Annotated in this window: 107 protein-coding genes and 3 pseudogenes (1 of these 110 running past the window's edge); 48 read left to right on the top strand and 62 right to left on the bottom strand. The window is 63.0% G+C overall.

The window, feature by feature from the left end:
* The 6 genes from LB557_RS17810 to LB557_RS17835 form a co-directional block, all read right to left on the bottom strand.
* A partial coding sequence (locus LB557_RS17810) for a VCBS domain-containing protein (protein ID WP_210243720.1) occupies window positions 1-761 on the bottom strand: 761 nt, incomplete at its 3' end.
* Between the two features lie 759 nt (window positions 762-1,520).
* Window positions 1,521-3,083, bottom strand: a complete 1,563-nt coding sequence (guaA, locus tag LB557_RS17815) for a glutamine-hydrolyzing GMP synthase (protein ID WP_140876644.1) — start codon at window positions 3,081-3,083, stop codon at window positions 1,521-1,523.
* A gap of 55 nt (window positions 3,084-3,138) precedes the next feature.
* Window positions 3,139-3,807 carry a 5'-methylthioadenosine/S-adenosylhomocysteine nucleosidase gene (locus tag LB557_RS17820; RefSeq protein WP_015316526.1) on the bottom strand — a complete coding sequence of 223 codons (669 nt, stop codon included), beginning with the start codon at window positions 3,805-3,807 and terminating at the stop codon, window positions 3,139-3,141.
* Between the two features lie 105 nt (window positions 3,808-3,912).
* Entirely contained in the window at window positions 3,913-4,371 is a 459-nt protein-coding gene (locus tag LB557_RS17825) for a PaaI family thioesterase (RefSeq protein WP_015316525.1), read from the bottom strand.
* Between the two features lie 98 nt (window positions 4,372-4,469).
* Window positions 4,470-4,922, bottom strand: a complete 453-nt coding sequence (locus tag LB557_RS17830; RefSeq protein ID WP_224623095.1) for a TspO/MBR family protein — start codon at window positions 4,920-4,922, stop codon at window positions 4,470-4,472.
* A 72-nt stretch (window positions 4,923-4,994) separates the two neighbouring features.
* Window positions 4,995-6,284, bottom strand: coding sequence for an RsmB/NOP family class I SAM-dependent RNA methyltransferase (locus LB557_RS17835; RefSeq protein WP_015316523.1), 1,290 nt, complete (start codon window positions 6,282-6,284; stop codon window positions 4,995-4,997).
* A gap of 315 nt (window positions 6,285-6,599) precedes the next feature.
* Between LB557_RS17835 and LB557_RS17840 the strand changes: the two genes are divergently transcribed.
* On the top strand, window positions 6,600-7,277 hold the full coding sequence (locus tag LB557_RS17840; RefSeq protein WP_015316522.1) for an MIP family channel protein: 678 nt from the start codon (window positions 6,600-6,602) through the stop codon (window positions 7,275-7,277).
* Between the two features lie 68 nt (window positions 7,278-7,345).
* Here the strand turns inward: LB557_RS17840 and katG are convergent, their stop codons facing one another.
* Window positions 7,346-9,556, bottom strand: a complete 2,211-nt coding sequence (katG, locus tag LB557_RS17845) for a catalase/peroxidase HPI (protein ID WP_224641960.1) — start codon at window positions 9,554-9,556, stop codon at window positions 7,346-7,348.
* A 177-nt stretch (window positions 9,557-9,733) separates the two neighbouring features.
* On the opposite strand from katG, the gene LB557_RS17850 reads away from it, so the two are divergent.
* Complete coding sequence (locus tag LB557_RS17850) at window positions 9,734-10,642, top strand: hydrogen peroxide-inducible genes activator (RefSeq protein ID WP_015316520.1); 909 nt, start codon at window positions 9,734-9,736, stop codon at window positions 10,640-10,642.
* A gap of 19 nt (window positions 10,643-10,661) precedes the next feature.
* Here LB557_RS17850 and LB557_RS17855 read toward each other — a convergent pair whose 3' ends face one another.
* From LB557_RS17855 to LB557_RS17870, 4 genes and pseudogenes are all read right to left on the bottom strand, one after another.
* Window positions 10,662-11,468 carry an amino acid ABC transporter ATP-binding protein gene (locus tag LB557_RS17855; RefSeq protein ID WP_318013355.1) on the bottom strand — a complete coding sequence of 269 codons (807 nt, stop codon included), beginning with the start codon at window positions 11,466-11,468 and terminating at the stop codon, window positions 10,662-10,664.
* Window positions 11,465-12,405 (bottom strand): annotated as a pseudogene (locus LB557_RS17860) (amino acid ABC transporter permease). The gene LB557_RS17855 and the pseudogene LB557_RS17860 overlap by 4 nt, the downstream one beginning before the upstream one ends.
* A gap of 56 nt (window positions 12,406-12,461) precedes the next feature.
* Complete coding sequence (locus LB557_RS17865) at window positions 12,462-13,319, bottom strand: ABC transporter substrate-binding protein (protein ID WP_224641964.1); 858 nt, start codon at window positions 13,317-13,319, stop codon at window positions 12,462-12,464.
* A gap of 80 nt (window positions 13,320-13,399) precedes the next feature.
* A complete protein-coding gene (locus tag LB557_RS17870) occupies window positions 13,400-14,413 on the bottom strand; it encodes an isopenicillin N synthase family dioxygenase (protein WP_015316516.1) in 1,014 nt (337 codons plus the stop codon).
* 102 nt (window positions 14,414-14,515) lie between these two features.
* On the opposite strand from LB557_RS17870, the gene LB557_RS17875 reads away from it, so the two are divergent.
* Window positions 14,516-15,460 carry a nucleoside hydrolase gene (locus tag LB557_RS17875; RefSeq protein WP_224641966.1) on the top strand — a complete coding sequence of 315 codons (945 nt, stop codon included), beginning with the start codon at window positions 14,516-14,518 and terminating at the stop codon, window positions 15,458-15,460.
* A 103-nt stretch (window positions 15,461-15,563) separates the two neighbouring features.
* On the top strand, window positions 15,564-16,238 hold the full coding sequence (locus tag LB557_RS17880) for a TetR/AcrR family transcriptional regulator (protein ID WP_015316514.1): 675 nt from the start codon (window positions 15,564-15,566) through the stop codon (window positions 16,236-16,238).
* 16 nt (window positions 16,239-16,254) lie between these two features.
* Here LB557_RS17880 and LB557_RS17885 read toward each other — a convergent pair whose 3' ends face one another.
* Complete coding sequence (locus tag LB557_RS17885; RefSeq protein ID WP_015316513.1) at window positions 16,255-16,896, bottom strand: class I SAM-dependent methyltransferase; 642 nt, start codon at window positions 16,894-16,896, stop codon at window positions 16,255-16,257.
* A 174-nt stretch (window positions 16,897-17,070) separates the two neighbouring features.
* On the opposite strand from LB557_RS17885, the gene LB557_RS17890 reads away from it, so the two are divergent.
* Window positions 17,071-18,615: an alpha/beta hydrolase gene (locus LB557_RS17890; protein WP_041163730.1), complete on the top strand. Its 1,545-nt coding sequence runs from the start codon at window positions 17,071-17,073 to the stop codon at window positions 18,613-18,615.
* A gap of 7 nt (window positions 18,616-18,622) precedes the next feature.
* On the opposite strand, the gene LB557_RS17895 is transcribed toward LB557_RS17890, so the two are convergent.
* The 4 genes from LB557_RS17895 to hisS form a co-directional block, all read right to left on the bottom strand.
* Window positions 18,623-20,395 (bottom strand): AMP-binding protein, encoded by a 1,773-nt coding sequence (locus LB557_RS17895; protein WP_140876658.1) that lies wholly within the window; start codon window positions 20,393-20,395, stop codon window positions 18,623-18,625.
* 92 nt (window positions 20,396-20,487) lie between these two features.
* Window positions 20,488-21,186, bottom strand: a complete 699-nt coding sequence (hisG, locus tag LB557_RS17900; protein ID WP_140660876.1) for an ATP phosphoribosyltransferase — start codon at window positions 21,184-21,186, stop codon at window positions 20,488-20,490.
* A complete protein-coding gene (locus LB557_RS17905) occupies window positions 21,183-22,301 on the bottom strand; it encodes an ATP phosphoribosyltransferase regulatory subunit (protein ID WP_140660875.1) in 1,119 nt (372 codons plus the stop codon). Before LB557_RS17905 ends, hisG begins: the two co-directional genes overlap by 4 nt.
* Window positions 22,302-22,479: 178 nt before the next feature.
* Window positions 22,480-24,024 carry a histidine--tRNA ligase gene (gene hisS / locus LB557_RS17910; protein WP_224641968.1) on the bottom strand — a complete coding sequence of 515 codons (1,545 nt, stop codon included), beginning with the start codon at window positions 24,022-24,024 and terminating at the stop codon, window positions 22,480-22,482.
* A 249-nt stretch (window positions 24,025-24,273) separates the two neighbouring features.
* Between hisS and LB557_RS17915 the strand changes: the two genes are divergently transcribed.
* Entirely contained in the window at window positions 24,274-24,525 is a 252-nt protein-coding gene (locus LB557_RS17915) for a hypothetical protein (RefSeq protein WP_140792912.1), read from the top strand.
* Window positions 24,526-24,536: 11 nt separating this feature from the next.
* Here the strand turns inward: LB557_RS17915 and LB557_RS17920 are convergent, their stop codons facing one another.
* Window positions 24,537-25,175: a DNA-3-methyladenine glycosylase I gene (locus LB557_RS17920; RefSeq protein WP_224641969.1), complete on the bottom strand. Its 639-nt coding sequence runs from the start codon at window positions 25,173-25,175 to the stop codon at window positions 24,537-24,539.
* Between the two features lie 212 nt (window positions 25,176-25,387).
* On the opposite strand from LB557_RS17920, the gene LB557_RS17925 reads away from it, so the two are divergent.
* Entirely contained in the window at window positions 25,388-26,134 is a 747-nt protein-coding gene (locus LB557_RS17925; RefSeq protein WP_140660870.1) for a L,D-transpeptidase, read from the top strand.
* Window positions 26,135-26,423: 289 nt separating this feature from the next.
* On the top strand, window positions 26,424-27,344 hold the full coding sequence (locus tag LB557_RS17930; RefSeq protein WP_224641972.1) for a bifunctional 5,10-methylenetetrahydrofolate dehydrogenase/5,10-methenyltetrahydrofolate cyclohydrolase: 921 nt from the start codon (window positions 26,424-26,426) through the stop codon (window positions 27,342-27,344).
* Between the two features lie 8 nt (window positions 27,345-27,352).
* Here LB557_RS17930 and glcF read toward each other — a convergent pair whose 3' ends face one another.
* The 4 genes from glcF to LB557_RS17950 form a co-directional block, all read right to left on the bottom strand.
* Window positions 27,353-28,678 (bottom strand): glycolate oxidase subunit GlcF, encoded by a 1,326-nt coding sequence (gene glcF / locus LB557_RS17935; protein ID WP_224641973.1) that lies wholly within the window; start codon window positions 28,676-28,678, stop codon window positions 27,353-27,355.
* 10 nt (window positions 28,679-28,688) lie between these two features.
* Window positions 28,689-29,894: an FAD-binding protein gene (locus LB557_RS17940; RefSeq protein ID WP_224641975.1), complete on the bottom strand. Its 1,206-nt coding sequence runs from the start codon at window positions 29,892-29,894 to the stop codon at window positions 28,689-28,691.
* A gap of 238 nt (window positions 29,895-30,132) precedes the next feature.
* Window positions 30,133-31,629 carry an FAD-linked oxidase C-terminal domain-containing protein gene (locus LB557_RS17945; protein WP_224641977.1) on the bottom strand — a complete coding sequence of 499 codons (1,497 nt, stop codon included), beginning with the start codon at window positions 31,627-31,629 and terminating at the stop codon, window positions 30,133-30,135.
* A 156-nt stretch (window positions 31,630-31,785) separates the two neighbouring features.
* A complete protein-coding gene (locus LB557_RS17950; protein ID WP_140792920.1) occupies window positions 31,786-33,108 on the bottom strand; it encodes a DUF3422 family protein in 1,323 nt (440 codons plus the stop codon).
* Window positions 33,109-33,315: 207 nt separating this feature from the next.
* On the opposite strand from LB557_RS17950, the gene LB557_RS17955 reads away from it, so the two are divergent.
* Genes LB557_RS17955 through LB557_RS17965 form a run of 3 tightly spaced genes read left to right on the top strand, consistent with a single transcriptional unit; the run spans window position 33,316 to window position 36,089 of the window.
* Complete coding sequence (locus LB557_RS17955) at window positions 33,316-34,119, top strand: FCD domain-containing protein (RefSeq protein ID WP_015316499.1); 804 nt, start codon at window positions 33,316-33,318, stop codon at window positions 34,117-34,119.
* A 25-nt stretch (window positions 34,120-34,144) separates the two neighbouring features.
* Window positions 34,145-35,281: an alpha-hydroxy acid oxidase gene (locus tag LB557_RS17960; protein WP_015316498.1), complete on the top strand. Its 1,137-nt coding sequence runs from the start codon at window positions 34,145-34,147 to the stop codon at window positions 35,279-35,281.
* A gap of 34 nt (window positions 35,282-35,315) precedes the next feature.
* A complete protein-coding gene (locus LB557_RS17965) occupies window positions 35,316-36,089 on the top strand; it encodes a metallophosphoesterase (RefSeq protein WP_224641979.1) in 774 nt (257 codons plus the stop codon).
* Between the two features lie 66 nt (window positions 36,090-36,155).
* Here LB557_RS17965 and LB557_RS31620 read toward each other — a convergent pair whose 3' ends face one another.
* Together LB557_RS31620 and LB557_RS17970 are read right to left on the bottom strand one after the other, a co-directional pair.
* Window positions 36,156-36,287 carry a hypothetical protein gene (locus LB557_RS31620; RefSeq protein WP_013893872.1) on the bottom strand — a complete coding sequence of 44 codons (132 nt, stop codon included), beginning with the start codon at window positions 36,285-36,287 and terminating at the stop codon, window positions 36,156-36,158.
* A gap of 289 nt (window positions 36,288-36,576) precedes the next feature.
* Entirely contained in the window at window positions 36,577-37,275 is a 699-nt protein-coding gene (locus LB557_RS17970) for a type 1 glutamine amidotransferase (RefSeq protein ID WP_140792941.1), read from the bottom strand.
* 87 nt (window positions 37,276-37,362) lie between these two features.
* On the opposite strand from LB557_RS17970, the gene LB557_RS17975 reads away from it, so the two are divergent.
* The 4 genes from LB557_RS17975 to LB557_RS17990 all read left to right on the top strand — a co-directional run bounded on the left by LB557_RS17975 (window position 37,363) and on the right by LB557_RS17990 (window position 41,416).
* Window positions 37,363-38,010 (top strand): hypothetical protein, encoded by a 648-nt coding sequence (locus LB557_RS17975; RefSeq protein ID WP_224598716.1) that lies wholly within the window; start codon window positions 37,363-37,365, stop codon window positions 38,008-38,010.
* Between the two features lie 31 nt (window positions 38,011-38,041).
* Entirely contained in the window at window positions 38,042-38,776 is a 735-nt protein-coding gene (locus LB557_RS17980; RefSeq protein WP_224642007.1) for a 16S rRNA (uracil(1498)-N(3))-methyltransferase, read from the top strand.
* A gap of 144 nt (window positions 38,777-38,920) precedes the next feature.
* Complete coding sequence (locus LB557_RS17985; RefSeq protein ID WP_140660864.1) at window positions 38,921-40,294, top strand: glutamate--cysteine ligase; 1,374 nt, start codon at window positions 38,921-38,923, stop codon at window positions 40,292-40,294.
* Window positions 40,295-40,384: 90 nt separating this feature from the next.
* Window positions 40,385-41,416, top strand: coding sequence for a DUF937 domain-containing protein (locus LB557_RS17990; RefSeq protein WP_224641982.1), 1,032 nt, complete (start codon window positions 40,385-40,387; stop codon window positions 41,414-41,416).
* 160 nt (window positions 41,417-41,576) lie between these two features.
* Here LB557_RS17990 and LB557_RS17995 read toward each other — a convergent pair whose 3' ends face one another.
* A complete protein-coding gene (locus LB557_RS17995) occupies window positions 41,577-41,867 on the bottom strand; it encodes a DUF1127 domain-containing protein (RefSeq protein WP_224641983.1) in 291 nt (96 codons plus the stop codon).
* Window positions 41,868-42,101: 234 nt separating this feature from the next.
* On the opposite strand from LB557_RS17995, the gene LB557_RS18000 reads away from it, so the two are divergent.
* The 3 genes from LB557_RS18000 to LB557_RS18010 all read left to right on the top strand — a co-directional run bounded on the left by LB557_RS18000 (window position 42,102) and on the right by LB557_RS18010 (window position 45,885).
* A complete protein-coding gene (locus LB557_RS18000) occupies window positions 42,102-43,058 on the top strand; it encodes a LysR substrate-binding domain-containing protein (RefSeq protein ID WP_140614583.1) in 957 nt (318 codons plus the stop codon).
* Between the two features lie 72 nt (window positions 43,059-43,130).
* Window positions 43,131-44,762 (top strand): exodeoxyribonuclease VII large subunit, encoded by a 1,632-nt coding sequence (gene xseA, locus LB557_RS18005; protein ID WP_224641985.1) that lies wholly within the window; start codon window positions 43,131-43,133, stop codon window positions 44,760-44,762.
* A gap of 4 nt (window positions 44,763-44,766) precedes the next feature.
* Complete coding sequence (locus tag LB557_RS18010) at window positions 44,767-45,885, top strand: P1 family peptidase (protein ID WP_224641987.1); 1,119 nt, start codon at window positions 44,767-44,769, stop codon at window positions 45,883-45,885.
* Between the two features lie 64 nt (window positions 45,886-45,949).
* On the opposite strand, the gene LB557_RS18015 is transcribed toward LB557_RS18010, so the two are convergent.
* From LB557_RS18015 to LB557_RS18030, 4 genes are all read right to left on the bottom strand, one after another.
* Window positions 45,950-46,201, bottom strand: coding sequence for a DUF768 domain-containing protein (locus LB557_RS18015; RefSeq protein WP_015316487.1), 252 nt, complete (start codon window positions 46,199-46,201; stop codon window positions 45,950-45,952).
* A 400-nt stretch (window positions 46,202-46,601) separates the two neighbouring features.
* On the bottom strand, window positions 46,602-47,291 hold the full coding sequence (locus LB557_RS18020) for an SDR family NAD(P)-dependent oxidoreductase (protein WP_224641989.1): 690 nt from the start codon (window positions 47,289-47,291) through the stop codon (window positions 46,602-46,604).
* 285 nt (window positions 47,292-47,576) lie between these two features.
* Window positions 47,577-48,596 (bottom strand): isopenicillin N synthase family dioxygenase, encoded by a 1,020-nt coding sequence (locus LB557_RS18025; protein ID WP_224641991.1) that lies wholly within the window; start codon window positions 48,594-48,596, stop codon window positions 47,577-47,579.
* A 253-nt stretch (window positions 48,597-48,849) separates the two neighbouring features.
* On the bottom strand, window positions 48,850-49,890 hold the full coding sequence (locus LB557_RS18030; protein WP_224641993.1) for an ornithine cyclodeaminase: 1,041 nt from the start codon (window positions 49,888-49,890) through the stop codon (window positions 48,850-48,852).
* A gap of 157 nt (window positions 49,891-50,047) precedes the next feature.
* Here LB557_RS18030 and LB557_RS18035 point away from each other — a divergent pair, with 157 nt between their 5' ends.
* The 4 genes from LB557_RS18035 to LB557_RS18050 are packed head-to-tail and all read left to right on the top strand — an operon-like array spanning window position 50,048 to window position 53,746.
* Window positions 50,048-50,986: a MurR/RpiR family transcriptional regulator gene (locus tag LB557_RS18035; protein ID WP_140715566.1), complete on the top strand. Its 939-nt coding sequence runs from the start codon at window positions 50,048-50,050 to the stop codon at window positions 50,984-50,986.
* Window positions 50,983-51,630 carry a cysteine hydrolase family protein gene (locus LB557_RS18040; protein ID WP_015316481.1) on the top strand — a complete coding sequence of 216 codons (648 nt, stop codon included), beginning with the start codon at window positions 50,983-50,985 and terminating at the stop codon, window positions 51,628-51,630. Before LB557_RS18035 ends, LB557_RS18040 begins: the two co-directional genes overlap by 4 nt.
* Window positions 51,627-52,949: a glutamine synthetase gene (locus tag LB557_RS18045; RefSeq protein ID WP_140821125.1), complete on the top strand. Its 1,323-nt coding sequence runs from the start codon at window positions 51,627-51,629 to the stop codon at window positions 52,947-52,949. Before LB557_RS18040 ends, LB557_RS18045 begins: the two co-directional genes overlap by 4 nt.
* Window positions 52,949-53,746 (top strand): N-formylglutamate amidohydrolase, encoded by a 798-nt coding sequence (locus LB557_RS18050; RefSeq protein ID WP_015316479.1) that lies wholly within the window; start codon window positions 52,949-52,951, stop codon window positions 53,744-53,746. Before LB557_RS18045 ends, LB557_RS18050 begins: the two co-directional genes overlap by 1 nt.
* Before the next feature lie 162 nt (window positions 53,747-53,908).
* Here LB557_RS18050 and LB557_RS18055 read toward each other — a convergent pair whose 3' ends face one another.
* Together LB557_RS18055 and uxuA are read right to left on the bottom strand one after the other, a co-directional pair.
* On the bottom strand, window positions 53,909-55,255 hold the full coding sequence (locus LB557_RS18055) for an NAD(P)/FAD-dependent oxidoreductase (protein ID WP_224641995.1): 1,347 nt from the start codon (window positions 55,253-55,255) through the stop codon (window positions 53,909-53,911).
* Between the two features lie 319 nt (window positions 55,256-55,574).
* A complete protein-coding gene (gene uxuA / locus LB557_RS18060; RefSeq protein WP_015316477.1) occupies window positions 55,575-56,759 on the bottom strand; it encodes a mannonate dehydratase in 1,185 nt (394 codons plus the stop codon).
* A 98-nt stretch (window positions 56,760-56,857) separates the two neighbouring features.
* Here uxuA and LB557_RS18065 point away from each other — a divergent pair, with 98 nt between their 5' ends.
* Window positions 56,858-57,643 carry an SDR family NAD(P)-dependent oxidoreductase gene (locus LB557_RS18065; RefSeq protein ID WP_140614593.1) on the top strand — a complete coding sequence of 262 codons (786 nt, stop codon included), beginning with the start codon at window positions 56,858-56,860 and terminating at the stop codon, window positions 57,641-57,643.
* Between the two features lie 123 nt (window positions 57,644-57,766).
* Window positions 57,767-58,642, top strand: coding sequence for a DUF1236 domain-containing protein (locus tag LB557_RS18070; RefSeq protein ID WP_224641997.1), 876 nt, complete (start codon window positions 57,767-57,769; stop codon window positions 58,640-58,642).
* Between the two features lie 160 nt (window positions 58,643-58,802).
* Here LB557_RS18070 and LB557_RS18075 read toward each other — a convergent pair whose 3' ends face one another.
* A complete protein-coding gene (locus LB557_RS18075; protein ID WP_140715578.1) occupies window positions 58,803-59,414 on the bottom strand; it encodes an alpha-ketoglutarate-dependent dioxygenase AlkB in 612 nt (203 codons plus the stop codon).
* A 167-nt stretch (window positions 59,415-59,581) separates the two neighbouring features.
* On the opposite strand from LB557_RS18075, the gene LB557_RS18080 reads away from it, so the two are divergent.
* Window positions 59,582-60,019, top strand: coding sequence for a GFA family protein (locus LB557_RS18080; RefSeq protein WP_015316473.1), 438 nt, complete (start codon window positions 59,582-59,584; stop codon window positions 60,017-60,019).
* A gap of 70 nt (window positions 60,020-60,089) precedes the next feature.
* On the top strand, window positions 60,090-60,290 hold the full coding sequence (locus LB557_RS18085) for a KTSC domain-containing protein (RefSeq protein WP_015316472.1): 201 nt from the start codon (window positions 60,090-60,092) through the stop codon (window positions 60,288-60,290).
* Window positions 60,291-60,297: 7 nt separating this feature from the next.
* On the opposite strand, the gene LB557_RS18090 is transcribed toward LB557_RS18085, so the two are convergent.
* The 9 genes from LB557_RS18090 to cyoA (LB557_RS18130) all read right to left on the bottom strand — a co-directional run bounded on the left by LB557_RS18090 (window position 60,298) and on the right by cyoA (LB557_RS18130) (window position 69,347).
* Window positions 60,298-61,560, bottom strand: a complete 1,263-nt coding sequence (locus tag LB557_RS18090; RefSeq protein WP_015316471.1) for a DUF763 domain-containing protein — start codon at window positions 61,558-61,560, stop codon at window positions 60,298-60,300.
* 78 nt (window positions 61,561-61,638) lie between these two features.
* Window positions 61,639-62,247, bottom strand: a complete 609-nt coding sequence (locus tag LB557_RS18095; protein ID WP_015316470.1) for a cysteine hydrolase family protein — start codon at window positions 62,245-62,247, stop codon at window positions 61,639-61,641.
* 229 nt (window positions 62,248-62,476) lie between these two features.
* Window positions 62,477-63,013, bottom strand: coding sequence for a response regulator transcription factor (locus tag LB557_RS18100; protein WP_015316469.1), 537 nt, complete (start codon window positions 63,011-63,013; stop codon window positions 62,477-62,479).
* Window positions 63,003-64,355 (bottom strand): ATP-binding protein, encoded by a 1,353-nt coding sequence (locus LB557_RS18105; protein WP_140715580.1) that lies wholly within the window; start codon window positions 64,353-64,355, stop codon window positions 63,003-63,005. The genes LB557_RS18100 and LB557_RS18105 overlap by 11 nt, the downstream gene beginning before the upstream one ends.
* Window positions 64,352-65,158, bottom strand: coding sequence for an SURF1 family protein (locus LB557_RS18110; protein WP_140715582.1), 807 nt, complete (start codon window positions 65,156-65,158; stop codon window positions 64,352-64,354). Before LB557_RS18110 ends, LB557_RS18105 begins: the two co-directional genes overlap by 4 nt.
* Window positions 65,155-65,532, bottom strand: a complete 378-nt coding sequence (gene cyoD, locus LB557_RS18115; protein WP_140715584.1) for a cytochrome o ubiquinol oxidase subunit IV — start codon at window positions 65,530-65,532, stop codon at window positions 65,155-65,157. The genes LB557_RS18110 and cyoD (LB557_RS18115) overlap by 4 nt, the downstream gene beginning before the upstream one ends.
* Window positions 65,529-66,155, bottom strand: a complete 627-nt coding sequence (gene cyoC / locus LB557_RS18120; protein WP_140614601.1) for a cytochrome o ubiquinol oxidase subunit III — start codon at window positions 66,153-66,155, stop codon at window positions 65,529-65,531. The genes cyoD (LB557_RS18115) and cyoC overlap by 4 nt, the downstream gene beginning before the upstream one ends.
* Before the next feature lie 2 nt (window positions 66,156-66,157).
* Window positions 66,158-68,155, bottom strand: a complete 1,998-nt coding sequence (gene cyoB, locus LB557_RS18125; protein WP_140876696.1) for a cytochrome o ubiquinol oxidase subunit I — start codon at window positions 68,153-68,155, stop codon at window positions 66,158-66,160.
* Between the two features lie 10 nt (window positions 68,156-68,165).
* A complete protein-coding gene (gene cyoA, locus LB557_RS18130; protein WP_140715587.1) occupies window positions 68,166-69,347 on the bottom strand; it encodes a ubiquinol oxidase subunit II in 1,182 nt (393 codons plus the stop codon).
* Window positions 69,348-69,553: 206 nt separating this feature from the next.
* On the opposite strand from cyoA (LB557_RS18130), the gene LB557_RS18135 reads away from it, so the two are divergent.
* Entirely contained in the window at window positions 69,554-70,876 is a 1,323-nt protein-coding gene (locus LB557_RS18135; protein WP_041163728.1) for an MFS transporter, read from the top strand.
* A gap of 56 nt (window positions 70,877-70,932) precedes the next feature.
* Here the strand turns inward: LB557_RS18135 and LB557_RS31770 are convergent.
* Window positions 70,933-71,019 (bottom strand): annotated as a pseudogene (locus tag LB557_RS31770) (SDR family NAD(P)-dependent oxidoreductase); the annotation flags it as partial.
* On the opposite strand from LB557_RS31770, the pseudogene LB557_RS31855 reads away from it, so the two are divergent.
* A pseudogene (locus LB557_RS31855) lies at window positions 71,016-71,066 on the top strand (hypothetical protein); the annotation flags it as partial. The pseudogenes LB557_RS31770 and LB557_RS31855 overlap by 4 nt on opposite strands.
* A 174-nt stretch (window positions 71,067-71,240) precedes the next feature.
* On the opposite strand, the gene LB557_RS18145 reads toward LB557_RS31855, so the two are convergent.
* Window positions 71,241-73,310: an FAD-dependent oxidoreductase gene (locus LB557_RS18145; RefSeq protein WP_224641998.1), complete on the bottom strand. Its 2,070-nt coding sequence runs from the start codon at window positions 73,308-73,310 to the stop codon at window positions 71,241-71,243.
* Between the two features lie 224 nt (window positions 73,311-73,534).
* On the opposite strand from LB557_RS18145, the gene argE reads away from it, so the two are divergent.
* Window positions 73,535-74,692 carry an acetylornithine deacetylase gene (gene argE, locus LB557_RS18150; RefSeq protein WP_224586275.1) on the top strand — a complete coding sequence of 386 codons (1,158 nt, stop codon included), beginning with the start codon at window positions 73,535-73,537 and terminating at the stop codon, window positions 74,690-74,692.
* A gap of 15 nt (window positions 74,693-74,707) precedes the next feature.
* Here argE and LB557_RS18155 read toward each other — a convergent pair whose 3' ends face one another.
* Genes LB557_RS18155 through LB557_RS18175 form a run of 5 tightly spaced genes read right to left on the bottom strand, consistent with a single transcriptional unit; the run spans window position 74,708 to window position 79,619 of the window.
* On the bottom strand, window positions 74,708-75,643 hold the full coding sequence (locus tag LB557_RS18155) for a LysR family transcriptional regulator (protein ID WP_015316459.1): 936 nt from the start codon (window positions 75,641-75,643) through the stop codon (window positions 74,708-74,710).
* A 49-nt stretch (window positions 75,644-75,692) separates the two neighbouring features.
* Window positions 75,693-77,183, bottom strand: a complete 1,491-nt coding sequence (locus LB557_RS18160; RefSeq protein ID WP_224641999.1) for an aldehyde dehydrogenase — start codon at window positions 77,181-77,183, stop codon at window positions 75,693-75,695.
* A gap of 20 nt (window positions 77,184-77,203) precedes the next feature.
* A complete protein-coding gene (locus LB557_RS18165; protein WP_224642000.1) occupies window positions 77,204-77,878 on the bottom strand; it encodes a DUF1028 domain-containing protein in 675 nt (224 codons plus the stop codon).
* 5 nt (window positions 77,879-77,883) lie between these two features.
* Window positions 77,884-78,300 carry a RidA family protein gene (locus LB557_RS18170; protein WP_015316456.1) on the bottom strand — a complete coding sequence of 139 codons (417 nt, stop codon included), beginning with the start codon at window positions 78,298-78,300 and terminating at the stop codon, window positions 77,884-77,886.
* Between the two features lie 44 nt (window positions 78,301-78,344).
* Window positions 78,345-79,619 (bottom strand): flavin-containing monooxygenase, encoded by a 1,275-nt coding sequence (locus LB557_RS18175; protein ID WP_224642009.1) that lies wholly within the window; start codon window positions 79,617-79,619, stop codon window positions 78,345-78,347.
* Window positions 79,620-80,002: 383 nt separating this feature from the next.
* On the opposite strand from LB557_RS18175, the gene LB557_RS18180 reads away from it, so the two are divergent.
* Window positions 80,003-81,622: a GMC family oxidoreductase gene (locus LB557_RS18180; protein WP_224586212.1), complete on the top strand. Its 1,620-nt coding sequence runs from the start codon at window positions 80,003-80,005 to the stop codon at window positions 81,620-81,622.
* 89 nt (window positions 81,623-81,711) lie between these two features.
* On the opposite strand, the gene LB557_RS18185 is transcribed toward LB557_RS18180, so the two are convergent.
* From LB557_RS18185 to LB557_RS18195, 3 genes are all read right to left on the bottom strand, one after another.
* Window positions 81,712-82,470 (bottom strand): ABC transporter ATP-binding protein, encoded by a 759-nt coding sequence (locus tag LB557_RS18185; protein ID WP_224642010.1) that lies wholly within the window; start codon window positions 82,468-82,470, stop codon window positions 81,712-81,714.
* Between the two features lie 122 nt (window positions 82,471-82,592).
* Window positions 82,593-83,396: an ABC transporter permease gene (locus LB557_RS18190; protein ID WP_224642001.1), complete on the bottom strand. Its 804-nt coding sequence runs from the start codon at window positions 83,394-83,396 to the stop codon at window positions 82,593-82,595.
* A 95-nt stretch (window positions 83,397-83,491) separates the two neighbouring features.
* A complete protein-coding gene (locus LB557_RS18195; protein ID WP_015316450.1) occupies window positions 83,492-84,475 on the bottom strand; it encodes an ABC transporter substrate-binding protein in 984 nt (327 codons plus the stop codon).
* On the opposite strand from LB557_RS18195, the gene LB557_RS31625 reads away from it, so the two are divergent.
* The 3 genes from LB557_RS31625 (at window position 84,466) to LB557_RS18210 (ending at window position 86,277) form a co-directional block, all read left to right on the top strand.
* Window positions 84,466-85,305 (top strand): GFA family protein, encoded by an 840-nt coding sequence (locus LB557_RS31625; protein ID WP_263496785.1) that lies wholly within the window; start codon window positions 84,466-84,468, stop codon window positions 85,303-85,305. The two genes, LB557_RS18195 and LB557_RS31625, sit on opposite strands and share 10 nt — an antisense overlap.
* A 49-nt stretch (window positions 85,306-85,354) precedes the next feature.
* Window positions 85,355-85,771: an HD domain-containing protein gene (locus LB557_RS18205; RefSeq protein ID WP_015316448.1), complete on the top strand. Its 417-nt coding sequence runs from the start codon at window positions 85,355-85,357 to the stop codon at window positions 85,769-85,771.
* A gap of 158 nt (window positions 85,772-85,929) precedes the next feature.
* The gene (locus LB557_RS18210; RefSeq protein WP_224642002.1) at window positions 85,930-86,277 is read left to right on the top strand and encodes a hypothetical protein; all 348 of its coding nucleotides are present in this window, start codon (window positions 85,930-85,932) and stop codon (window positions 86,275-86,277) included.
* Between the two features lie 31 nt (window positions 86,278-86,308).
* Here LB557_RS18210 and LB557_RS31860 read toward each other — a convergent pair whose 3' ends face one another.
* Entirely contained in the window at window positions 86,309-86,521 is a 213-nt protein-coding gene (locus LB557_RS31860; protein ID WP_411970558.1) for a DUF6894 family protein, read from the bottom strand.
* 200 nt (window positions 86,522-86,721) lie between these two features.
* On the opposite strand from LB557_RS31860, the gene LB557_RS18215 reads away from it, so the two are divergent.
* Complete coding sequence (locus LB557_RS18215; RefSeq protein WP_140790257.1) at window positions 86,722-87,441, top strand: Crp/Fnr family transcriptional regulator; 720 nt, start codon at window positions 86,722-86,724, stop codon at window positions 87,439-87,441.
* Between the two features lie 237 nt (window positions 87,442-87,678).
* Here LB557_RS18215 and LB557_RS31865 read toward each other — a convergent pair whose 3' ends face one another.
* The 4 genes from LB557_RS31865 to LB557_RS18230 all read right to left on the bottom strand — a co-directional run bounded on the left by LB557_RS31865 (window position 87,679) and on the right by LB557_RS18230 (window position 91,086).
* Window positions 87,679-87,945: a DUF6894 family protein gene (locus tag LB557_RS31865; RefSeq protein ID WP_411970559.1), complete on the bottom strand. Its 267-nt coding sequence runs from the start codon at window positions 87,943-87,945 to the stop codon at window positions 87,679-87,681.
* Between the two features lie 149 nt (window positions 87,946-88,094).
* Window positions 88,095-89,441: a PQQ-dependent sugar dehydrogenase gene (locus LB557_RS18220; protein ID WP_224642003.1), complete on the bottom strand. Its 1,347-nt coding sequence runs from the start codon at window positions 89,439-89,441 to the stop codon at window positions 88,095-88,097.
* The gene (locus LB557_RS18225; RefSeq protein WP_140715599.1) at window positions 89,438-89,869 is read right to left on the bottom strand and encodes a DUF2231 domain-containing protein; all 432 of its coding nucleotides are present in this window, start codon (window positions 89,867-89,869) and stop codon (window positions 89,438-89,440) included. The genes LB557_RS18220 and LB557_RS18225 overlap by 4 nt, the downstream gene beginning before the upstream one ends.
* A 467-nt stretch (window positions 89,870-90,336) precedes the next feature.
* Window positions 90,337-91,086, bottom strand: coding sequence for a Crp/Fnr family transcriptional regulator (locus LB557_RS18230; protein WP_140660831.1), 750 nt, complete (start codon window positions 91,084-91,086; stop codon window positions 90,337-90,339).
* Window positions 91,087-91,688: 602 nt separating this feature from the next.
* Here LB557_RS18230 and LB557_RS18235 point away from each other — a divergent pair.
* The 4 genes from LB557_RS18235 to LB557_RS18250 all read left to right on the top strand — a co-directional run bounded on the left by LB557_RS18235 (window position 91,689) and on the right by LB557_RS18250 (window position 95,055).
* Entirely contained in the window at window positions 91,689-92,780 is a 1,092-nt protein-coding gene (locus LB557_RS18235) for a flavodoxin family protein (RefSeq protein ID WP_140821157.1), read from the top strand.
* The gene (locus LB557_RS18240; protein ID WP_224642012.1) at window positions 92,780-93,634 is read left to right on the top strand and encodes an alpha/beta fold hydrolase; all 855 of its coding nucleotides are present in this window, start codon (window positions 92,780-92,782) and stop codon (window positions 93,632-93,634) included. The genes LB557_RS18235 and LB557_RS18240 overlap by 1 nt, the downstream gene beginning before the upstream one ends.
* A 241-nt stretch (window positions 93,635-93,875) precedes the next feature.
* Window positions 93,876-94,550, top strand: coding sequence for a LysE family translocator (locus tag LB557_RS18245; protein ID WP_140715602.1), 675 nt, complete (start codon window positions 93,876-93,878; stop codon window positions 94,548-94,550).
* A 28-nt stretch (window positions 94,551-94,578) separates the two neighbouring features.
* The gene (locus LB557_RS18250; RefSeq protein WP_224586220.1) at window positions 94,579-95,055 is read left to right on the top strand and encodes a GNAT family N-acetyltransferase; all 477 of its coding nucleotides are present in this window, start codon (window positions 94,579-94,581) and stop codon (window positions 95,053-95,055) included.
* A 171-nt stretch (window positions 95,056-95,226) separates the two neighbouring features.
* On the opposite strand, the gene LB557_RS18255 is transcribed toward LB557_RS18250, so the two are convergent.
* Genes LB557_RS18255 through LB557_RS18265 form a run of 3 tightly spaced genes read right to left on the bottom strand, consistent with a single transcriptional unit; the run spans window position 95,227 to window position 97,063 of the window.
* Window positions 95,227-96,066: a DUF3618 domain-containing protein gene (locus LB557_RS18255; RefSeq protein ID WP_140790241.1), complete on the bottom strand. Its 840-nt coding sequence runs from the start codon at window positions 96,064-96,066 to the stop codon at window positions 95,227-95,229.
* Window positions 96,063-96,455 (bottom strand): phage holin family protein, encoded by a 393-nt coding sequence (locus LB557_RS18260; RefSeq protein ID WP_015316434.1) that lies wholly within the window; start codon window positions 96,453-96,455, stop codon window positions 96,063-96,065. Before LB557_RS18260 ends, LB557_RS18255 begins: the two co-directional genes overlap by 4 nt.
* Entirely contained in the window at window positions 96,452-97,063 is a 612-nt protein-coding gene (locus LB557_RS18265; protein WP_224642004.1) for a hypothetical protein, read from the bottom strand. Before LB557_RS18265 ends, LB557_RS18260 begins: the two co-directional genes overlap by 4 nt.
* A 400-nt stretch (window positions 97,064-97,463) precedes the next feature.
* Here LB557_RS18265 and LB557_RS18270 point away from each other — a divergent pair, with 400 nt between their 5' ends.
* Window positions 97,464-99,047, top strand: a complete 1,584-nt coding sequence (locus tag LB557_RS18270; RefSeq protein ID WP_224642005.1) for a M20/M25/M40 family metallo-hydrolase — start codon at window positions 97,464-97,466, stop codon at window positions 99,045-99,047.
* Window positions 99,048-99,113: 66 nt separating this feature from the next.
* On the opposite strand, the gene LB557_RS18275 is transcribed toward LB557_RS18270, so the two are convergent.
* Window positions 99,114-99,959, bottom strand: coding sequence for a manganese catalase family protein (locus LB557_RS18275; protein WP_015316430.1), 846 nt, complete (start codon window positions 99,957-99,959; stop codon window positions 99,114-99,116).
* Between the two features lie 179 nt (window positions 99,960-100,138).
* Window positions 100,139-101,056, bottom strand: coding sequence for a hypothetical protein (locus LB557_RS18280; protein ID WP_181166253.1), 918 nt, complete (start codon window positions 101,054-101,056; stop codon window positions 100,139-100,141).
* 360 nt (window positions 101,057-101,416) lie between these two features.
* Between LB557_RS18280 and LB557_RS18285 the strand changes: the two genes are divergently transcribed.
* Genes LB557_RS18285 through LB557_RS18295 form a run of 3 tightly spaced genes read left to right on the top strand, consistent with a single transcriptional unit; the run spans window position 101,417 to window position 104,311 of the window.
* Window positions 101,417-102,589 carry a glycosyltransferase gene (locus LB557_RS18285; protein ID WP_224531246.1) on the top strand — a complete coding sequence of 391 codons (1,173 nt, stop codon included), beginning with the start codon at window positions 101,417-101,419 and terminating at the stop codon, window positions 102,587-102,589.
* A 2-nt stretch (window positions 102,590-102,591) separates the two neighbouring features.
* On the top strand, window positions 102,592-103,755 hold the full coding sequence (gene glf, locus LB557_RS18290) for a UDP-galactopyranose mutase (protein ID WP_015316427.1): 1,164 nt from the start codon (window positions 102,592-102,594) through the stop codon (window positions 103,753-103,755).
* A 34-nt stretch (window positions 103,756-103,789) separates the two neighbouring features.
* Window positions 103,790-104,311, top strand: coding sequence for a ferritin-like domain-containing protein (locus LB557_RS18295; RefSeq protein WP_015316426.1), 522 nt, complete (start codon window positions 103,790-103,792; stop codon window positions 104,309-104,311).
* 58 nt (window positions 104,312-104,369) lie between these two features.
* Here the strand turns inward: LB557_RS18295 and LB557_RS18300 are convergent, their stop codons facing one another.
* Window positions 104,370-105,539, bottom strand: a complete 1,170-nt coding sequence (locus LB557_RS18300) for a beta-glucosidase (RefSeq protein ID WP_224598625.1) — start codon at window positions 105,537-105,539, stop codon at window positions 104,370-104,372.
* 313 nt (window positions 105,540-105,852) lie between these two features.
* Here LB557_RS18300 and LB557_RS18305 point away from each other — a divergent pair, with 313 nt between their 5' ends.
* From LB557_RS18305 to LB557_RS18330, 6 genes are all read left to right on the top strand, one after another.
* Window positions 105,853-106,722, top strand: coding sequence for an MBL fold metallo-hydrolase (locus tag LB557_RS18305; protein ID WP_015316424.1), 870 nt, complete (start codon window positions 105,853-105,855; stop codon window positions 106,720-106,722).
* A gap of 250 nt (window positions 106,723-106,972) precedes the next feature.
* Window positions 106,973-107,920, top strand: coding sequence for a ubiquinol oxidase subunit II (gene cyoA / locus LB557_RS18310; RefSeq protein WP_224643893.1), 948 nt, complete (start codon window positions 106,973-106,975; stop codon window positions 107,918-107,920).
* 2 nt (window positions 107,921-107,922) lie between these two features.
* Window positions 107,923-109,926, top strand: coding sequence for a cytochrome o ubiquinol oxidase subunit I (gene cyoB, locus LB557_RS18315; RefSeq protein ID WP_224643895.1), 2,004 nt, complete (start codon window positions 107,923-107,925; stop codon window positions 109,924-109,926).
* Window positions 109,923-110,609 carry a cytochrome (ubi)quinol oxidase subunit III gene (locus tag LB557_RS18320; RefSeq protein WP_015316421.1) on the top strand — a complete coding sequence of 229 codons (687 nt, stop codon included), beginning with the start codon at window positions 109,923-109,925 and terminating at the stop codon, window positions 110,607-110,609. Before cyoB (LB557_RS18315) ends, LB557_RS18320 begins: the two co-directional genes overlap by 4 nt.
* Complete coding sequence (cyoD, locus tag LB557_RS18325; RefSeq protein WP_015316420.1) at window positions 110,606-111,022, top strand: cytochrome o ubiquinol oxidase subunit IV; 417 nt, start codon at window positions 110,606-110,608, stop codon at window positions 111,020-111,022. The genes LB557_RS18320 and cyoD (LB557_RS18325) overlap by 4 nt, the downstream gene beginning before the upstream one ends.
* Before the next feature lie 121 nt (window positions 111,023-111,143).
* Window positions 111,144-111,374: a hypothetical protein gene (locus LB557_RS18330; RefSeq protein ID WP_015316419.1), complete on the top strand. Its 231-nt coding sequence runs from the start codon at window positions 111,144-111,146 to the stop codon at window positions 111,372-111,374.
* On the opposite strand, the gene LB557_RS18335 is transcribed toward LB557_RS18330, so the two are convergent.
* Window positions 111,303-112,544, bottom strand: the end of a protein-coding gene (locus tag LB557_RS18335; RefSeq protein WP_015316418.1) for a DEAD/DEAH box helicase. 2,100 nt of this gene lie beyond the right edge of the window; 1,242 of the gene's 3,342 nt are visible here — the last part of the coding sequence; its start codon lies beyond the right edge, outside the window; it ends in the stop codon at window positions 111,303-111,305. The two genes, LB557_RS18330 and LB557_RS18335, sit on opposite strands and share 72 nt — an antisense overlap.

The raw sequence follows: 112,544 nt of genomic DNA on the forward strand, positions 1-112,544 counted from the left end.
GTGAAGGTGTCGGTGGTCGTGTCGCCGACATTGAGCGCCTGGACCGTGGCGTTGCCGTTGTCGAGCGTATAGGTCCAGACGCCACCCGTGGTCATCTGATACGTGCCGTAGCCATGGTCACTTGCATGTCCGGCCGCGACGGCCTGGAATGTATTGGGTGTGTTGTCGACGTCGGTGTCGGTGAGCGTGCCGCTCGCCGTCGGCGTCCCAGGAACTCCATTGCCGACGCCACCCGCTTCGATCACTGCGCCCGTAGAGACTCCGGAAATCACGGCCGCGTCGTTGGTTCCGGCGAACTGTACTGTGGCGGTTGCCCAACTGAGCGTTCCATTGCCGAGCCGAATTGAATAGATAAACGTGTCAGTCAGGTATTGCCCTGCATTCAAGTTTTGTAATTGCGTCTTGAAAGCCGCTGTTAAGGTAGCCGCGTCGTATCCAACGAGTCCGTCGGATGTGATCCAGATTTTCGCGCCGTTAGAACTTGTGTCGGAGCTGCCGATTTCGCTCCGCGCCGAGTCTTGTGTCAACAAATCAGCAGCGGAGTATCCACTCATCGCGCCTGTATTGTTGATCCCGTTGTCGACCGACCAAAGCGTCTTGGCGTTCCCGCCGAGATCGTTGGCCATCACATTCAGGAAGATGGGTTGAGAACTATCCTCATTAAGCCCGGTGGTGCTGCTGGTGAACAGGTCGTCCTTTGCCTGCGGTGTATTGGAGAATGACGCCGTGGTGCCGCCGGCACCGGTGACCTGAGTAGCCATTTTCAACCCCTGTTTCTGTAGCAGACGCCCCAACGCCTGTTTGTTAATAGTCCTGTACGACCACGCTCTGTCCGAGCATCGATCCCAAAGTCGCCACGCAGCTGGGTTGAAAGCGAGTGCGGCGCATCATCAGCGAGCCTGCCGGACAAGCAGTGCCGGCTGGAGCTAGCGGATGATGATCGCATGATGGCGGCTGCGACGGCGTTGTCGCAGCGCTGCGTCTCCCAACCCAATTGCATCGCCTAAATCGCCGGTTTCCGATCAAGAGATTTTAGACAATGCTTATATTAGGAGATTATTAACTCTACTGGCAAGCAAGCGTCAACGTCCAACTTGGGCGAACAGTTAATATTCGAGCATGAAGGAGCTACAGCCACCCGGATCGGCTTGTGAGATCAAACGAGTGCACGCCGGAAATGGCCCAGCGCGGCAGAAGATGCGGGGCAGCGTAACGAGAGCCCGCCAGTGCACTAACGCTGGACCTTGATCGCTGCCACGGTCGAGCCGGACATCCGGAAGTTTCGCGCTCCAACGCAGATCACTCCGAGGATGACAAGGCGCGAAGCAGACCTTGCCTTTGTGCACGCCGTTTTACGCCGTATCCCCCTTCTTAAAGGTCTTTACCTCGTAAGGGACTTGGGCAGATCGGACTTGCCAGATTGGAGATGAAGAATACCAGTTCAGCGAAAGTGAGACACGGACACGAGAACAATTCTCGATGGCGAAAATCGCCGCCGAAACTACGCGATTGCCGCTCCTTCACTCCCACTCGATTGTGCCAGGCGGCTTCGACGTGACGTCATACACCACGCGGTTGATGCCGCGGACTTCATTGATGATGCGGGTGGCGGCGGCGCCCAGGAAGGCCATGTCGTAGTGATAGAAATCAGCCGTCATGCCGTCGACGGAGGTCACGGCGCGTAGCGCACAGACGAATTCGTAGGTGCGGCCGTCGCCCATGACGCCGACAGTCTGCACCGGCAGCAGCACGGCGAAGGCCTGCCAGATCGCGTCATAGAGGCCGGCCTTGCGGATTTCGTCGAGATAGATGGCGTCGGCCTCGCGCAGGATCTCCAGCTTTTCCCGCGTGATGCCGCCCGGGCAGCGGATGGCGAGGCCGGGGCCTGGGAACGGATGGCGTCCGATGAAGCTTTCGGGCAGGCCGAGTTCCTTGCCCAGCGCCCTCACCTCGTCCTTGAACAATTCGCGCAACGGCTCGACCAGTTGCATGTTCATGCGCTCGGGCAGGCCGCCGACATTGTGGTGGGACTTGATGGTGACCGAGGGGCCGCCGGTGAAGGAGACGCTCTCGATGACGTCGGGATAGAGCGTGCCTTGCGCCAGGAAATCGGCGCCGCCGAGCTTCTTGGCCTCGTCCTCGAACACTTCGATGAACAACCGGCCAATGGTCTTGCGCTTCTTTTCCGGGTCGGACTCGCCTTCCAACTGCGAGATGAACTTGTCCGAGGCGTCGACCAGGATCAAAGGCAGATTGTAGTGCTGGCGGAACATCGCCACCACACCAGCGGCCTCGTCCTTGCGCATCAGGCCATGGTCGACAAGAATGCAGGTGAGCTGGTCGCCGACCGCCTCGTGGATCAGAAGGGCAGCCACCGAGGAATCCACGCCGCCCGACAGCGCGCAGATGACCTTGCCCTTGCCGACCTGCTTGCGGATCGCCTCGACCGCGTGCTCGCGATAGGCGCGCATCGTCCAGTCGCCTTCGATGCCGGCGATGTTGTGGACGAAGTTCCTGAGCAGCCTCGCACCATCCGGCGTATGCACCACCTCGGGGTGGAACATGATGCCGTACATCCTGCGTTCGACATTGCCGAAGATGGCGAAGGGCGAGCTTTCCGATTTGCCGAACACCTCGAAGCCAGGCGGCAGGGCGATGACGCGATCGCCATGACTCATCCACACCTGATGGCGCTGGCCTGTGGCCCACAGGCCCTCGAATAGCGGGCTGTCCTTCTCGATCTCGACAAAGGCGCGGCCGAATTCGCGATGGTTGGAGCTTTCGGCGACGCCACCCATCTGCACGCACATGGCCATCTGGCCATAGCAGATGCCAAGCACAGGCACGCCGGCATCGAAGACGATCTGCGGCGCGCGCGGGCTGCCGATATCGGACGTCGAAGCCGGGCCGCCGGACAGGATGACCGCTTTCGGGTTGATGCGCTTGAATGCCGCCTCGGCCGACTGGAACGGCACGATCTCGGAAAACACGCCGGCCTCGCGGATGCGGCGGGCGATGAGCTGCGTAAACTGGCTGCCGAAATCGACAATCAGGACGGTGTCGGTGTGATTGGCTGTCGTCATGGCGAGCCTTTAGAGAAAGAAACGAGTCTGCGCAATGGGTTGCGTCGCCTGACTTTCAGAGCGGTATCGCCTCGTCACCAGGTGAATCCGGCCGGAGCAAGCCCGAACCGATCGCCTGTTCGAGCCGCATGACGGCGTCGGCCAGCTTTTCATCGATGACGTGCAGATATTCGGTCCAGTCGCCGACGTGCCTGAGATCAGCCGCGCCGTCGGAAATACCGCGCAGCCCGATGAGCGGGATGTCGAAAAGCTGACAGGCGCGCAAGCAGGCGAAGGTCTCCATGTCGACCATGTCGGCGGCGATCGCTTCGTACGCCGCGCCGGTAATGACGGCGCCGCCGGTCGACAGTGTCGCCTCCTTGATTTCGGGAATACGTAACGGCAACGGTACGATCACCGGCAGGTCGAGAAACGGCGTCGCGCCTTTTTCGAAGCCCAGCGGCGAGGCATCGATGTCGCGATAGCTGACGGAGACGGCCTGGTAGATTTCGGTCTGCTCCAGGGTCCGGCTGCCAGCAGAGCCGAGCGATACCACCAGATCGGGCAATGCCTTGTCCGACTTCAACCAGGACAGTTCGGCGCCCAGCCTGACGCCGGCCTCGACCGGGCCCACACCCGTCATCAGCGGCGTGAACAGTCGCTGCAGATGCTGGCCATATTCGGCCCGCGCCGCCATGACGAAGAGGACATCCTTGCCGCCAATGCGCACGACGTTGCCAGTCATGGCGATCCTCCTGCTTGCGCTACATTATGGCCAACGGCATGGCCGCTGCCGGCGGCAGCTCCGTGCCGCCGGCACGATTAAATTCGCCCGCGGCGAACCGGCCACTCACCCAGCGATACCATCGCGGCCTAGCACCGTCATCATCGTCCCGGTCATGGTGGCGATCAGCTTGGCCTCGCCGTCGGCGGCGAAGGCATAGGCCTGGCCGTCGGCAACGATGATGGTACGGCCGGGTTTGGTCACCGAACCGCGGAACAAAAAACGCTCGCCCCGGCCCGGCGCCAGAAGGTTGACCTTGAATTCGATGGTCAGCACGCCGGAATTCTCCGGCATGAGCGAGAACGCCGCATAGCCGCAAGCCGAGTCCAGCGCCGTCGAAATGACGCCGGCATGCAGGAACCCATGCTGCTGGGTCAGCGCCGCCGAATAAGGCATCTCGATCTCGATGATGCCGGGGGTCACCAATGTCAGTTCGGCGCCGATCGTCGCCATCGCCTGCTGGCGGGCGAAGGACGCCCTGACGCGATCCTCATAGTCCGGAGCCGGTACGATCTTTGCTGCCATCGCCGTTGCCTTCACGTTTGACGGGAAAGCTTATCGCAGAGGCATGAGCGGCAGGCAAATGCTTTTGCTGCACTGCAGCAAACCGCATCGAACGCCACCTAGTTCAGCCAAAGAAGCGAGGCGTTGAGCAAGGTGGCGAACGCCACCCACGCCGCGTAGGGCACGAAAAGCCAGGCGGCGAGCCGATCGCGGGTCCAGACGCTTGCGATAAACAGCGCGATGACGGCCAGAAGAAGCACGATGATGACCAGAGCAGGCCCCATCATTTTTGCGCCGAAGAAGATTGGCGACCACACGAAATTCAGGACGAGCTGAGCGCCCCAGATCTTCATCGCGGTGCCGGCCGGGTCCCGCAACCATGTCCGCCAGCCGGCCACGGCGATCAGCACATAGAGCAGTGTCCAGGCAGGCGCGAAAATCCAGTTGGGCGGATTGAAGGAAGGCTTGGCCAGCGATGCATACCAGGCACCTGGCAAGGTGGCGAAACCGATCAGCAGGCCTCCGCCCAGCACCAGGACGAGGAACAGCAGAAGCGACAGATATCTTTGCAAGCACTCACCCTGTGGCGGCGCAACGCCGCGCATCTGCAATTGGGGCGCTGCGGGCAGCTGTCAACGACAGCGTCAGTTCGCCCGGCGCAAGGCGCAAAAATAAAATCCGTCTGTGCCGCTCAACGCCGGCGAGAGCGAAATGCCACCCAGGGCACCGATCCGCATCGCGGCGGTATGGCCGGGAAAACGGCTGTCCCAGAGCTGGCGATGATCGACCGGGGCAAAGCCGCCGTGCCGCTCGCGAAACGCGGCGATTTGTTCACCGTTCTCCTCGTCGAACACGGAGCAGGTTACGTAGACCAGCAGGCCACCGGGTTTGACGTAGGTTCTGGCGGCATCGAGGATCGTCGCCTGCTCGCCCTTGCGGGCATCAAGCTGTCTCTGCGTCAGCCGCCATTTGGCGTCGGGACGCCGCCGCCAGGTGCCGCTGCCGGTGCAGGGCGCGTCGACCAGCACGATGTCCATGTGGCCGGTCAATGGGGCAAGCTCGGCCGGCTTGGTGGTGACCTGCACATTGCGGTTTTCCGAGCGGCGAATGCGGTCGAAGATTGGCGCCAGCCGCGCCTTTTCGGCATCGTGAGCGAAGATTTGACCGTGGTTGTCCATCGCCGCCGACAACGCCAGCGTCTTGCCGCCTGCGCCGGCGCAGAAATCGAGCACCTGCATGCCAGCCGTCGCGCCGGCAAGCGCCGCCGCAATTTGCGACCCCTCGTCCTGGACCTCGAACCAGCCTTTCTGAAAGGCCGGCTCGGCTTGCACGTTCGGATGCCGGCCGTCACCGTCGATCGGCGGGATGCGGATGCCGTAGGGTGCGATCCGTGCGGCACTGGCACCGGTCTGCGCGAGTTCGGCCAACACCTTGGCGCGATTGGCCTGCAGCGTGTTGACCCGGATGTCGAGCGGCGGACGTGTGGCGAGCGCCGCGCCCTCCTCGACCCATGTCTCGCCGAAGGCTCGCTCGAAAAGCGGTTCGCACCAATCGGGAATGTCGGCGCGAACAGCGGGCGGCGCGTCGGCAAGCCGGCGTTCCGCCATTGCCTGGAGTTCCGTGGCGCTCAGCAGCGGCGGCGCGAATTTGTCACCTTCGAGCGCTGCGTTGAGCGACTGCGCCGTCTGGCTCCATTCGAGCAGCAGCGCCCCGAAGCCGATGGCACGCGGCGTGTCTTCGCCCAGCAACCAGCCGGCGGAGCGCTTGCGGCGCAGCGCGTCGTAGACGATGTTGCCGATCGCGGCGCGATCCCCACCGCCGGCGAAGCGATGGGACAGGCCCCAATCCTTCAGCGCGTCGGCCACCGGCCGGTGACGCCGACCAATGTCCTCCAGCACTTCAATGGCCGCAGCCAGCCGTCCGCCCAGTCGCATTCGTCATTCCATCAATCGAGCACATTATCCGGTCTGCTCTTAAAGCCTTTCACGTCCGGATTGAACCCCGCCCGGCTTCGCCGCGAGCGCAAGCTGGCGGTGATCGGCGAAACCTGTCCGACCGGTAAATCTTCGCGGCGGTTAGAAGCAGGCGGACTAGTAGATACAAGATCTCTAATGTTCTTAACTGGCGGCCGGAAGGACGGCGTGTGGCGCTACAGCTCTGCTTTCCAAGTTTTTCGGTTGGGAATACTCTTGCCGTCATGATTCGCGGCGCGGAAACGTGGACCGGCGGATCGTCACGAGGAGAGGGCAATGAAGATTTATCTGGCGGAAGTTCTAGGCACATTTCTGTTGGTGTTCATCGGTACGGCGTCCGTGGTGACGGGGGGCTTCGGCGGCGCGCTGCCGCTTGGCCAGGAAGGCATCGGTCTGGCATTCGGCATCGGCCTCATCGCGGCGGCCTATGCGATCGGCCCGATTTCGGGCGCGCATCTCAATCCGGCGGTGACGCTCGGCGTGTTCCTGGCTGGCCGGCTGCCGGCCAAGGACGTCATCCCCTATTGGATCGCGCAGATCATCGGTGCCATCATCGCCTCGCTGGCGTTGTGGATCATCGTTTCCGGCCAGACCGGCGGCCATACCGGCGGCTTCGGCGCCAATGGCTGGGACGAGACGAAATGGGGCATGAGCTCGGCGTTCCTGTGGGAGCTGATCGGCACCTTCACCTTCGTCACGGTGATCCTTGGCGTTACCGCTGAAAAACACTCGACGGCGTTTGCCGGCCTGGTCATCGGCCTGACGCTAGCGGGCATTCACTTCGCCATGATCCCGGTCACCGGTACCTCGGTCAATCCGGCGCGCTCGATCGGCCCGGCGCTGTTTACCGGCGGTGCCGCACTCAGCCAGCTCTGGTTGTTCATCGTCGCACCGCTGATCGGCGGCGCCATTGCCGGCGTCGTCGCCAAGGCGCGTGTCTTCGAGAAGGATTGATTCCAGAGCCTGAATGCAAGAGGCGCGGGCCGTGGCCCGCGCCTCTTTCGTAGGTCCTCAAGCTCGGGTCAGGCCGCGATGTCAAAGCGGTCGGCGTTCATCACCTTGGTCCATGCCGCAACGAAATCTCGGGCGAATTTCTGCCCGGCGTCCGCCGATCCGTAGACCTCGGCCAATGCCCGCAGCTGCGCATGCGAACCGAAGATCAGGTCGGCACGGGTGCCGGTCCACCTGACTGCCTTGGTTTTGCGGTCGCGCGCTTCGTACACTTCTTCCGAACCCGGAACAGAACCGGCAGCCGGATCCCAGACCGTGCTCATGCTGAGCAGGTTGACGAAAAAGTCGTTGGTCAGCCTACCCGGCCTGTCGGTGAACACGCCGTGCTTTGAGTGCCCGGTGTTGGCGCCGAGCACCCGCAAGCCCCCAACAAGCACCGTCAGTTCCGGCGCCGTCAGGCCCAGCAACTGCGCGCGGTCGACCAGCATGGCTTCAACCGACATGGGCTGCTTGCCCCTGACATAGTTGCGGAAGCCGTCGACTTTCGGCTCGAGCGCGGCAAAGGAGTGGACGTCCGTCTGCTCCTGCGATGCATCCATGCGGCCGGGCGTGAACGGCACCTTCACGTCGTTGCCGCCATCCTTGGCGGCCTTCTCGACCGCGGCGACACCGCCGAGCACGATCAGGTCGGCCAGCGAGACCTTCTTGTCGCCGGTCTGCGCGGTGTTGAACTCCGTCTGGATGCCTTCGAGCCTGGCAAGCACCTTCGACAGTTCGGCCGGCTGGTTGACTTCCCAGTCCTTCTGCGGCGCCAACCGGATGCGTGCGCCATTGGCGCCGCCGCGCTTGTCGGAGTTGCGGAAGGTCGAAGCCGCGGCCCAGGCCGTCGAGACCAGTTCGGAAACCGACAGGCCGGAGGCCAGGATCTTGGCCTTCAGCGATGCGATGTCCTGCTCGTTGACCAGTTCATGGTCGAGCGCCGGGATCGGGTCCTGCCAGATCAGCTCTTCCTTGGGCACCAACGGGCCGAGATAGCGCACCGCCGGACCCATGTCGCGATGGGTCAGCTTGAACCAGGCGCGGGCGAAGGCATCGGCGAACTGATCCGGATGTTCATGGAAACGCCGCGAGACCTTCTCATAGGCCGGGTCGGCCCGCAGCGCGAGGTCGGTGGTCAGCATGGCCGGCGCGTGATGCTTCGAGGGGTTGTGCGCATCCGGCACCGTGCCGGCACCGGCGCCACCCTTCGGCGTCCACTGATGGGCGCCCGCCGGGCTCTTCGTCAGCTCCCATTCGAAATTGAACAGATTGTCGAAGAAGTTGTTGCTCCACTTGGTCGGCGTCGTGGTCCAGGTGACTTCGAGACCCGAGGTGATGGCGTCGCCGGCAATGCCTGACGCATGTTTGCTCGACCAGCCGAGGCCCTGCGCCTCGATGCCGGCACCTTCCGGCTCCGCGCCCACCAGCGAGGCATCGCCGGCGCCGTGGGTCTTGCCGAAAGTGTGGCCGCCGGCAATCAGCGCCACGGTTTCTTCGTCGTTCATCGCCATGCGCGCGAAGGTTTCCCGGATATCACGGGCCGAGGCCAGCGGATCGGGCTTGCCGTTCGGCCCTTCCGGATTGACGTAGATCAGGCCCATCTGCACGGCGCCGAGATGGCCGCGAAGCTCACGATCGCCCGAGTAGCGCTCGTCGCCCAGCCACTTGGTTTCCGAACCCCAGTCCACGTCCTGCTCGGGCTCCCAGACGTCGGCGCGGCCGCCGGCGAAGCCGAAGGTCTTGAAGCCCATCGATTCCAGCGCGACGTTGCCGGTGAGGATCAACAGGTCGGCCCAGGAAATCTTGCGGCCATATTTCTGCTTGACCGGCCAGAGCAGGCGGCGCGCCTTGTCGAGATTGGCGTTGTCAGGCCAGCTGTTGAGCGGCGCGAAACGCTGCTGGCCGGCTCCGGCACCGCCGCGGCCATCACCGATGCGGTAGGTGCCGGCGCTGTGCCAGGCCATGCGGATGAACAGCGGCCCGTAATGGCCGAAGTCGGCGGGCCACCAATCCTGCGAATCCGTCATCACTTGGTGCAGGTCCTTGATGACCGCATCGAGATCGAGGCTGGCGAATTCCTTGGCATAGTCGAAGTCCTCGCCCATCGGGTCCGACAGGTTCGACTGCTGATGGAGAACGCCAAGGTCAAGCTGGTTCGGCCACCAGTCACGGTTGGTCCGGCCGGCGGGTCCATGCGCGACAGGGCATTTGCCCGCGCTGCTGTCGTCGGTTTTCGCGTCCATCTCTCACTCCAATTTGCCGAGGTTTGACTTGCCGAGGTTGATTTTTGCCGAGATTTTGGGGGCGGCCAGCGGCCCGCGCCAATCTGGAACCATTCCAGCCTAGGCCAGACCGTCGATAAAAACAAATTGTCTTTCCTGTTTATTTCGATAGGATTTTCTTATGATGGCCTTGACCGCATGATCGGACTGACAGTTCGCCAGATGCATTATTTCGACGCGCTGGCGCAGACGCTGCATTTCGGGCGTGCGGCGAAACTTGCCGGTGTCAGCCAGCCGGCGCTGTCCTCGCAGATCGCCGAAATGGAGCAACGGCTGAACTGCCGGCTGTTCGAACGCGGCGGCAAGTCGGTGCGCATGACGGACGAGGCGATCGCCCTGTTGCCGCGTATCGAGCGCATCCTGGCTGACATACGCGACGTGGAAACGACGGCCCGGCGCGGCCGCACGGCCATGGAGGGACGCTTCCGGCTGGGCATCATCCCGACTGTCGCGCCCTATCTTCTGCCACGCGCCTTGCCCGAACTGAAGAAGCATTTCCCGGCCTTGCTGCTCGAATTGCGCGAGGCGGTCACCACCTCCCTGGTCGAAGACACCGCATCGCGAAAACTCGACGCCTTCATCGCGGCACTTCCGCTCGACCATCCAGGACTGATCACCGAGGCGCTCTTTCCCGACCGGTTCTTCCTGGCCGTGCCGTCGGACGATCCGGCCTTTGCCTCGCCGCCGGTTCCACCCGAGAGCCCGGCGCTGGAAAGACTGATGCTGCTGGAAGAAGGCCATTGCCTGCGCGAACAGGCGCTGGCCGTCTGCGGCAATGTGCGGCCGGTGGCGATGGCAAGCTATGGCGCGACCAGCCTGACCACGCTCCTGCAGATGGTGGCGCACGGGCTCGGCGTCACGCTCATCCCCGAAATGGCGACCGGCCCCGCCGGCACCATCCCCGACCTCAAGATCGTGCCGTTCCAGGAACCGATGCCGCAGCGCATGATCTGCCTGGCCTGGCGACGCAACAATGCGCGGCACGGGGAATGCGTCGAGCTAGCCAAGATTATACGGGGGCTAGGCCCGGCGCTGTTGGCGGCCTGAGAGGTGGCCCTAACGCTCGTTACAGCACCCGCGACAGGAACTCGCGGGTGCGCGGCGACACCGGGTTGGCGATCATCTCGCGCGGCGCGCCGCGTTCGACGATCACGCCGCCGTCCATGAACACGAGCTGGTCGCCGATCTCGCGGGCAAAGCCGACCTCGTGGGTGACGACGACCATCGTCATGCCGCTCTCGGCAAGGTCGCGCATAACCTGCAGGACTTCGCCGACCAGTTCCGGATCGAGCGCCGAGGTCGGCTCGTCGAAGAGCAGCACCTTGGGCTTCATCGCCAGGGCGCGCGCGATCGCGACACGCTGCTGCTGGCCCCCGGACAGTTCGCGGGGATAGCGGTCGACCTTGTCGGCCACGCCGACACGCCGCAGCAGCACCTCCGCCTCGGTCTTTGCCTGGTCGACTGGAATGCGCCGCACCTGCATCGGCGCCTCGATCAGGTTCTCCATCACCGTCATGTGCGAGAACAGGTTGAACGACTGGAACAGCATGCCGATCTCGGCGCGGCGCCGGCACAGAAGATCGTCCTTCACCTCATAGAGCTTGTCGCCCTGGAGGTCGTAGCCGACGAACTGGCTGTCGACGAGCAGGATGCCGCCGCTGAGTTTTTCCAAATGGTTGATGCAGCGCAGGAACGTGCTCTTGCCCGATCCCGACGGGCCGATGATGCAGGCGACCGATCCCTCCGGTACATCGAGGTCGACACCTTTGAGAACTTCAAGCTGGCCATAGGTTTTGCGCACGCCGCGCGCGAACACCATGGAGTTGGCGGGCACCCCGAAGCGGGCACGATTTTCGGACTTCACATCACTCATCGGGCAACGCCGCGCAGGTGATCAAGTTGCGCAAGGTGCGCATCGTCAGGGCGTCGCGTCTGACATCGCTGCGGCCGAAATGGCGCTCCAGGAAATGCTGCCCCACCGACATGATGCTGACCACCGCGAGATACCAGAAGGCGACCACGATCAGCAGCGGAATGGTCTCGAAGGTGCGCGCATAGATGCTCTGCGCGGTATAGAAGAGGTCGTCGACGGCGATGAACGTCACCAGCGACGTCATCTTCAGGAGGTTGATCGCCTCATTGCCGGTCGGCGGCAGCACGAAGCGCATGGCCTGCGGCAAGGTGATGCGCTTCAGGATCATGCGGTAGGGCATGCCGAGCGCGCTCGCCGCCTCCGACTGGCCAGACGGCACCGACTTGATGCCGGCCCGGATGATCTCGGCCATGTAGCCGGCCTCGCACAGCGAAAGCGCCACCACGGCGGAGAAGAACGGCGTCATGAAATCATTGGTGCGCACGGAAAACAGCGTGCCTATGAACGGCAAAGTCAGCGAGATTTCGCGCACCAGCAGCGACAGGTTGAACCAGAAGATCAGCTGGATCAGGGCTGGGACACCCCGGAAGAACCAGACGTAGACGCCGGAAAAGGCGCGCAGCACCGGGCTCGGCGACACCCGCATGATCGCGATGATGGTGCCGACAATGATCGCCAGCACCATGATGATGACGGTGAGCATCAGCGTGTTGCCGAGGCCTCGCATGATCGAGGGATGGAACAGGTATCCGGCTGCCGTGCCCCAGGCAAAGGCCGGGTTGCTGGCGAAAGCACGAATGATGAGGAAGGCCAGCAGCAGGGCGAACGCCGTACCGACCCAAATGCCATAGCGGCGCTGCGGCACGACGGTCAGTCGTGACACGGCGGCGGAAACGCTTGGCTCGACGCCGATGTCGGTCGGGAGGGCAACGCCCATCGGATGTCTCCAGCTTGCGGGCCGGCGCCTGACGTTCATCAGGCGCCGGATGGTCTTTATTCGGCGCGAAGCGCGTCCATGGTGCCGACGAAGTAGGGTTCCTTGATCGCATAGGCGCCCATGCCGTATTTCTCCAGGATAGCTTTGTACGTGCCGTTCTTGAACAGTTCGGCAAGTGCCGCCACCATCATGTCGGCGGTCTGCTTGTCGTCCTTGGCGATCGCCATGCCGAGCGGCGCGACCTCGTAAAGCGTCGGCAGGACCACCAACTGGCCCTTGCTCGTCACCTCGAAATAGCTCGATGCGGTGGCATCGTCCATACGCGCGTCGACGCGGTCCGAAAGCACGGCCTGGACGATATCGGTGGAGGAGTTGAACACCGATTTCTCGATAGCCTTTTGGCCCCTGTCGGTGCATTCCTTACCGAGCTTGTCGACCAGGAAATCCGAGGCGCTGCCGGCCGAGACGCCGATGCGCTTGCCACAGAGCGGCATGTCGCCGCTGAAGCTCGCCTTCTTGTCAGGCGATGTCGAGACGGCGAGCCCTGCCTTCAGGAACATGATGAAATCGACCTGCTTCAGGCGCTCCGGCGTGGCCGAGAAGGTCTCCCAGGCGATCTTGAAGCGGCCCGCCGCAAGACCCGGGATCATCGACGGGAACGGCGTGCGCTGGATATCGAGCTTGGCGTCGACGAGCTTGGCCACCTCGCCGGCGAGTTCGACGATGATGCCGGTCTGCTTGCCGTCGGCGTCGAGATATTCGAACGGCGCGAAGTCCAGAGTGTTGGCGACGGCGAGCGTTCCGCTCTCTTTCACCTCAGCCGATTTCGGCACGTCGGCGGCTTTGGAAACCCCGCCCCCGACGGTGGTGGAGAGCGCCAGTGCAAGGCTGGTCATTCGCAGATATCTGTTCATTGCTGTTCCCCTTTTCTTGTCCTTGTTTGCAGTCTTTCCGGCAGAGCCCGGGCCGGTGGCCGGCACGGGCTCGGTGTCCCTTAGGAAGCGGCTGCTTCGGCCGCCTTCTTCTTTCGATAATGATAATTCTTGTCGATGCGCTCCATCAGGTAATCGCCATAGAGCACTGGCTCGTATTTCGGCTGTGTGCCGGCCGGCACACAGACCGAAAGTGCGGCGATCGTCTCGTCCATTGAGGGATCGAAGAAGAAGGGCTGCGAATAGCGCTCGCGTCCGGAGCGGTTGATGACGCGGTGCGGCGTCGAGACGAACTGGTCATTCGACCAACGCGCCAGGATGTCGCCGACATTCATGACGAAGGAATCCGGAACCGGCGGCGCGGGGACCCAGTCGCCCGCCTTGTTCTTGACCTCGAGGCCGCCGACATTATCCTGGGCGAGCAGCGTGATGAAGCCGTAGTCGGTGTGCGGCGCCGAACCGAAAAGCCCCTCTTCCTGGGGCTGCGTCGGATAGTGCAGCAGCCGCAGGAAAGTCGTCGGCTGCTCGAAATAGCGGTCGAGACTGTCGGAGGGCAGCCCGAGCGAAAGCGCGATGGCGCGCACCATCTTGCGGGCGAGCGTGCCCATCTCCTGGACATAGCGCTCGATGGTCTCCCTGAAGCCGGCAAGGGCGGCCTCGTCGGGCCACTGGTTGGGGCCTTGCAGCGGCTTGCCGGCCAAGGCCCGGGGGTCGTCGGCGCCGACCTCGTGCATGAAGAAGATCGATTCGCTCTGGTTCGGCTTGCTGACGGCCGCCACGGACGAGGTCACGATGGTCGAGCCCGCAAAGGGCAAGTAGCCGCGGAAATTCTTGTCGATCTTCAGCTTCGCCTTCTCCTCCTCGGGCAAGGCGAAGAAACGCTTGGAGGCCTCGCGGACCGCTTCGACATCGGTGCGCGGAATGGGGTGGCCGGTGACATAGAGGAAGCCGATCGTCTCGAGATAGCGGCGCAGTGTCGCTGCCGTTTCCCTGATCGCGCCTTCGTCGTCGCCATAGAGCGGCGAAACGTCGAGGATCGGAATTTCGGAAAAATCGCCGCGCTCTTGTGCATCCATTTCGAACACCCTGTCTTGAACATAAGATACAGTACTGTATTTCTACACATCCGAACGGCCTCATCAATAGGCTTTCGATCGCAAAAGGAAGGACGCGGCATCATGGCACCACGCAAGATCATCATCGATACCGATCCGGGCCAGGACGACGCCTTCGCCATCCTCTTCGCACTGGGGTCGCCTGATGAACTCGACGTGGTCGGCATCACCACGGTCGGCGGCAACGTGCCGCTTGCCCTGACCTCGAAGAATGCGCTGAAAGTCGTCGAACTCGCCGGGCGGCCCGATGTGCCCGTTTATGCCGGCTGCCCGGCGCCGATGGTGCGCAAGCTGATCACCGCCGAATATGTCCATGGGGAAACCGGCCTCGACGGCGCCGACCTTGCCGAACCGGTGACGCCGCTGCGGGGCGAACACGCGGTGAACTACATGGTGCGCACCATCATGGACGCGCCGGAAGGCGAATTGACCGTTTGCACGCTCGGGCCAATGACGAATCTGGCCATGGCCATGACCATGGAGCCGAGGATCGTGCCCCGTCTGCGCGAAGTGGTGCTGATGGGCGGCGGCTTCTTCCAGGGTGGCAACGCGACGCCGGCCGCTGAGTTCAACATCTTCGTCGACCCGCATGCCGCGCACAAGGTGTTCGACAGCGGCGCGCCGGTGACCATGGCGGGCATCGATTGCACCTACACGGCGCTGATGACGCCTGAGTGGCTCGACCGCCTGCGCGCAAGCGGCAGCCGCGCGGCGATCGAGGCCGCGAACCTGGCCGACTTCTACCGCCAGTATGGCACCCACAAATTCGAGACGCCGGCACGCCCCATCCACGATGCCTGCGTCACCGGTTATCTCCTGGCACCGCAAATCTATGAACAGCGCCAGTGCGCGGTGACGGTCGACATTGTCTCGCCTGAGACAATCGGCATGACCGTCGTCGACTGGTGGCACGTCACCGACCGGCGCAAGAACTGCAACGTCCTGCGGCGCATCGATCCCGCGCCGTTCTTCGAACTCATGCTGGAGCGGATCAGCGCATTGCCCTGAGTTGCGCCTTCCGCGATAGATGGACACTTGATGAGTCGCGAAGCGCATCGGAGCCGGCGAACGGTTTTGTGGGCGTTGCGTGTGCGATGAAGGTCTTGATCGGATGAAATCGGACAGCGCCCCGGCCAAAGGCAAGAGACCAGCCAAAGCCGCGGGACCTGGGAAGACGGCGCGGCAGACGCTGAGTCGCGAGGCCTGGATCGCAGCGGCGCGCAAGGTGCTGGAGAAGCACGGCATTGGCGAGGTCAAGATCGACCGCCTCGCCAAGCAATTCAAGGTGACGCGCGGCAGCTTCTATTTCCATTTCACCAGCCTGGCCGATCTTCGCGACGGCCTGCTGCAAGAATGGCGAGATATCAATTGCGAGCCCTTCTGGGCTATGCGCGAGATGCAGAATATAGACGGCCTGCAGTTCTTCACCGACATCGTGCATGTTTGGGTCGACGAGGCGCCGTTTAGTCCCCTGCTCGACCTCGCCGTGCGCGACTGGTCACGAACGTCGAAAAAGCTGGCGCAGGAGGTCAAGGATATCGATGACCTGCGCATCGAACTCCTGACCCGCTCCTTCCGCGCCATGGGTTATCCCGAGGACGAAAGCCTGGTCAGGGCCCGCATCACCTATTTCCACCAGATCGGGCAATATGCGCTGTCCTTCAAGGAGGACCCGGCGGTGCGCCGCAGCTACCAGCCACTGTTCGGCGAGGTGCTGCTGGGGCCGCTGGTGCAGGAGCCGGGTTCGGCGCCACGGCCGGCGGAAATACGGCGCGGGCGGCGTTAGCGGACGAGGCATCCCGTCAACCCGTTAGGGGTATCGCGATGCCGGCATGGTGACTTCCCAACTGCCAGAAGGGTAGCTGGAACCGCTCGCGCTGCGCTTCGACGATATGAAAGCCCGCCGTCCGGATCAGGTGCAATGGATCGCGATTGAGGTGGCAGCCGCCGGCGAGCCGGCCCCATATCAGGTTCAGACGCTCTTGCCACCGGCGGCAACGCGGCCCTTCGGCCTGGCCGTGCTCGATGAAGATCAGCCGGCCCGTGGGCTTGAGGATGCGCCGGATCTCGGTCAGCGCCGCCTCGGGGTCCGGAATGGTGCAGAAGGCATAGGTGACGACCACCGTGTCGGCGAAGCTGTCGGCCAAGGGCAGCCTTTCACCGCTGGCCCTGATGCAGTCGACATCGAATGGCAGGGAACGGCTCTTCGGTTCGGCAAGGCCCAGCATCGTGCCGTCGGGATCGACGCCGACCAGCCGCTTCACCCTGGCGGCGTCGTAATGGGGAAGGTTCAGGCCGGAGCCGAAGCCGACTTCGACGACGACGCCCCCTGCCCGCGGGATCAGACGCCTTCGCATGTCCGTGAAAGCGTTGGCCGAACAGCCGGCGTGGACGAGGTAGGGAGCAATGCAGCGCGCGTACCAGGAGAGACAGGATTGGCACATGTCTCAGCCTCCTTGCCGTGTGTTGGCGGCACCGACAGGGCGGGTGAGAGTATTGACCAGTGACATTTCTCGCTCCAAGGGAGTCCCGTGATCGGGCCCGATCGGCCCGACGTCGTGGGAATGGATAGAAGGCCGGCGTCCCCTCAACGTCCCTGCATGGCCGTGGTCGGATCGATGGAGCGATTGGAATTCCGATTTCTGGGCTTTCCGGAGTTCCGGTTGAACGGCCGGCGGGTGGAACTCGCCCTGCGCAAGGCGGCAGCCCTCCTCATCTATCTCGCCGAGGCCAGCGGGCCGGTGGCGCGCGAGGTCGCCGCCACGCTATTGTGGCCGGAAGCCGACGAGCAGGCCGCACGCGCCCGCCTTCGGCGCACGCTGTACAAAATCCGCATCGCGTTCGGCAACGAGATCATCGCCGCCACAGGCGTCTCGCTAAGCCTGCACCCGGCGTTGTCCGCCGAGATCGACACCAGGATTTTCGAGCAGGCCTGCAATTCCGGCGCTCTCGACAAGGCAGCCGAGATCTACAAAGACGATTATCTCGCCGGCTTCTTGCTGCCGGACTGTCCGCAATTCGAGGAATGGGTCTTCTTTCGGCGAGAGACGTTGCGTGGCCGGCTGGTGCAGGCGCTGGAGCGGCTCATCGACGCCAAGATCGCCGACAGCCAGCCTCGTGGCGCGGTCGTTCACGCGACACGGCTGGCGGCACTCGACCCCTTGAGCGAAAGCGCGCACCGACATCTGATCCGTGCCCATCTGGCGGCCGGGGACAGGGCGGCGGCCGAGCGGCAGATCGACACGTGCATCCGGCTCTTGCGGGACGAACTCGGCGTAGTGCCGGACCCCGCCACGCTTGCCTTGCTGAGCCAGCCAACTCAGGACGCCGCCCTGGATGTGCCCAGGACGCGCTATGTCGCGGTGGGCGGCATCCACATCGCGTACCAGATCTTTGGCAGCGGCCCGACGGACATCGTGCTTGTTCCCGGCTTCATTTCACATGTCGAGCGTATCTGGGAAGACCCGGGTTGCCGCGCCTGGCTGACCGCGGTTTCGCGCCTGGGTCGCCTGATCCTCTTCGACCGGCGCGGCATGGGGCTTTCCGACCGCGTCGGTGCCCGCCCCACGGTCGAGGCGACGGCGCAGGATATTCTGGCGGTCATGAACGCGGCCGGCAGCCGCAGGGCCTTGCTGGTCGGCGCGTCGGAGGGTGGGCCGGGCTGTATCCGTTTTGCGGTCCAGCATCCAGATCGGCTGACGGGCCTTGTCTTGTGGGGCTCGCTCGCCAAAGGCAGCCGTGCACCTGACTATCCCCACGCCTTGACCATCGCGCAGTATGATCTGTGGAAGCAACGGCTGCTGGCGGGCTGGGGTGGCGCGGCGGAAATCGACACCTTCGCACCGAGCCTCGCTGGCGACCGCCAGGCGAGGACCTGGTGGGCCGGATTGCTCAGGGCAGCCTCCAGCCCGGGTGCGGTCGCCGGGCTGCTCGACGCGTTGCGGGACACCGATGTCCGTCACCTCCTGGCAAACGTCTCCGCCCCGACGATGATCCTACACCGTTCCGGCGACCGCGCCGTGCGCATCGAGGCGGGGCGGTTCCTAGCGACCAAGATTCCAGGCGCGCGGTTTATGGAGGTCGATGGCGACGACCACTGGTTCTGGGTCGGCGACCAGCAGGCGCTGCTCGACGGTATCGGCGCGCTTGTGCGACACGGCTGATCCGGCCTCACGCCGTCTTCTGCGCCACCAGCCCGAGTTCCTCGGCCATCGCCTGACGCATCAGGAATTTCTGCGGTTTGCCGGTCACCGTCATCGGCAATTCCGTGCGGAAGCGAATATGGCGCGGCACCTTGTAGTGGGCGATCTGGCCCGCGCAGAACGCCTTGATCTCCTGCTCGGTGGCGACCTGGCCGGGTTTGAGCACGATCCAGGCGCACAGCTCCTCGCCATATTTGGCGTCCGGGATGCCGAAGACCTGCACTTCCCGCACCTTGGGATGGCGGTAGAGGAATTCCTCGACCTCTCTGGGATAGACGTTCTCACCGCCGCGAATGACCATGTCCTTGACGCGGCCGACAATGTTGCAATAGCCCTCGGCGTCGATGGTGGCGAGGTCGCCGGTGTGCATCCAGCCATCGCTATCGATCGCCTCGCGAGTCTTTTCGTCGTCGTCCCAATAGCCCTTCATCACCGAATAGCCGCGCGTACAAAGCTCGCCCGGCGCGCCGACCGCAACGGTGGCGCCGTCGACGGCGATCGCCTTGACCTCGACATGCGGGTGGATGCGCCCGACAGTCGAGACACGCTTTTCCAACGGATCGTCGGTGCTGCTCTGGAACGAGACCGGACTGGTCTCGGTCATGCCGTAGGCGATGGTCACTTCAGCCATGTGCATGAGCGAGACCACCTTCTTCATCACCTCGATCGGGCAGGGCGAACCGGCCATGATGCCGGTGCGCAGGCTGGAGAGATCGAAGGTCGGGAAATCCGGATGATCGAGCATGCCGACGAACATGGTCGGCACGCCGTAGAGGCCGGTGCAGCGCTCCCGCGCGATCGCCTTCAGCGTCAGGCCCGGATCGAACCCCTCGCACGGGAAAACCATGGTCGCGCCCTTCGACACACAACCCATGGTGCCCATCGACATGCCGAAGCAGTGATAGAGCGGCACCGGGATGCAGAGCCGATCGTCGACGGTGAGCTTGATAGCCGAGGTGACGAAATTGCCGTTGTTGACGATGTTGAGATGGGTGAGCGTCGCGCCCTTGGGTGCGCCCGTCGTGCCTGAGGTGAACTGGATGTTGATCGCATCGCCAGGCTTCAGCCCTTCCGAGATGCGGTCGAGGCTATCATGCTCGTCGCGACCGGCCATGGCCAGCACGTCGCCGAAATTGAACATGCCTGGCGAGTTCTCCTCGCCCATACGGATGACGATCCTGAGCGCCGGCAATTTCGCAGCCTTCAGCTTGCCGGGTGTCGCCGTCGCGATCTCCGGCGCCAGAGTCTCGATCATGCCGAGATAGTCCGATGTCTTGAAGCTCGCCGCCGTCACCAGTGCCTTGCAGCCAACCTTGTTCAGGGCATATTCCAGCTCGGTCAGCCGGTAGGCCGGATTGATGTTGACTAGGATCAGGCCGATGCGGGCGGTGGCGAATTGCGTCACCAGCCATTCCCAGCGGTTGGGCGACCAGATGCCGACCCGGTCGCCCTTCCGGAGGCCGAGCGCCAGAAAGCCGGCGGCCAGTGCATCCACCGTGTCCGACAGTTCGCTCCACGTGAAGCGCTTGTCCTGGCCGACGAACACGGCGGCATCGAGCGTGCCGTATTTGCCGACGGTGTCGGAGAACAGCGCGGGAATGGTCTTGTCGAGCAGCGGCACTTTGCGGTCGCCCGAGACATGCGCCCTGCCATCGACCGGTGCAATAAAGACGCTGCCGGCGCGCGCGCCGCGTCCGCGCAGATTGGTGGCATTCTTCAGCTCGTCGAGATTGACCGGCATCGCTGTCTCCTCCAAGACTGGCCGAACCTATCAGCCTGCCGGGATGCTGGAAATCCCGTCGATGGTACTGGAGCCCCTTCCCTGAAGGATCGCTATGCGACCGCTGCCGCCAGTTTCGCGACGATGTCGCGCAAAACGACGTCGTCGGCCGCTGCACGTGTCTTCCTCGACGCGACCAGACAGGCCTGTGATTTCAGGACCACGCCATCGCCCAGCACCTTGAGATGGTTGGCGCGTAGCGTCGAGCCCGTGCTGGTGATGTCGACGATGACGTCGGCGAGGCCGGCCGCCGGCGCGCCCTCGGTAGCCCCCAGGCTCTCGACGATGCGATAGACCTGGATGCCGTGCTTTTGGGAGAAGAACTGCTGGGTCAGCCGCCAGTATTTGGTGGCAATCCGCAGCCTGCGGCCATGGCGCTGGCGGAAGTCGGCGGCGACATCGTCGAGATCGGCCATCGTGTCGACATCGAGCCAGATCTCGGGCACCGCGACCACCACATCGGCATGGCCGAAGCCGAGGCGGGCGACGATCTCGGCCCGCGCTTCCCAGTCAGCGAGATTTTCCCGCACCAGGTCCTCGCCGGTGATGCCGAGATCGACCGCGCCTTGGCCTATTTCGCCCGATATCTCGGGGGCCGACAGGAAGAGCACTTCGACATTGTCCAGACCCTCGACGCGGGCGTGATACTTACGCTCGTCGCCGGGCAGGCTGACGGCGAGGCCGGCCTTGGCCAACACCTCCAGCGCCTGCTCCTTGAGCCTACCCTTCGAGGGAACGGCGAGCGTGATCATGATGCCGCCCCCCGCAGCGCCTCGATGCGGTCGAGCCACACCGAAAAGCCGACGCCGGGGATCGCGGTCTTGGCACCGAGCAGCGTCAGCAACCGGTCGTAGCGCCCGCCACCGGCCAAGGCGCGCTCGCCGTTGGCGGCCGCGATTTCGAAGACGACACCGGTGTAGTAGTCGAGCGGACGGCCGAAAGCGGCGTCGTAGCGGATTTTTTCGGAGGGCAAGCCATGCGCCTCGATCGCCTTGGCGCGGGCCGAGAATTTTTCCAGCGCCGCACCCAGCGAAAGTCCGGCGCCGGCCGCGAAAGTTTCCAATGCCTGGGCCGCGCCATCGAGCGCCACGTCGATCGCCAGAAAATCTTTCAGCGCCGCGAAAGCCTCGTTCGACAGCCGCACGCTGCGCAACTCGGCTTTCTCGATCAGCCGCCGCGCAATATCCGACGGCGCGCGCCCGGCCGATGCCGACAAGCCGGCTTCCTCCATGCCGCCGGCAATATGCTGGGAAAGACGGTCCAGATCGCCATCGAGGACAAGCGCCGCGACCGGCCCGGAGAGCTGGCTGTTGCGCGGCGGGTTGGCGAGATCGGCGAGTGCTGTCTCCAGCATAGGCGCCGAGCCGAAGGCGCGGGCCAGCCGCATGCGCCAGCCGCGCGGCAAGCCGAGCGCCGCCAGCACCGCCTCGAAAATCGCCTGGTCGCCAAGCGTGACCGCCAGCGGCTGGCCGGGCAGCACCAGCGACAAGAGCGCATGCGCGTCGGCGACCGAACGGGCATCGGCTTCGGCCGTGTCGCCGTCGCCGAGATCCTCGATGCCGGCCTGGAAGAACTCATTGCCGCCCTCGCGGCGCTGGCGAAACACTTCGCCCAGATAGGAATAGCGGCGCGGCGTGCCGGCCTGGCTGGCTATGTGGTCGAGGCAGACGGGAATGGTGAATTCGGGCCGCAGGCAGAGCGTCTGCCCGGTTTCGCTTTCGGTCAGGAAAATGCGGCGGCGCAGATCCTCGCCGGCCATGTCGAGGAAGGGATCGGCCGGCTGCAGCACCGCGACTTCGACGGCATGTGTGTTGCGGTTGGCGAAGAGGGTGATGATGTCGGTGGCGATGGCGGGGCGGGAGGTCATAGACAGGTTGGGCGCGAGGCACCCCCCTCTGGCCTGCCGGCCATCTCCCCCGCAAGGGGGGAGATCGGCAGCTTCGGGCTCGGCACGTTTTTCCCAACATCGGAGATTGGCGAAAACCTACGCGACATCCCATCTCCCCCTTTTCGGGGGAGATGGCCGGCAGGCCAGAGGGGGGTGCTCAAGCGCCACCCTTGGCGCGATCAGCGGCCTGCGCCGCCAAAATCTTCTTCACTTCGGCGATCAGTTCGCTTTCCGCTACTGTCACCTGGGCCGGACGCGCGGCGCGCCATTCCGCATTGTCGGTGATCTCCGCCGACATGCGCGCGCCTTCGATCAGGTCCTTGATCTGCAATTCGCCCTTGGCCCGCTCGTCGCCGCCCTGGATGACGGCGATGGGACAACCGCGCCGGTCGGCATATTTGAGCTGCGCCTTCATGCCGGCGCCGCCGAGATACATTTCGGAGCGGATGCCGGCGGCGCGCAGTTTCGAGACCATCTTCTGGTAGCGGCCGAGACTTTCGGTGTCCCTGTCCATCACCAGCACGACGACCGGTGCGATCACGTCGGCGCTGTCGAGCTTGCCGAGATTTTTCAGCGCCGTCATTAGCCTGCTGACGCCGATGGAAAAACCGGTCGCCGGCACCGGCTCGCCACGGAAGCGCGAGACCAGGCCGTCATAGCGGCCGCCGCCGCCGACCGAGCCGAAGCGCACGATCTGGCCGTCCTCGTTGGGGATTTCGGCCAGGAGCTCGGCCTCAAAGACCGGGCCAGTGTAATATTCGAGGCCGCGCACGACAGAAAAGTCGATCTTAATTCGATCTTCATCGTAGCCGGAGGCCCGAACTAACGGTTCAATTTGCTCAAGAAGCTCGTTCAATCCATCATCATATGGCAGGTGCGACAGGCCGCCATGAGGATCAGGAACTCCGCCTGTCTGTCCGGTAACCTCATCGAGATTTTGCCGTAGCTCGGCGGCATTTTTGGCGCGGACTACCGCAAGCACGTGTTGGATTTGGCGAGCAGCCAAACCGGCGCCCTTCGTAAAATCTCCGCTCTCGTCCTTGCGTCCCGCGCCAAGCAGCAACTGCACGCCCTCGATGCCGAGCTTGTCGAGCTTGTCGATGGCGCGCAGCACCGTCAGCCGGCGGCCGGCATTCTCCTCGCCGCCAAGGCCGATCGCTTCCAGCACGCCGTCCAGCACCTTGCGGTTGTTGACGCGGATGACGTAGTCGCCGCGCTTGATACCGAGCGCTTCCATGACGTCGGCCATCATCATCGCCATCTCGGCGTCCGCCGCGACGCCCGGCGTGCCGATCGTGTCGGCGTCGAACTGCATGAACTGGCGGAAGCGGCCGGGGCCGGGCTTCTCGTTGCGGAACACCCAGCCGGAACGGTAGCTGCGATAGGGTTTTGGCAGGCGTTCGAAATTCTCGGCGACGAAGCGCGCGGTCGGCGCGGTCAGGTCGTAGCGCAGCGACAGCCACTGGTCGTCGTCGTCCTGGAAAGAGAACACGCCCTCGTTCGGCCGGTCCTGGTCGGGCAGGAATTTGCCCAACGCATCGGTATATTCGATCAGCGGCTGGTCGGCCGGTTCGAAGCCATAGAGCTCATAAACCGAGCGGATCGTCGCCATCATCTTCTCGACGGCGCGGATATCCTCGGCACCGCGGTCGGCAAACCCGCGCGGCAGCCGCGCTTTCGTCTTTTCCGATTTGTCGGCCATAATCTGGGCACCCGATGTTCATGACTTCGTGACGCGGCAAATCTAGCGCGTTCACAGCGCGCGTTTCCTAACCGATGAAGCCGGGAGCGGCAAGGGTTGGCGCCCCGGAGCGCACCCGACAAGATCAGGAAGAATCGAAACCCCCTGAAACAAAAACACACCAGAAATGAAACAATGCCGCCACGGGCGCGGCATCGTGCCGACACAATCGCGGCCGATATAGCGCACCGAAACGAAGGGGTTCGGGACATGACCAGCGCAACGGAATTTGAGGCCAACAGCGAGGCCGGCGAAGTGCCGACGCGCCTGCGCGCGGCGGGCACCCATGCACCGCAAATGGTTGGCCGGGCTGCCAGGCCGTTCGATGTGCCGGCAGGCACCAGCAAGGATCCTTCCCTGCGCGACGCGTTGGTGACCGGTCTGCTGGTGATCTATCCGACGGTCGCCACGGTGGCCGCAATCGTCGCCGGGCTGTTCCTGGCCAGCGCCAACGGCACCTGAGCTGCCCCCGGCTATTTCGGCCGCTGGAAAGCCTTCCGCTGCTTCTCGACCTCCTTACGGCACACGCAGCCTTCGAGATGGTCGTTGACCAGGCCCATGGCTTGCATGAAGGCGTACACGGTGGTCGGGCCGACGAAAGTCCAGCCGCGCTTTTTCAGGTCCTTCGAAATCCGAACGGAAACCGCGGTGGTCGGGTTGGCGCGCAGATGGGCGAGGTCGACGATCTCCGGCCGCTCCTCCTTGCCGGGTTCGAACTTCCAGAACCAGGCGGCCAGCGAGCCGAACTCATCCACCATCTCGCGGGCGCGTTTGGCGTTGTTGATGGTCGAGACGATCTTGCCGCGATGGCGGATGATGCCGGCGTTGCCGAGCAGGCGCTCGACATCCCTTTCGTTGAAGGCGGCGACCTTGTCGAAGTCGAAGCCAGCGAAGGCTTCGCGAAAATTCTCCCGCTTGCGCAAAATGGTCAGCCAGGACAGGCCCGACTGAAACCCTTCCAAGCAGATCTTCTCGAACAGCCTGCGGTCATCGGCCACCGGCCGGCCCCATTCATGGTCATGGTAATGCAGATAATCGGGCAGATTGCCGTGCCAGAAGCAGCGCACGACACCGTCACGACCGGCAAGCAGGCCGGTGTTTTCATTGCTCATCCCAAGAAATCCATCCGTTAACGCGCTTGCGCGCTGTCTTTACCGTGGCTTTACCAGATTCCTGAACCGGGCGGTAACCACACCAAAGAGTTTACTGACAGAACCGCATTTTACGCATTCCGATTCATGTTTCGGTTGCTGCTCGCCGCCAATGATCGCGCAAGCCGGGAGCGTTCTTGCCCGGCGTATTAGACGATCAAGGTGCGTTCCCGATGAAAAGAGTTCTGTTTCCCTTGCTCGGCGCCGTGGCTGTGTTTGCCGCCGGCGTCACACCCTCAACCGCCAACGACCGTTATGCCGACAGACCGCCGGTGATGGTGAGCCCCGACCTTTCCGCGCCCTGGGTGCTGCAGCTCGGCCATGCGCCCGGAATCGTGCGGCAGAACCGACAGGCCGTGCAGCAGCAGCCGCGCCAGCGCACCGCGCAGCCGGCACAGCCCGACAGCGTACAGACGGCCGCTGTGCAGGCGCCTGCCAAACGCATGGTCATGCGCCGGCAGATCAACCCCGTCTACCTGCCGCAGGAAGTTGCCTATGACGGCGCCCAGAAGCCGGGCACCATCGTCATCGATACCACGCAGAATTTCCTCTATCTGGTCGAGAAGAACGGCAAGGCGCGGCGCTACGGCGTCGGCACCGGCAAACCCGGCTTCGAATGGTCGGGCACCCACAAGATCACCAACAAGCGCGTCTGGCCGGACTGGCGTCCACCGGCCGAGATGATCAAGCGCGAAGCGGCCAAGGGCCGATACCTGCCGACCTATCTGGCCGGCGGCATGGAAAACCCGCTCGGCGCGCGCGCTCTCTATCTCGGCACGACCGAGTACCGCATCCATGGCACCAACCAGCCCTGGACGATCGGCGGCGCGGTATCATCGGGCTGCATCCGGATGCGCAACGAGGACGTGGTCGACCTTTATGAGCGGGTCAATGTCGGAACCACCGTCGAGGTGATATAGTGGCAGCGAATCAGCCGGTTAAGCAGTGCTGAGCAGGTTTTGGCGCGCTGTTGCCCTTAAGTCATAGCGCACTTTTGGAAGACGTGCTTAGACTGGCAACGAGTTAACGGGGGACGGGCCGTGTGGGGATACGGCCAGTCACGAGAGGGCAGCACGGGTAACCGGGCTGCCCTTTTCGTTTCACGGTGCGACAGGTCGCCCCGGAGGCACGGTGTTTCGTTTTCAGGGCTGATTTCCGGGCCGTGCTCTGCTATTGCAGTGCACAATTTCCCCACCAAAGGTTCGAACCATGTCCCTGTCCGACGACAGCCGCTATCTCAGGGGCGGCCCGGTTGCCCAGCGCATCATCGCCGCCGTGCGCGAGGACGCGACCATTGCCAAGGCCGAGGGCTTTCCGCCCAAGCTGATCTCGATCACCGTCGGCGATACCGACGCCGTCGAAGTCTATGTGCGCAACCAGCGTGCCAAGGCTCAACTCGCCGGCATCGATTTCGAGGAACGGCGCTTTCCCGCGACGATCACCTCAGGTGAACTCGAAGCAGCCATCCATGGGCTGAATGCCGATCCGCGTGTCACCGGCATCATCATCCAGCGGCCGGTGCCGGCGCATATCCCGATCAAGATGCTGCAGGCGGCCGTGCATCCGCTGAAGGACGTCGAGGGCATGCATCCGGCCTCGATCGGCAACATCGTCTACAACCAGCTCGATCTCGCGCCTTGCACGGCGGCTGCCTCGGTCGAACTGCTCAAGGAAACCGGCCTCGACCTCAAGGGGCTGGAAGTGGTCATCGTCGGCCATTCGGAAATCGTCGGCAAGCCGATCGCCTTCCTGCTGATGAGCGAAGGCGCGACGGTGACGGTCTGCCATCATATGACACGGTCGGTCGCCGCCCATGCGCGGCGCGCCGATGCGCTGTTCGTCGCCGTTGGCAAGCCACGGCTGATCAAGGCCGACATGGTCAAGCCGGGTGCCGCCGTCATCGACATCGGCATCAATTCGGAGGTCGGACCGGACGGCACGAGCCGCATCGTCGGCGACGTCGACACCGACAGCGTCAAGGAAGTGGCCTCGTGGATCACGCCGGTGCCGGGAGGCGTCGGTCCGCTGACGGTGGCGATCCTGCTGCGCAATACCATGGTCGCGCTCAGCCGCCAGCGCGCGCTCTACGAGGCGACCTACGGCACGGCCGACAGGCTTGCGGCGGAATAGCGCCCGGCCTACTCCGCAGCGACCAGGCTCTCATCCAAAATGCCATCCGGCCTCGGCCCGCCATAGGCCCAGTCGAGCAGTTTGATCGTGTGCACCACCGGCATGCTGGCGGCGGATTCGATCTGCGTGATGCAACCGATATTGCCGGTGGCGACGATCGAGGCGCCGGTCGCCTCGATGTTTTTCACCTTACGATCGCGCAGCCTGGCCGAAATCTCGGGCTGCAGGATATTGTAGGTGCCGGCCGAGCCGCAGCAGAGATGGCCCTCGCGCGGCTCGCGCACAATGAAACCCGCCTTGGCGAGCAGCTCCTTCGGCTGCCGGGTGATCTTCTGGCCGTGCTGCATCGAGCAGGCCGAGTGATACGCAACGACCGTGCCCGGCTTGCGCACCGGTTCAGGGAGCTCGAGACTTGCCAGATATTCGGTGATGTCCTTGGCCAGCGCCGACACGCGCGCGGCCTTGTCGGCATAGGCCGGATCGAGCCGCAGCATGAAACCGTAGTCCTTGATCGTCGTGCCGCAGCCCGATGCGGTGATGACGATGGCGTCGAGCCCGCCCTGCTCGATGGAGCGTGTCCAGGCATCGATATTTTGCCTGGCCGAGGCAAGGGCGGCTTCTTCCCGCCCCATGTGATGAACCAGGGCGCCGCAGCAACCCTCGCCCGGTGGCACCACGACCTCGACACCGAGCCGCGTCAGCAGCGAGATGGTGGTGTCGTTGATGGCGGGGTCAAGCACCGATTGCGCGCAGCCGCGCAGGATGGCGACGCGGCCCTTTTTCGTCCCCTGCCCGGCATGGACACCCGGCAAGGCCATCGGCGAGGCCGCCGGGATCGATGCAGGCGCGAGCTTGAGCATCGCGGCGAGCGGCTTCAGTGCAGGAATCTTCTCGAACGGGCTGATGAAAGGCTTGCCCAGCCTCGCAAGCTTGAGCGCGGCGCGGAAGCGCTGGGGATAAGGCAGCACGAAAGCCAGCATGGCGCGAGTCAGTCGGTCGAGCAGCGGCCGCTTGTAGGTTTCCTCGATATGGGCACGAGCATGGTCGACCAGATGCATGTAATTGACGCCCGACGGACAGGTGGTCATGCAGGCCAGGCAGGACAGGCAACGGTCGATATGAGTGACGATTTCCTTATCGGCGGGACGGCCGTTTTCCAGCATGTCCTTGATCAGGTAGATGCGCCCGCGCGGCGAATCGAGCTCGTTGCCAAGCGTTACATAAGTTGGGCAGGTGGCGGTGCAGAAACCGCAATGCACGCATTTGCGCAGGATCTTTTCGGACTCGGCGACGCCAGGGTCGGCAAGCTGGGCGGGCGAAAAATTGGTCTGCATCTCTGATGTCCTAGGCCATGCGGCCGGGATTGAGGATGTTCTTCGGGTCGAATTCCTGTTTCAGGCGCTGGCTGAGTGCCGCCAATGCCGGCGCCTGCGGCTCGAACACTGGCAGCGCGACACGATGGGCGGGAGCGGCGCGCACCAACGTCGCGTGGCCGCCGCCATGTTTCCGCAACAGCCCACGAAGCACGGTGGCTTCGGGATCGCCCTCCTCCATGCGCAGCCACACCAGCCCGCCCTGCCAGTCGTAGAAGGCACTGACGGCGGCCTGCATGCGTAGGGCCAGAACCATCTGGTGCCCCTGAGCGGGCGTCATCGAGACCCGCCAGACCGGCTTTTCGCTGCCGTCAACGAAGGGCCTGATATCGCGCACGTCGCGCCAGATTGCCTTGGAGGTCTCACCGGAAATCTCTTCCAGCGGCCCGGCGTTGCCGAGCAGGGTGTTCAGCGCGGTGATGCGATAGGCAACCGACGGGCCAAAGCCCTCGACGCGCAGCAGCGTGGCGGCTTCACTGCCGAGCGTCCCGCCGGCAACGCGGGCGGCGATGCGCTCCGGCAGATGGGCAGCGCTCGAAACTTCCGCGCTGGAACCAAGGGCCAAGGCCATGGCGGCGCAGGCTGCATCATCGAGCAGGCCACGGACAGCGAGCGTGACTTCGGTCTCGGCCGCAGGCAGCACCTTGAAGGTGACGTCGGTAAAGACGGCCAGCGTGCCCCAGCTGTTGGCCATCAGCTTCGACATATCGTAGCCGGTGACGTTCTTGACCACGCGGCCGCCCGACTTGAAAGCTTCCCCCCGGCCGGAGACGACGTTGATGCCCAGGATATGATCGCGCGCGGCGCCCGCCTTCAGCCGGCGCGGACCGGAGAGGTTGGCGCCGAGCACGCCGCCGATGGTGCCTTTGCCCGGCTCGCCGCCGAGCAGCGGGCCGTAGTCCATCGGCTCGAAAGCGAGTTGCTGGCCGCTTTCAGCCAACAGCCTTTCAATCTCGGCCAGCGGCGTGCCTGACTTGGCCGACAGCACCAGTTCTGCGGGTTCGTAGAGGGTCACGCCCGAGAGTTTCGACAGGTCGAGCGTATGCTCGGTCTGCAACGGACGGCCGATGCCGCGCTTGGAGCCATGGCCGAGAATTTCGAGCGATGCTTCTTCTGCCGTCGCCCAGGCGACGGTAGAGAGGACTTCGGCTGAAGTGGTGGGGGTGAAGGCGGTCATGCACGCGTGCCCTTCCTCTGCCCCGCAAAGCGGGCGAGAAGTGATAGGTCGCGTTTCTTCACACCCCCCTCTGTCCTGCCGGACATCTCCCCCGCAAGGGGGGAGATCAGATGCCGCATCGGATTTCGCCAACATCCAATGTCTGTTGAACGGCGCGACGGCGGAACTGCTAATCTCCCCCCTTGCGGGGGAGATGTCCGGCAGGACAGAGGGGGGTGTTCAAGCGCCAACATGTCCCTCAAAATCTCGGAATGTCGGGAAACGCCACCTGTCCGCGATGCACATGCATGCGCCCCAGTTCGGCGCAGCGGCGCAGTTGCGGGAACACCTTTCCGGGATTGAGCAGATGGTTGGGATCGAAGGCGCACTTGACGCGCATTTGCTGGTCGAGGTCGACCTGGTTGAACATTTCCGGCATCAGGTCGCGCTTCTCGACCCCGACGCCATGTTCGCCGGTGAGCACGCCACCGACCTTGACGCAAAGCCTCAGAATGTCAGCGCCAAAGCTTTCGGCCTTGTCGAGTTCACCAGGCACGTTGGCGTCATAAAGGATCAGGGGATGCAGATTGCCGTCGCCGGCGTGAAAGACATTGGCGACTCCGAGACCGTATTTTTGGGAGAGCTCGCGCATGCCGGCCAGCACGCCAGGCAGCTCCTTGCGTGGGATCGTGCCGTCCATGCAGTAGTAATCGGGCGAGATGCGGCCAACGGCGGGGAAGGCCGCCTTGCGGCCGGCCCAAAAACTCAGCCGCTCCTGCTCGGACTGCGAGATGCGGCAGGTGGTCGAGCCGTTGCGAATGGCGATCGCCTCGACCGCCGTAATGAGATGATCGACCTCGACGCCCGGCCCGTCGAGTTCGACGATCAGCAGCGCCTCGACGTCAAGGGGATAACCGGCATGGACGAAATCTTCCGCCGCATGGATCGCCGGCCGGTCCATCATTTCCATGCCGCCCGGAATGATGCCGGCGCCGATGATGTCGGCCACGCATTGGCCGCCCTGCTCGCTGGTCGGAAAGCCGATCAGCAGGGCGCGCGCCGTCTCCGGCTTTTTCAGGATGCGCACGGTGACCTCGGTGACGACGCCGAGCAGGCCTTCGGAGCCGGTCATGACGCCGAGCAGGTCGTAGCCTTCCGCGTCCAGATGCCTGCCGCCGAGCCGCACCACCTCGCCGCTCATCAGCACCATCTCGATACCGAGCACATTGTTGGCGGTCAGGCCGTATTTGAGGCAGTGCACGCCGCCGGAATTCTCCGCGACGTTGCCGCCGATCGAGCAGGCGATCTGGGAGGATGGATCGGGGGCGTAATAAAAGCCCTCCTGCTCGACGGCGGACGTGATGCCGAGATTGGTGACGCCGGGCTGGGCGACGACGATGCGGTTGGGAAAATCGATCTCGAGGATGCGGTTGAATCGGCTCATGACCAGCAGAACCGCGTCTTCCAGCGGCAGCGCACCGCCCGACAGCGAAGTGCCGGATCCCCGCGGCACGACGCGGATGTTGCGGTCGTTGCAGTATTTCAGCAGACGGGAAACCTGCGCCACCGTCTCGGGCAGAACCACGACCAGCGGCACTTGCCGGTAGGCGGTCAGGCCATCGCTTTCGAAGGCCCGCATTTCGTTGGCCGCGTCGACCACGCCCTCGCCCGGCACAATAATGCGCATGTCGGCGACGATTTCGCTGCGCCGGCGCAGCGTCTCGGCGTCTGGCTTGGGCATGGCAAGGCCGGACATCGGCGCTTTCTCCACTCAACTGGTAAAAATGATTTACCAGCTAGCGGCATTTGTTGCAAATCTTGCTTTGATGGTATCGGGGGCGGATGCAGGCAAGGCTTCCGCAGCGGCAATCTGCCGCTGCACAATCCATCCCGCTTCGGAGCTTGGCGCGATCTATTCGGCCGGATGCTTCGCCGGCTCGGAATGCATCTGTCGCACCCTGCGCACGCCCCACCAGACCAGCAGGATGGCGACCGGCACCGATGCGGCGGTAACGACCTCCGGCGCGAAGGCGTGGCCAAAGACCGACGCGCCCTTGGCGACATAGCCGATGAGGCCCACCACATAGTAGGAGACGGCGGCGACCGAGAGCCCTTCGACGGTCTGCTGCAGGCGCAGTTGCAGCCGGGCGCGGTTGTTCATCGAGGCGAGCAGATCGCGGTTCTGCTTCTCGACCTCGACATCGACCCAGGTGCGCAACAGCGTGGTGGCACGGGTCAGCTTTCGCGACAGGTTGGCCTGGCGCTCCTCGACCGAGCGGCAGGTGCGCATGGCTGGCGCCATGCGGCGCAGCAGAAAGCCCGCCCAGGTGTCGTAGCCCAGCACTGGCTCCTCATCCAGTGCCTCGAGCCTTTCAGTGACGATGCCGTCATAAGCGCGACTGGCGCCGAAGCGGTAAAGGCTGGAAGCGGCATCAGCCTCCAGTTCGGCGGCAAGCTCCGTCAGGTCGGCGAGCAGCGTCTGGCTGTCGCGGGTCTCGGCAACTTTCATTTCCAGGGTCGTCTGTGCCAAGCGATCCTCGATGCGGCGGGCGCGGCTGGACAAGGTGAGCGCCAGCGGCAAGCCGAGCATGGCAAGCGTGCGGTAGGTCTCGATGTCGATCAGCCGCTGCGACAGCGCGCCGGTGCTGGCCGGGGTCAGACCACGATCAAGCACCAGCATGCGGGTCATGCCATCGCCGTCCTGGCGGAAGTCGGTGACAATAGCCGCGCTGCCGCGCTCGACGAGCGAGTGACAGAGGCTGGTCGGGTCGAAGCCGGCGATCAGCCTCTCGTTCGCCTGCGTCCACTTGCGGATCTCGAGCCGGATGCCCGAGATGACGGTTCCCGGCGGCGAAAAGCCATTGCCGAACGGCGAATCCTCTTGCCCCCGGTCATTCTCGGCCAGCGGTCCTTCCCAGAGATAGGTCGAGAACTCCGTATGCCGCTCCCAGCGCAGCGTGCCCTTGCCCCATTTCATGGCGTGGTGGCGGGCATGACGCTCGGGGGCGGCGATGCCGAGGCGGCGCGACAGTTCCGAAAGCACGGCATGGTCGACCGCGGAGCCTCCTTCGGTCATGAAGGAGAGCTGGACGAGGACGCGCGGCTTCTCGACGAGTGGATGCGGACGGGCATGAACCTCGCCGAGCGCGCCGGGCCGGCCTTCATGCGCCGGAAAGCCCATGACGCTGCCTTGGCTGCGCGACTGGAATTCAAGATTGGACGTCTCGTCCGACACGTCTGGTCCCCCTGGTTTCGACCCTTCGTGCAATGGTGCCGTCTTGCGGCAATCGACAAGGGACGTAAACAGCAAAGTTTAGCGCGAGGCGACGTGCCGGCGCGATGCGAAAATCGACCGAACCAGGCGAATTGGATAAATAATTTGACCAGTTGGCGACAGACGCTTTAATCTGCGCGACATTCATTCCGTCCCCAGGCGCTTCCTTTGAGCGATATTTTCTCCAGGATCGAGCATTCGCGCACCGCCGACGAAGTCGTGCAGCAGATCGAAAGCCTCATCCTCGAAGGCGTGCTGCGCACTGGCGACCGGCTGCCGGGCGAGCGCGAACTGGCGCGTCAGTTCGATGTGTCGCGGCCCATCCTGCGCGATGCGCTGAAGGCGCTCGAAGGACGTGGGTTGCTGACGACCAAGGCCGGCGGCGGCACGCATGTCGCCGACATTATCGGCCAGTTGTTTACCAAGCCGGTGGCGGACCTGATCTCGACGCATCGCAAGGCGGTGACGGACTATCTGGAGTATCGCCGCGAGGTCGAGGGCATAGCCGCCGAATACGCGGCACGGCGTGCCACACCCGAAGACCTCGCCCTGCTCGACCGCATCATGGCGCGCATGGATGAGGCGCATCGTACCGGCGACTTCGACGACGAGGCGGAAATCGACGTTGAATTCCACCACGCGATCTGCGAATGCGCGCACAACATCCTGCTCTTGCACACGCTGCGCTCCTGCTACCGCCTCTTATCGGAAGGCGTGTTCCAGAACCGGCTGCTGGTGTTCACCGTGCCGGGCGCGCGAGAGGCGCTGCTGGCGCAGCACCGGGCGATCCACACCGCGGTCAGGGCTGGCGATCCGGCCGCCGCCCGCCAGGCGGCGATGGACCACATGACCTATGTCGAGCGCTCGATGGCGGAAGCCGAGCGCAGCGGCGACTGGCAACGCGTGTCGCGGCTGAGGCTAAGACAGCGCTCGGAAACCGGCGGCAGCGAACCAGCGCGTAGCCGCTCCTAGTCAATTTGATCAAGCGGGGACCATCATGAGCGACATTCTCACCATCGCAGACCTCAAGGATCTCGCGCGCCGGCGCGTGCCCAAGATGTTCTTCGACTATGCCGACTCCGGCGCCTGGACCGAGAGCACCTACCGGGCAAACGAGGAAGACTTCCAGAAGATCAAGTTCCGCCAGCGCGTGCTGGTCGACATGAGCAACCGCTCGCTGGAATCGACCATGATCGGCCAGAAAGTGTCGATGCCGGTGGCGCTTGCGCCGACAGGCCTGACCGGCATGCAGCACGCCGACGGCGAGATGCTGGCAGCGCAGGCGGCTGAGGAATTCGGCGTGCCGTTCACGCTTTCGACGATGAGCATCTGCTCGATCGAGGATGTCGCGTCGGTGACGAAGAAACCGTTCTGGTTCCAGCTCTATGTACTGCGCGACAAGGATTTCGTCCTCAATTTGATCGACCGGGCGAAGGCGGCGAAGTGCTCGGCGCTGGTGCTGACGCTCGACCTGCAGGTCCTCGGCCAGCGCCACAAGGACGTCCGCAATGGGCTTTCGGCGCCGCCCAAGATGACGCTCGCCAACATCGCCAACATCGCTGTGCGGCCTGGCTGGTGGATGGGCATGGCTGGCACGAAGCGCCGTACCTTCCGTAACATCGTCGGCCATGCCAAGGGCGTCGGCGATGTGGCTTCGTTGTCGTCATGGACGACCGAACAGTTCGATCCGCACCTGTCGTGGAAGGACGTCGCCTGGATCAAGGAGCGCTGGGGCGGCAAACTGATCCTCAAGGGCATCCTCGACAAGGAGGACGCGCTGATGGCAGCCAACACCGGCGCCGATGCCATCATCGTTTCCAATCATGGCGGCCGCCAACTCGACGGCGCATCGTCCTCCATCATGGCGCTGGAAGAGATCGCGGATGCGGTCGGCGACAGAATAGAAGTGCATATGGACGGCGGCATCCGCTCCGGCCAGGATGTGTTGAAAGCGCTCTGCCTGGGCGCCAAGGGCACCTATATCGGCCGGCCATTTCTTTACGGCCTGGGCGCGCTCGGCAAGGAAGGGGTTACCAAGGCATTGGAAATCATCCGCAAGGAGATGGACATCACGCTGGCGCTGTGCGGAAAACGTCTGGTCACCGACATGGGCAAGGACCAACTCCGGCGCTAAGGCCGTGACATCTGACCACGGAGATACCAGAACCTTGGTGGAACCCGGCATCCATTTCCTCGACGCACGCGGGCCGGACGGCGTGCGTCTCTACGCGATCGGCGACGTGCATGGCCGGCTCGACCTGCTGGCCGCCATGCACGGACAGATCGAGGCCGAGATCGCCAGGGACCTAGTCGCGGACTGGCGCATCATCCATCTTGGCGACTATGTCGATCGAGGGCCCGACTCCAAGGGCGTCATCGACTTCCTGATCGAAGCGCGCGAACGCGATCAGCGAAACATGATGCTGGCCGGCAACCACGACCTCGGCTTTCTCGACTTTCTCGAGACACCCGACCCCGAAGGGCTCTTCATCCGTTTTGGCGGCATCCAGACCGCGCAATCCTATGGGGTGACGATCAACAACGGCAGCGGCATTTGGTTCGGCAAGGCCGAGTCAGCCATGCGCAAGGGCCACCAAGCCTTGCTCGCAGCCGTGCCGCAAAGCCATATCGACTTCCTGCGGTCGCTGCCGTTCTCGGTGACGTCAGGCGACTTCTTCTTCTGCCATGCCGGCATAAGGCCAGGCATTGCGCTGGAGAAACAGAATATCCAGGACCTGATCTGGATCCGTGACGTCTTCCACGATCACACCGGTCTCCTCCCGAAGATCGTGGTGCATGGCCACACGCCGGTCCCCGAGGCGGAAGTGATGGCCAACCGCGTCAATGTCGACACGCTTGCCTGGCAGTCAGGCAAGCTTACCGCGCTCGTCGTGGACGGCGCGGACAAACGCATCCTGGAAATGTCGATAAAGGAACCTTGAGGCCCCGGCGCCCAAGGACGCGAGGATACTGGCGCGAGGGATACTCGCGCGAGCGATGCCTGGGCTTTAGCGCAGGGAGGCGGTGACGCCGTAGCCGTCGACCGCATTGTGGTTGTTGGCGGCATCGGCGGCATAGATGCCAAGGCCGCAAAGCACGATGGCGGACAGCATGGCAAAGGACAGAAGAGCTGCTTTCACGGACGTCATCTCTTGTTGAGCTTTCTGCATCTGTGCACGAGGCGGTTACCAATGCGTTGAAACGGAAAAATCGCTTCAAAGTTTCGACGATTTCGCGCTTCTAGGCGTGTTCTGTATCGATGGTGTGTCGCACGGGTCACACAAAAGGTTCATCCCGGTTGCACAGCCGATATAGCGCGCGCCTTCTAGGATAGCGGGCGGACACAAGCCAAGGATGAAAGGGTTTTCCCCAGACGGATTCCGGCCCACGTGCCAATTATGTCACGCGGTAGGACGCGGAAGCGAATGCTTAGATCGTCGCCACCCAGGCGCGGGCGATGGCGAGGCCGGCAGCATCGGCATCAGGGCCGTTGCGGGCCATTTCGTCCTCGAGCTCGCCGGCCCAGTCGGGATGGCGCGCGGCAATGGTCGGGGCGAAGGAGGAACTCCAGTCCTTCACCAGCGGCCGGTCGGCCTCGAAATGGAACTGGAAGCCGTAGACGGCGCGGCCGACCCGAAACGCCTGGTTTTCGGCGACATCGTTGCCGGCGAGCCGCACGGCGTCGTCCGGCAGCTCGAATGTATCGTCATGCCACTGGAAGATCGGGAATGTTTCCGGCAGTGCAGACAGCACTGGGTCGGCCTTGGCATCCGGGGTCAACGACACGCCGCGCCAGCCGAATTCATTGGCGCCGCCAATGCGGTTTTCGCCGCCAAAGGCGCGGGCGACGAGTTGACCCCCGAGACAGATGCCGAGCACTGCGCGGTCCTTGCCGGCAAAATCGCGGGTCAGTTCCAGCAGCGCCGGGAAATAGGGATAGTCTTCGTCGTCCAGTGCATTCTGGCCACCGCCGAGCACCACCATGGCATCATGGCCGGTTGCGTCCCGTGGCAGCGCATCACCCTTGTAGGGAAGGCGCACATCGAGATCGGCACCCGCTTCCGCGAGCGCCGCGCCAACCTGGCCAAGGCCGGTATTGTCGAAGTTCTGGACCACCAGCACCCGCATGGCAAACCCTGCTGACATGAAAACGAGGAAACCAGCGATATCATGCCGCCAGTATCGCAGCCAAGATGCGTATCCCAGGAGAAAACCATGCCACTGCAGAACCGGGTCGATCCGTTCGGCGCCATTCATGCCGTGCCGGAGCGCGGCCTGTTCACCGGCAATCGCGGCATCATCCACGACCCCGCGACAAAGACGCTCCTGAAAAAGCGCTGGGCGCTTCAGGCCTGGATCATCTGCGTGTGCCAATTCCGCAATGTGCGGCGCGAGCCGATGGGCCGCAACCGGGCCGGTGGCAAGGCCGGCTGGACCGAATTGTTCTTCCTCGACGAGGTGACGGCGCTCGCCGCCGGGCATCGTCCCTGCTTCTTTTGCCAGCGCGAACGAGCCAGGGATTTTGTCAGGCGCTTCGGCCAAGCCTTCGTCATTGCCGAGCCGCGCGCGCCGCAGGTGGACAAGCGGCTGCACAAGGAGCGGTTGGCGTCGGGTGGCAAACGGCCTGCCGTCGCGATGGACGCGCTTGCCCGCCTGCCCGACGGCGCGATGATCGCAACCGGCGGCAGCACCTACGCCTTGTGCCACGGCAAGGCGTTGCCATGGTCTTTTGCCGGATACGGCCCGCCTACCAGCCTGGGTCGGTTCGAGGACGAGACGCTGGTGCTGCTGACCCCGGAAACGACGGTTGCCATCCTGCGTCACGGCTTTCAGCCTGTGTGGCATCCCTCCGCCAAGGCTTGACGCCGGCGGCCGCCTCGCCCATTCCTCGGCCATGCGCGCCAACTACAAGATGCAACGTCTGTTCGTGCCCGACGACCTCGGACCGGACATCGAGGTCGAACCCGGCCAGCAGCAGAGCCATTATCTCCTGCATGTGCTGCGGCTCGCCGAAGGCGCCGAGATCCTTGTCTTCAATGGCCGCGACGGCGAGTGGTCGGCCACGATATCAGCGAAATCGAAGCGCTCGGTGCGGCTGAAAGTACTGGCGCTGCAAAGGCCGCAGCCGCCTTTGCCTGACCTGATCTATTGCTTCGCACCGCTGAAGCAGGGCCGGCTGGATTATCTCGTGCAGAAGGCGGTGGAGATGGGCGCCGGCGTCCTGCAGCCGGTCATCACCCAGCACACGCAGGTGGCCAAGCCGTCGATCGATCGCCTGCGCGCCAATGTCGTCGAGGCCGCCGAACAATGCGGCATCCTGGCGGTGCCAGAAATGCGCGAGGCGGAAAAATTCGAGCGCCTGCTGACCGGCTGGGACAAGGAACGCCGGTTGATCTTCTGCGACGAGGACGCCTCGACCAACAACCCACTGCCTGCGTTGCAGACGGTGAAGGAGAAGAAGCTCGCCCTGCTCGTCGGGCCCGAGGGGGGCTTTTCCGACGAGGAGCGCAAGATGCTGCGCGCGCTCCCCTTCGTGACCGCCATTCCGCTCGGACCGCGTATCCTGCGTGCCGACACGGCGGCCGTGGCAGCGCTTGCGGTGATGCAGGCAACAATCGGCGACTGGTAGTGCTCTGTCTCTTGCAAGAGGTGTTTGCTGGGCGTGGCCTTCAATTCCTCTTGACCTGTGGCTCAGGATTTTTCGCTTGATCGGCTACTGACATTTCGTCCATTTAGCGCCGGCGGTGGTCCAACCGCCTTTGAGGGCTTGAGAATGGCGCGCGACACAACCGATTTCCGGCCCATCGAAGGCATAGACGAGCTTGTCGAGCACCTGGCCGAAGGCAACAAGCCGCGCGAAAAATGGCGCATCGGCACCGAGCACGAGAAATTCCCGTTCTATGTCGATGGCAACGCACCGGTGCCCTATGGTGGTGAGCGCGGCATCCGCGCCATCCTTGAAGGCATGCAGAACAAGCTTGGCTGGGATCCGATCATGGATGACGGCCGCATCATCGGCTTGGTCGAACCGACGGGCCAAGGGGCAATTTCGCTCGAGCCCGGCGGCCAGTTCGAGCTTTCCGGCGCGCCGCTGGAGACGATCCACCAGACCTGCCGCGAGGGCAACGCCCATCTGGCGCAGGTGCGCGAGATCGCCGAGCCGATGGGCATCCGCTTCCTCGGCCTCGGCGGCAGCCCGAAATGGTCGTTGGCCGAGACACCGAAAATGCCGAAGTCGCGCTATGAGATCATGACGCGCTACATGCCCAAGGTCGGCACCAAGGGCCTCGACATGATGTACCGCACCTGCACGATCCAGGTGAACCTCGACTTCGAGAGCGAGGCCGACATGCGCCGCAAGATGCAGGTGTCGCTGAAGCTGCAGCCGCTGTCGACCGCACTGTTCGCCAACTCGCCCTTCACCGACAGCCGGCCGAACGGGCTGCAGAGCTGGCGCGGCGACATCTGGCGCGACACCGACAACCAGCGCTCGGGCCTGCTCGAATTCTGCTTCTCGCCCGATTTCGGTTTCGCCGACTATGTCGAATGGGCACTCGACGTGCCGATGTATTTCGTCATTCGCGATGGCCGTTATCACGACATGACGCATATCACCTTCCGCCAGTTCATGGCCGGGGCCGCGCGCAATGAAGTGCCGGACGGGCTGCCGACGATGGGCGACTGGGCGAACCATCTGTCGACGCTGTTCCCGGACGTGCGGCTCAAGCGTTTCCTTGAAATGCGCGGCGCCGATGGCGGTCCCTGGCGGCGCATCTGCGCGCTGCCGGCCTTCTGGGTCGGGCTGCTCTACGACGAGGTGGCACTCGACGCGGCCGAGGCGTTGACGTCGAGCTGGACCTACAAGGAAGTCCTGGCCATGCGCAACGCCGTGCCGGAGCTCGGCATTGCCGCGCCCTTCCGCAACACAACGTTGCGCGAGGTCGCCCGCGACGTCATGGCCATTTCGCGCACGGGGTTGAAGAACCGCGGCAAGAAGAACCGTGACGGCTACGACGAAACCTCGTTCCTCAACACGCTCGACGAGGTCGTGGCGCGCGGCACCACCAGTGCGGAGGAGATGCTGTCGGCCTACCACACGCGCTGGGGCGGCTCGATCGAGCCGGTGTTCATGGAGTATGCCTATTAACCGCGAGCCATGGCGGGTGGCAAAAGTAACTTCAATCGGGCGCTGAAACGAATTAGGCTCTCTTTCGAGGATTTCCCGGAGGAGAAGCCGATGCCTACCTTGTTCGACATGCTGGCGCAGGCCCAGAACGGCAACGGCATGCAGGCGCTTGCCCAGCAATACGGGCTTTCGCTGCAGCAGACGCAGGCGGCGGTCGCCGCACTGCTGCCAGCCTTTTCACAAGGGTTGCAACGCAACACCGCCGATCCCTATGGGCTCGGCGCCTTCATGACGGCGATGGCAAGCGGCCAGCACGCCAAATATTTCGAGGACGCCACGCGCGCCTTCTCGCCGCAAGGCGTCGACGAGGGCAACGGCATTCTGGGACATCTGTTCGGTTCGAAAGACCTGTCGCGCGCCGTGGCCAGCCAGGCCGCGCAGGCGAGCGGCGTCAGCCAACAGATCTTGCAGCAGATGCTGCCTGCTATCGCCTCGATGGTAATGGGCGGACTGTTCAAGCAGACGACAAACCAGATGCAGGCAGCGGCTGGTCTTGGCGGCGGCGGCAACAATCCACTGGGCGAGATCATCGAGCAGATGATGCGGCAAGGCGGCATGCAGGCGCCAGCGCCGCAACAGCGCCAGGCGCCACCGCCTCAGAACCCCATGGACAACCCGCTCGGCAAGGTCTTGCAGGACATGTTCGGTGGCGGCTCACCGCAGCCGCAAAGCCAGCCGCAGCCGGCACCCAATCCCTATGGCGACAATCCGCTCGGCAAGGTGCTGCAGGACATGTTCGGTGGCGGCGCGCCGCAGCAACCACAAAACCGGCCCCAGTCCCAGCGGACACAGAGCCCCTACGGCGACAACCCGCTGGGGAAAATCTTCGAGGAGATGCTGCGGCAAGGTGGAGGCGGCGGCCTCGGGATGCCCGGCGGGCAGCCGGCGCCGCAACCTGAAGCGCCGCAACCGCAGCGGCGCCAGGCACCACAGCCCCAAGCCAATCCGAGCGGACCGCCAAGGAACCCGTTCGACGACATTTTCGGCAAGATGTTCCAGACCGGCGCCCAGCAGCGCGACGAATACCAGAAGGGCGTGGAAACGATCTTCGACCAGTTCAAGCGGGACATGGACCGGCGGTAGCCGCCCGGCCTTCGGTAAACCTTAAAGGAAAAGCCCGGTCCTTGGGAGGACCGGGCAGCGTGCAGGCAGGCCGGCGGGGAACCGGCAGGGAGTGGGGAGCCTGCAGAACCTTGGTCGCGCTGAACCGTGAAAGGGTTCAACGCAACCGAAGCTGAACCAATCAGGCCACCTTGCGAGCGATTTCCTCGATCGTTTCCACGCGATCGCTGGCGATCTCACGCAGGATTGCCGTCGGGTCACGGCCAAACGGCACGTCGATTGCGACACAAAGGTCGGCGCGCGTGAGGCCGATATCGGCGAGTTCTGCGTCCGACATCTCGCCAAGGCGGTAGAAGGCGCGGCGGTTTTTCCAGGCGCGGTAGGCGTTGGAGACAATGTTGGCCACGCGCGTCGCAACGGCCGGACGCGAGGTGATGCGCGAGGTCTCGGTGGCGAAATCGATCGTGGTCATGTCGGTCTCCTTCAGACTCGAACGGACGAAACCCGACGATCGGCGCTGGCGACAGCGACCGTTCCGGTCTCAATACAATTCTAGAGATGCATGTCGTCGTCCCAAAACCGGTGTCCACTTTTGGGCGACATGCATGGGCTTTCATTTGGACAATGCCAATTTGCCATCGACCGATTGATTAATCCAACGAATGTTTCTAATCTTTAATATCAACAGCAGTGATGGATTGGACCGATGAAAGCGCCGCTCGATCTCGATCAATTGCAGACCTTCATCTCGATTGCCGATACCGGCAGCTTCACCCGCGCTGCGGAAGAAGTGCACCGCACCCAGTCGGCGGTGTCGATGCAGATGCGCCGGCTGGAGGAGCGGATCGGCAAGCCGCTGTTCGAGAAGGAGGGGCGCTCGAACAGGCTGACGGAGGAAGGCGACAAACTGCTCTCCTACGCAAGGCGATTGCTCTATCTCAACCGCGAAACGCTCGCAGCCTTCGATGACCAGAGGCTCGAAGGCACGATCCGCATCGGCACGCCTGACGATTATGCGGACCGTTTCCTGCCCGAGATCATGGCACGGTTCACGCGCTCCAATCCGCGCGTCGAACTGACCGTCATCTGCGAACCGACGCCGGGGCTGGTCGAGCACATCAAGCGCGGCAATCTCGACCTAGCGCTGGTGACGCACAATGATGTGCGCGGCCAGTCGGAGGTGGTGCGGCGTGAACCGCTGCTCTGGGTCTCCTCGGCCAACCATGCGACACATGAACAGGAGACGCTGCCGATGGCCTTCGGCCGGCCGAACTGCATCTGGAGGCGCGCCGCGGTCGACGTGTTGGACCAGCAGAACCGCGACTACCGCATCCTGTTCACCAGTTTCTCAGCGACCGTGATCACCGCCGCCGTGCTGTCGGGGCTGGCGATCTCGGTGCTGCCGGAATGCGCGCTCAGGCCCGGCATGCGGGTGCTGGGCGAGGCCGACGGCTTCGGCGCCCTGCCCGACTGCCGCATCGGCATCATGCGCGGCCAGACCTCGCGGCCGGAGATCGTCGATGCGCTTGCCCGCCACATCTCGGAAAGCCTGGACAACATCTCCGTGCCGCTCGGCGAGGAGACGGGGACGTTCGATTTCGCGGCCCTCGCCTTTGCCAAGATGAAGCGAAGCAAGCCGAACCAGATCCTGCCGGGCTGGTAAAAAGCGGGTCATGACTATCGGGCCTGACACGGCCGCCTTGACGTCGGCGTCCAACCGGCCCCCAATCGACCGATGAGCGAAGCAGCATCCGAATCACGCACCAACGCCACCGAATACACGGTGAGCGAAATATCAGGCGCGCTGAAGCGCACGGTCGAGGACGTCTTCGGCAATGTGCGGGTGCGCGGCGAAATCTCAGGTTATCGTGGGCCGCATTCCTCCGGCCATGCTTATTTCGCGCTCAAGGACGACCGTGCGCGGCTCGACGCCGTGGTCTGGAAAGGCACGATGAGCCGGCTGAAATTTCGTCCCGAGGAAGGGATGGAGGTGATCGCCACCGGCAAGCTCACCACCTATCCCGGCAAGTCCAATTACCAGATCGTCATCGACAATCTCGAGCCGGCCGGCGCCGGGGCGCTGATGGCGCTGCTGGAGGAGCGCAAACGCCGGCTGCAGGCGGAGGGGCTTTTCGATGCGGTGCGCAAACGCCGGCTGCCGTTCATGCCACGCGTCATCGGCGTGGTCACCTCGCCGACCGGCTCGGTCATCCGCGACATCATCCATCGCATCAAGGACCGCTTTCCACTGCATGTGCTGGTCTGGCCCGTGCGGGTTCAAGGTGACACGGCGAGTGCGGAAGTGACCAATGCCGTCACCGGTTTCAACGCGCTGGCATGGGACAGCCCCATTCAGCGCCCCGATCTGCTGATCGTGGCGCGCGGCGGCGGCAGCCTGGAAGATCTGTGGGGCTTCAACGACGAGGCACTCGCCCGCGCGGTCGCTGCCTCGGGCATTCCGGTGATTTCGGCTGTCGGCCACGAAACCGACTGGACGCTGATCGACCTTGTCGCGGATGTGCGGGCGCCGACACCGACGGGCGCGGCCGAAATCGCCGTGCCAGTGAAGGCTGACCTCGAAGCGACGCTGGCCAGCCTCGGCGCGCGGCTCAAGGCCGCCGTCTTGCGCAATTTCGAGCGCAAGCGGCAGGCAGCCCGTGCGACGGCGCGTGCGCTGCCCTCGCCCGATCAATTGCTGGCGCTGCCGCGCCGGCGCCTGGACGAGGCGACATCGAGGCTCGGTCGTGGCCTGATGGTTTCCACCGAGCGCAAGCGGGCGCGATTCTTCGCTGTAAAATTGACGCCGGCAATGCTGTCGCAGCGGATTGCCGAAGCGCGGCGCACCAACGACCGTAGCCTTTTGCGGGCGCAAGGGGCGCTGCGCACTCTGGCCAGAAGCCGGCGCGCGGAGCTCAATCGTGCCGCGGATCAGTTGCCAAAATGCGCCAAGGCATCGCTGCAGCGGCACAGACAGCAATTGGCTTTGCTGCAGGGCCGCATCACGATCGAGCCGGCAGCCCGGCGCCAACGTGTGCAGAGGGATCTTCTGACGGCTTTGACGAGACGCGGCGGCCAGGCGATGCTGCTCAGGCTGGAGCGGTTGCGCGGCCGCATCGTCCAGGCCGACCGGCTGATGGCGACGCTTTCGCACAAGGCCGTCCTGGCGCGCGGCTTCGCGCTGGTGAAGGATGCCGACGGCGCGGTCATCAAGCAGGCCGCCGACGTGGTGTCGGGGATGGCGCTGTCGCTGGAGTTCGCCGATGGCACGGCGGATGCGGTGGCAACCAGTGGCGCGGCGCGGCCAAAGTCCGTGGCCAGACCGGCGGCAAAGGCAAAGGAACCCGGCAATCAGGGATCCTTGTTCTAAGAGCATGATCGACAATCCGCACCATCTGGCAACGCCGTCCGGCAAGCCGCGCGCGCGAAGCTTCGCTATCGGCTTCGACGGAACGCCCGGGCCGTTCAACGCGATCACCGACGTGCCCGGCGTCGCTGTAGGCTATGCGACGCTGATATCGGGCGATGGTCCGCTTATCGTCGGCAAGGGGCCGGTGCGCACCGGCGTGACCGCAATCCTGCCGAGGCCGCGCTCCGAATTGGCCACCCCGGTCTTCGCCGGCATTTTCAGCCAGAACGGCAATGGCGAGATGACCGGCTCACACATCATCGAGGAAACCGGCGCCTTCAACTTCCCGGTCACCGTCACCAACACGCATTCCTGCGGTGTTTCGCGTGACGGCACGCTGCGCTGGATGAACCGGGTGCTGCCGACCGCGATCGACAGCGCCTGGGGGCTGCCGGTGGCGGCGGAGACTTATGACGGATTTCTCAACGACATCAACGGCCACCATCTAACGTCGGAGCACGTCGCCGAAGCCCTTGACGGCGCCGCCGACGGACCGGTCGAGGAAGGCAGCGTCGGCGGCGGCACCGGCATGATCACCTTCGGCTTCAAGGCAGGGTCCGGCACGGCCTCGCGCATCGTCGCATGGCAGGGGCGCACCTACACGGTCGGCGCCTTCGTGCAGTCGAATTTCGGCAAGCGGCATAATTTCACCATTCGCGGCCTGCGCGCCGAGCCCGAACTCACCGAACCGGCGATCCGCGAAGCCACGTCGCGCGCGGAAAAGGGCTCAATCATCGCCGTCATCGCGACCGACGCGCCTTTCCTGCCGCATCAGATGAAGCGATTGGCGCGCCGTGTGCCGCTCGGCGTCGCCTTGACGGGCGGCTTCGGCTATCACAGTTCGGGCGATATCTTCCTCGCCTTCTCGACGGCCAATCCCGCCGCGGCGCTGGGGCTGTCCGGCCGCATCGCCAGCGCCGATTTCATCCCCGATACAGACATCGACCCGTTCTTCGATGCGGTGATTCAGACGGTGGAGGAATCCATCCTCAACGCTCTTATCGCCAATGACGACATGACCGGGCGCGACGGCAATTTCGTGCCGGCGCTGCCAAAGGCCTGGCTGGAAGAAAAGTTTGGCTGAGAGGAATGGCTGAGACGAAACCGCGGGCCGAAGCCCGCGCGTTTCGAACAGGTTTGACCCGCAGTTATTCCGCGGCTTTGCTTGAGGCCTGCTGGTTTTCGTCGGCCTCGGCCGCTTCCTCGAGCCGGGAAGCGATCAATTCCTGGATGTCGCCGACTTCCTCCTGGATGTCCTCCAGGGGTATGCCGACCTCGGCCGCCTTGGCGGCGCATTCGCGGGCCAACGTCTCGGCCTGCTTCTCGATCCTGGCGTGGGACTGGCAATGGACCTTTTCGCCGATCCATCCCCGCAAGAACTCGATCGCGTGTTCACTCATACTGCTGTTCCCTGGCGGCAAAGCCGGTTGGTAATCATAAGCGTCGGCATCCCGCGAAGGATGCATGTTCCCATTCGAGCCGAGTCGCGGCCAGCCGGCAAGCCGAAGCCGTCCAGGGTCCACAGAGCCGAAGGAAATCGAGGGGTGAAGAACATTTTCTGATTCTGAAGGACTGTACCGTTGGCGGGGTCTTCCCGCTCCGAGCAATTGCTTCTACCTTTTACGGCTTCCAGTCCGTTTCTTAATCTCACCGGCTGTCGCTACAGCCGCCTATGACGTTGCGCTTCAAGGCGTGAGCCCGCGAAGCCGCCGCTATATAGTGACATCCACATCCGATGTCGACTCTCCTCAAGGCCCGTGCAGACGAGCCATGCAAAAGTCGCATGGATCGCTGATCCGGTCAGAAATTTTCAACCCACGGCCTGAGTTCCATTTCCCAGGTCCAGGCGCTGCGGTGCTGGCGGTGGATGGCGAGATAGGCCTCTGCGATCGCATCCGGAGACAGCCGGCGATCCTGCGGCCCGGGCTCCTGTCCGGAAGCGGCCGAAGCAATGGCGCCGTCGATGATGAAATGCGCAACGTGGATGTTTTTGGGCGCCAGTTCGCGGGCCATGGATTGCGCCAGCCCGCGCAATCCGAATTTGGGCATCGCAAAGCCGGCGGAGCCGGCGAACCCCTTCACACTTGCTGTCGCTCCGGTGAAGAGGATCGACCCCGCCCCTTGAGCGATCAGCCGGCGGGCCGCCTGTTGAGCTACCAGGAAACCGCCATAGGCCCCGACCAGCAAAGCCTGTCGGACGGCCTCGGGATCGAGTTCGGCTATTGGACCGCGAGCGCGGCCGCCGGTGTTGAAAATCACAAGGGAAAGCGGGCCAGCCTTGTCCGCGATATCGAACAGATGCTCGACCGATGCTGGGTTCGAGACATCCGTCGCCACAGCTTGCGCGCCGGCTTGCGCTTGCAAGGCATCGAGCTTCTCGATGTTTCGGGCGGCCAGGACGACATGGAACCCTTCCCTGGCGAGAAGACGCGCGAGCGAGGCGCTCAATCCGGAGCCCGCTCCGGCAATCACGGCGACGTTGGATGTCATGAGACCCTCTCCTCTTCCAGTGATTGCAACGGTCGGCGCGTGTTGAACTCTGCCGGATCGGCGCCGCACCGGCAACACGCAGGGCGAAAAGAAAAATGGCCGGGCGCGAAACGGCCCGGCCAAAAAAAGAAGGTCATAACCTTCAGAGGGGAACACCGCTCAGTGAAATGGGAGGAAAACACCGAACGGTTGTTCCTTTTTGAGCCGATTCCCCGAGGGATACGACGAATGATTTTCTAAGAATCGGTCCGAACGGCAAAAATCCCGTTCTTTCTTGTCCAAGATTCAGCCGGCCCGGCTTTCCGGTTCGAGCAGATCCGCATAGTGGCGCCGAGCGACGTCGGGATGCGAGCGCAGCCGGCTTTTCAGCACATTGGTTCCGACATCGCGAAACAGCGGATTGTCCGGATCGCTGGCCGGCCCGCGCGCCTGCGCCGCCAGATCCTCGGAAAGGCTAAGCAGCGGTATCGTCGCATCGAGCCTGGCGCTGAAGAAGAACGGCACCGAAATGCGTTCAATGCCGGCCGCCGGCGTCACGACACGATGCACGGTCGCCCGCAAATAGCCGTTTGAGGCCAGTTCGAGCAATTCGCCGATGTTGAGGACGAGCGTACCGGGAATGGGGTCCACATCCACCCAGCTTCCGTCATAGTCGACCTGCAGCCCCTTATTGTCATCCTGAAGCAACAGCGTCAGGAAACCGCCATCCTTGTGCGCGCCGACACCCTGGTCATCGCCGGTCGCCTCTCGGCCGGGATAGCGCACGATTTTCATGCGGTGGTTTGGCTGCTCGCGGTAGATCGGGTCGAAAGCGTCCTCGGCTTGATCGAGCGACAGCGCGAAGGCTTTCAACAGCCTGATGGCCACTGCTGTTGCCTTGGCCTGCCATGCCAGCAGGGCGGGTTTGAGTTCCGGCAACGCAGCGGGCCACTGGTTCGGCCCCTGCAGCCGCGTCCAGGCGGGAATTCCTGGCCCTTGCGCTATGGGCTGACGCTCGACGCCGATGTCGAGCTGTTCGCGCCAATCGGCCTTGCCCTTGGTCAGCTCGCCGCCGGCGCGGGTATAGCCACGGAACTGCGGGGATTTCACCATTTCGATCGCGAGCTTGTCGGCCTCGGCCAAGGCAAAGAAGCGGCGCGACGCGGTGAGCACTTCACTGATTTCCGCCCACGAAATGCCATGTCCGGCCAGGTAGAAAAAGCCGATGTCGCGCGACGCGGAACGCAGATCCGCCAGAAATGTCCGGCGTTCCGACGCGCCTTGTTCAAAGCGGCTCAAGTCGAGCACGGGTACTATTCTGGGCATATCAGGCTCCTTTCCCGGCTTTGTGCGGATGTTACCGTCCGCAAACCAGGACTGTTGGACAGGCGTGCACTTTTCGGCGGTCACACCCGCCGGCAATGCCTGCAAGTGTCATCGACTCCAGATTGCCAAGAAAGAAACGATCGGCCCTTCGAGACCGCCGCGATGAACAATTTTTGCGCGCGCGCCGGCAAGCTGACAATGACCGCGATCATTCGCGCAGATACGGACCGCCAGCAGGCGCGCGACCTCCACGCTATTGGGCTGCCCTGAGCAGCATGCCGAACAGGTCGCGTGGCTCGTCGGGGTCGGCGAGCATATCGAGCTCCTGGTACAGGCCGGTCGACCTCAGTTGATCCCTGACATAGCGCAACGCCGAAAAGTCCTCGATAGCGAAACCCACCGAATCGAACAGCGTGATCTGGCCGGCGTCGCGCCGGCCCTCAACGGCGCCGGTGACCACCTGCCACAGCTCAGTCACCCGATGATCCGGCGCGAGCTGCTGGATCTCGCCTTCGATGCGGGTCTGCGGCGGGTATTCGACGAAAATGTCGGAGCGCAGCAGGATGTCGCGGTGCAGTTCGGTCTTGCCGGGGCAGTCGCCGCCAACGGCGTTGATATGTACGCCCGAGCCGATCATGTTGTCGGTCAGGATGGTGGCGTACTGCTTGTCGGCGGTGACGGTGGTGATGATGTCCGCACCCTCAACCGCTTCCTGCGCGCTCGTGCAGGCCGTCATGTCGAAGCCGAGGCCGGCGAGATTGCGAATGCATTTCTGTGTTGCCGAACGGTCGATATCGTAAAGCCGCAGCCTGTCGACGCCGAGCAGTGCCTTGAAGGCCAGCGCCTGGAACTCAGCCTGGGCGCCGTTGCCTATCAGCGCCATGCAGCGGGACTCGGCCGGCGCCAAGTGCTTCGCGGCAAGGGCCGACATGGCCGCCGTGCGCAGTGCGGTCAGAATGGTCATCTCGGACAGCAACACGGGATAGCCGTTGTGGACGTCGGCCAGCATGCCGAAGGCAGTCACGGTCTGGCGGCCCTCGCGCATGTTCTTGGGATGACCATTGACATATTTGAAACCATAGACCTCGCCGTCGCTGGTCGGCATCAACTCGATAACGCCCTCGGCGCTGTGCGAAGCGACGCGCGGGGTCTTGTCGAACAGATCCCAGCGGCGGAAGTCGTCCTCGATATAGCCGGCGAGCTCAACCAGGAACCGCTCGACGCCGATCCTGAGCACGAGCTTCATCATATTGTCGACGCTGACGAACGGCACGATGTTGAGATTGGGTATCATTTGTTCCTTGCCGGTACACCAGTCAGCCCTGGCGATGCGGGTTGTAAACCTTCATCATCGTCGGCAGTCTCGGAAAGTATGTCAATACCTCTTCATTATTGACCATAATTAAAATATCTGAAATAGACTCGACACAGCATATATTCAGGGGAGGCCTATGGCGATACGCGATGTTCTGATGCGCGGGGATCTGGCGCTGACGCCGTCGGAAGAGAAGATCGTCAGGCTGCTGCTGACGGACTATCCGACCTCGGGCCTCGGTACCGCATCGTCGCTTGCGCGACGCGCCGGCGTCAGCGATCCCACCGTTGTCCGGCTGGTCGTCAAGCTCGGCTATGAAGGGTTCCCGGACTTTCAGGCAAAGCTGCTCGCCGAGGTCGAGGCCAGGCTGCATTCGCCGCTGTTGATGATGGAGACCAAGCGGCAAAGCGGTTCCAGCGACAGCGCGGTGCTTGCCTATCTCGATTCCGTTACGACGGCCCTGCAGAAAGCCACCGCGGCGACACCGGTCCAGACCTACGAGCGTGCCGCCCGCCTTTTGATGGAGGCCAAGGGCGAAATCTTGCTGGTCGGCGGCCGGTTCAGCCGCCACATCGCCGGGATGCTGGCTGGATATCTCGTGCAGTTCCGCACCGGGGTCCGCGATCTCGGCGTGCTCTCTCCGCAGTCGTTCGACACGCTGGCCGACCTCGGTCGTCGCGACGTGCTCGTCGTCTTCGACTATCGCCGCTACCAGTTCGACGTGATGGCCTATGCGCGCCAAGCCGCCGCGCTCGATGTACGCATTCTTCTGTTCACCGACCAATGGCTGTCGCCGATATCGGACCTTGCCGAAGTCACGATCGTCAGCCCGCTCGAAGTCGCCTCGCCCTATGACACGCTGGCGCCGGCGATCGCACAGATGGAGGCGCTGACGGCCCAGATCGTTTCGACGCTGGGCGACGACGCTCGGGCTCGCATCGAGAGGATCGAGAAAGTGCGGCACGCCAATGCGGTGACGCTCGACAGCGATGCGGAAGGGAGCGGCATGCGCAAGACATCAGGACCGCGCAAGATACCTGGACCCAAAGCAGCAAAGCAGGACGAGAAGGCATGACCCAAGCCCTACCCAAGCGAGACGAAGCTTTTCGTACCGGCGAGACAGCGCTGCTGCTGGTCGACATGCAACGCATCTGGTTGGAGCCGGGTGCCGATCCTTCGCATCCAGAACGCGGACCCGATCATTATTTCTACCGGCAGACATGCTCGCAGACGATCCCCAACCAGGAGCGCCTGCTGGCGGCGGCGAGGGCCAATGGCGTCGAAGTGCTGCACACCATCATCCAGAGCCTGACCGAAGACGGCCGCGACCGCTCGCTCGACCACAAGCTGACACCGATCCATGTTGCGCCCAGCCTCCCCGAAGGCCTGCCAGTGCCATCGCTGGGGCCGGTCGGCGACGAGATCATGCTGCCGAAAACCTCGTCGGGCATCTTCAACTCGACCAATGTCGACTACCTGCTGAAAAACCTTGGCATCCGCTATCTCGTCGTGGTCGGCGTGCTGACCGACCAGTGCGTCGACATGACAGTGCGCGACGGCGCCGACCGCGGCTATCTCGTCACCTGCGTATCGGATGCCTGCGCCACCATTACCCAGGAGCGCCACGACATCGCGCTGAAGGCCTTTGGCGGCTATTGCTGGGTCACGGACACCGACACCGTCGTCGACCGCTTCAACGCTCTGGGAAAAAAGGCATGACATCTGCCGTCGAGCCTCTCGTCGCCGTCGTCACCACGGATCTCTCCGCCATTACGCGGGGCCGCTTCGTGGTCGAAAGCAGATTGCAAAAGACCGCCGCGACAGGGATCGGCTGGCTGCAGGCCAATCTGTCAATGACGCCGTTCAATTCGATAGTCGATCCCAATCCCTGGGGTTCGTCCGGTGACCTTCGGCTGATCCCGGATCTCAAGGCGCGCTTCCGCACCGAGCGGACGGGATCGGCGACGCCCTTCGACATGGTGGCCGGCGACATCGTCGAGCTCGATGGCAGCCCGTGGCTTGGCTGCACGCGGACCATGCTCCGGGATGCGCTGGCGGAATTGAAGGCGGCCACCGGCCTTTCCGTCATCGCCGCCTTCGAGCACGAATTCCACGTTGCCGGCGGCAGCTTCGCGCCGGCACATTCGATGTCCTTTGCCGCCCTGCGCCGCACCGACCCGTTCGCCCCCAATCTGATGGCGGCACTCGAAGAGGCAGGTGTCGGCCCCGAAGTGGTCATCGCCGAATTCGGCAGTGAGCAATTCGAAGTGACGCACGAGCCGGCCGATGCGCTCACGGCAGCAGATCGCGCCGTCGCCATCCGCGAAATCACGCGCGAAGTGGCACGCAATGCCGGCTGGCGCGCGAGCTTCGCGCCCAAGGTCGCCCCGGATGCCGTCGGCAACGGCGTGCACATCCATTTCAGCTTCGTCGACGAAGCCGGAAAGCCGGCAACTTACGATCCGGCGCGTCCCGGAGGCCTGTCCGCCAAGGCTGGCGCCTTCTGCGCCGGCGTGCTGCGCCATCTGCCTGCGATGACCGCCATGACGGCGTCGAGCGTGTCGTCCTTCTATCGCCTTAAGCCGCACAGCTGGAGTTCGTCCTACACCTGGCTCGCCGATCGCGACCGCGAGGCGTCGCTCCGCATCTGTCCGACGGTGACGATCGGCGGACGCGACCCGGCACGGCAGTATAATGTCGAGTACCGGGCGGCCGACGCCACCGGCAATCCCTATCTGTCGCTGGCGGCGATCATCCGCGCCGGGCTGGAGGGGCTGAAGGCGGACTTGCCATCACCGCCGCTGGTCACTGGCGACCCGACGCTGATGAGCGAGACGGAACGGGCGGAACTCGGTCTGGTGCGGCTTCCCGAGACCTTGCCGGCGGCACTGGATGCGCTCCTGGCCGACAAGACCGTTACGGGATGGTTCGCCCCGATCTTCATCGAGACCTTCGTCGGGTTGAAGCAGCATGAAGCCGAGCGCCTGGCAGGCCTTGATCCGGCTGCCATCTGCGATCTCTACCGGACGCTTTATTGATGACTGCGCAGGCCGAAAAAAGCTCGCGCCCCCAAGAAGATTGGCCCGAAGCCGTCGAGGTGCTCAACGAGCATGGCCGTTGCGAGATCGTGCTGCTGTGCGAGCATGCGTCCAACCATATGCCGGCGGAGTACCGCCGGCTCGGGCTCGATGCCAGTCATCTGCAGCGCCACATCGCATGGGACATCGGCGCCGCGGAGGTGACGCGCCTGTTATCGGCACGGCTTGATGCAGCGGCCTTTCTCAGCGGCTATTCCCGACTGCTGATCGATCTCAACCGGCCACTGGGCAGCCTGGGCAGCATTCCGGTGCTGTCGGAAGACACTGACATTCCCGGCAATGCCGGCGTCGACGGAGCGGAACGAGACCGGCGCGCGGAAATCATGTTTTCGCCGTTCCATGAGCGGGTGGCCGCGCACCTCGATCGCCGTGTGGCCGAGGGCCGGCCGACGCGGATCGTGACGATCCATTCCTTCACACCGGTGTTCCTGGGTGTCGCCAGGCCTTGGCATGCGGGTGTGCTGCATGGTCATGCAGCCGATCTCGCAGCGGCGATCCTTTCGGGCCTGCGCACCGACGCCGCACTCAACGTCGCGGCCAACGTACCCTATGTGATCAGCCGCGATGCCGACTACGCCGTACCCATCCATGGCGATGATCGCGGCATCCCCGCCGTCCTTGTCGAGATCAGGCAGGACTTGTTGTCGACACGGTCGGGCATCAAGGAATGGGCGGACCGGCTGGCGGCGGCGCTGCCGGCGCACGAGACGGAGGCATCTCAGCCGGTGCGGAGGTGACGCCGCGACCACGGCGCAGGTCGGCAAGCCGCGCTTCTCGCCATCAGCGCGGCGCTCGCGTGAGCGGGGAACGGTCCGGTCCAAATGGACAACCTCTCGAAAGCTTACAATCAGGTCGCCCGACCTGACCTGCCGCCCCAACCGGCGTCAGGGCAACTTCGCCTAAAGCGATGGTCCCATCCGGATAGGGCTGCCGTCGCTGAACCGGGATTGACGGAACCTGTGAAGGTTGTGCCCAGTCTCGTTGCCCTGGATCAAGTCGGACAGGACGCGACCCATGCCAGGCCCTATGCCGAAGCCATGGCCGCTCATCCCAGTGGCGATGACGAGGCCATCGACCGTTGCGGCGCGATCGACCACAGGCACGACATCCGGCATCGCATCGATCATGCCGGCCCAGCTTGCCCTGAGCGGCACCGCCTCGAATTGCGGAAAAAGCGCCTTGAACCCATGATCGATGGCGCGAAGGGCCCTGGGTTCCGGGGCAGGATTGAGAACGCGCATGCGTTCGAACGGGCTTTCCTTGTCGGCATCCCATTTGCGCGGGGTGGACCAGCTGTCCGGATATGCACGCGGCGCCGCCGGCAGGTAGCGCGTGCCGAAAGGATTTGCCTTCAGGGCAGGCAGGTATTTCGGTGCGTGACGCAATGCATCCGGCCCGACATAGAGCAGGTGGCTGCCTCCCGCCGCGAGCGTGTACCCGCCGTCCTTTCTACGCCGGAAGGCGATGCGTTCGTCCGCGGCAGCGCCGGCATGGATTTCTGGCATAGGCGCGGTCGCCGCGACGGTCGTGCGGACACTGAGCTGCGGGATCGAGACGCCATGCGCGCGCAGGAACAGCGACGTCCAGGCGCCGCTGGCGACAAGCACGTTCGAGGTGGCGATGCGGCCTCGTTCGGTCCAGACACCGCTGATGCGCCCTGCTGAGATGTCGAGCATGCGTGCCGCACAGTTCTCGATGATTGTGACACCCTGGCGAGCGGCCAGGCGGGCAAGCGCCGGCACGGCGACCCAGGGCTCGGCACGCATGTCCGACGGCGTGGTCATGGCGCCCTTGAAGGGGCGTGACATGGCCGGGATCAGCTTGGCGGTCTCGCCCTGGTCGAGGAGGCGCGTGTCGACGCCATGGGCCTCGGCGATCTTCAGGAACTTGGCGAAACCGGCCATCTCCTTGTCGGTCCGCGCAAGATAGGTCACGCCCGTCTGCGTCAAGCCTATGTCCTCGCCGCACTCCTCGGCCAGTTGGCGCCAGAGACGCTGCGCTTCGATGACGATGGGCAATTCGTCCGCGTCGCGGCCCTGCTGGCGAATCCAGCCCCAATTGCGCGAGGACTGCTCCGCGGCGATGCGTCCCTTCTCCAGCAAGATCACAGGTATGTTGCGACGGGCCAGGAACAAGGCCGCGGTCACGCCGATGATGCCACCGCCGACAATGACCACATCCGACGTCTTCGGCAGCGGCGCCTGGAACTGGATCGGACTGGCTTCGGTGAAAGGGAAGATCGTCAAAGGACTGTCCTTTTCTCATAAGCGTGCCCCGCGCCGATGGCTGGTCCCAGTGGCGCGAAAGTCGCCCGCTTTCATCGGACACTGGCCAAGCATGAAGTGCGCCGACGAGCACTACACGACCGGCCTCGAAAATTTGCGTGCCAGCTCGATGAAATTGTTGACCACCCGTCGAGGCCACTTCTCGTCGCAGGGCAGCCCCGGCTTCATCGACAATCGGGTGGCTAGGGCACGCGGATGCCGGACGAAGCGAAGCGCTCGCTCAGACCTGTCGCGACATTCCGGCGGAAGATCGCAAACGTTAGCTTGCCGCCCGATGGCTTCAGGCCAGCCCGAACCGCTCCACCGCACGCATGATGCCGCGCAGCTCCGCGAGGCCTTTCAGCCGGCCGATGAGCGAATAGCCGGGGTTGATCTTCTTCTTGCCGATGTCGTCGGCAAGCAGATGGCCATGATCGGGCCGCATCGGAATTTGCCAGTCGGCTCGGCCTTCTCCGCGACGGCGCTTCTCTTCCTGCATCAAAGCGAGGATGACATGCGCCATGTCGGTGCCGCCCTCGAGATGCTCGGCCTCGTAGAACGAACCGTCCTCCTCGATGGTGATGTTGCGCAGATGGACGAAATGGATGCGGTCGGCGAATTCCTTGACCATGGCGACAATGTCGTTGTCGGCGCGCGTACCGTAGGAGCCGGTGCAGAACGTCAAACCATTGGCCGGGCTGTCGACCGTCTCGAGGATGAAACGCGCATCCTCGGCCGTCGAAACGACGCGCGGCAGGCCATAAAGCGAGAAGGGCGGATCGTCGGGGTGGATGCACATACGCACACCCGCCTCTTCGGCCGCCGGGATGATCTCGCGCAGGAACCAGGCAAGATTGTCGCGCAGTTCCTTAGGCCCAATCGCGTCGTATTCCGCCAGCGCCTCGCGGAAACTGTCCCTGTTATAGCTACGCTCCGTAGCCGGCAGGCCGGCGATCAGATTGCGCTCGATCTGGCCGATCTGCTCCGGTGTCAGCGCCTTCAGGCGCTCCTCGGCCTGGGCAATACGTGACGGCGTATAGCTTGCCGCGCCGTTCTTGCGCTGCAAGACAAAGAGATCATAGGCAGCGAAGTCGATGGCGTCGAAGCGCAAGGCATAACCGGTCGTCGGCAGCCGGTAGGCCAGGTCGGTGCGAGTCCAGTCGACCACAGGCATGAAATTATAGCAGATCGTCTGGATTCCGGCCTTCGCGAGCGCGCGGATGCTGTCGCGATAATAGCCGGCATAGCGCTCGCGCTCCGGCGCGCCGATCTTGAAGGAATTGTGAACCGGAATGCTCTCGACGACCGACCAGGTCAACCCAGCCGCCTCGATGATGCGCTTGCGTTCGAGCACATCGGCCTCAGGCCAGGCCCTGCCATCATAGATATGGTGAAGCGCTGAAACTACGCCGGTGGCGCCAGCCTGTTTGACATGTTCAAGCGTCACCGGATCATCGGGACCGTACCAACGCCAACACTGTTCCATTGCCACTTCCTTTCTGCGAGAGACCGGCAACCTATTGTTTGACCACGATGAGTGTCAAACTAAGAGCCGGTTTCGATAGCAATGAAGGAGCTTCCGCAATGAAGGATTTTGACGGCAAGGTGGCATTGGTGACAGGAACGACCGGTATCGGCCTGGCAGCCGCCAAACGCCTGGCGGCTGGGGGCGCCGCGATCGTCGCCTGCGGGATCGACAGCGCGGCCAACGCCGCCATGCAGGAAAGCCTCGCCAAGTCCGGAGCCGATGCGCTGGTGCAAACGGTTGACGTCTCCGTTTCCGAGCAGGTTCGCGACGCGGTCGTGGCCGGCGTGGCGAAATTCGGCGGCATAGACGTCATCGTCAATTCGGCGGCGGTGCATCCCTACGGAACGGCGACGACAACCGACTGGGAAACGTGGAACCGCGCTATGACGGTCAATGTCGGCTCGATCTATCTGACCGCCCATTTCGGCATCCCGGAAATGATCAAGCGTGGCGGCGGCGCCATCGTCAACGTCGCTTCGGTGCAGGGCTTCGCCTGTCAGCAGAACGTTGCCGCCTATGCCACGACCAAGGGCGCCATTCATACGCTGACGCGTTCGCTGGCACTCGACTATGCCGCGTCCGGCATAAGGGTCAATTCGGTCAGCCCGGGCTCGATCCGCACACCGATCCTCGAAAAGGCCGCGCGTGGCGACGGCGGCAGCGATGCCGACGTGGAAGAGGCCTACAGGCGCTTCGGCGCGGCCCATCCGCTCGGCCGCATCGGGGAACCGGAGGAAGTGGCGGAACTCATCGCTTTCCTGTGCTCGTCGAAGGCCGGCTTCTGCACAGGTGCCGACTACAAGATAGATGGCGGCCTCACCGCCGGCATCGGCGTGAAGTAAGACCGTGAAGATCGATCTCGAGACCCAATCGGGAGTGGTGCATTAACGCAGCCAGTTCGGAACAATCTTTTTTGGCCGAAGTTTTACCCCTTGAAGGGACGAACTCTCCGAAGGAGATTTCCTATGAAACATGTTCTCATTACCAGCATGCTGGCGATCGGGCTAGGCTGCGGGACGGCGATGGCTCAGACGCAGCAGCCCGCCGATAGCCAATCAGGAGCGGACACAAATTGCGCTTCCGGCACGACCAACTGCCAGAAGGGCTCGAAGATGAAGGAGCAGGCACAGGGCACCAAGTCCCAGACTGATCAGCAGGTTCAGGACAAGACCAAGGCCAAGACAGAGGAGCAGGCCCAGGGCAAGGCCGGCACCACCACGGACCAGCAGGCCCAGGGCAAGACGAAGATCCAGACGGACCAGCAGGCGCAGGGCAAGGCTGGCACCAAGACCGACCAGCAGGCCCAGGACGACCAGCAGGCACAGGGTAAGTCTGGCACCAAGACCGACCAGCAGGCCCAGGACAAAACCAAGGTCCAGACCGACCAGCAGGCACAGGGTAAGGCCGGCACCACAACGGATCAGCAGGCTCAGGACAAGACAAAGGTCCAGACCGATCAGCAGGCACAGGGCAAGGCCGGCACCACCACCGATCAGCAGGCTCAGGACAAGACAAAGGTCCAGACCGATCAGCAGGCCCAAGGCAAGGCCTCCACGCAGGACAAGACCTCGACCGCTTCCATCAACAATGTGACGGTTGAACAGAAGACCCAGATCACTCATGTGATCAGGGAAACCAAGGTCGAGCCGGTCACGAACGTCGACTTCGACGTCTCCGTCGGCATCGAAGTTCCGCGGCACAAGGTCAGGCTGCATCGCTTGCCGGCTCGCATCGTGAAGATCGTTCCGGCCTACGAGGCGTACGAGTATTTCGTTCTCGCCGACGGCCGGATCGTGATCGTCGATCCGGATACATACAAAATCGTGCTGGTGCTGACCTAGGGCAATTCCAGGGAAAAGTGCGTAGCGGTTTTCCGTTCGGAATTGCGTAAAAACAAAGAGTTAGAGCACAGGATCGTTCAACCCGCCCCGCTGCACGCGGGTCGGGTTGAGCACTATGGCGAGATGATGCGGAACTTCCCGTGCAAACCTCTGCGCATGCTCAGGGATTGCGAGGCCGCAATGTCCTCAAGGTAATCGAGTAGCGGTGCTCGGCAAGCGGCGGGATGCCGTGCTCCCATTGCGACCGCGACGGCCCCGTCATGAGATAGGCCGATCTCGGCTCGACAGTGATGGTCCGACGCTCCCATTTAGACCCATTCTTGCGCCGAAGGCGAAAATCGCAGGGCGCCAGCAGCGAAACGCCCGCGACATCCTCGAAATGCGGCTTGTCGCGGTGCCAGCCGATACCGGCGCCGGGCCGGTACTCGTTGATCAAGACCTGCGCGAAGGTTTCGGCCGGCCGGCGCGCAAAAGCCGCGACCTTTTCGCGCAAGGGCAGCAGAAAATCAGGTATCGGCGGTGCCTCGACCACCTCGCGCCGGTCATAATCGTAACGAAGGCCAAAACCGACGACACGCCGGTTTGCCAGATGGCCATGGAAGTCGAAGGCCTTGAAGGGCAGTGCCTCTAGATGATGGACGAGTTCGATTTCGTCCTGTGGCGTGATCAGTCCGGTCTGGTAGGCGAAACCCTCCGGCAGATCATCCTGAGCGGCACCGAAGAGATCGTGCTGGGCCACACGGCCGGCTGTTTTCGGTTTGAGCGGCGACATTTTGCCTAGATGGTGAAGGCCGGACCACAAGGCAATATGGGAACCGCGCTTGCCCGCCCTGGATACGTCCCAAAACCGGCGCAACGGAACCGCGGGAGGAGCGTGAAAGTTTAGCAACGGCGGTTCCGTCGGGGGCCGCCGGGCACGTTCTAGCCTTGGAGTGCCGGATGCCGCGCGTTGAAACCGGGGCCTGCTTTTGCGGGGCGATCGCCGCCACCATGGACGGTGAGCCTTTCTGGATATGCTACGATCACGATGACGATTGCCGACGGGCCATCGGCAGTCCACTCACCGTCTGGGTCGGGTATCGGCCGAGCCAATTCAATCTTTTGAGGGGGGCGCCAAAGGCCTTTTCCAAGACGCCGGGTGTTATCCGCACTTTCTGTCCCGACTGCGGGAGTTCGATAGGCTATAGCGACGAAGGGCTGCCGGACGAGCTTTATCTGACGATCGGATTCTTCGACAAACCCGAAGGGCTGCGGCCACAGGCCCATGCCTATTGGGACCTCAGGCTGCCTTGGGTCGACTTTGCCGACAAGCTGCCGCGCATCGATCGATATTCGAGGAAACGCGATGCGAAGTTCGGCAACCCAAGCGACAGGTAGCAATGTCGGATGGCGGCACGGAACCGCACCACGCCTGGCGGGTTATTTGGCTGAGCCGTCAGGTGCCAGCATGCCATCGACCGTCATTCGAAACACGCAATACGATCCCGCGACCAGGATCCTCTCGGTCTGGTTCGTGCCGCACGGCAACCGCTATGACTATGAGGACGTCGCCCCGGCTACCTATGCGGCGTTCATGCGCGCTCCTTCGAAAGGCCGCTTCTTCAATAAATTCATCAAGGACCACCACAGGTACCGTCGCGTGGCGTGATGCCCCGTCACGCCTTCCTGTTCTCGTCGGCGCTCAACTCATCCGGCGCCGGTTCCCAACCAAAGACACTGCGGCCGCCAAGCAGATGCGACTGGTCGAATTCGCCGGCGACAATTTCCTTGAGGCTGGGACCCGTGACGTATCGCTCGACCTGCCGCGACTGATGGTCGAGCCGCCTCAGGGCGCCGATTTCCTCTTCGCGACCGAGCCTGGCCTTTTGCACGGCGGACTTCAGCACGCCGATCGTCTCGTCATAGACCTTGAGCGGTACAGGGAACGGATGCCTGTCCTTGCCGCCATGCGCCAGCGAAAAACGACCCGGGTCCGAAAATCGGCAAGGCGCGCCATGCACCACTTCGGCAACGAGAGCGAGTGCCCTCACCGTGCGGGCGCCTACGCCCGGAACCAGGAGAAGCTCGGCAAAATCGGCTGGACCTCGCTCCGCGGCGGCGGCCATGTTGCCATGAAGGCGATGCATCACGACGTCGCTTTCGCGAACGTCGTGATGAGCCGGCATGATCAGATGCGGCAGCAGGGGCTGCACCGGAGCCGGTGCCGTACCGGGCTCCAGCGCGGCGAACTCCCGAAGGATGCGGTCCGGCCCAAGATCCTGGAGGAGATCAAGCTGTCCCTGGCGCGAGGCTTCGGCGCGGCGGTCGGTCAGGTTGACGATCTCGCCCTGGTTGGCGCCTTCGATGGCGGCATGCGGCTGGTCGACAAAACTCTTCAAACCTTCGGACAGCCAATGATAGCGGCGCGCCACCTTGCTGTCACCGTTCATGCCTTGCTGCACCACCACCCAGTCGCCGTCGTCGGTGACGATGAAGCCATGCAGATAGAGATCGAACCCGTCCTGAACGGCGGCGCTGTCCACCTTGGCGACAAGCCGGCTTGCGGTTGCAAGGCGGGCTCCGTCGAAGCCGATGCGCTCGCCAATGGCGGCAAGCTCGTGGGGGGTTTTGCGCGAATGCGCTCCACGGCCGCCGCAGACGTGGATACCGAGTTCGCCCGACAGCGGCGTGAGGCCGCGTTTCAAGGCGCCGACGACGCTGGTGGTGATGCCGGACGAATGCCAATCCATGCCCATGACCGCGCCGAAGGACTGGAACCAGAACGGATGCGCCAGACGCCGCAGCAATTCGTTGCGGCCATAGTGATGGATGATCGCCTCGCACATGACGGCACCGAGACGCGTCATGCGGTCGCCCAGCCATTTCGGCACGCGTCCACCGTGAAGGGGAAGATCAGCACTGCCCGATCGTTGCGCCACGCTTGCCTGCTCCAATGTCCGCGATTGGGACAGATAAGCACTACAGACCCCGCAGGGAAGGCTGACGCTACACTGGCGTCAAGTCCAGTTCGAGAGAACCGTTTCCATCTCGACTGTCTCGACCTGCTGCGCGAAGCGCTGGTGATAGACGGTAAGCAGCGCGTCATGCGTTGCGTCGGAAGAGCTGCACAATGCGTCGGTGACGAGCACCACGCGATAGCCGAAATCGATGGCGCCGAGCACGGTGGCTAGGACGCATACATCGGTTTCGCCTCCCGTGACGACCAGCGTGTCGATCTCGCGTTCCATCAGAAAGGCCCTGAGGCGCCCTTCGAACCAGGGGGAATAGATGTGCTTGTCGATGACTGCCGCCGGCGGACAGTAAGCGGCCAGCGCCGGCAACAATTCGATCATCTCCGGCCCGATATTGTCGATCGCCATCGAGGCCCAGCGCTCATAATAGCGCTTCCATGTACCAGCGCCTTGTCCCGGCCTTTGCGCAGGCAGGAAGCGCGTGAAAACCGTCTGTTCCGCACGCCTTTCGACCAACCTCTCAATTTGAGGCAAGACACGGGTTATCCAGGGCGTCGCCCAAGGTGACGGTTCGGCAAACAGCTTCTGCATATCCACACAGACATGCATGCACCGGTCGCCCAATGGGCCATAAGCCAAGCCTGGCATCGACATCAACGCATCTCCGACCGGCGGTGCGTTCTCATGACTTCCGGCACTGCCATCCGGATACGCAACGCCGCATGCGGGAACTCGTTCCTGAGCCGCCGGCAGGAACCGACGCGGGTGGCCAGCGTCTCCGCCGCGGTGAACGGAGGCGCTCGCATGAGACTGTCGGAGCTATGGGGCGGTCCTTTTCCAAGGCTGTGCCGAGAGCGGCACCGCGGCTCGCCGGACCTTCCCGCTATCTCACCACACGCTTCTCGAGCTTGCGGGCCAGGGTGCGCCGATGCAGGCCAAGCCGGCGCGCCGTTTCGGAGATGTTGAAGCCGGTTTCGACCAGCGTTTCGTGGATGCGCTCCCACTCCAGGTTCTTGATCGAGGTGGGCCGGCTGGAAAGCGGTACGGAAATGTCGCCCTCGGCACGGCCGAAGGCGGCTTCGATATCATCGGTGTTGGCGGGTTTGGCCAAGTAGTGGCTGGCGCCGAGCTTGATCGCCTCGACCGCCGTGGCGATGCTGGCAAACCCTGTCAGCACGACGATCCTGATCGACGCATCGCGGGCGCTGAGCAGCTTGACGCACTCCAGCCCGGAACCGCCGGCCCCAAGCTTGAGATCGACGACGGCATAAGCCGGAACGGATTTTTCGAGGGCGTCGAGCAAGGCTTCCCTGTCGTGGCAGACCATGACGTCGTAGTCGCGCTTTTCGAAGGAGCGCTTCAGCGTCTTGGCGAAGGTCGTGTCGTCCTCGACGATAAAGAGGGATCTATCAGGCCTCATGATCATCTCCGTCGGTCAACGCCGCGAGCGGCAGCGAAAGCGTAACACAGGCGCCCTGCTCCATGTTGCGCGCGGAAAAATCGCCTCCCAGTTTCCGGACCACATTCATGACAAGGAAAAGACCAAGACCGCCCCCTGGCCGTCCCTTGCTCGACATATAGGGCTGGCCAAGCGCTGCCAGAATAGTCTCGTCGAAACCCGGCCCACGATCGCTTACGGCAATCACCAGTTTGTCGTCCTGCCGCTCGGCGGTGACGCCGACCCAAGCCTGCGACGCTTCCTGGGCGTTGTCGAACACGTTGAAGATGACCTGCTTCAACGCCGTGTCGGACACGATCTGCTCGTCCGGGTCGAAGTCGTTCGTGTATTCCAGCTTGAATGGCTGGCGACTGATGCGCCATTCCTCGACCAGATCGTCGAGGAAACCGCGAATGGTGGTGCGTATCGTTCCCTCGCCCCTGGCCTGGCCGGAAGACATCAGAATGCCGGACACGATGCGCTTGCAGCGCTCGATCTGCGCCCGCATTTCGGCCATGTCGGCCGCCAGTTCGCGGTTGCGTGCAAGGGTGCGCATCTGGCGCCAGTCGGACAGGATGACGGATATCGTGGCAAGCGGCGTACCCAGTTCGTGCGCGGCGCCGGAGGCCAGCAGGCCCATGCGCACGATGTGGTCCTCCTCGGCCGAGCGCTGGCGCAGGTCGGCGAGATAGGCATCACGTTCGCGCAGGTTGCGGTCGATGCGCGTCATGAAGATCACGATCAGGCCGGCGGCCAGCACGAAGCAGATGAACATGCCCCTGATATGCAGGGACAGGAGATCGCTGCCGCCATGATGCGGGATGGCGATCGGCTGGAAAAGGAAGATGAGGAAGACGAAGCAGGCCGACGCGGCCGCCACCAGGATCCAGGTAAACCTTGGGGTCAGCAGTGCCGCGCCGAGCGTGATCTGCAGAAGGTAGAGCGATACGAACGGATTGGACGCGCCGCCGCTCAGGTAGAGCTGCGTCGTCAGTGCCGCCATGTCGAAGATGAGCGCGACGAAGAGCTGGGTGTTGGTGATCGGCCTGATACCGCGCAGGACCAGCAAGCTGAAGATGTTGAGGCCAACCAGGAAAAGCACAACGCCGGCCATCTTCGCCAGCGGCAGCGGGATCTCGAACCAGTATTGCGTCGCCAGAATGGTGAGCACCTGACCCGCCACCGCCAGCCAACGCAGTTGGATGAGCAGGAACAAGTTCTTCCTGTTCGTTGCTTCGGGATTTGGTACCGCGCCATTGTTGGCGGCAAGGGACGCCGTCACCAGCGATTTGTCGCGGCGGAGCGCTTGCGTGGGAACGCTCATCTTGCTGGTCCTTGCCGCTGGGGGCGGCCGGTCATCGGCTTGGCCAGGGCGAGGGCAAGCATCGCAGCGAGCGTGAACCAGGTCAAAGCATAGATGAGGTGGCTGTTGCGGAAAGTCACGACGGTCAGCCCGCCGCGTGGCCAGCCGTCGATGCCGGATGCCTCAGCATCGACAAAATAGGGTGCGACATCCGTCAGGCCGCGCGCGGTTGCGATGGCGGCGACATCCCGCGAATACCAGCGATTGCCCGTGGTGTCATTCTTGCGCAGGAAGCCACCGCCTGGCTCGCTCATGCGCAACAGTCCATCGATGATGGCCGGCGCGGTTGAGCCGTCGCTCTCTTGTCCGAACTCGGCCTTGCGCTCCGGGGGAATGAAGCCGCGATTGACCAGCACGACGAAGCCACTGTCGGTCCGCATCGGCGTCAGCACCCAATAGCCGCCGCCAAGCTCCGTCACCGCCTGAACCAGCGTGTTGGCGCCGCCCAGGAAGCGTCCGGCCAGTCGCACATGGCTGTATTCGTAGCGGGCCGCGGTGATGCCGTTCCAGCTCTCCGGGCCAGGCGCTTCGAAAACCGGGGCATGAATGCGTTGGTCGACACGGGCGATCAGGTCGAGCTTCCAGGTACGCCTTTCCAACTGCCATATGCCGAGCCCGACAAACACCAGCACGCCGAGGAGCCCGAGCAGCACAAGGACAAGGCGCGATGCGGACGACCGGCCGGCGCCCTCTTGCGACGCGGGCCGCGGACCGATGCCCGTCGCCTCGGTGTTGGTTCTCCCAGAGCCCGCAACCGGGCTCATGGCTTCTCGCGCATGTCGTGCAGCCCCGGCATCATGTTGGCGTTGAGATGATACATCACCCAGAGCGAGCCGGTCAGTACGATCACGACCAGGATCAGCGTGAAGATCAGCGCCAGCATCGACCATCCGCCTTCCGAGGTGGTGTCCATATGCAGGAAGAAGACCATGTGGACGACGATCTGCGCGACCGCGAAGGCCATGATGACGATGGCCGTCGCCTGCTTGTCGTCGATGGCGCCGCTCATGACCAGCCAGAACGGGATGGCGGTCAGGATCACCGACAGGATGAAGCCGGTCAGATAGCTCCGGAACGATCCGTGTGCTGCTCCAGCATGGGCGTGGCCGTGACCCTCGGCATGATCATGAGCGCTCATCGCAACATTCCCATCAGATAGACGAAGGTGAAGACGCCGATCCAGACGACGTCAAGGAAATGCCAGAACATCGAGAGGCACATCAGCCGGCGGCGGTTCGCCTCGACGAGGCCAAATCTCGCGACCTGAGTCATCAGCGTCACCAGCCAGACGATGCCGAAGGTGACATGCAGGCCGTGCGTACCGACCAGGGTGAAGAAGGACGACAGGAAGGCGCTGCGCTGCGGTGTCGCGCCTTCATGGATCATGTGCGAGAATTCGTAGAGCTCGATCGACAGGAACGCCAGGCCGAACAGGCCGGTGACGGCGAGCCAGGCTTGCGTCGCCCCCACGCGACCCTTGTCCATGGTCAGCATGGCGAAGCCATAGGTGATCGAGGAGAAGAGCAGCATGGCGGTGTTGACCGCCACCAGATCGAGGTCGAACAGGTCCTTGGGTGCCGGCCCGGCCGCGTAGTTGCCGCCAAGCACGCCATAGGCGGCGAACAGCATCGCGAAGATCAGGCAGTCGCTCATGAGATAGAGCCAGAAGCCGAGCATGGTGGAGCCGCCTTCGGCGTGCGCATGCTCCTCTTCCAGGTGAAACACCGGTTCGGTGCCGGCCATGATTGCTGTCGATGCCATGCTCAAACCCCAGCCCCGAGGAGCGTCGTCCTCGCCTCTTCCGTCCGAGTGACTTCGGCTGCCGGAATGTGGAAGTCGCGGTGATAGTTGAAGGTGTGGCCGATCGCGGTGGCGATGAGGCAAACGAAGCTCAGCGCCGCCAGCCACCAGATGTACCAGATCAGGGCGAAGCCGAGCGCGACGCTGAAGGCGGCCAGGATGACACCGGTGCCGGTATTGCTGGGCATGTGGATCGGCTTGAAGCCGGCGAGCGGCCTGGTGTAGCCGGCCTGCTTCATGTCAAACCAGGCATCGTTGTCGCGAATGACAGGTGTGAAGGCGAAATTGTAGGCAGGTGGCGGCGAGGAGGTCGACCATTCGAGCGTGCGGCCGTCCCATGGATCGCCGGTCGGATCGGCAAGCGCCTCGCGCCTGCGGATGGAGACGAAGATCTGGATCAGGAAGGCGGCGATGCCGCAGGCGATCAGCACCGCGCCGAAGGCGGCGATGACGAACCATATCTGCAGCGAGGGATCATCGAATACCCGCATGCGGCGTGTCACGCCCATCAGCCCGAGCACGTAGAGCGGCATGAAGGCGAACCAGAAGCCGACCACCCAGCACCAGAACGAGACCTTGCCCCAGAACGGGTCGAGCTTGAACCCGAAGGCCTTGGGCCACCAGTAGGCAATGCCGGCGAACAGCCCGAACAGCACGCCGCCGATGATGACGTTATGGAAGTGCGCGATCAGGAACAGGCTGTTGTGCAGCACGAAATCCGCCGGCGGCACGGCAAGCAGCACGCCGGTCATGCCGCCGACGGTGAAGGTGAGCATGAAGGCCACCGTCCACATCATCGGCAGTTCGAAGCGGATGCGGCCCCGGTACATTGTGAACAGCCAGTTGAAGATCTTCGCTCCCGTCGGGATCGAGATGATCATCGTCGTAATGCCGAAGAAGGAATTGACGCTGGCGCCGGAGCCCATGGTGAAGAAGTGGTGCAGCCAGACGAGATAGGACAGGATGGTGATGACCACCGTGGCGTAGACCATCGAGGTGTAGCCGAACAGGCGCTTGCCGGAGAAGGTCGAGGTGACTTCGGAGAAGACGCCGAACAGCGGCAGGATGAGGATGTAGACTTCCGGGTGACCCCATATCCAGATGAGGTTCACATACATCATCGGATTGCCGCCGAAGTCATTGGTGAAGAAGTTGGTGCCGACATAGCGGTCGAGCGCCAGCAGCGAGAGCACCGCCGTCAGCACCGGGAAGGAGGCGACGATCAGCACGTTGGTGCAGAGCGACGTCCAGGTGAAGACGGGCATGCGCATCATCGTCATGCCGGGCGCGCGCATCTTGATGATGGTGCAGATCAGGTTGATGCCCGACAGCGTCGTGCCGACACCCGCCACCTGCAGCGCCCAGATATAATAATCGACGCCGACGTCGGGACTGTAGCCGATGCCGGAAAGCGGCGGATAGGCGAGCCAGCCGGTGCGGGCGAATTCGCCGACGAACAGCGACGCCATGACGAGGATGGCGCCGCCGACCGTCATCCAGAAGGAGAAATTGTTGAGGAAGGGGAATGAGACGTCGCGGGCGCCGATCTGCAGCGGCACGACGAAATTCATCAACCCGGTGACGAAGGGCATCGCCACGAAGAAGATCATGATGACGCCATGGGCGGTGAAGATCTGGTCGTAGTGATGTGAGTTCAGGTAGCCCTCGGAGCCATTGAAGGCGATGGCCTGCTGGAGGCGCATCATGATGGCGTCCGAGAAGCCGCGCAGCAGCATGACCAGCCCCAGCACCATGTACATGATGCCGATCTTCTTGTGGTCGACGCTGGTGAACCATTCACGCCACAGGTAGCCCCACAGCTTGAAATAGGTGATGACGCCGAGAAGCGCGATGCCGCCGAGCGCCACCGCGGCGAAGGTGGCGACAACGATCGGCTCATGCAGCGGCAGCGAGTCCCAGGTGAGGCGGCCGAAAATGAATTTGGTCAGCGTATCGGGCATCGCAAGTCTCTCACAGTTCGCGCCGCAGCAGGCCGAGGGCCGGGGTATCGGCCTCCGCGCTGCGGCTGTCTGTCCCTGGCCGGAGCAGTCCCGCCCCGCGCAGCGGGGACAGGTTCTTCGCCGGCCAATAGGTCGGCCGGGCATCGCGGGAGGCGCGCGAGACGGCAGCGGCCTCCTCCGCCGTGCAGATGCTGGCGACATAGGAGGGATCGTTTCCGAACACCGCGCCGCGCCGCGCGAGCTTGTCATATTGCAGCGGCAAGGTGTTGCGCACACCCGCAAGGCCGAGACCGCCCTTGGCGTCGATCGACATCATCTCGTTCATGCACATCTTGCCGCGCTCGACGCACAGATTGAGGATGGCGCCATAGAGATCGGGATCGACGGAGGCGTAGTGGCGGACGGGTTCGTTCTCGCTCGGCTTTTCGAGTTCGAGATAACTGTCGCGGTTGAGAGCCGCGGATGCGGTCCTGGCCTGTGCCACCCACTGGCTGAAGGCATCATCGGATAGGCCGTGGAAGGCAAAGCGCATGCCCGAAAAGCCGGCGCCGCTATAATTGGCGGAGAAACCGCTATAGGTGCCCGGCCGGTTGATGACGGCGTGCAGCTTCGTCTCCATGCCCGGCATGGCATAGATCTGCCCGGCGAGGGCTGGAATGTAGAAGGAATTCATCACCGCCGAGGAGGTGATGCGGAAGTCGATCGGCTGGTTGACCGGCGCCGCCAGCTCGTTGACGGCAGCGATGCCGTAATCGGGATAGATGAACAGCCATTTCCAGTCGAGCGCCACGACCTCGACCCTGAGCGGCTTGTGCAACTGGGTGACGGGCTGGCCGGGTTCGATCCTGTCGATCCGGCGGTACGGGTCGAGCAAATGCGTGCCGAGCCAGGTCAGCGCGCCAAGGCATATAATGATGAGAAGCGGTGCTGCCCAGATCACCAGTTCGAGTTTCGTCGAATGATCCCAATCCGGCGCATAGGTCGCCGAGGCATTGGAGTGCCGGTAGCGCCAGGCGAAAAAGACAGTCAGCGCCATGACCGGAACGATGATGATCAGCATCAGCAAGGTCGAGACCACCAGCAGGTCGCGCTGCTGGGCCGCGACATCGCCTGCCGGCGCGAGCACGACCATATCGCAGCCGCTCAACAGCCCGGTCAGGGGAAACAGAAGCAAGGCCCCAAATCGTTTCATCAGATGCTGCCCTCGATGGACCGCCGCAACGTGGAGGGATGTTGCGGTGTGGTATCAACAAAGGGCTACTGCCGGCGGCGGCGCGCTGACATTGGACAATTTGTCCAATGCCCAGCCGGGGTGGGTCTGGCACAGTGTGCAGCGCACAATGGAATCCCTGTGATTGGGTCCCAGATATTTCATTCCACGCGGTGGCGACGGACAAGATGGCTCAGACTTCGACTGCCGAAACAAACAGCGGGCTGATCGGCTCGGACCACGGCCAGGTCAGCGCGGGCGATATCGCGGTCGGCGTGATCGTGGGCAGGACGTCGGAATTCTTCGACTTCTTCGTCTATGCGATCGCGTCCGTCATCGTGTTCCCAAAGCTGGTGTTTCCGACGCACGACCCGCTCGTCGGAACGCTCTACTCCTTCGCCATTTTCGCACTGGCCTTCATCGCCCGTCCGTTCGGCTCCGTTCTGTTCATGGCCGTCGATCGCGCCTATGGCCGCGGGGCGAAATTGACGATCGCGCTGTTCCTGCTCGGCACCTCGACCGTCGCCATCGCGTTCCTTCCCGCCTATGGCGATATCGGCGCGCTTGCGATCTGGCTTCTGGCGCTGGCCCGCATCGGGCAAGGCGTGGCGCTCGGCGGAACCTGGGACGGACTTCCCTCGCTGCTGGCGCTGAACGCGCCTCGGAACCGGCGCGGCTTCTACGCCATGATCCCGCAACTCGGCGCGCCAATCGGCCTCATCGTGGCGAGTTCCCTCTTCGCTTTCTTCGTCGCCAACCTGTCGGCCGACGACTTCCTTGCCTGGGGCTGGCGCTATCCTTTCTTCGTCGCCTTCGCCATCAATGTCGTGGCCCTGTTTGCCAGGCTGCGCATTGTGGTGACGCCCGAATTTTCAAGATTATACGAGAGCGGCGACCTGCAGCCGACGCGCATCAGGGATACGGTCAGGGCCGAAGGCCGCAATGTCGTCATCGGCGCCTTCGCGCCGCTGGCGAGTTTCGCCCTGTTCCACATGGTGACGGTGTTTCCGCTCTCCTGGGTGTTCCTGTTCACCAATGAGGGGCCGGCGCGCTTCCTGACGATCGAGGCGGTGAGCGCGCTGTTCGGCATCGCGGCCATCGTCGCGTCGGGGCCACTGGCCGATCGTGTCGGACGCCGTGCGCTGCTCGGCGGTTCGGCGATCGCCATCGCGACGTTCAGCGGCTTTGCCCCGCAGCTTCTGGATGGCGGCACCGTTGGGGAGGCCCTGTTCATGGTGCTGGGCTTCATCCTGCTGGGGCTGAGTTTCGGGCAATCGTCGGGCGTCGTCGCATCGAGCTTTTCGCGGCACTATCGCTATACCGGCTCGGCAATAACCTCAGATCTTGCATGGATGTTCGGCGCCGGCTTCGCGCCGCTCGCAGCCCTGCTTTTGGCCGGCAATTTCGGCCTCATCGCGGCGGGCGCCTACCTGCTCTCGGGCGCGGCCTGCACCTTGCTTGCCTTGTGGATCGACGGGCGGCGTTCGGTCGCGGACCGTCCGACCGACTGAACTCTATAAATGGCGGGAAGGGTCAGCGAGCGTCGCCGGAGCCGCTGCCCTCCCGGTCAGCGGAACATCGAGCCGCCATCCACGTCGAGCGCGGCGCCGTAGACGAAGCTCGCGGCGTCGGAGCAGAGGAACAGGATCGCTGCGCGGCAAGGTAAGGCTCGCCGAATACACCGGCGCCGTCACGCTCCTCCATGTCGAGCTGGACAGTGGTCAGACCTGCCTCGTCATCCACAATCAAGGACCGGCCACAATCAAGGACCGGCGCCCGAAACCGGCGCCGAGGTCGGCCTGCGGGCCGAATCCGGGCATCTGCACTTCTTCGACCAGGAAGGGCGGGCGATCTGGTCTGCCGCGCTCCGGCGTTCTATTCCGCAGCCAGTGCGGCGACTTCCCGCCGAAACGGCAATGCGTCGCCGATGTCAGGTTCGTCCAGCTCCCGGGCGAAGCGGTGGCCGGCATAGGTTGCCCAGGCGATCGGCCCCGGTGCTTCGGCGTCGCCAATGACCTTGACCGAACGGATGCCGTTGTCGGCCCACTCGTTTTCCCGCGCCTTGAGCTCGCGCCAAACGGCGTCCTCCTGATTGCGTGACGTGACCAGGACGACGGCATCGGCCGCCAGATCCTGTTTAGCGCCGGTGTAGACGCAGGCCGTCACGACGCCACCTGAAGCGACACTCGTGACGGTCCTGTTGAGGACGATATCGACGCCGAGTTCAGCCAGGCGGCGGTGAATGGCCCCTTGCTCCAGCGTGTTGCGGGTCCAGTCCGAGACATAAGCCGATGGCGTCACCAGGGTCACCTTCGTTCCCCGAAGCGCCATCAGCTCGGCGAGAACGCCGCCCATGTAATAGTGGTCGTCGTCGAACAGCACGACCTTGCCGGCCGGAACCTTGCCGGCCATCAGATCGTCGGGTGAGTAGACCGGCATCGCGGCGTCGATCGGCATCGGCACGACATGGGCACGCGCGACGCCGTCGCGGCGCCAGGTCGATCCGGTGGCAATGGCGACGTTCTGGAAGCCGAACGAGAGGATGTCACCGGCCGACAGCCGGCTTTCGAAATAGATGTCGACATTGGGCATCTGGCTGAGCTGATACTGCCGATAGTCGCGCACCCTGCCCCAGGCCGACAGGCCTGGAAGTTTGCTTTCGCGCGCCACGCGTCCGCCAAGCTCGGTGCCCGCTTCCGCGATGGCCACTTTATATCCGCGCAGGCCGAGCGCACGCGCGGCCTCCAGTCCGGCAGGCCCGGCGCCGACGATCAGCACGCTGTCGCTGTCGCCTTTCGCCTGCATGCGCTCCGGATGCCAGCCTTTGCGCCATTCCTCCATGAAGGTCGGGTTCTGCGTGCAGCGCGAGATCGACATGGTCATGTCGCCGGTGATGCAGATGTTGCAGCCAATGCATTCGCGGATGTCCTCGATACGCCCCTCCTCGACCTTCCTCGGCAGGAAGGGATCGGCGATCGAAGGGCGCGCGCAGCCGATGAAGTCGAGCGTGCCCGACCTGATCATCCTGACCATCACGTCGGGCGAGGTGAAGCGGCCGACGCCGACGACCGGCTTCGAGGTCAGCTTCTTGATGCCCGACACCAGGCTTTCCTGCGCCGCCTCGTCCTTGAAGCGTGACGGACCCGAGCAATCCTCCCAAGCGCCGTGCGCGAGATCCCAAAGATCGGGCAGTTCGGCATGCATCTCGATCATGTCGCGGACTTCCGAATTGGCGAAGCCGAGTTCACCGATCATCTCGTCCAGCGACAGCCTGAGCGTCAGGCCGCACGTGTCGCCGATCGCGTCGCGCCCTTCCTCGATAAGCTCGCGCATCAGCCGCGAACGGTTTTCCAGCGAGCCGCCATATTCGTCGCCGCGCTGGTTGGTGGCCGTCGACAGGAAATGCTGGATGATGCCGAAGCCGTGCGCGCCATAGAGGCAGACCAGGTCGAAACCCGCCTGCTTGGCGCGTTTGAAGGCATTGCGGTGCCAGCGGCGCAGGTCGCGTATATCCTCTCTGTCCATGGCGCGCGCCTGCACCGGATCATTGGTGAAGGTGCGGATCGGCAGGGCCGACGGCCCGCGCGGCACCTCCTTGGTGTAGAGGTTGGGGCCATTGATCCCGGAATAGGCGAGCTGGATGCCGGCCAGCGCCCCGTGCTGATGCATGGCCTCGGCCATCTTGGCCAATGCCGGAATGTCGGCATCGTCCCATAGCCGCAGTTCGATGAAGGGCGAGATCTCGGAGGTATGGTGCATCTCCGTCTGCTCCGTGAAGATCACGCCCCAGCCGCCTTCCGACTTGATGCGGCGCATCTCTGCCGCCGCCGATGGATCGCGATAGCCACCGCCATTGCAGTGCGGAACCTGATAGAAGCGGTTCTTGGCCGTCACCGGACCTATCTTCATCGGCTCGAACAGGATGTCGTAGCGTGGGTCGCGCATGTAGCTTCCTCCCTGCCGGCTCGGCACCGCCGGTGCTGCCGAGACTACTCATAAGTTCGAGCCGGCGCGGGAAAACTACGGATTTCTTCTGTGCCGATTAGGACGCGCCTAATCGCGCGCGCCGGCGCGAATTAGTCTGCGTTGAACCGGGGCTGAGCGAAATGCGACTTCAGAGCATCGGCGGCATGATGCTAGACAGCCAGAACCCGACCGAGAGACAGAAAATGGACAGCATCAGGATTCTCGAACGGCTGATCGCATTCCCCACGGTGAGCCGCGACTCGAACCTCGACTTGATCGGCTATGCGGCCGACTTGCTCGAAGCGAGCGGCGTTGCCTGCCAGATCGTCCACGGCGCGGACAGGCACAAGGCCAACCTCTTTGCCACCATTGGCCCGGCAGGCAGACCCGGTGTCATGCTGTCCGGCCACACCGACGTCGTTCCCGTGGACGGCCAGAACTGGACGCTGCCCCCATTCGAAATGACCGAGCGCGACGGCAAGCTTTATGGGCGCGGCGCGGCGGACATGAAGGGTTTTGTGGCCTCTGCGCTCGCCACCTGCATCAAGGCCTCCAGGATCGCGCTTCGGACGCCGTTGCATCTGGCGCTCTCCTGTGACGAGGAAGTCGGCTGCCTTGGCGTGCGCGACCTGATCGAAATGCTGAGTGCGGCGCCGCAGCGCCCGCTGCTGTGCATCGTCGGGGAGCCGACCAACATGCAGGTGGCGACCGGGCACAAGGGCAAGCTTGCCGCTCGCGCCGTCTGCAGGGGACGCGAAGGCCATTCGGCGCTCGCCCCGCTGGCGCTCAACGCGATCCACCTCGGGTGCGATTTCGTGCGCGCCTTGCGTGACGAACAAGAACGGCTGGCCCGCGACGGCGCCCGCGACGGCGACTACGACATTCCCTACACGACGGTTCATGTCGGCAAGATCAATGCCGGCGTCGCGCTCAACATCGTGCCCAACCTCTGCCACGTCGATTTCGAGATCCGCAACATTGCCGCCGACGATGCCGCCAGCATTCTCGACAGGCTGCGCGCCGCCGCGGTGCGCATTGCCGGGGACGCCGCTTCGATCGCGGCAGAGGCAGCGATCGACATCGAGATCACCAACACCTATCCGGGCCTCGACACGCCGGCCGCATCGGAGGCGGTGGCTTTCGTCAAGTCGCTGACCGGTGCCAACGACACGATGAAAGTCGCGTTCGGCACGGAGGGCGGATTGTTCAGCCGCGATCTTGGCACGCCTGCAGTCGTCTGCGGGCCGGGCTCCATGGCGCAGGGACACAAGCCCGACGAATTTGTCAGCGTCGAACAGTTGCGTCGTTGCGACGCGATGCTGGACAGATTGCTGGAACGGCTCACGGACGGCTGGCCGTGAGCCGCATGGCAGGCCTCACTTCACGATGCGCTCGGTACCGAAGACGCCCTGCTCGACGACGAAGCGGCGACAGTGGTCGATGAAGGCCTGCACCGTCAGCGTGCGATGCTCGGCGTTCGGCAGGGCAATCCCTATGGTCAGCGGCCTGAGGTCGCCCAACAAAGGCACAAAGACCAGCAATTTGCCGTCCGGCGACATGGTGTTGAGCGGCCGCATATTGGCGATGCCGTAGCCGAAGCCGTTGGCGACCATCGAGCGCATCACGGCGATGTCGCCGGTACGCTCGACGATCTTGGGCCGCAGGCCCCTGGGCTGGAAAGCCGACAGGAAATATTCCCTGCTGTAGGGCAGGTCAAGCAGCACCATCGGCTCATCGACCAGTTCCTCGGGCGTGATACCTGCCTTCGCCGCCAGGCGATGCGCGGCCGGCAGCATGACATAGGCCGGCAACTGCATTAGCGGCTCGAAAGTCATGTCTTGCGACAGCTCCAGATCGTAGGTCAGCGCGGCGTCTATCTCGCCACGTTGGAGCATCTCGAACAATTGCCCCTGGTTGCGCTCGAATTGCCTGACCCGCACATCGGGATAGGCGTCCTCGAATTTCTTGCGCAGTGCCGGCAGCACGATCTGGGCGAAAGTGAGCAGGCAGCCGATCGCCAGCGGTCCGCGCACCTTTTCGGCGATATCCCCGGCAATGTCGTGCAGCGCATCCGCGTCGTTAAGCAGACGCGCTGCTTCCTTGAGGAACAGGCGCCCGCCCGCCGTCAGCGCCAGCGCATGCGAATGCTTGCGCACGAAAAGCTGCACGCCGAACTCGGCTTCGAGCTGAGCGATCGACGCCGAGATCGATGGCGGCGAGACATTCACCTGCTCGGCCGCCTTGGCGATCGAACCGGCTTCGCCAACGGCGACGAAATATTCGAGTTGTCTCAGCGTGAAGCGAAGCGGCATGGTGGCTATGTTGCCGGTTTGCAGCTGGCGATCAAGTCGCGGCCGCTCCTCAATATTTTATCCAGGTAGTCTTCAGCGCGGTGTACTTGTCGAGCGCGTGCAGCGACAGGTCGCGCCCGAAGCCGGACTGCTTGAAACCGCCGAAGGGAGTCACCGGGCTCAGCGCATCGACGGTGTTCACGGAAACCGTGCCCACGCGCAGCCCTTCGGCGAGACGATGCGCCCGCGACAGGCTGTCGGTCCACAGAGATGCGGCCAGGCCGTAGACGCTGTCGTTGGCGATGCGAAGCGCCTCGTCTTCGGTGTCGAAGGCGATCACCGACAGGACCGGACCGAATATCTCGTCGCGCGCAAGCGGGTCGTCGGGCGAGACGTCGTCGAAGATCGTGGGCTGCACAAAACTGCCGCGCCCGTCGACGGTAACCCGGTCGCCGCCGGTCACCAGCCGTGCCGACTTCTTGCCGCCATCGACGAAACGCATGACGGTCGCCGCGTGGCGCGCGTCCACCATCGCACCCATCCTGGATGCAGGGTCGAGCGGATCGCCGGGCTGGGTCGCCGTCGCGCGCTGCGCCAGTTTCTCGACGAGCGTATCCTTGATGCCGCGCTCCACCAGAAGCCGGGAGTTGGCCGAGCATACCTGTCCCTGGTTGAAGAAGATGCTGAAGGCGGCCATGTCGGCTGCCGCGTCCAGATCACCGCAATCGGCGAACACCAGATTGGGGCTCTTGCCACCGGTCTCCAGCCAGACCTGCTTCATGTTCGACTGGCCGGAATATTGCAGGAACATCTTGCCGACAGCGGTCGATCCGGTGAAGGCAAGGCAATCCACGTCCATATGACGGCCAAGCGCCTGGCCGGCCGTCTCGCCGAGGCCGGGCACCACATTGAGCACGCCGGCGGGCAGCCCTGCCTCCATGGCAAGCTCGGCCAGCCTGAGCGCCGAGAAAGGCGACTGCTCGGCGGGTTTGAGCACCACCGAATTGCCCGCAGCCAGCGCGGGCGCGCATTTCCAGGTCGCCATGTCGAGCGGAAAGTTCCACGGCACGACGGCGCCCACGACCCCGAGCGGCTCGCGCCGTACCAAAGCAAGGTCGCCTCGGGCCGTCGGCGCCACCTCGTCATAGACCTTGTCTATCGCTTCGCCATACCACTGGAAGATCGCCGCCGACCCCGGCACGTCGACGGTCGCTGCGTCCTTGACCAGCTTGCCCATATCAAGAGATTCCAGCAGCGCGAGCTCCTGCAGGTTCTCGCGCAGCAATTCCGCCAACCGCAGCAGCACTCGTTTGCGATGCTGAGGGGTCGCTCTCGACCAGACGCCGGCCTCAAAACTGCGACGTGCCGCGGCGACGGCAAGGTCGATGTCCTCTTCGCCGCAGGAAGCCACCTCAGCGAGCGTTGCTCCGGTGGCCGGATTGATGCTGGTAAATGTTCTGCCGGAACGCGCGGGCATTGCCTTGCCGTCGATGAACGCCCTGTCGCGAAAACGGATAGCCGAGGCTTTGCTGATCCAATCCTTATGACTGAGTTCGCTCATGCCGGCTCCAGATTGTCGAATTACTCATCACCGGGAACGCCGTAGCTTGGCGCACCGGACGGGTTGAGGGCGCGCGTGACATAAGCATCGAGCTGGGGCTTATAGATGTCCCACAGCATTGCCAGCTGCTCGATCGGACACCCTTCGGTCCAGTCGCAACGCAGGTCGGCGACGGGCCATGACACATCGCGTACCAGTTTCATGCCGGCGGAGCGGACAGGCCCCGCCTCGCCGCCGGCCTCGAGCGCGGCTCGCATGGTGGCGATCAGCCGGTCGCCAAGATCGCCTTCGGAGGCGAGAAAGGCGTCCACCATGGCTTTCGGAACCCTATCGCTGGCAAGCAGGTTGCCGCCGCAGGCGACGTCCTCGCCGCGTGCCTCGCTCCAGATGCCAAGCGCTTTCGGTCCCGAATGGATCGCGCTGCCGCCGGCCTTGTCGACCGCCAGGACCTGCCGGTATTCGCTGAAAGCACCCGTGCGCTTCAGGATCGCGACGGCTTCGGCGGCGGAGGCGCCTCGCGCCATCAGCTCCAGCGCCCGTGGCCCGAGCGTCGGGTCCGTGACATTCTGGCTGGCAACGGCGCCGACGCCGGCCTGTGCATAGGCGCAGCGGGCCGCGACCGCGGGGGATGACGAGGATACCGCCACTCCGAACATGCCGGTGCGCCGGCACCGTGCGACGATGGAGAAGGTCATGGCGCTCAGTCCGGAATTACGGCCGTGCCGTCGATCTCGACCAGCCATTCCGGCCTTGCCAGGGCCGACACGACAAGGCCGGTCGAAACCGGATAGACGCCCTTGATGTATTCGCCCATCGTTCGGTAGACGGCTTCGCGATGGCGGACATCGGTGATGTAGACCACCACTTTCACCAGATGCTCCATGGTGCCGCCGCATTCCTCGATGAGCTGCTTGATATTCTGCATCACCTTGTGGGTCTGCTCGACCGGATCGTGGCTGGCGATATTCTTGGCGGTGTCGAGATCCTGCGGGCACTGCCCGCGCAGATAGATCGTCCGGCCACCCCGTGTGACGACCGCCTGGCACAGATCGTTGTCGAGCTTCTGCTCGGGATAAGTGTCCTTCGTATTGAAGGTACGAATTCGGGTATGCTTCATCTTGATCTCCATCAGGTCGGGCTCGCGGCCGTCGCCAGCTTTGGTCAGGCGTCCACGGCCTCACGCTTCGCGGCGGCGTGATAAGCGAGATATTTGCGCTGCGTCGAAATACGGTCGGCCACGTGCTTGGCATCGTGCCACACGCCCCAGATGAAGCTCGATCCCCTGCGCGACTGCCAGGGGAGGCCCAGGAAATAGATCCCTGGCTCGGTCGAGACGCCGCGCTGATGCCTCGGCCGGCCCTGCTCGTCAAAGGCATCGACCTTCAGCCAGCTGTAATCGACGGCAAAGCCCGTCGCCCAGATGATCGAACTTATCCCGGCTTCGGTCAGATCGAGCTCGAGGATCGGATTGGTCACGCAGTCCGGGTCAGGGCCGATCCGGCGGGCAGCGGGTTCTTCGGGAAGGTCGAGACCGTTGCGCGCGACATAGGCGTCGGCCTCGTCCAGCAATGCCATCAGATTGGCATCACCGCGGGCAATGTTTTTGGCAAGATCGGGCGCGAAGGTCATGGCACCGTCCTGGTACGCCCTCGTCATGCCAACGAGCGTAAGCCCCTGCGCCGCCAGACGGCGAAAATCGATCGTTTCTCCGCCCCGCGCACCGCTCACCGCGATCGTGACATGCTCCGTGCCGGGTCCCGGAGTTTCGAGGTCCCATTTGCCGAGAACGCCCAGCCACCAGCAGAAGTCGCGGCCGCGATAGGCGCGCGGCGGGCGGTCGTGCGCGCCGACCGAGAGATAGACGCGTTTGCCAGCGCGCTGGAGTTCGTCCGCAATCTGGACGCCCGAGGATCCCGCGCCGACCACCAGCACCGCGCCTTTCGGCAACTGCGCGGGATTGCGGTAGGCGCTGGAGTGGATTTGCAGGATGCCGGCATCGGCAGGAACGACCGACGGGATGACCGGGACCTGGAAAGACCCGGTCGCCGCGACAACGCTGTTGGCCTCGATCACGCCATCGGACGTCTCGACACGGAATCCGGGCCGCCCTATGTTTCTTTGCACAAGCCTGACCTCGACGCCGCAGCGGACCGGCGCATTGATCTGCTTTGCGTAAGCGACAAAATAGTCGGCGACCTCTTCCTTGGAGGGAAAGCCATCGGGGCCTGTCACAGGAAATTCCATGCCCGGGAAGCGGTCGTGCCAGGCCGGGCCGTTGGCAACCAGGGAGTCCCACCGCTGCGAGCGCCAGCGCTCGGCGATGCGGCCGCGTTCGAGAACGAGATGCGGCACCCCGCATTTGCTCAGGTGCTCGCTCATGGCCACCCCAGCCTGGCCGCCGCCAACGACAAGCGTGTCTATCGTCTCAACCGACATGCCCAGTCCTTTTCTGACCATCCGACAGCTCCCGCCGCACGCGATGAAACCGATTTCCGGCGGCCGGCAAACGCAGCCCCGGGAGATCCATTTCGCCGTGTTCCGGACAGGCCGTGCGCCATCCGGTCGCCTCCCCATTGGCGGTCACAAGTAGCAGCACGTGCCGGTGGGCGCCCATAACGAATCTCCGAAGTCACGCGTAACCATTTCCGAATTTCTCGTGCCGATGGACGCATCTACAGTTTCAGCGGCCGGATCCGCAGCGCCGCATGAGCTGGCCGCGAAGCCGGGCACGTGTCGGCACCGAATTGTTGCGGAACAGGATGCAGCCTCGCAGCGGCCCGTTCGGCAATGCCACGAGCCGGCATTCTCGAGGGGCTGGCATGAAGACTGAGAGCTATGATTACATTGTCGTCGGCGCGGGTTCGGCCGGATGCGTGGTGGCCAATCGGCTGAGCGCCGATCCGTCGGTCAGGGTGTGCCTGGTAGAGGCAGGCGGCAGCGACAACAGCCTGCGGGTAAGGATTCCGGCGGGCATTCTGTCGCTCTATGGCAACCCGAACTACGACTATTGTTTCGTCGGCGTGCCGCAGCCCCATCTCAACAACCGCCGCATTCCGGTCAACCGGGGCAAGGCGCTGGGCGGATCGAGTTCGATCAACTCGATGGTCTATATTCGCGGCGCCGCGCAGGACTATGACGAGTGGGCCGGGCTCGGCTGCGCCGGCTGGGCTTACAGCGACGTGCTGCCGGTGTTCAGGAAGCTGGAGCGCAACCTGATCGCCCAGGACCCACACTATCACGGCACGGACGGCGAGCTCATGGTCGACAATCCGCGCGATCCGAACATGCTTTCCAGCATGTTCGTCAAGGCCGGCAAAAATGCCGGCCTGCCCGCCAACGACGACTTCAACGCCGAGAGCCAGTTCGGCCTCGGCATCTACAACGTCACCCAGAACCGGGGCCAGCGCTTCAGCAGCTTTACCGCCTTCATGCGTCCGGTGCTCCATCGCGGAAACCTGACGCTGCTCAGTGCATGCGAGGTAGTCGACCTTGTCATCGCCGAAAGGCGTGCCACCGGCCTGCGGGTGCGCCACGATGGCGAGCAAAAAATACTCGCGGCCAGCCGCGAGATCGTGCTCTGTGCCGGGGCCATCAACTCGCCCAAGATCCTGATGGCATCCGGCATCGGCCCCGCGGACGAGCTGCGGCAGATCGGCATCACGCCGATTCTCGATCTGCCTGGTGTCGGCAAGAACCTGCAGGACCATGTCGACGGCATGGTCACCGTGCGCTCCAGGAGCACCAGGACGCTCGGCCTGTCGTTTGCCAACCTGCCCCGCATCGCGGCAGCGCCTTTCCAGTATTTCGCGCGCCGCAAGGGAATCCTCACCACCAACTATGTCGAAGCCGGTGGCTTTGCCAAAACCAGGCACGCGAACGGCCTGCCCGATGTTCAGTTCCACTTCGTGCCGGGCTATCGCAGCCATCGCGGCAGGCTCATCGAATATGGCCACGGCTACGCCATTCACACCTGCGTTCTCAGGCCGAAAAGCGTTGGCGAGATCAGATTGTCACGGGACAGTTCTCGCCGTGACGTTCTCATCGACCACCGCTTCTTCGCCAACGAGGACGACGCCATGGTGCTTGTCGAAGGCATCAAGATCGCGCGCAGGATCCTGGCCGCATCCGAGTTCGATGCGGTGCGTGGCAAGGAAATGCTTCCGGGCAAGGATGTCAGCAGCGACGACGAGATCCTGGCCTATCTGCGCGCCGAAGCTCTGACCGTCTACCACCCCGTCGGGACCTGCAAGATGGGGACGGACGCTATGGCGGTCGCTGATCCGGCGACGCTGAAAGTGCGAGGCATGGACGGGCTCCGGGTCGCCGATGCGTCAGTCATGCCGAAGCTGATCGGCGGCAACACGAACGCGCCAAGCATGATGATCGGACAGAAGTGCTCGGAGATGATCCTGGGCTCGGCGTATCGCGGCGAAAGGTAAGGACCCGCTCCGCCTTTCAACATCGTAGGCAGTTCAGCGTCGGCAACGCCGACCTGCCGACGACCGTTTGTGTTTCCTCGAGATTGCTCTCAATGATCCTCATCGATCTCGTCGTGCAAGAGGCCGAGGATGCGGCGCTTGAGGGCGATGAACTCGGGTTCGAGGATCACATCCATCGAACGCGGCCTTGGGATCTCGACCTTGATCTCCGCCTTGATCTTGCCGGGCCGGGCCGTCATCACCAGGACGCGATCGCCCAGGACCAGCGCCTCGTCTATATCGTGAGTAACGAACAGCACCGTTTTTTGCTGCCGCTCCCAGACGCGCAAAAGCAGTTTCTGCATGGTGCCGCGCGTCTGGCTGTCGAGGGCGCCGAAGGGCTCATCCATCAACAGAACGGCCGGATCGTTGGCAAGGGCGCGCGCGATCGCCACGCGCTGCTTCATGCCGCCGGAAAGCTGGGCGGGGTAGTGGTCGGCAAACGGCGCGAGGCCGACTTCATCGAGATACTGGTCGACGATCTGCTTGCGCCGCCCCGCCGGCAGACCTTTGCGCTTGGGTCCATACTCGATGTTGGCGCGCACGGTGAGCCAGGGAAACAAGGTGTAGCTCTGGAACACCATGCCTCTGTCGGGACCCGGTTCGATCACTTCCCTGCCGTCGACCTTGATGCTGCCCGAAGTCGCGTCATTGAGGCCGGCCGCAAGGTAGAGCAGGCTCGATTTGCCGCATCCCGAAGGGCCGACGATGACGCAGAATTCGTTCTTGGCCACCTTCAGCGACACATCGTCCAGCGCCAGCACGCCGTTGGCGTCGCCGTAACGCAATGTCACGTCCTCAACGGCCATCGTCGTGCCGGTCGAGCGCGGATCGCCGGTCGTCGCGGCCGTGCCGGCCAGATCGTTCGCCTTGATGGTCTCGCTCATTGCTACCCTTGATCCGACTGCGGTTTGCGAGCTTGCGTTCAAAATCAGGATGCCCATGGCGCGACCCTGGCCCTGATAATGCGGAACGCCGTGTCGGTGATAAGGCCCAGAAGCCCGATCGCGGCGATTGCCATGAAGATCACATCGACCTGGAAGCCTCGCATCGCCTTCAGGCTGATATAGCCGAGGCCGCTCGACGCGGCGACGAGTTCGGCCACGACCAGATAGGTCCAGGCCCAGCCCATGGTGACGCGAAGCGTGTCGAGGATGGCTGGAAGCGCGGCCGGGAAAATGACGTGCCACACCGCTTCGCTGCGCTTGGTGCCCAAAGTGTAGGAGGCGTTGACCAGGTCCCTGGAGACGCTGCGCGCACAGTCGGAAATCATCACGAGCTGCTGGAAGAAGGTGCCGAAGAAGATGACCGCTATGCGCTGTTCGATACCGATGCCGATCCAAAGGATGAACAGGGGCACGAAGGAGGTCACAGGCAGGTAGCGGATGAAGTTGACCAAGGGCTCCAGCGGCGCCTGCACCACCCGATAGGTCCCCATCCACAGCCCCAGCGGCACCGAGATCAGCGAGGAGACGATGAAGCCCAGGATCACCACCTTGGCGCTGGTGAAAGTGTGGTAGAAAAGGCTGCCGTCCACGGACATGCGATAGGTCGTCTGCAGCACGGTTCCGGGCGTCGGCAGGAACATGTTCGGCACGATGCGGCCATAGGACAGCAGCGCCCAGCCGCCGATCACGACTACCCACATCGCCAGCGCGAGTGTCGTTGCCGTGCCGGCGGGAATGTTGGCGAATGGGGTCGTCAGGCGTGTCCACGCCGTCCGCCTCTGTGCCATGGCATGGCCTCCGTTGATTTTCTGAAGCGAGAAGGCTCCGGCCTGTCGGTAAACCGGGGTCGGCCCAAGCGGACCGACCCCGGTTTCTCGAAGGCTCATTGTTCCCTGATGAAGTCGGTGTCGAGGATAGTTTTCGCGTCGATCGTCATCTTGAGCTTGCCAGCCTTGCCCCAGATGTCCTGCGCGAAATTCACCAACTCGGACGCCTCGCTCTTTTCCGGCGTACCGAAGAATTCCAGGTTGCGATCGCGATCGTAATAGCGCACGCCCTTGGCACCGGCGGCGAAATCCTCGGGTTTTTCGAGATAGCCGCCAATGCCCTTGGCCATGATCTCATAGGCCTTTTCCGGATTGGTCTTGATGTATTCAACCGCTTTGTAATAGCCCTTGACGAGGGCCTTTACGTCCTCGGGATGTTTTTCGATCAGATCGCATTTGAGGGCGATCACGTCCACGATCAAGCCAGGGGTGGTCGTGGAATCGATCAACACCTTTCCCTTGCCGCCCTTGCGGACCTCGGTGAGGTGCGGCTCCCACGTCACGGCGGCGGGAACCTGGCCGGCGATGAAGGCGGTCGCCGCGTCATCGGCGGTCATGTTGGTAATGGTAACGTCGTCCTCGGTCATGCCTTCCTTTTTCAGGAGCACGTTGAACCAGAATTCGGAAACGGAGCCCTCGTTCAAGGCCACCTGCTGGCCCTTCAGATCCTTGAGGGACTTGATGTCGGGCTGCGTGACGACGCCATCACCGCCGTGGCTGTCGTCGAGCGCAAGGACGTATTTGAAGCAGAGGTCGTCCGAGCGGTACTTCATCAGCTCGTCGACGGTGGAGGCGGCGCCATCGAGATCGCCGCCGGCGACCGCAGCCATGTAAAGCGCTGATTCTTCTATGACCTTCAGGTCGACGTCGACGCCGGCCTCCTTGAAGTAACCGAGGTCGCGGGCAAGAAACAGCGGCCCGTAACCTACCCAGGTCGTCATGCCGAGACGGATGGCGCCCGCATTGGCGGGAGCTGCAAGCCCCAGGCCCAGCAGGCCTGCGCCGACCGCGCCCATCAGGCAGTTTCGAAATGTCTTCATTGTCGTGGTTCCCCTATGGCTGTTGCCGGCATCGGCCTCATTCTCGCGGCCTATGCCGGTTGCGTTTCGGCAGCCGCTCTTGTTTGGGCGTCGCCTCCCAGCGAGCCTTGCGTGTTCTAAGGTTTGCAACAGAGCATCCGGGCCGGATCGCAAAAAGAAGTCTTTTTCTGCCCATTGCTTCGTCGAAACCGAAGCGGCTCGATAGCCGATCGGCGGCCTGGCTCTGGACCTGGCTGGCCATTTTCCGCAGGGTCGCCGACAGAAGCGGCCTCAATGCCGCAGCGCTGGAAAAGACAAGCGCCTCGTGCGCGAACCCGCTCCTGCGGAGGCACAGGAACCGACGAGAGCGGCCGACGTTTTCGCCAGATGAACGAAGCTGCCCGCACGGGATTGGAGAGCCCGCCGAAACGCAGGCTCATCGGACTGGAGCCAAGGTGGAACTGAACGGCGGATGTCTTTGCGGCCGGATTCGCTTCAACGTCACAAGCGAACCGAGAGTGCACTATTGCCATTGCGATATGTGCCGGCGCGCGACCGGCAGTGCATTTGCGGTCCTGGCGTGGGTGCCTTCGCCAGACCTGACCTGGATCGACGCCACTCCCGCCTATCGCCGATCTTCGCCAATCGCCCAAAGGGGGTTCTGTCCTGCCTGCGGATCGCCGCTCAGCCTTGCCTATGACGTCTCGCCCGGGGAAATCGCGCTGCATGTCGGCACATTCGACGATCCAGCGCGGCTGGAGCCTCGCTACAATTACGGATCAGGGCAGCGGCTTGGCTGGGTCTGCTGCGGCGTGGACTTGCCGCACCGCGAAACCGAGGAACGCTGGTAGCGCCTGAAGGCGATGCGGCTCGCTGGCCGAAAGGACGGAGATCGATGTGATGAGTATTTTCTATCGGGCGGCCAAGATTGCGGAGCAGGCGCATGCATCGCAGCATGACAAGACAGGAGGCCCCTATATCGATCATTGCCGTCGAGTGGTCGACGCCGTCGAAACGATAGATCAGAAAGTCGTCGCCTATCTGCACGATGTCCTGGAAAAAAGCGAAGGCTGGAGCAGGGCCAAGCTCGAAGAGGCGGGCTTTGGACCGACGATCGCTGCCGCGGTCGACGCCATGACACGCAGAGAAGGCGAGGACTATTTCGCATTCGTACGCCGGGCCGCATCGAACCCATTGGCGCTGCCGGTAAAACGGGCGGATCTGGCCGACAATATCTGGCAATCAAAGCAGATCGGAGCATCCACGGCCAAGTATGAAGAAGCATTGCGCATTCTTGACGACGAGTTCACCAAGTGAGTGCCGGGATGCTGGCGGCAATCGCGTCCTGGCATGCGACAAGCGCCACTGGACGATGCCTGTAGTCGCGCGATGCCAAAATACATGGATTACGGGAACCAACCCGTTTGGTAATTTTCGTACCAACGTTTTTAGTGACACGCTGGGTGGGTGGTTTTATGAATCCGATGATCGATCCGCGTCCGGCATGCCCTCTGATGCGCAATGCCTGGCTGCCTTCGGATCGCTTCGGGACCAAGGTGACGCCCATGCGGGAATTGCCGAAAGACATTGACGCCGATGTGGTGATCGAAATCAGCAGATTGCTGGACGACAGCGCGCTTTTCGTGCCTGTCCGCGTTCATGAACTCACAGTAAGGGTAAGGCAGAAAGTGAAGACGGGATTGCCGGATCGTTCGATCGAAGAGTTGATCGTGGAAATGGCTTCCTTGCGTCGGTTGGCCATGGCCTTTGAACTGCCCGGATCGGAAAATGTGGTGCAAATTCCACAGCGACTCCTACGCTGACCGCATCAAGGTCACGCGCTCCACCCGGCGGTCAGGACAAGCGATGCCTCGAACACCTGGGCGCCCGCCTCATTGCGCACCTTGCCGGTATGTTGACCAAGTCGCGATCCGGCATTTCATCGCGAGCTACTTCCTGCGAAATGCGAATGGCTTCTGCCCTCGCCTGTTCTCGCGATTCAAATGGCTGGCCGTCGTTGGGTACGGGGCCATGACCGTTATAGAGATCGAAATGACACCGTTTCATTTTCGGGGCAGCCTTGGACACCTCTAGCGTGTTAATACCCAGCGACACTGGTGGTTCCCGCTCCGGCGCTTGCGCCAGAATACGCGCAGGCTGCCGATGATAGGGTCCGCCATCTTCCGAAGGCCTAAGGTCCGGCTGCTATCCTTGCGTCCAGGACATCTGGCGATCGGCGTTTCAACCCCGATCGCCTTGAGGCTATGATGTTAGAGTCCCTCTATCTGCAACTCGGCCAGCACGACACTCTGTCGGACGTCGAGAAGGTCTTGCTGGCCGAAACGGTTGTTTTCGGACGCGAGTTCGAAAAGGGGCAAGATGTGGTCAAAGCGGGGTCCCGGCCAACCTATAGCACCATGCTGCTGGATGGCCTGGCGGCACGCTACAAGGTGCTCGAGGACGGCGGCCGGCAGTTCACGTCCTTGCAGGTGCCCGGCGACTTCGTCGATCTCCACGCCTTTTTGCTCAAGACCATGGATCACGGTATCGTCGCGCTGTCGCCTTGCCGGGTGATGTACGCGGACCACAACAAGCTGAAAGCCATTACGGAACAGGCCCCTCACCTGACCCGGCTGTTGTGGCTCGATACGCTGGTCGATGGGGCCATACATCGCGAATGGATCGTGGCAATGGGCCGCCGCTCCAGGACCTCGCATCTGGCCCATCTCATCTGCGAACTGTTCGTACGCCTGCAGGCGGTGAAACGCACCAGCGGCATGAGTTTCCATCTACCGTTGTCACAGACTGAAATGGCCGACGTGCTTGGGTTGTCGGTCGTGCACATGAACCGGGTGATCGGAGGCCTGAAGAAGATCAAGGTAATCACCTGGACGAACCATATGGTCACCATTCTGGACTGGGACCAGCTTGCCAGGCTTGCCGAGTTCGACCCTACCTATCTGAGCATCAACAACGAACCGAGATGAGCAGCCTTAAACTCAGTTATGAGGCGGATTGCTCCACCACAACTCAAGCGGCCCGCGTTACGAGCGGGCCTTGTCATTCCCTACGGGTGGATAGCGCCTGATTTGGCGAAAAGCCGGTCCAGCAGCTTGCGCGATTCCTCGATTACGCGCCGCGTGTCTTCAATATTCGAGCGAAGATCGGCAATCTGTGCCGCCGCCCTCCGTTGATATAGGCGCGCACTTTCATTGAGGAAGTAGTCAGGTTCCCACGGGTCCATCGCGATCAGATCCGTTGCGCACCAGTTCGAACGTTACCTTTACCATAACGAGGGGTTTGCTAGCACCAGCACGGACATGCAGGGCAACCTCTCGGAAATTGCCTTCAGGCATCTGGTCCTTTGCTATTTCGAGCAACGCCTTTGCCGCCTCATCCTCAGCTGCCTCCAAGCTCGGAAGCTCGGTTCCTTCAGTGTCCGGGTAGGAGGTTCCGTTGTCGACTAGATCAAAATAATAGCGCGCCATCATCGGTAACAAGGCGGCGCGACCTTTGTTCCTCTCGACTTATCGCGAGTGCCGGGTAACGCATGCTTTGAATCCTCAGTATAGGTTACGCCGCCGATAACAGCGTGAGGATCAGTTTCACTACCGGGCTTCCTGCGCATACAATCCGATAACTACCGAGCTGCGGTCACGCGCCAGACCGTGTTTCCGACATCGTCCGCAATCAACAGCGCGCCCGCCTTGTCGACGGCAACGCCCACTGGCCGCCCATGTGCCTTGTTGTCATTGTCAAGGAAACCGGTGACGACGTCCTGAGGCTTACCGTCAGGATGACCTCCATTGAACGGTATGAAAACGACCTTATAGCCGTTGAATCGCTTGCGGTTCCAACTGCCATGTTCGCCGACAAAGGCGCCATTGCGATAGGATTCGGGCAGGTTGGTGCCGGTGTAAAATGCCAGGCCCAGGGGGGCGACATGGGAACTCAGTGCATAGTCCGGAGGGATGGCCTTGGCGACCAGGTCCGGCCGCCGCGGCATCACCCGCAGATCGACATGCTGGCCATAGTAGCTGTAGGGCCAGCCATAAAACGCGCCGTCCTTGACCGAAGTCATGTAGTCGGGAACCAGATTGGGGCCGAGTTCGTCGCGCTCGTTGATGACGGCCCACAGCGCTCCGCTCTGCGGCTCCCAGCTCAAACCGTTGGGGTTGCGCAGCCCGCCTGCGAAAATGCGCGAACGGCCTGTCGCCCTGTCGACCTCCCAGATCGCGGCGCGATCCTTTTCCGCCTGGATGCCGTTCTCGGTGATGTTGCTGTTGGAGCCGACGCCGACATAAAGCAGCGATCCGTCCGGACTGGCGACGAGAGACTTGGTCCAGTGATGATCGATCGGGCCGCCGGGCAGCGGCGTCAGCACGGTGCCTGGCGCGGTGATCTTGGTCTCGCCGGATGTGTAGGGATAACGCACGATCGCATCCGTGTTGGCGACGTAGAGATCGTTGCCGACCAGGGCTACGCCGAAGGGCGAATTGAGATGATCGAGGAAGACATCCTGCACGTCGGGCACGCCGTCGCCGTTCGTATCACGCAACAGCGTGATGCGGTTGCTTCCCTCGGTGCCGCCGCCCGACGTCGCCATGGACTCGATCCAGCCCATGATCAGGTCCTTCGGACGCTTGATCGCGGCGCCGGGCGGCGCCACGGACTCGACCACGAGAACGTCACCGTTCGGCAAGGTGTAGAGCGAGCGTGGATGCTTCAATCCCTTGGCGAATGCCTGGATCTGCAAACCCTTCGCGACCGTTGGTTTCTCGTCCTGCTTCCAGCCGACGACCGAAGCGACATGCATGGGCGGAACAAGATATTGCGTTGGTTCAGGCAGTGTCGGATTTGGCCCGACCTGGCCGCTTGGGTCCGGGTCGTCGTTGCTGCAGGCGGGCAATGCCAAAAGCGATCCGCACAACAGACCGAACCCAAGGGCACGCCGGATGTGAGTGTTCGAAACCCGCAGGGCGTTCATTCGAGCACCTCGACGCGGGTGCGGCCGGTGCTCCATTCCAGCAACCACACGAGAACCAAGACGATCACGGCCGCCGCGGAGAGGATGAGCCCTGTCGGCACGACCGACGTCCAGGCGTCACGGCTGTGCACCAGCGCGTTGAAGAACGACAGCACAAGCACCACCAGGCCGCCGAGCAGATAGGCTCCGTGCGTACGGAGAATTCGACGGGTGAAGAGATCGAAAAGCGCCGCAAGCACCGCAAGAGCGCCCATCACGAGGCCGGCAAACAGCAGCCATGCGGAAAAATCGGCCCACATCATCTCCGCCGTTCGCCAATAGGTGAGGTCGGTCAGCAGCGTGCCGATGAAACAGGCATTGGCGACCGCCATCGGTGTCCGATGGATCGGACGGCCGACGACCACCGGTATCGATCGCGAATTGGCCACGGATCTTCTCCGCCCCTGCTCCAGATGGCATCTGGGCTTCAAACAAACCTGAAGTTGAGATGTTCCGGGAACTGTTTGCGTTCAAGGACTTGTGATTGCCCTGACCAATGCCGATCGCTGTCGCCGGTGAATGGCGCGAAGCGCGGTGTGCTCCGGGAATTCAAGTTCGCAATGTCCGCAGCGCGAGTAACATTGCCGGGCAAGCGGTGGGACGCCAGTTCCATTCCGTGTGGGAGATGAGCAGGGCCCGTATCGCCTCCCGCCAGTGAGATTAGGTTCGGCTTCGTACGTTTCTTACCGAGCCTTGGCCCTTTATTGTCAGTCATTGGCAGATGACTAGATTAACCAGGCGGCATCCCCAAATCATGCCGTAGTGGCCGATGCGGGCTTAGGCAATGTGCCGTCACCGGCATCGTCGCGTCGGCCACTTCCGCGATCCTCGCCCAGCAATGCCGGCATGATGGCGGTCAGCTGGGCGGGCGGTCCTGCCTCGAAGGGTTCTTTGAACCGAGGTCCCCGACCAGCCGACGGTATTGCAGTTCGGGAGGGCCGTAAGATTCCCGTGCCAGCGCCACGAGACCTTTCCGATCCCGGATCGTGATTTCGCCGCGGCGGGCACGGATGTAGCCATGGCTCTCGATTGTCTGAAGCCCCACGGTAACCCCGGGGCGCCTGACGCCCAGCATGACGGAAAGGAATTCGTGGGTTATCATAAGCCTGTCGCCAACGGTCCGGTCGCTGCACATCAGAAGCCATCTCGCCAGCCTGACCTCCAGGCTGTGCCGCGCGTTGATCGACGCCGTGTAGCTGGTCTGGACGTGGAGATACTGCACGTAGCGCAACAGGAAGGGCCGCAAGGTAGGGCTCTCTGCCAAGGCTTCGACGAACGGCGCGGCGCTCATCCGTATCGCTTCGCTCGTCGACTGGATGTAGCAATCGAAGCTTGCCAGATCGTCGCCCATGATCAGCGCCGAACCGGTCATACCTTCGAAGCCGATTATTCCCACCTCCGATTCAGCCGTTCCCGCAGTCTTGGCGACGACCGATGCGATGCCACTCTCCAGGAAATAGACAGCTTCGATCTTTTGGCCTTCGATCTCCAACGGCGAGCGCAACTCCAGAAAAACACTTTCGAGATGCGGCCGCAGCCGCTCGAAATCGGCCACGCTCATTCGGCGCAACAACTCGCTCTTGGCCTGCAGAATCTTGGGATCCACGAGACGCTCTCCACTTGGGCAAGAGCACTGGGATCTCTCGGCCGGCCGCGCCCCTCGAACGAGGGGACGGTGGCAAAACATAAACTGTCCCACCCGGCCAGCACTAGGCAGGCGGCCGCGTCGGTATGAAACCGACAATAGCTGCTGTGGACAAATCGCAAGTTTTGTCGACTATCCATCCTTCGCCAGAAGACGAGCTTCCCTGAGGATCGAAGAGCGGTCGAACCCTACAAGCAACACTATGTCACGTATCTGCTGTTCCGTAGCGCCCGATTCCCGGGCAAGTGTACGAACGGCTTCGGGCGCCAGACCGGGGCGCTCAGGGTCTTTCGTCATGACATCCTAGCCTCACGCTGGGGCAGGAGTGCGATGGTCGCTCCCAAGCGTCAACGCCCGGATCGTGCTGCTGACGACCTCTTTGTGTACGCCTTCGTACCGAACTTGGCGAATCAATTCGAAACACGCCGGTTCGGGTGATTCCGGCGCGCCTTGTTTTGTACTCGCCCAAAAGTCATTGCAGATCATGGCTATGCGCGTTCGGAACGCCGCGCCTGTTTGCCGCGTTTGAGCTTGGATCGCTTTCCATGCAGAGGTGAAACTCCATGTTCGATTGGCTGAAGCGCGGCGCGCCAGAACCGCGCAAGGGCATGCCCAGCCCCCGCCTCGACGAACAGGCTTTCAAGCGTCGCTATGGCGAACAGTTCAACGATCCGGCGTTCGAGCCCCTGGCCGCCGACATCGAGCGGATAACGGAGGTAGCCTGGCAAGCCTACAGGGATTCCAGAAAGAGCCCGCGGACCCGAAAGGCGGGACATGGCTTCGCCGATCCCGATTACGATCTGGCGGTCGATTGGCTCGAGGCGAGACAAGCAATCGAGCGCGCAAAGCGCATGAACGAGCTGGGCAAACGACGCCGCGTCCTGATCGTGAACGGATCGCCGCGCAGCGAGCACACCTGCCCCGGCGAGATGTCCAAATCCTATCGTTTTGTCGAAATCGCCCGGAAGATCTTCAAGGCCGGCGGCGCGGAAGTCGAGATCCTGGATTTGTCCCGGCTGGCCGCCGAATACGGCCGCAAAATCTACCCTTGCAAGGCCTGCTTCTCCACCGCTGCCGCGCTTTGTCACTGGCCTTGCTCCTGCTATCCAAATCATTCGCTCGGCCAGACGCAGGACTGGATGAACGAGATCTATCCAATGTGGGTTGCCGCCCATGCGGTGATGATCATAACGCCTGTCCACTGGTATCAGGCCACCTCGCCGCTGAAGCTGATGATGGACCGTCTGGTATGCGCCGATGGCGGCAATCCCGATCCTAGTTCCACGCACGGCAAGGAGGCGCGGGAGGCGAAGGCGCTGGAACTCGAGGGATGGGACTATCCCCGGCACCTTGCCGGCCGGCTCTTCTCGGTAATCGTGCACGGCGATACCGAGGGAGCCGAAAACGTCCGGCGCTCTTTATCGGATTGGCTGAAATCGATCGAAATGGTCCCGGCAGGGCCGAAGGCCGAACTCGACCGCTACACCGGTTATTGGAAGCCATACGCTACCAGCCACAACGAGCTCGACGACGACATGGACCTGCAGGAAGAAGTCCGAAACGCGGCGCGTACGCTTCTGGCCGCGGCGGTCGCTCGGAAGGAGGGCACTTTCGTCGCCGCTGGACAGTCGCTGACCGATCCTCGGCAAAAATGATGTTCGACGGCTTTAGCCTGGAGATCGTCAAGCTTGCGGATGCGACATTGCGCGTGCGCCATGGTGGGGCTGGCCCGCCAGTGTTGCTCCTGCATGGGCACCCGCGAACCCACACCACATGGCATCGCGTCGCGCCGATCCTGGCAAGACATCACACCGTCATTTGCCCGGACCTGCCGGGGTTCGGGCAATCGCCCGTCCCGGCCGATGCCTGGGAAAGCGCGGGATCTTCAAAGCGGGCAAAGGCCGGCATTTGCGTGGCTCTCATGCACAGGCTTGGTTTTGATCGTTTCGCCGTCGCCGGGCATGACCGTGGCGCCCTTACCGCGTTCAGGATGGCGATGGATCATCCTGCCAGTATTTCGCACCTTGTCGAAATCGATGGCATTCCGGTCCTTGAGCATCTGGAGCGTTGCGACAGCCGCTTTGCGACAGAGTGGTGGCATTGGTTCTTCTTTGCCCAGCCAGACAAGCCGGAGCGCGCCATCAATGTCGATCCGCAGGCCTGGTATGGCGGATCGGCCGAGGCGATGGGCAGAGAAAACTTCGAGGACTATCAGGCGGCGATCAGCAGTCCGCATGTCGTGCATGGCATGCTGGAAGACTACCGGGCCGGGCTCACGATCGATCGCCGGCACGATGCGGAGGATCGCGCCCGAGGGCTCCGGGTCGAATGCCCAACGCTTGTCCTGTGGTCGCTGCGCGACGATCTTGAACGGCTCTATGGTGATGTGCTGGCGATCTGGCGCCCATGGGCCCGGCACCTGCAAGGCCGGGGCATCGACAGCGGTCACCATGTCGCCGAAGAAGCTCCGGAGCTGTTGGCAAAGGCGATTCTGGACTTCCTTGCTTGAACGGCTGGTTTGGTCTTGCGGGATGACACGCAGCGTTCATTCCCCCGGGAACAAATCTCGCTTTGGAAAATTGTGACGCCCAGGAGAATACCGGAAGCTCCGGACCGGAAATATCGCCTTGCGACGGAGTTCTCATCGAGCAGGGGCTCTCCATACGGTTTGACAAGGCCGGCTAGACGGCGCCAGGAGCGATCGCGCCCAAGGCAAGGATGTTACCGCTTGCCGGGACAGGGGGCCAGCATTGAACGCACCAAATAGGCTTGGGCCAAGGAGGTGTAAGATCGATCCCAATCTGTGGTTCGCCTTTCTCGGCACCGTGATCCTGTTGCAGATGCCGCCTGGGCCCGACAGCATGCTGGTCATGGCACGTGGCATCGGGCAAGGCCGTGGCGTGGCGTTGTTCACGGTCGTGGGAATGACATTGGGCGCAGGCATGGTGCAACTGCCGCTGATCGCCCTGGGTGTCTCCTCGCTCTTGCGTGCATCGCCATTGGCATTTGACGCGCTCCGTTGGGCTGGAGCAGCCTATCTTGTCTGGTTGGGCATAAGTTTGCTCTCGGACACGAAAAGCGATCTGGATCTCGATTGCGTCAAGCGCGTCGGGCCGCTCGCCGCGATACGGGAAGGTATGATAGCCAACCTCATCAATCCTTGGCCCATGACTTTCATGATCGCTTTCCTGCCTCAGTTCGTCGATCCGAACCGTGGCTCTGTCTGGTTCCAGATGCTGATGCTCGGCGCGACCCAGAAACTGACTGGCGTCTTGGTCCTGGGGACCTATGCGGTTGCTTCTGGTGTGCTCGGCGAATGGGTCATGCGTCGACCCCGCGTGAGACTTTGGCAACAACGGATAGCGGGCTGCTTCATTGTCGGCCTTGGCATTCGAATGGTGGTGGGCGGCGGGGCCGGCAAGTGAAGCGAAAGTCTCCTCCGCAGATCCAACCATGACAAGATCGAAGCAGGTTTCAGGCTGGGCATGTTCAGCGAGCCGCGCAGCACGGAAGCCGGATCTCCTGATCGAGTTGGTTGAAACCGGCGGGGATGCCAAGGCAGAAGCGGGCGCTGCGCTCTATCGCTACAATGTGGCCAAGTCCGGCGTCGCGGATCGAATGCCGATCGGCGCCATAGTGCGGGATGCCTCGGGAAAGGTCGTTGGGGGTTTGTGGGGCAGGACTGAGCTTGGACTGTTGTTCCTGGACATGTTTTTCGTGGCTGAGGATGTACGAGGAAAGTCGTATGGCAGCCGGCTCCTGTCAGCCGTTGAAACAGAGGCAAGAAAGCGTGGCTGCGCGCGCGCCGTGGTCGAGACCAGCAGCTTCCAAGCACCTGGCTTCTATGTTCGCCACGGATACGAGGAATTTGGCAGGGTTGAATTTGGCATTCCTGGCGCGGCGCGCGTCTTCCTGCGAAAAGAGCTCTGAAAATTGGCGCGACAACCCTTTGGCGAGCTGTTGTATCGAAGGCGGCGCTTCATTCGAAGCGCCCGATCGTGGTTGCTGAAGTGGCGGAGCCCCCACTGCCAATCGGGTTGAAGCTCCCGCCTTGCCCTGCAAGAATCGCGCACATCGTTACGGCGGCTCCAGCATCCTCGGCTAGGATTTTTGTTCCGACGGGGGAGAGATCCGTTCCCGTAGGGACTGCTCCGTCGTGTCGGCGGCGGACTTGACGATTTCACCAATCTGGTCGGCCACCGTGCCTGCTTGCGTGTCCTGCCGTCCAGCTTGCTGCTTGATTGTCTCATAGGCGTCCGCGGCAACCTGCTTGGCCTGATCGAGGCCTTGCTCGAGCATGGTCTCCGAGGTGTTGCGAAGCTTCTCGCCATAGCCGCCCAGCTGCTCATCCTCCATTGCGGTATGGGGCAGCATGGCGCCTATCGCGGCGCCGATGGCGAGACCGACCGCCGCAACGGCGAGGGGCTGATCGTTCAACAGCTCCTGTGCCGAGCGGCTGGCTTTCGCAGCCATGGCGCCAGCCGTCGATCCTGCGCTGGCGGCGTTGCTCGTCAGCCCTTCGGCGACGCCGCTTGCTGCGCCCGATATGGCTGCGCCAGCGCTGCTTGCGGCCGACGTGAGCGATTCAGCGGTTCCGGAGAGCGTGCTGCCCAGGCCGCCGCCCTCCGCCTCGTCACCCCCGCAGGGCGGGGTTGGCGCCGTATAGCCGGCCGGGCGACGGCTGCCGTTCGACGGACCGCTGCCCAGCATCAGCCAAGCCAGACCGGCGCCCACCATGGTCACGGGCAAGGGATTGTCCCTGACCTGCGTTCTCAGGTTGTTGAGCATTGCCGAACTCTCTCCTCCAGAGAAGATGCCGGTGAATTCGTCCAGCAATTGTCCCGGTGTCATTTTGCCTCGAATGGATTCGGCGGTCTCCACCACCCTGGCGCGCGCGGCCTCGGCCTCGCGTTCGAGTTCGGCTGCGGATTTCTCGGTCATCTCACTTGTTCCTTGATCACAGTCGCGTCGCGCCTGAGCTGTTCCTGGGTTCGGTCGGGAGTAAGTTCGGAAGGCGCCATGCTTGCCATGCCGGTGCGCAGCAGAATGACGCCAAGAATTGCCACCACCACGCCGACCAACAGGGAGGACCACCCGGCCCCCAGCCCTGCCCGCGTCAATGCGATGACCAGTGCCTGAAGCAGCACGAGCAGAGCCGCGAGCAGGCAGATGGCCCCGCCCAGCACCTCGGCGGCGCCAGCTCCCGTCTTGGTAAACTTTTCAGAGAGCTCCGCCCGCAGCAGCCTGGCTTCGGTTTGCACCAGCGTGGTGACGTTTTGCGCCAAGTCGGTCACCAGGGTCGCGAGGCTGGGATTATCTTGAGTGTTCATCTGTCTTGCTCCCCATACTGCGTGGCCAGATCGTCAACACCGCCGCCGAATCCTTGCGCCCCATCGGCCGACCAACCAGCAGCTTCGCCGGTCTGCGAATTGGCACCACGCGAGGCACTTCGAGATGCTTCGGGGCTTCTGGGCGGGGAAGCCTTGATGAACCGACCCAGCGCCAATCCGGCCAGTACAGACCCGGCAAGCAGGACACCGGGGTTTTGCCGGCCGAAAGACTGCACATCCTCAAGCACCTGGCCGAACGGCTTTTGTTTCAACGAGGAGGAAAGCCGCTCCAGCCCGCCAGCGGCGTCCAGGGCAAATTTCGACGCGGTCCTTTCATCATTGTTGGCCAGATGCTCGCTGGCCGCGCGTAACGCGCCGCCCAACGCCGCCAAGCTTGATCCGATGTCGCGCTGCGTCTCCTCCGCCTTGTCCGAAATAACCTGCGTGGCTTCTGTCGCGTAGTCGCCAGCCTTGCGGGTCAGTCCGTCGCGAGCATCGTGAAGCAACTCGCTCGCGCGCTCTTTTTCCCGGCCAAGCCTATCGGAAACGTCGCTTGTCGCCTTGTCGAAATCGGTGGATTTACGGCCCTGGCCGTCATTACGTTGCATGGGTCACCTAGTGAAAACCGAGGAAGGAGAGGACCGCGAGCACGACAACGACGAGGCCGATAAGATAGATGACACCGTTCATGGCACGTTCCTCCTTGGCAGCCCAACTTCATGGACCCTGCGATGTTCCGTCGGCGAAGAGCTTTTTGCGATCCAAGAGCAATGCAGGAAGAACTGGTCGGAAGCGCCGCCAGTCCGCGATCGAGACGAGCTGCCCGGCCCGAGAGTTCCCCTCCGAGCACGAATGCCTTCTAATTCCACTAAGCCAGGGCCGAAGTACGCTTGAGAGAAATCGCTTGACCAGGATAGGGTCCACCGTTCCCACCCGAATGGCAGGACCGCAATGACCCGCAACCCTATCGAGACGCTGTCCAGTCGCGCGCGGCGCTGGGCAATCGGGTTGACCGAGCAGAAGAGCATCACCGGCACGGACGGCGAGGCTGCCTTCGGCCCTTGGTTGGCGGCGGAACTCCGAAAGGAGACGGCATTTCAGAACGCGGAGGTCTGGACGATCGAGGTCGGACCCCAGGACGGCCGTCACTGCGTGGCGATGCTCCTGCGCGGCACTGGTCGCTCGACCGTGCTCTTGACCGGTCACTACGACACCGTCGGGACAAGCGACTACGGACAGTTGGAGCCTCTGGCCACTCGGCCCGACGCGTTGACAAAGGCGTTGCACGGTTCCCTCGTCGCCGCGAACGCTCCAGCCGCCATTCTGGCCCACCATGATTTCGCGGGCGGGGAGTTCCTTGCCGGACGCGGTCTTCTCGACATGAAGGCGGGCCTTGCAGCCGGGCTGGCCGTATGCGCCGAATTTGCCGAAAGCGCAAAGCCGGCTGGAAATCTGCTTTTTATCGCAGTGCCGGACGAGGAGAACAATTCCGCCGGCGCCCGCAAGGCGGCGCAGATGCTGCCTGGACTCTGTAAAGAGCGCGACCTCGATTTGCTCGCGGTGATCAATCTCGATGCGATCGCGGATGATGGCGACGGCAGCAAGGGTCGCGTCATCGCTCTGGGAACCGTCGGCAAGCTGCTTCCGGCCGCCTGCGTGGTTGGTGTTCCCACACATAGCGGCTTTCCCTTGAATGGCCTCAATGCCGGCGCGATCGCCGCGGCAATCGCCGCGCGGATCGAATGGGCGCCCGAGCTCACCGACATGTGCGGCACCGAACCCGGCACCCCGCCCAGCCTGCTCGGGATTCGGGACGGAAAGACGGGGTATGATGTCACGACACCGCGGACCGCCCATGCCACTTTCAATGTGCTGAGTTATCGCCGGGCGCCCAGTGAGGTGCTCGACCGGTTCGACAGCCTATGCGCCGAAGCGGCCTCGCGTCGTTTACAGGAGCTCCGGCGGCGCGTCTCCGCTCAGCACGAAACAGGTCTGCTGGAGATGGTGCAATCGATCCCGGTCCATCGGTATGAGACTCTGCTGGCGCGTCTCGAAGAACCGGAGCGGATGCGGCTCGAAGCTGTTTCCGCTTCGATCGCCGCCGGCGACCAGCCCCTGCCCGAGAAGTGCCGATTGATAACCGAGCAGGCCTGGGAACTCAGCCGCTTGGCCGGACCAGCCATCGTGACGGGCTTCGGATCCATTCCCTATCTGCCGACGAACCTTTCCGCGCAGCCGGCAGCCGCCAGGCTGCGAGCCGCTGCCGTCGAGGTGGCCGACGAGGCAGCGGCTCGCTATGGCAGCGTGGTCACCTGCGCGGACTATTTCGCCGGGATTTCGGACATGAGCTTCTTTGGCGAACCGGCCGAGTCCTCCCTCGACGTCGTCGCCCGCAACACACCAGCCTGGAAAGACAGCGTGCGCTGGCCCCTCACGCGAGCCCTGGCCAACATACCGACAATCAACATCGGTCCGTGGGGACGCGATTATCACACGCCGCTCGAACGATTGCATGTCGGCTATGCGTTCGACGTCCTGCCGCAGCTCATTCGCGATGTCTGCGCCAGGATCCTTCGGCCCGACGCGACCTGACAAGTACGAACGGCACAAAGCGGAAGCGGCCCCCATTTGGCCGCCGCCTTCGGCCTGCGACTATGACTATTCGGCTGCCTTCCTGTCGAACATCTGCTCGCTCTGCGCGCCAGAGCTTGGCCGTGGCGGCGAAAGCATTGGCTCCTCGCCCATCGGTGCGCCGGGCACCAGGGAGAACTCGCCCTTGCCGTCCATCGACGGGCCTTCGCTCCAGCGTCCCTGCGCCGGTGCTACACCTTCGATGAAACAGTTGATGAAGGCATAGGATACGTCCTGACGCTCTTTCTCCTGCGGGAAGGAATTGGGCACCGGCAGAGACGCAGTCAGGCCCCCCATGTCCTCGATCGCCGCCAGCCACTGCTGCTGATGCATGGTGTCGCGCGCAATGAGGAATGACAGCATGTCCTTCATTCCGGCATCGTTGGTCATGTTGTAGAGGCGGGTCGCAAGCACGCGTCCGCTTCCTTCCGCGGTTACGTTGGCGACCATATCGGCGGCAAGATTGCCGCTGGCATAAACATGCGAAGCATTGAAGGGAACACCGTTGGAGTTTTCCGGCAGGGCGGCGAGCCCAGTCGACAAGATATGACGGAAATTCATCCCGTTGAGGACAGAGCCGCCGACCGCATCGGACGACACGTCCTCCTGCAATGAAAGCGGTGCCCCTTCGAGATTGAGCGCGACCGCGGTCGCCAGCATCTCGATATGGGCGAGCTCCTCGGTGGCTGTGTTCAACAGCAGGTCGCGGTACTTGGCCGGTCCACGGCACCCCCACGCTTGAAAGAAATATTGCAAGGCGACACGGATTTCGCCTTCCACTCCGCCTATGGCCTGCTGTAAGGCGCGAGCAAAGATTGGGTTCGGCGTCTCGACTCGAACCGGGAACTGCAATTTCTTGTCGGTGTAATACATGGCTGACTCTCCGTTTGAAGTCAGCCGAACCTCAGCCCGGAAGCATTGTTCCGCCCGGGTAGGCGTTTAATTTGGAAAGAACTGGCAACGGATCGCCTCGTGTCAACGGAACTCAATTGCACGACGACGACAGCCGCTCCGGCCGGTCGAACGCAGTCGTGCCGGCCGGCAGACCAGGATCATGCAACCTTGGAAAACAGAGCCACGTCACATCGGGCCAAGCCGTAGCGCCACCGGTGGTCGGTCGCGGCAACCCGGCTTTGGTAAAACAGGGAAAGCTGGCTGCCTTCGATCATCACCGTTGAATGACCGTTCTCGCCCGGCTGGCCTGGTTCGAGTACCGGGCCTATGGACACGTAAGGTCCGGCAACCTCGTCAGCGATGGCAAAAAACACGCGCTGGCGATTCCCACGAAGGCCATTTGGAAGAAAGCAAGTGGCGTTCAGAAGCACGCGGCCATCCGGCAACTCGACCAGTTGGGCACCTTCTATGCCCCATTCATAGTCGGGGTCCTCTCTCGTATTGTGATGAGGGACATCAGCGTGATCGAGGATCTTGCCGATCCGCTTCCACGGCCCGAACCACGAGTCGGACTGGCTGCGTGCGAGATAGATGTCGGGCTGCGGCACCCTGTTGAATTTCGGCATGGCAGAGTAAACGAGATAGCGCTTGCCACCAATGACGGCCGGATGCGGATCGTAGATGCCATCCTCTTCCGTGTCGGGGATGGCGAGAATGGCCGGGCTGAGAACCACCCAATGGAAGCCGTCGTTGGAAACCGCATGCTCGCAGCGGCCCCCGGATTTCATGAACTCGGTCTGGATGAACATATGGAAGACGCCACTTTCGTGGATGACGCCCGGAGCCGCGACCCCGGTCCCGTTGATGGGAAGCTCGATCGCTTCGTGCTCGGTCCAAGGCCCATAGAGGTCGGGGGCCGTGGCGTGCAGGATCCTCCACGTCTCGGTCGTCACCGTCCCGCTTGAGCCGAACACATGCCACAGCCTGCCATCGAAGACGGGGCATGGGTCCTTGAGATCATCCACGCTTTGCGGATGGAACAGCGGAAACACGTTGGTATCGAAGTCGATCTTCATCTTAGCCCCGGAATTTGCCCTTGCCCCGGACCCGCCCAAGCCGCGGGCGAATCAAGTTGATGTCCGGCACATTTTATAGCCAGCAAGTTCAACGCAAATACGGCGAAGGCGGTTCTCCACCAGCAAACTTGGTCGCGGGCAGTTTCGATGACCCGCCATTTGAGACAGCCAGTCTGCCTCCGCGCAGCCGGCGCTTTGCATTCGTCCAATCCGAAGCGGCGACCGAGGCTCTCCGTTTCACCTTGGAACAACTCACCTACCCGAAAGTTAGGAGCTGAAACCGAAGTCTAGTTCCCCCTCATCCACGATTAACAAATGTTAGTCGCAACATAAACCACCGTCTATAAAAGGAATATCTCAATGGAAGCAGCCTTGGGCAGGGTCACCGTCAGTAAACAGGCTGGCAGGCAAAATCTACTGGTTTGCTTCTCTCATTTAAGGTGGAACTTCGTTCATCAACGCCCGCAGCATATCCTCACACTCGCATCCATGCAGCAGAGGGTTGTCTACTTTGAAGAACCTGTCTTTGAAGAACTGCCGCAGCCGCTAATGCGGACGAGCGAGGCCTCGCCAAACATTCTGATTGTGACACCAGTGCTCCCGGTCGGCACGTCGGCCGCGAAAGCAGATGCGACGCAGCGCAGATTTGTTCAGCAGACAATCGCTTCTATGCCGCACAGCCGGCTGATCGCTTGGTATTATACGCCAATGGCTCTCCGCTTCACGGAGTACCTTGAGCCTGACATATGTGTCTATGATTGCATGGACGAACTCTCGGCGTTCAAGAATGCGCCGCCTGAATTGAGGCAGATGGAAAAGGCGCTTCTGCACCGCGCCGATCTCGTTTTCACCGGCGGCCTGAGCTTGTTCGAGACCAAGCGCCACCTGCATCACGCGATCTATCCCTTTCCGAGCAGCATCGACGTGAACCACTTTCACCAGGCCAGGAAGCCGGGAAAAGACCCGGCCGATCAGGCCGGCATTCCTCACCCGAGGGTCGGTTATTTCGGCGTCATCGACGAGCGGCTGGACGTCGATCTCGTAGCCCAGGCGGCGGAGACCATGCCGGACGTGCATTTCGTCATGCTCGGCCCGGTGGTCAAGATCGACGCTACAAGCCTGCCGCGCGCCGAGAACCTTCACTGGCTGGGCGGGAAAGCCTACCGCGATCTGCCCGACTACCTGCGCCATTGGGATGCCGGCTGGATGCCGTTCGCCCTCAATGAAGCGACCCGCTTCATCAGCCCGACCAAGACGCCGGAGTTCCTCGCGGCGGGGCTGCCGGTAGTCTCGACGGCGATCGTGGACGTGGTGCGCAGCTACGGCGCTGCCGGGCTGGTGGAAATCGCCGACAGCGACGATCTGGAAACCAAGCTCCGCTCGGCTCTTTCGCGACCGCGCCAGATGCTCCGGCAACAAGTCGACGCCTACCTTGCGGATACCTCCTGGGAGCGAACATGGAATGCCATGGCGGCTCACATCGAGCGCGCCCATGAACGCAAGAAAATCGTCCCTCTTCGCAGGAGCGCTTAGCCATGTTCGACTGGCTGGTCGTCGGGGCGGGTTTTGCCGGCAGCGTGCTTGCCGAAAGGATAGCCTCGCAGCGTCACGAAAGCGTCCTGCTGGTAGATCGTCGCGGCCATGTCGGCGGCAATGCGTATGATTGCTACAATGAAGCCGGCATCCTGATCCACCGCTACGGTCCGCACATCTTCCACACCAACAGCCAGGCGATCGTGGACTACCTGTCGCAGTTCACCGAGTGGCGGTCATACGAGCACAGGGTGTTGGCGGCGGTGGACGGGAAACTCGTTCCCATCCCGATTAATCTCGACACGATCAACAGCCTTTATGGACTGGAACTGACCTCGGCCCAGTTGGAGGAATTCTTCGCGTCGCGACGCGAGACTGTGGAGGACGTTCGCACGGCCGAGGATGTCGTTGTCAGCACGGTGGGCCGCGAGCTCTACGAAAAATTCTTCCGTGGCTACACCAGGAAGCAATGGGGCGTCGATCCCAGTCAACTGAGCAAGTCGGTGACGGCACGAGTGCCGACCAGGACCAACCGTGACGACCGCTATTTCAGCGACAGCTTCCAGAAAATGCCGGCCGGCGGATACACCAGGATGTTCGAAAGCATGCTCGACCATCCGAACATAAAGATCATGCTGCAGACCGATTTCCGCGAAATCCGTGAGAAGATTCCGTTCAGGCGGATGATCTATACCGGTCCAATCGATGAATATTTCGGGTGGCAGCTTGGGCATCTTCCCTATCGCTCGCTGCGTTTTGAGCACGTCACCCTGGACCGCGAGCAGTTTCAGCCGGTTGCCGTCGTCAATTATCCGCAGACGCAAGATTACACCCGCATCACGGAGTACAAACATCTGACCGGCCAGCAGAACGCGCGGACCAGCCTGACTTACGAATACCCGACGGATATCGGCGACCCGTACTACCCGGTGCCGCGAGCCGAAAACGAAGCCCTCTACAAGCGCTACGAAGCGCTCTCCGCAGCCTGTCCCGACGTGTGGTTTGTCGGCCGCCTGGCAACATACCGCTACTACAACATGGACCAAGTGGTCGGACAGGCTCTGGCCACTTTCGCTCGCATCCAGAAAAGTCTGCCGGAATGGGCGGGCACTGGAAGGACGTCCCTGGCCGGACTGGTGGCGAGTTCTCCCGCACATGGGAGCTGAATTAACCGCGGCAGAAAACAGAAGGAGAATTGCGATGGATACAAACTTCAACTCGGAGAGCCGTTCGATATTCATTGTTGGCTTGCGCAACGCCCATGCCATGGAGAACCAAGCGCTGTCGATCATGAAACCACAGGTCGAGCGTATCGAGAATTATCCTGAGGTGGCTGATCGCTTGCGCCGGCATATTCAAGAGACCGAGGGCCAGATCACTCGGCTCGAGACGGTCCTGGAGGGTCTCGATGAAGAGCACTCGACTCTCAAGGACACGGCCCTGTCGATGGTTGGCAGCATGGCTGCCATGGGACACTCGATGGCAGGCGACGAGATCATCAAGAACAGCCTAGCGAATTTCGCCTTCGAGAACTACGAGATCGCTGCCTACAATTCGCTCCTGGTGCTCGCCGAGGCCGGCGGCTTCCAGGATGCCGAAACGGTCCTCAAGCAAAATCTGAGCGAAGAGGAAGCGATGGCCGATTGGCTTAAGGAAAATCTGAGCGACGTGACCCTGCGGTACGCCAAGTTGCGCGCGGCGGGGGAGACCGCAAAAAGCTGATCCAACGGCCAGGGGCGGCATCCACAACGCCGCCCCCGCCTGGTTGCCGGCCGCTCCTTCAACGCGTCCGGTTTGGTGCGAACAGATCTTGCTGCCGAACCAGTTCGTCCGCGACGGGCTGGCGGAGGCGTCGCGTGCCATCCGCCTGGATGACGGAAAACAATCCCACCTCCGCATGTCGGGAATTATCCCACCCGGGGTAAGCGGTTATCGGATACAGGCAAATACCCTCGATCGGCGCTTCGAGTTTTATCGCCGCACGCACCTCGTCGCAGACATAGTGGAGCCAAGCCGCCCCGCCCGATCCCTCCGAGCCGGTTTCGGCAATGAACATCGGCTTGCCGTATCGATGAGCGACCTCGATCAGCATTTCCGACAGAGCACGGTACTCGTGGTGCCCCATCGGAATGGTCGGTCCATTTATGTACCATTGATTGTGTGGGTAGAAGTTCAGGCCCACGGCGTCGACAACATCCTCGCTGCCGCCCAACTCCGGTTCGACGCGGCCCAGCAACATGTCGTAGGCCTCGAACTGTCCCAGTCGGGCGTTTTCGGCGCGGCGCCGTTCGCCGCGGGTCCGGTCGCGAGGCGCGATGTGGATGAGCGGCTCGGCCCAGACAAATCCGCATGCCGGATCGACCTCCCGCATTGCACGAACACCGGCGATGGCAGCCTTGACGAGGTGCCGCTTGAACCATCCCCGCTTGTTCGGCCCTACGCGCGGGAAATAGCCGACCTCGACGGCCCAGGCGAAGAAGGAGATTTCGTTGATCGGACACAACAGAGGCGATGTTCCGGTTATCGAACGGTACACCCTCACGGCTTCCGCCGCGAACGAGGCATAGGCATCGATGAACTGGATGGACCCCTGATCGACATGATCCGGGGATCCATAATGGAAGATGTCCCAGATGACCTGGACCCCTGCCGATTGGGCTGCCTCGACCATAGGCATCCAACTTGACCAGTCATAGGTTCCAGGAGCGGTTTCGATCAGGTGCCAGCGTAGCCCATCGCGAATGGTGCGCAGGCCGAGTTCGGCGCAGGCCCGGTAATCGCCGAGGGCATGCAAACTATGCGAAGTCGCACGAATAAGGTCGAGGCGGACGCCATCCTTGCGCCGATGCGAGGAGCACTCAAAGCCCGCCATGAAAAAACTGGCAAAGCGCGAAGCTTTCGGAGCCGACTCACCCACTTCGTGCCCGTCCGTGCGTCCCACTTCGTCCATTCGAAGTCTCCTTTGGGCAGTCGGTTTCAAACTCGGCCGCCCTGTTTGGACCGCGAATTGCCTTGGCAAAACGCCGGATCCGATCAGGCAAGCCGCATCCCATTGCTCAGCTCAGCTGACCCCTCATCCTGCCTGAGCGGGGTAAAGCCGAACCGACTGGCCGAGCCTTTGTTCCGGTGGTCGACCGCCCGCGAGCTGGGTGGCGAGTGGCAACATCAGGAACAAGGAGGCTCGAGCCAAGTTCGGGGCGATGTAGCACCGGCGTCGCTTAACTCGACTGGCTGCCCGGCAAACAACAGAGGCACGGGATCACATGACCGTTCAAATTCAACTTTCCGATATCGACCATGCCAGGCGCGAGGATCGTGGCGACGGTGCTTGGAGCATCGCACCGGATCTGGGTTATTTGCGGCTGGCAATCGTCAATGTCGTGTTCTTCGGCGCACCGGGCAGCGGAGACCGGAAATGGGTGCTGATCGATACCGGGTTGCCGACGTCCCGGAGCAGCATCCTTGCTGTGGCGGAGAAGCGCTTCGGGATTGACGCGCGGCCGGCTGCGATCATCTTGACGCACGGCCATTTCGACCATGTGGGAACGGTTCTGGACCTGGCGAATACGTGGGACGTGCCTGTCTTCGCGCACCCGCTCGAGCGCCCCTATCTGGACGGGACCACATCCTATCCGCCGCCGGACCCCTGGGTCGGGGGTGGACTGATGGCGCTGCTCTCGCCGCTATTTCCACGCGGGCCGATCGATCTTGGCAACCGTCTGGAACTCTTGCCGGCCGACGGTTCGATCCCCGGAATGCCCGGATGGCAGTGGCTGCACACGCCAGGACACGCCCCGGGGCATATCTCGCTCTGGCGCGAGGAGGACCGCTCGCTGATCGTAGGGGACGCTTTCATCACCACAGGCCAGGAGTCGGTCTATGAGGTCGCCGTTCAGGATCTCGAGATGCACGGTCCGCCACGCTATTTCACGCCGGACTGGGATGCGGCGGAAAGATCGGTGAAGCGCCTGGCCGCGCTGAAGCCGCAGATGGTCATCAGTGGACATGGGGCGGCGGCGGCTGGCATGGGCATGCGTCAAGCTCTTGACAGCCTGGCTGATCGGTTCACGGAGTTTGCCGTGCCGCCGAAGATGAAATTCGTGCGCGAGCCGGCGACGGTTCCAAATAGCTGAGCCTGTCCGAGCGCAGCGCTCTGCTGCGGTTCTCAAGATCTGTCAAAAACGCGCCGGCTTTGCCGCCCGGGCGGCCCAAGACGGGCGGCGGCGGAACAAACGTCACAGGCGCCAGTTAGGCGTTCGTTGGGCGGCAGGCGACACCGGGCGTATCTCGAATTCTGCGTCAGGGAAGACTTAGATGGAAAACGCGAAGAATGCGTGCCCTCACGACGTGTCCTCCCCGAGATGCGTGGCGCAGCCACTGTTATTGCCACCCACCTTCAAGCCGGCGCGTTCGCTGCTCTGGATACCCGCAGCCGCATTCTTGCCCGGCTGCGCGGGGGGCGTGCTCGACCCGCAAGGGCCAATTGGCGCGGGCAATCGCACGATCCTTTTGAACTCGCTGGCGGTGATGCTGGTGATCGTCATTCCGACGCTGATCGCACTGCTGGCCTTCGCTTGGAAATTCCGCGCCTCGAACAGCAATGCCCGTTACGACCCGGAATTCACCTATTCAGGCCGGATCGAGTTGATCGTCTGGTCGATTCCGACGCTCACCATCCTCTTCCTTGGCGGACTGATCTATTACGGTTCCTATCACCTCGATCCGCGCAAACCGATCGCCTCGGCGCAGCCACCGCTCGACATCCAAGTGGTGGCGCTCGATTGGAAATGGCTGTTCCTCTATCCCGAGCAGGGTGTTGGAGCGGTCAACCAGCTGGTCATCCCGGCCGGCGTTCCCGTGCATTTCAAGCTGACCTCGGCCAGCGTGATGAACACGTTCTTCGTGCCTCAGCTTGGCAGCATGGTCTATGTCATGAACGGCATGCAGACCGAGTTGCATCTGCAGGCCGACCGCGAGGGGAGCTATTTCGGTCAGTCGGCGCATTTCAGCGGCGACGGCTTCTCGGACATGAACTTCAGCGTGACCGCGGTTTCGCCTGATGCGTTCACCCGCTGGACGTCATCGTTGCGTGGTGGCGGCGGCGTGCTCAACGCCGACGCTTACCGCGAGCTCGCCCGGCAAAGCACAAACCTGCCGCCGGCTTCGTTCGGCCACGTGCAGCCCGGGCTGTTCGAAGCGGTTGTTCAGCAGACGCTGCCGCCCGGCCCCGGCCCCGCTGAAAGTGCCGGCAGCGGTGAGCCACAGGTCAGTCCGAAGGCGTTACGAGCGGCGGCCATGGCGCACCACCAGCAGGCAGAAGGGGGAGAATGACGATGCTCGGCAAGCTCGATTGGTCGGCGATTCCGTTCGACCAACCTATCCCCCTCGGTGCGGCCTTCGCGGTGTTCCTCGCCGCGGCAGCGGTGCTCTGCTGGATAAGTCTCAAGGGATATTGGCCCTATCTGTGGAGCGAGTGGATAACTTCGGTCGACCACAAACGCATCGGCGTGATGTACATCGTGCTCGCGATGCTCATGCTTTTGCGTGGCTTCATCGATGCCATCATGATGCGCACGCAACAGGTGCTGGCCATCCACGGTCCAGGCTATCTTCCGCCCGAGCATTACGACCAGATCTTTTCGGCGCACGGCACGATCATGATCTTCTTCGCGGCAATGCCCTTCATCATCGGCCTGATGAATTTCGTCGTGCCGCTGCAGCTTGGCATCCGCGATGTCGCCTTTCCGACGCTCAACTCAGTCAGCTTCTGGTTGACGGCTACCGGAGCCCTGCTGGTCAACATCTCGCTTGTCATCGGCGAGTTCGCGCGCACCGGCTGGTTGCCCTATGCGCCCTTGTCGGAAACCACCTACTCGCCGGGCGTCGGTGTCGACTATTATCTGTGGTCGATCCAGATCTCCGGCGTCGGCACGCTGCTGACCGGCGTGAACCTGGTGACGACCATCCTCAAGATGCGTGCGCCGGGAATGGGGTATCTGCGCATGCCGATGTTCTGCTGGACATCGCTAGCATCCAACCTGCTCATCGTCGCGGCCTTCCCGATCCTCACCGCCACGCTCGCGATGCTGACGCTGGACCGCTATCTCGGCTTCCATTTCTTCACCAACGAAGCCGGCGGAAATCAGATGATGTTCGTCAACCTGATCTGGGCCTGGGGCCATCCCGAGGTTTACATCCTGGTGCTTCCAGCCTTCGGGATTTTTTCCGAGATCTTCTCGACCTTCTCGTCAAAGCCGCTGTTCGGATATCGTTCGATGGTCGCGGCGACGATGTTCATCTGCATCGTCTCGTTCATGGTCTGGCTGCACCATTTCTTCACCATGGGCGCCGGTGCCGACGTCAATGCTGCGTTTGGCATCGCCACCTCGGTCATCGCCGTCGGCACCGGCGTAAAAATCTACAATTGGCTCTTTACCATGTATGGCGGGCGCGTTCGCTTCGACACGTCCATGCTTTGGGCACTGGCATTCGTCACCACCTTCACCGTCGGCGGCATGACCGGCGTCCTGCTTGCCGTCCCGCCCGCCGACTTCGTGCTGCACAACTCGCTTTTCCTCGTGGCACATTTCCACAACGTCATCATCTCGGGCGTGCTGTTCGGCGCCTTCGCCGGCTTCACCTACTGGTTCCCCAAGGCATTCGGCTTCCGGTTGCACGAAGGTTGGGGGAAGGCGGCGTTTTGGGTCACCTTGGTCGGCTACATGCTGGTCTTCGTGCCCCTTTATATCGTCGGCCTGCTTGGCATGACGCGGCGCCTTCAGCACATCGACATGGATCTTTGGGCACCGTGGCTGGTGGTGGCCGCGTTCGGCGTGCTGGTGATGATCATCGGCGCCGCACTGCAGATCATGCAGCTGGTGGTTTCGATCCGGCATCGCGACAAGCTTCGCGACGAGACCGGCGACCCGTGGGATGGGCGTTCGCTGGAATGGTCGACACCCTCCCCTCCGCCCGCCTTCAACTTTGCGCGGCTGCCACATGTCGAGAACGAAGAACCCTACTGGACCATCAAGCAGCGGGGGATCGAGGAGCAGGGCGCGGAGACGGAGGCCGCGTACGAGCCTATCGAGATGCCGCGCAACAGCCCGACGGGCTTCGTCACCGCTTTCTTCAGTACGCTGATCGGCTTCGCGCTGATCTGGCACATTTGGTGGCTGGCGATCGTCGGCTTCATCGGCGCCTACGCCACCTTCGTCGTCTTCGCCTGGCGCAATCATGGCGACTACGAGATCCCCGCCGATGAGGTCGCGCGAATAGACCGAAACGGCCGAGCCGCGCGGCTTGCCTTCCTGCGCAGCTGGGAACGTCCGGTATGAGCGATCACGCCTTCACCACCGACATCAGCGCCGACGGCCAGACACGCGACCAATACCGGGTCAATCGCACCGGCAGCCATGGTGCAAGATCCGCGACGGGCCACGGACAGGGCGGCCCAGCGTCGAAGTTCGTCACCGTTGCCTACGGGTTCTGGATCTTTCTGCTGTCCGACATCATCATGTTCTCGGCCTTCTTCGCCGCCTATGCCGTGCTCGCCAAGGCAACCGCCGACGGGCCGGCCGGCAAGGATCTGTTCGAGCCCACGCGCGTTGCGGTGCAAACGGGCCTTCTGCTCAGTTCGAGCTTCACCGGCGGCTTGGCAACGCTCGCGAGCCACCGCAGATCGATGGCTGCCACCCAGTTCTGGCTGCTGGTTACGGGCCTGCTCGGGGCAGCCTTCCTGCTCCTGGAGGTGCAGGAGTTCGCGGCGATGGCCGGCGAGCAGGCAGGCCCGTCTCGAAGCGCATTTCTTTCGGCCTTCTTCGCACTCGTTGGTTGCCACGGGACCCACGTCGCACTCGGCCTGCTCTGGCTAGGCACCATGATGGCGCAGCTGTGGGTCAAGGGTTTTCGGTCCGATATTTTGCGGCGGCTCCACTGCTTCGGGCTCTTCTGGCACGCGCTCGACATCATCTGGGTTGCCATCTTCACCCTGGTTTATCTGCTAGGAGCATCGCCATGACCGAGATCGGAGGCGAGAGCGGGACCGGCGAGACGCCAGACCGCCGCGATTCAGCACCGGGCGAGGAACGCATAACCGAGCACGAAATGGCGGGGGGCCTCTCTGGCTACCTGCTTGGCTTCGGCCTGGCCATCCTGCTGACGATCGCTTCGTTCCTGGCGGCTCAGACCAACCTGATCTACCAGCCGGCGGTAATTTCGGCCCTGGTGGTGCTCGCTGTCGCGCAGATGGGCGTGCATCTTGTCTTCTTTCTCCACCTGACGACCGGACGGGACAACACCAACAACGTCCTGGCCCTGGCCTTCGGCGTGCTGATCGTGGCGCTGGTGGTTCTGGGCTCAGTCTGGATCATGGCCCATCTGGATCAGAATATGGCTGCCATGACCGCCCATCAAGCCGGAGTGATGCCTTGAGCGAACCGCACGCCGGACACGGTATTAGCTGACTTTCGCTCGCCTCGTCACGCGTCTCAGGCGGGAACTTTGGTTCGGGCAGCAAGTTCGGACGCCATCGGAGACAACAGGCTCGCGGTAGATGGACGCCCAGATCAATCACTTCGTCAAGGATATCCTCATCGAGGTCGCCGAAATGCTTCCGGCCGTGACTCAAAGGGAAAGAACGCCGGCTGACGAACTGCCCATCGAAGCGCCGGACTTTCCCCACGATCTGGAACCGGTGATCCGAGCGAACCCATCATGGGCGGCGCCGCGCCGGCCGGGCTGCACGCAAGGCACCGAGCACCGAGCGGACGGCATCGATACCTGAGCCGCGAGACTGGATCGGGGGCCTGAAAATCAGCCGGCCGTTGCGGAACTCGAAGCCCTGTGCGTTTTTAAAGCGCCATTTTGATGCCACGGGCTTCTTGCGGAAGGTAATCGCGATCCCTTCTGGTCCCACATCGACTTTGCTGATGCCCAGGTCCGCCGCGGCTATGCGCAACCTGGTCAGTTCCAGTAAATCCGCCACTTCGCCGGGCATGTCTCCAAAGCGGTCCTCAAGCTCTTCGCCGAATGCATCGAGGTCCGTCTCGGCAGCTAAACGAGACAGCCTCGCATAGAGGCTGACGCGCACCGTCGGCTCGTTGACGTAACTTTCGGGAAAGGCCCCTTTTCCGGCGCCGTTGATGTCGGCAAGCTGCTTGTCGGTATCGGCCCCTCCCGCAGCCAGCGAGACCGCCCGCTGCAGAAAATGTTGGTAAAGGCCTGCTCCGATCAGCTTCATGTGTCCGGCTTGATCTTCGCCGAAAAGGTCTCCTGCCCCGCGCAGGTCGAGGTCCCTTTGGCTGATCGCAAGGCCGGAGCCAAGCCGATCGAGCGCAATCATGGTCGAAAGTCGGGCTCTTGTGCCTTCGGCCAGTTCGATGCCAGGCTCGGTCAGAAGAAGAGCAATAGCCTGCACCGCCCCCCTTCCGACCCGGCCGCGAAGCTGGTGCAGCTGTGCCAGACCGAACCTGTCCGCTCGCCAGATCAGTATGGTGTTGGCCCGCGGCACGTCGAGGCCGCTCTCGATGATGTCGGTGCTCAACAGGACGTCGCCGTCACCGTTAGCGAACCCGACCATGATGTCGTCCAGTTGTCTCCCTTTCATTTCGCCGTGCGCCGTCTTGACCGCGAGTTCCGGCACCAGTCTGTTTAGCTGCAGGCGAACCGGATCGATGTCTTCGATGCGCGGAACCACCAGGAAGCTCTGTCCGCCCCGACGAAACTCGCGCAAAAGGGCGGCTCTTGCCGAAGCTGGATCGAAGGGCGCCAGGATGGTGCGAACGGGACGTCTTTTGGCGGGCGGAGAGTTGAGGACGCTGGCCTCCTGGACGCCTGACATCGCCGATTGCAGCGTCCGCGGTATCGGCGTGGCGCTCATGCTCAGCGTATGAAGGCAGGGCGCCATGTTCCGCAGCGCCTGCTTCAACTTGACGCCGAACCGGTGCTCCTCGTC

Source organism: Mesorhizobium sp. BR115XR7A (genome assembly GCF_020165315.1).
Classification (GTDB): domain Bacteria; phylum Pseudomonadota; class Alphaproteobacteria; order Rhizobiales; family Rhizobiaceae; genus Mesorhizobium; species Mesorhizobium australicum.

Excerpts from the sequence above, each read along its gene's own strand:
- guaA (WP_140876644.1), bottom strand. The coding sequence starts at position 3,083 with ATGACGACAGCCAATCACACCGACACCGTCCTGATTGTCGATTTCGGC.
- LB557_RS17820 (WP_015316526.1), bottom strand. The coding sequence starts at position 3,807 with ATGACTGGCAACGTCGTGCGCATTGGCGGCAAGGATGTCCTCTTCGTC.
- LB557_RS17825 (WP_015316525.1), bottom strand. The coding sequence starts at position 4,371 with ATGGCAGCAAAGATCGTACCGGCTCCGGACTATGAGGATCGCGTCAGG.
- LB557_RS17835 (WP_015316523.1), bottom strand. The coding sequence starts at position 6,284 with ATGCGACTGGGCGGACGGCTGGCTGCGGCCATTGAAGTGCTGGAGGAC.
- LB557_RS17840 (WP_015316522.1), top strand. The coding sequence starts at position 6,600 with ATGAAGATTTATCTGGCGGAAGTTCTAGGCACATTTCTGTTGGTGTTC.
- katG (WP_224641960.1), bottom strand. The coding sequence starts at position 9,556 with ATGGACGCGAAAACCGACGACAGCAGCGCGGGCAAATGCCCTGTCGCG.
- LB557_RS17850 (WP_015316520.1), top strand. The coding sequence starts at position 9,734 with ATGATCGGACTGACAGTTCGCCAGATGCATTATTTCGACGCGCTGGCG.
- LB557_RS17855 (WP_318013355.1), bottom strand. The coding sequence starts at position 11,468 with ATGAGTGATGTGAAGTCCGAAAATCGTGCCCGCTTCGGGGTGCCCGCC.
- LB557_RS17865 (WP_224641964.1), bottom strand. The coding sequence starts at position 13,319 with ATGAACAGATATCTGCGAATGACCAGCCTTGCACTGGCGCTCTCCACC.
- LB557_RS17870 (WP_015316516.1), bottom strand. The coding sequence starts at position 14,413 with ATGGATGCACAAGAGCGCGGCGATTTTTCCGAAATTCCGATCCTCGAC.
- LB557_RS17875 (WP_224641966.1), top strand. The coding sequence starts at position 14,516 with ATGGCACCACGCAAGATCATCATCGATACCGATCCGGGCCAGGACGAC.
- LB557_RS17880 (WP_015316514.1), top strand. The coding sequence starts at position 15,564 with ATGAAATCGGACAGCGCCCCGGCCAAAGGCAAGAGACCAGCCAAAGCC.
- LB557_RS17885 (WP_015316513.1), bottom strand. The coding sequence starts at position 16,896 with ATGTGCCAATCCTGTCTCTCCTGGTACGCGCGCTGCATTGCTCCCTAC.
- LB557_RS17890 (WP_041163730.1), top strand. The coding sequence starts at position 17,071 with ATGGAGCGATTGGAATTCCGATTTCTGGGCTTTCCGGAGTTCCGGTTG.
- LB557_RS17895 (WP_140876658.1), bottom strand. The coding sequence starts at position 20,395 with ATGCCGGTCAATCTCGACGAGCTGAAGAATGCCACCAATCTGCGCGGA.
- hisG (WP_140660876.1), bottom strand. The coding sequence starts at position 21,186 with ATGATCACGCTCGCCGTTCCCTCGAAGGGTAGGCTCAAGGAGCAGGCG.
- LB557_RS17905 (WP_140660875.1), bottom strand. The coding sequence starts at position 22,301 with ATGACCTCCCGCCCCGCCATCGCCACCGACATCATCACCCTCTTCGCC.
- hisS (WP_224641968.1), bottom strand. The coding sequence starts at position 24,024 with ATGGCCGACAAATCGGAAAAGACGAAAGCGCGGCTGCCGCGCGGGTTT.
- LB557_RS17915 (WP_140792912.1), top strand. The coding sequence starts at position 24,274 with ATGACCAGCGCAACGGAATTTGAGGCCAACAGCGAGGCCGGCGAAGTG.
- LB557_RS17920 (WP_224641969.1), bottom strand. The coding sequence starts at position 25,175 with ATGAGCAATGAAAACACCGGCCTGCTTGCCGGTCGTGACGGTGTCGTG.
- LB557_RS17925 (WP_140660870.1), top strand. The coding sequence starts at position 25,388 with ATGAAAAGAGTTCTGTTTCCCTTGCTCGGCGCCGTGGCTGTGTTTGCC.
- LB557_RS17930 (WP_224641972.1), top strand. The coding sequence starts at position 26,424 with ATGTCCCTGTCCGACGACAGCCGCTATCTCAGGGGCGGCCCGGTTGCC.
- glcF (WP_224641973.1), bottom strand. The coding sequence starts at position 28,678 with ATGCAGACCAATTTTTCGCCCGCCCAGCTTGCCGACCCTGGCGTCGCC.
- LB557_RS17940 (WP_224641975.1), bottom strand. The coding sequence starts at position 29,894 with ATGACCGCCTTCACCCCCACCACTTCAGCCGAAGTCCTCTCTACCGTC.
- LB557_RS17945 (WP_224641977.1), bottom strand. The coding sequence starts at position 31,629 with ATGTCCGGCCTTGCCATGCCCAAGCCAGACGCCGAGACGCTGCGCCGG.
- LB557_RS17960 (WP_015316498.1), top strand. The coding sequence starts at position 34,145 with ATGAGCGACATTCTCACCATCGCAGACCTCAAGGATCTCGCGCGCCGG.
- LB557_RS17970 (WP_140792941.1), bottom strand. The coding sequence starts at position 37,275 with ATGCGGGTGCTGGTGGTCCAGAACTTCGACAATACCGGCCTTGGCCAG.
- LB557_RS17975 (WP_224598716.1), top strand. The coding sequence starts at position 37,363 with ATGCCACTGCAGAACCGGGTCGATCCGTTCGGCGCCATTCATGCCGTG.
- LB557_RS17980 (WP_224642007.1), top strand. The coding sequence starts at position 38,042 with ATGCGCGCCAACTACAAGATGCAACGTCTGTTCGTGCCCGACGACCTC.
- LB557_RS17985 (WP_140660864.1), top strand. The coding sequence starts at position 38,921 with ATGGCGCGCGACACAACCGATTTCCGGCCCATCGAAGGCATAGACGAG.
- LB557_RS17990 (WP_224641982.1), top strand. The coding sequence starts at position 40,385 with ATGCCTACCTTGTTCGACATGCTGGCGCAGGCCCAGAACGGCAACGGC.
- LB557_RS17995 (WP_224641983.1), bottom strand. The coding sequence starts at position 41,867 with ATGACCACGATCGATTTCGCCACCGAGACCTCGCGCATCACCTCGCGT.
- LB557_RS18000 (WP_140614583.1), top strand. The coding sequence starts at position 42,102 with ATGAAAGCGCCGCTCGATCTCGATCAATTGCAGACCTTCATCTCGATT.
- xseA (WP_224641985.1), top strand. The coding sequence starts at position 43,131 with ATGAGCGAAGCAGCATCCGAATCACGCACCAACGCCACCGAATACACG.
- LB557_RS18010 (WP_224641987.1), top strand. The coding sequence starts at position 44,767 with ATGATCGACAATCCGCACCATCTGGCAACGCCGTCCGGCAAGCCGCGC.
- LB557_RS18015 (WP_015316487.1), bottom strand. The coding sequence starts at position 46,201 with ATGAGTGAACACGCGATCGAGTTCTTGCGGGGATGGATCGGCGAAAAG.
- LB557_RS18020 (WP_224641989.1), bottom strand. The coding sequence starts at position 47,291 with ATGACATCCAACGTCGCCGTGATTGCCGGAGCGGGCTCCGGATTGAGC.
- LB557_RS18025 (WP_224641991.1), bottom strand. The coding sequence starts at position 48,596 with ATGCCCAGAATAGTACCCGTGCTCGACTTGAGCCGCTTTGAACAAGGC.
- LB557_RS18030 (WP_224641993.1), bottom strand. The coding sequence starts at position 49,890 with ATGATACCCAATCTCAACATCGTGCCGTTCGTCAGCGTCGACAATATG.
- LB557_RS18035 (WP_140715566.1), top strand. The coding sequence starts at position 50,048 with ATGGCGATACGCGATGTTCTGATGCGCGGGGATCTGGCGCTGACGCCG.
- LB557_RS18040 (WP_015316481.1), top strand. The coding sequence starts at position 50,983 with ATGACCCAAGCCCTACCCAAGCGAGACGAAGCTTTTCGTACCGGCGAG.
- LB557_RS18045 (WP_140821125.1), top strand. The coding sequence starts at position 51,627 with ATGACATCTGCCGTCGAGCCTCTCGTCGCCGTCGTCACCACGGATCTC.
- LB557_RS18050 (WP_015316479.1), top strand. The coding sequence starts at position 52,949 with ATGACTGCGCAGGCCGAAAAAAGCTCGCGCCCCCAAGAAGATTGGCCC.
- uxuA (WP_015316477.1), bottom strand. The coding sequence starts at position 56,759 with ATGGAACAGTGTTGGCGTTGGTACGGTCCCGATGATCCGGTGACGCTT.
- LB557_RS18065 (WP_140614593.1), top strand. The coding sequence starts at position 56,858 with ATGAAGGATTTTGACGGCAAGGTGGCATTGGTGACAGGAACGACCGGT.
- LB557_RS18070 (WP_224641997.1), top strand. The coding sequence starts at position 57,767 with ATGAAACATGTTCTCATTACCAGCATGCTGGCGATCGGGCTAGGCTGC.
- LB557_RS18075 (WP_140715578.1), bottom strand. The coding sequence starts at position 59,414 with ATGTCGCCGCTCAAACCGAAAACAGCCGGCCGTGTGGCCCAGCACGAT.
- LB557_RS18080 (WP_015316473.1), top strand. The coding sequence starts at position 59,582 with ATGCCGCGCGTTGAAACCGGGGCCTGCTTTTGCGGGGCGATCGCCGCC.
- LB557_RS18085 (WP_015316472.1), top strand. The coding sequence starts at position 60,090 with ATGCCATCGACCGTCATTCGAAACACGCAATACGATCCCGCGACCAGG.
- LB557_RS18095 (WP_015316470.1), bottom strand. The coding sequence starts at position 62,247 with ATGTCGATGCCAGGCTTGGCTTATGGCCCATTGGGCGACCGGTGCATG.
- LB557_RS18100 (WP_015316469.1), bottom strand. The coding sequence starts at position 63,013 with ATGAGGCCTGATAGATCCCTCTTTATCGTCGAGGACGACACGACCTTC.
- LB557_RS18105 (WP_140715580.1), bottom strand. The coding sequence starts at position 64,355 with ATGAGCGTTCCCACGCAAGCGCTCCGCCGCGACAAATCGCTGGTGACG.
- LB557_RS18110 (WP_140715582.1), bottom strand. The coding sequence starts at position 65,158 with ATGAGCCCGGTTGCGGGCTCTGGGAGAACCAACACCGAGGCGACGGGC.
- cyoD (WP_140715584.1), bottom strand. The coding sequence starts at position 65,532 with ATGAGCGCTCATGATCATGCCGAGGGTCACGGCCACGCCCATGCTGGA.
- cyoC (WP_140614601.1), bottom strand. The coding sequence starts at position 66,155 with ATGGCATCGACAGCAATCATGGCCGGCACCGAACCGGTGTTTCACCTG.
- cyoB (WP_140876696.1), bottom strand. The coding sequence starts at position 68,155 with ATGCCCGATACGCTGACCAAATTCATTTTCGGCCGCCTCACCTGGGAC.
- cyoA (WP_140715587.1), bottom strand. The coding sequence starts at position 69,347 with ATGAAACGATTTGGGGCCTTGCTTCTGTTTCCCCTGACCGGGCTGTTG.
- LB557_RS18135 (WP_041163728.1), top strand. The coding sequence starts at position 69,554 with ATGGCTCAGACTTCGACTGCCGAAACAAACAGCGGGCTGATCGGCTCG.
- LB557_RS18145 (WP_224641998.1), bottom strand. The coding sequence starts at position 73,310 with ATGCGCGACCCACGCTACGACATCCTGTTCGAGCCGATGAAGATAGGT.
- argE (WP_224586275.1), top strand. The coding sequence starts at position 73,535 with ATGGACAGCATCAGGATTCTCGAACGGCTGATCGCATTCCCCACGGTG.
- LB557_RS18155 (WP_015316459.1), bottom strand. The coding sequence starts at position 75,643 with ATGCCGCTTCGCTTCACGCTGAGACAACTCGAATATTTCGTCGCCGTT.
- LB557_RS18160 (WP_224641999.1), bottom strand. The coding sequence starts at position 77,183 with ATGAGCGAACTCAGTCATAAGGATTGGATCAGCAAAGCCTCGGCTATC.
- LB557_RS18165 (WP_224642000.1), bottom strand. The coding sequence starts at position 77,878 with ATGACCTTCTCCATCGTCGCACGGTGCCGGCGCACCGGCATGTTCGGA.
- LB557_RS18170 (WP_015316456.1), bottom strand. The coding sequence starts at position 78,300 with ATGAAGCATACCCGAATTCGTACCTTCAATACGAAGGACACTTATCCC.
- LB557_RS18175 (WP_224642009.1), bottom strand. The coding sequence starts at position 79,619 with ATGTCGGTTGAGACGATAGACACGCTTGTCGTTGGCGGCGGCCAGGCT.
- LB557_RS18180 (WP_224586212.1), top strand. The coding sequence starts at position 80,003 with ATGAAGACTGAGAGCTATGATTACATTGTCGTCGGCGCGGGTTCGGCC.
- LB557_RS18185 (WP_224642010.1), bottom strand. The coding sequence starts at position 82,470 with ATGGCCGTTGAGGACGTGACATTGCGTTACGGCGACGCCAACGGCGTG.
- LB557_RS18190 (WP_224642001.1), bottom strand. The coding sequence starts at position 83,396 with ATGGCACAGAGGCGGACGGCGTGGACACGCCTGACGACCCCATTCGCC.
- LB557_RS31625 (WP_263496785.1), top strand. The coding sequence starts at position 84,466 with ATGTCTTCATTGTCGTGGTTCCCCTATGGCTGTTGCCGGCATCGGCCT.
- LB557_RS18195 (WP_015316450.1), bottom strand. The coding sequence starts at position 84,475 with ATGAAGACATTTCGAAACTGCCTGATGGGCGCGGTCGGCGCAGGCCTG.
- LB557_RS18205 (WP_015316448.1), top strand. The coding sequence starts at position 85,355 with ATGAGTATTTTCTATCGGGCGGCCAAGATTGCGGAGCAGGCGCATGCA.
- LB557_RS18210 (WP_224642002.1), top strand. The coding sequence starts at position 85,930 with ATGAATCCGATGATCGATCCGCGTCCGGCATGCCCTCTGATGCGCAAT.
- LB557_RS31860 (WP_411970558.1), bottom strand. The coding sequence starts at position 86,521 with ATGAAACGGTGTCATTTCGATCTCTATAACGGTCATGGCCCCGTACCC.
- LB557_RS18215 (WP_140790257.1), top strand. The coding sequence starts at position 86,722 with ATGTTAGAGTCCCTCTATCTGCAACTCGGCCAGCACGACACTCTGTCG.
- LB557_RS31865 (WP_411970559.1), bottom strand. The coding sequence starts at position 87,945 with ATGATGGCGCGCTATTATTTTGATCTAGTCGACAACGGAACCTCCTAC.
- LB557_RS18220 (WP_224642003.1), bottom strand. The coding sequence starts at position 89,441 with ATGAACGCCCTGCGGGTTTCGAACACTCACATCCGGCGTGCCCTTGGG.
- LB557_RS18235 (WP_140821157.1), top strand. The coding sequence starts at position 91,689 with ATGTTCGATTGGCTGAAGCGCGGCGCGCCAGAACCGCGCAAGGGCATG.
- LB557_RS18240 (WP_224642012.1), top strand. The coding sequence starts at position 92,780 with ATGTTCGACGGCTTTAGCCTGGAGATCGTCAAGCTTGCGGATGCGACA.
- LB557_RS18250 (WP_224586220.1), top strand. The coding sequence starts at position 94,579 with ATGACAAGATCGAAGCAGGTTTCAGGCTGGGCATGTTCAGCGAGCCGC.
- LB557_RS18255 (WP_140790241.1), bottom strand. The coding sequence starts at position 96,066 with ATGACCGAGAAATCCGCAGCCGAACTCGAACGCGAGGCCGAGGCCGCG.
- LB557_RS18260 (WP_015316434.1), bottom strand. The coding sequence starts at position 96,455 with ATGAACACTCAAGATAATCCCAGCCTCGCGACCCTGGTGACCGACTTG.
- LB557_RS18265 (WP_224642004.1), bottom strand. The coding sequence starts at position 97,063 with ATGCAACGTAATGACGGCCAGGGCCGTAAATCCACCGATTTCGACAAG.
- LB557_RS18275 (WP_015316430.1), bottom strand. The coding sequence starts at position 99,959 with ATGTATTACACCGACAAGAAATTGCAGTTCCCGGTTCGAGTCGAGACG.
- LB557_RS18280 (WP_181166253.1), bottom strand. The coding sequence starts at position 101,056 with ATGAAGATCGACTTCGATACCAACGTGTTTCCGCTGTTCCATCCGCAA.
- LB557_RS18285 (WP_224531246.1), top strand. The coding sequence starts at position 101,417 with ATGGAAGCAGCCTTGGGCAGGGTCACCGTCAGTAAACAGGCTGGCAGG.
- glf (WP_015316427.1), top strand. The coding sequence starts at position 102,592 with ATGTTCGACTGGCTGGTCGTCGGGGCGGGTTTTGCCGGCAGCGTGCTT.
- LB557_RS18295 (WP_015316426.1), top strand. The coding sequence starts at position 103,790 with ATGGATACAAACTTCAACTCGGAGAGCCGTTCGATATTCATTGTTGGC.
- LB557_RS18300 (WP_224598625.1), bottom strand. The coding sequence starts at position 105,539 with ATGGACGAAGTGGGACGCACGGACGGGCACGAAGTGGGTGAGTCGGCT.
- LB557_RS18305 (WP_015316424.1), top strand. The coding sequence starts at position 105,853 with ATGACCGTTCAAATTCAACTTTCCGATATCGACCATGCCAGGCGCGAG.
- cyoB (WP_224643895.1), top strand. The coding sequence starts at position 107,923 with ATGCTCGGCAAGCTCGATTGGTCGGCGATTCCGTTCGACCAACCTATC.
- LB557_RS18320 (WP_015316421.1), top strand. The coding sequence starts at position 109,923 with ATGAGCGATCACGCCTTCACCACCGACATCAGCGCCGACGGCCAGACA.
- cyoD (WP_015316420.1), top strand. The coding sequence starts at position 110,606 with ATGACCGAGATCGGAGGCGAGAGCGGGACCGGCGAGACGCCAGACCGC.
- LB557_RS18330 (WP_015316419.1), top strand. The coding sequence starts at position 111,144 with ATGGACGCCCAGATCAATCACTTCGTCAAGGATATCCTCATCGAGGTC.